The organism is Paractinoplanes globisporus DSM 43857 (assembly GCF_000379645.1).
Classification (GTDB): Bacteria; Actinomycetota; Actinomycetes; order Mycobacteriales; family Micromonosporaceae; genus Actinoplanes; species Actinoplanes globisporus.
In genome coordinates, this window is record NZ_KB903314.1 from 55,061 (window position 1) to 144,523 (window position 89,463).

At 72.1% G+C, this 89,463-nt stretch carries 77 protein-coding genes (1 of these 77 running past the window's edge); 44 read left to right on the forward strand and 33 right to left on the reverse strand.

What is annotated here, in order from left to right:
* The 7 genes in view from A3CQ_RS54350 to A3CQ_RS0128270 are tightly spaced (at most 16 nt apart) and all read right to left on the reverse strand, a layout consistent with a single transcriptional unit that may run on beyond the window.
* A protein-coding gene (locus A3CQ_RS54350; RefSeq protein WP_020514310.1) for an aldehyde dehydrogenase (NADP(+)) crosses the window boundary here: on the reverse strand, positions 1-517 show its beginning. The gene continues 932 nt to the left of window position 1, outside the view; the window shows 517 of its 1,449 coding nt (coding positions 1-517); the start codon lies at positions 515-517; its stop codon lies beyond the left edge, outside the window.
* A gap of 16 nt (positions 518-533) precedes the next feature.
* On the reverse strand, positions 534-1,535 hold the full coding sequence (locus A3CQ_RS0128245; protein ID WP_020514311.1) for a proline racemase family protein: 1,002 nt from the start codon (positions 1,533-1,535) through the stop codon (positions 534-536).
* Position 1,536: 1 nt separating this feature from the next.
* Positions 1,537-2,439, reverse strand: coding sequence for a dihydrodipicolinate synthase family protein (locus A3CQ_RS0128250; protein ID WP_020514312.1), 903 nt, complete (start codon positions 2,437-2,439; stop codon positions 1,537-1,539).
* On the reverse strand, positions 2,436-3,806 hold the full coding sequence (locus A3CQ_RS54355; RefSeq protein WP_020514313.1) for an NAD(P)/FAD-dependent oxidoreductase: 1,371 nt from the start codon (positions 3,804-3,806) through the stop codon (positions 2,436-2,438). Before A3CQ_RS54355 ends, A3CQ_RS0128250 begins: the two co-directional genes overlap by 4 nt.
* The gene (locus A3CQ_RS0128260) at positions 3,803-4,093 is read right to left on the reverse strand and encodes a (2Fe-2S)-binding protein (protein ID WP_020514314.1); all 291 of its coding nucleotides are present in this window, start codon (positions 4,091-4,093) and stop codon (positions 3,803-3,805) included. The genes A3CQ_RS54355 and A3CQ_RS0128260 overlap by 4 nt, the downstream gene beginning before the upstream one ends.
* A 12-nt stretch (positions 4,094-4,105) precedes the next feature.
* Entirely contained in the window at positions 4,106-5,251 is a 1,146-nt protein-coding gene (locus A3CQ_RS0128265) for an NAD(P)/FAD-dependent oxidoreductase (RefSeq protein WP_040433073.1), read from the reverse strand.
* Positions 5,248-5,907: a GntR family transcriptional regulator gene (locus A3CQ_RS0128270; protein WP_020514316.1), complete on the reverse strand. Its 660-nt coding sequence runs from the start codon at positions 5,905-5,907 to the stop codon at positions 5,248-5,250. Before A3CQ_RS0128270 ends, A3CQ_RS0128265 begins: the two co-directional genes overlap by 4 nt.
* Before the next feature lie 42 nt (positions 5,908-5,949).
* On the opposite strand from A3CQ_RS0128270, the gene A3CQ_RS0128275 reads away from it, so the two are divergent.
* Positions 5,950-6,846 carry an ornithine cyclodeaminase family protein gene (locus tag A3CQ_RS0128275; protein ID WP_020514317.1) on the forward strand — a complete coding sequence of 299 codons (897 nt, stop codon included), beginning with the start codon at positions 5,950-5,952 and terminating at the stop codon, positions 6,844-6,846.
* Positions 6,843-7,691, forward strand: coding sequence for an LLM class flavin-dependent oxidoreductase (locus A3CQ_RS0128280; protein WP_020514318.1), 849 nt, complete (start codon positions 6,843-6,845; stop codon positions 7,689-7,691). The genes A3CQ_RS0128275 and A3CQ_RS0128280 overlap by 4 nt, the downstream gene beginning before the upstream one ends.
* Here the strand turns inward: A3CQ_RS0128280 and A3CQ_RS0128285 are convergent.
* The 3 genes from A3CQ_RS0128285 to A3CQ_RS0128295 are packed head-to-tail and all read right to left on the reverse strand — an operon-like array spanning position 7,688 to position 12,596.
* Positions 7,688-8,878 (reverse strand): metal-dependent hydrolase family protein, encoded by a 1,191-nt coding sequence (locus A3CQ_RS0128285; RefSeq protein ID WP_020514319.1) that lies wholly within the window; start codon positions 8,876-8,878, stop codon positions 7,688-7,690. The two genes, A3CQ_RS0128280 and A3CQ_RS0128285, sit on opposite strands and share 4 nt — an antisense overlap.
* The gene (locus tag A3CQ_RS0128290) at positions 8,875-10,569 is read right to left on the reverse strand and encodes a hydantoinase B/oxoprolinase family protein (RefSeq protein WP_020514320.1); all 1,695 of its coding nucleotides are present in this window, start codon (positions 10,567-10,569) and stop codon (positions 8,875-8,877) included. The genes A3CQ_RS0128285 and A3CQ_RS0128290 overlap by 4 nt, the downstream gene beginning before the upstream one ends.
* Positions 10,566-12,596, reverse strand: a complete 2,031-nt coding sequence (locus A3CQ_RS0128295; protein WP_020514321.1) for a hydantoinase/oxoprolinase family protein — start codon at positions 12,594-12,596, stop codon at positions 10,566-10,568. Before A3CQ_RS0128295 ends, A3CQ_RS0128290 begins: the two co-directional genes overlap by 4 nt.
* Before the next feature lie 359 nt (positions 12,597-12,955).
* Between A3CQ_RS0128295 and A3CQ_RS57760 the strand changes: the two genes are divergently transcribed.
* Genes A3CQ_RS57760 through A3CQ_RS54365 form a run of 7 tightly spaced genes read left to right on the forward strand, consistent with a single transcriptional unit; the run spans position 12,956 to position 20,802 of the window.
* Complete coding sequence (locus A3CQ_RS57760; RefSeq protein WP_020514322.1) at positions 12,956-13,300, forward strand: antibiotic biosynthesis monooxygenase family protein; 345 nt, start codon at positions 12,956-12,958, stop codon at positions 13,298-13,300.
* A gap of 17 nt (positions 13,301-13,317) precedes the next feature.
* Positions 13,318-14,316: a sugar ABC transporter substrate-binding protein gene (locus tag A3CQ_RS0128305; RefSeq protein WP_020514323.1), complete on the forward strand. Its 999-nt coding sequence runs from the start codon at positions 13,318-13,320 to the stop codon at positions 14,314-14,316.
* 12 nt (positions 14,317-14,328) lie between these two features.
* The gene (locus tag A3CQ_RS0128310) at positions 14,329-15,849 is read left to right on the forward strand and encodes a sugar ABC transporter ATP-binding protein (RefSeq protein ID WP_020514324.1); all 1,521 of its coding nucleotides are present in this window, start codon (positions 14,329-14,331) and stop codon (positions 15,847-15,849) included.
* Positions 15,846-16,847: an ABC transporter permease gene (locus A3CQ_RS0128315; protein WP_020514325.1), complete on the forward strand. Its 1,002-nt coding sequence runs from the start codon at positions 15,846-15,848 to the stop codon at positions 16,845-16,847. The genes A3CQ_RS0128310 and A3CQ_RS0128315 overlap by 4 nt, the downstream gene beginning before the upstream one ends.
* 18 nt (positions 16,848-16,865) lie before the next feature.
* A complete protein-coding gene (locus A3CQ_RS0128320; RefSeq protein ID WP_020514326.1) occupies positions 16,866-18,161 on the forward strand; it encodes a hydantoinase/oxoprolinase N-terminal domain-containing protein in 1,296 nt (431 codons plus the stop codon).
* Positions 18,158-19,267 (forward strand): S-methyl thiohydantoin desulfurase family protein, encoded by a 1,110-nt coding sequence (locus A3CQ_RS0128325; RefSeq protein WP_020514327.1) that lies wholly within the window; start codon positions 18,158-18,160, stop codon positions 19,265-19,267. The genes A3CQ_RS0128320 and A3CQ_RS0128325 overlap by 4 nt, the downstream gene beginning before the upstream one ends.
* Positions 19,264-20,802: a PucR family transcriptional regulator gene (locus A3CQ_RS54365; RefSeq protein WP_020514328.1), complete on the forward strand. Its 1,539-nt coding sequence runs from the start codon at positions 19,264-19,266 to the stop codon at positions 20,800-20,802. The genes A3CQ_RS0128325 and A3CQ_RS54365 overlap by 4 nt, the downstream gene beginning before the upstream one ends.
* Here A3CQ_RS54365 and A3CQ_RS60230 read toward each other — a convergent pair.
* Both A3CQ_RS60230 and A3CQ_RS0128340 read right to left on the reverse strand, forming a co-directional pair.
* The gene (locus A3CQ_RS60230; protein ID WP_020514329.1) at positions 20,784-22,460 is read right to left on the reverse strand and encodes a hydantoinase B/oxoprolinase family protein; all 1,677 of its coding nucleotides are present in this window, start codon (positions 22,458-22,460) and stop codon (positions 20,784-20,786) included. The genes A3CQ_RS54365 and A3CQ_RS60230 overlap by 19 nt on opposite strands.
* Entirely contained in the window at positions 22,457-24,502 is a 2,046-nt protein-coding gene (locus A3CQ_RS0128340) for a hydantoinase/oxoprolinase family protein (RefSeq protein ID WP_026206291.1), read from the reverse strand. The genes A3CQ_RS60230 and A3CQ_RS0128340 overlap by 4 nt, the downstream gene beginning before the upstream one ends.
* 172 nt (positions 24,503-24,674) lie before the next feature.
* Here A3CQ_RS0128340 and A3CQ_RS54370 point away from each other — a divergent pair, with 172 nt between their 5' ends.
* The 3 genes from A3CQ_RS54370 to A3CQ_RS0128355 all read left to right on the forward strand — a co-directional run bounded on the left by A3CQ_RS54370 (position 24,675) and on the right by A3CQ_RS0128355 (position 28,156).
* Positions 24,675-26,078 carry a M17 family metallopeptidase gene (locus tag A3CQ_RS54370; protein ID WP_020514331.1) on the forward strand — a complete coding sequence of 468 codons (1,404 nt, stop codon included), beginning with the start codon at positions 24,675-24,677 and terminating at the stop codon, positions 26,076-26,078.
* A gap of 50 nt (positions 26,079-26,128) precedes the next feature.
* The gene (locus A3CQ_RS63075; RefSeq protein ID WP_245577354.1) at positions 26,129-26,950 is read left to right on the forward strand and encodes a hypothetical protein; all 822 of its coding nucleotides are present in this window, start codon (positions 26,129-26,131) and stop codon (positions 26,948-26,950) included.
* A 72-nt stretch (positions 26,951-27,022) separates the two neighbouring features.
* A complete protein-coding gene (locus A3CQ_RS0128355) occupies positions 27,023-28,156 on the forward strand; it encodes a glutamate--cysteine ligase (RefSeq protein ID WP_020514333.1) in 1,134 nt (377 codons plus the stop codon).
* Between the two features lie 9 nt (positions 28,157-28,165).
* Here the strand turns inward: A3CQ_RS0128355 and A3CQ_RS0128360 are convergent, their stop codons facing one another.
* Complete coding sequence (locus A3CQ_RS0128360) at positions 28,166-28,744, reverse strand: TetR/AcrR family transcriptional regulator (protein WP_026206292.1); 579 nt, start codon at positions 28,742-28,744, stop codon at positions 28,166-28,168.
* Positions 28,745-28,793: 49 nt separating this feature from the next.
* On the opposite strand from A3CQ_RS0128360, the gene A3CQ_RS0128365 reads away from it, so the two are divergent.
* On the forward strand, positions 28,794-29,750 hold the full coding sequence (locus tag A3CQ_RS0128365) for a zinc-binding dehydrogenase (protein ID WP_026206293.1): 957 nt from the start codon (positions 28,794-28,796) through the stop codon (positions 29,748-29,750).
* Between the two features lie 16 nt (positions 29,751-29,766).
* Here the strand turns inward: A3CQ_RS0128365 and A3CQ_RS0128370 are convergent, their stop codons facing one another.
* Complete coding sequence (locus A3CQ_RS0128370) at positions 29,767-30,534, reverse strand: SbtR family transcriptional regulator (RefSeq protein WP_020514336.1); 768 nt, start codon at positions 30,532-30,534, stop codon at positions 29,767-29,769.
* Positions 30,535-30,584: 50 nt separating this feature from the next.
* On the opposite strand from A3CQ_RS0128370, the gene A3CQ_RS0128375 reads away from it, so the two are divergent.
* Both A3CQ_RS0128375 and A3CQ_RS0128380 read left to right on the forward strand, forming a co-directional pair.
* On the forward strand, positions 30,585-31,499 hold the full coding sequence (locus A3CQ_RS0128375) for an NmrA family NAD(P)-binding protein (RefSeq protein ID WP_211216699.1): 915 nt from the start codon (positions 30,585-30,587) through the stop codon (positions 31,497-31,499).
* A 90-nt stretch (positions 31,500-31,589) separates the two neighbouring features.
* Positions 31,590-32,105, forward strand: coding sequence for a nitroreductase family protein (locus A3CQ_RS0128380; protein WP_020514338.1), 516 nt, complete (start codon positions 31,590-31,592; stop codon positions 32,103-32,105).
* A gap of 10 nt (positions 32,106-32,115) precedes the next feature.
* Here the strand turns inward: A3CQ_RS0128380 and A3CQ_RS0128385 are convergent, their stop codons facing one another.
* From A3CQ_RS0128385 to A3CQ_RS0128395, 3 genes are read right to left on the reverse strand one after another with little or no spacing between them, the layout of a single operon-like run.
* Complete coding sequence (locus A3CQ_RS0128385) at positions 32,116-32,919, reverse strand: DUF1684 domain-containing protein (RefSeq protein ID WP_020514339.1); 804 nt, start codon at positions 32,917-32,919, stop codon at positions 32,116-32,118.
* A gap of 47 nt (positions 32,920-32,966) precedes the next feature.
* Complete coding sequence (locus A3CQ_RS0128390; RefSeq protein WP_026206294.1) at positions 32,967-33,917, reverse strand: quinone oxidoreductase family protein; 951 nt, start codon at positions 33,915-33,917, stop codon at positions 32,967-32,969.
* A gap of 51 nt (positions 33,918-33,968) precedes the next feature.
* Positions 33,969-34,868, reverse strand: coding sequence for a LysR family transcriptional regulator (locus A3CQ_RS0128395; RefSeq protein ID WP_040433076.1), 900 nt, complete (start codon positions 34,866-34,868; stop codon positions 33,969-33,971).
* A 279-nt stretch (positions 34,869-35,147) separates the two neighbouring features.
* Between A3CQ_RS0128395 and A3CQ_RS0128400 the strand changes: the two genes are divergently transcribed.
* From A3CQ_RS0128400 to A3CQ_RS0128445, 10 genes are read left to right on the forward strand one after another with little or no spacing between them, the layout of a single operon-like run.
* Positions 35,148-36,518 carry an LLM class flavin-dependent oxidoreductase gene (locus tag A3CQ_RS0128400; RefSeq protein WP_026206295.1) on the forward strand — a complete coding sequence of 457 codons (1,371 nt, stop codon included), beginning with the start codon at positions 35,148-35,150 and terminating at the stop codon, positions 36,516-36,518.
* Positions 36,508-37,893, forward strand: a complete 1,386-nt coding sequence (locus tag A3CQ_RS0128405; RefSeq protein ID WP_020514343.1) for an NtaA/DmoA family FMN-dependent monooxygenase — start codon at positions 36,508-36,510, stop codon at positions 37,891-37,893. Before A3CQ_RS0128400 ends, A3CQ_RS0128405 begins: the two co-directional genes overlap by 11 nt.
* Positions 37,890-39,512 (forward strand): ABC transporter substrate-binding protein, encoded by a 1,623-nt coding sequence (locus A3CQ_RS0128410; protein WP_026206296.1) that lies wholly within the window; start codon positions 37,890-37,892, stop codon positions 39,510-39,512. Before A3CQ_RS0128405 ends, A3CQ_RS0128410 begins: the two co-directional genes overlap by 4 nt.
* 8 nt (positions 39,513-39,520) lie before the next feature.
* Complete coding sequence (locus tag A3CQ_RS0128415; protein ID WP_020514345.1) at positions 39,521-40,507, forward strand: ABC transporter permease; 987 nt, start codon at positions 39,521-39,523, stop codon at positions 40,505-40,507.
* Positions 40,504-41,343, forward strand: coding sequence for an ABC transporter permease (locus tag A3CQ_RS0128420; RefSeq protein ID WP_020514346.1), 840 nt, complete (start codon positions 40,504-40,506; stop codon positions 41,341-41,343). The genes A3CQ_RS0128415 and A3CQ_RS0128420 overlap by 4 nt, the downstream gene beginning before the upstream one ends.
* Positions 41,340-43,013, forward strand: a complete 1,674-nt coding sequence (locus tag A3CQ_RS0128425; RefSeq protein WP_020514347.1) for a dipeptide ABC transporter ATP-binding protein — start codon at positions 41,340-41,342, stop codon at positions 43,011-43,013. Before A3CQ_RS0128420 ends, A3CQ_RS0128425 begins: the two co-directional genes overlap by 4 nt.
* Positions 43,010-44,149 (forward strand): acyl-CoA dehydrogenase family protein, encoded by a 1,140-nt coding sequence (locus A3CQ_RS0128430; RefSeq protein WP_020514348.1) that lies wholly within the window; start codon positions 43,010-43,012, stop codon positions 44,147-44,149. The genes A3CQ_RS0128425 and A3CQ_RS0128430 overlap by 4 nt, the downstream gene beginning before the upstream one ends.
* Complete coding sequence (locus A3CQ_RS0128435) at positions 44,146-45,315, forward strand: SfnB family sulfur acquisition oxidoreductase (RefSeq protein WP_020514349.1); 1,170 nt, start codon at positions 44,146-44,148, stop codon at positions 45,313-45,315. Before A3CQ_RS0128430 ends, A3CQ_RS0128435 begins: the two co-directional genes overlap by 4 nt.
* Before the next feature lie 6 nt (positions 45,316-45,321).
* Entirely contained in the window at positions 45,322-46,491 is a 1,170-nt protein-coding gene (locus A3CQ_RS0128440; protein ID WP_020514350.1) for an LLM class flavin-dependent oxidoreductase, read from the forward strand.
* The gene (locus tag A3CQ_RS0128445) at positions 46,488-47,003 is read left to right on the forward strand and encodes a flavin reductase family protein (RefSeq protein WP_020514351.1); all 516 of its coding nucleotides are present in this window, start codon (positions 46,488-46,490) and stop codon (positions 47,001-47,003) included. The genes A3CQ_RS0128440 and A3CQ_RS0128445 overlap by 4 nt, the downstream gene beginning before the upstream one ends.
* A 41-nt stretch (positions 47,004-47,044) precedes the next feature.
* Here the strand turns inward: A3CQ_RS0128445 and A3CQ_RS0128450 are convergent, their stop codons facing one another.
* The 3 genes from A3CQ_RS0128450 to A3CQ_RS0128460 form a co-directional block, all read right to left on the reverse strand.
* Positions 47,045-47,776 (reverse strand): tetratricopeptide repeat protein, encoded by a 732-nt coding sequence (locus tag A3CQ_RS0128450; RefSeq protein WP_020514352.1) that lies wholly within the window; start codon positions 47,774-47,776, stop codon positions 47,045-47,047.
* Positions 47,777-47,901: 125 nt separating this feature from the next.
* Complete coding sequence (locus A3CQ_RS0128455) at positions 47,902-48,516, reverse strand: dihydrofolate reductase family protein (RefSeq protein WP_020514353.1); 615 nt, start codon at positions 48,514-48,516, stop codon at positions 47,902-47,904.
* A gap of 137 nt (positions 48,517-48,653) precedes the next feature.
* The gene (locus A3CQ_RS0128460) at positions 48,654-49,424 is read right to left on the reverse strand and encodes a phytanoyl-CoA dioxygenase family protein (RefSeq protein ID WP_026206299.1); all 771 of its coding nucleotides are present in this window, start codon (positions 49,422-49,424) and stop codon (positions 48,654-48,656) included.
* Positions 49,425-49,493: 69 nt separating this feature from the next.
* On the opposite strand from A3CQ_RS0128460, the gene A3CQ_RS0128465 reads away from it, so the two are divergent.
* The 3 genes from A3CQ_RS0128465 (at position 49,494) to A3CQ_RS0128475 (ending at position 51,820) form a co-directional block, all read left to right on the forward strand.
* The gene (locus A3CQ_RS0128465) at positions 49,494-50,360 is read left to right on the forward strand and encodes a helix-turn-helix domain-containing protein (protein WP_020514355.1); all 867 of its coding nucleotides are present in this window, start codon (positions 49,494-49,496) and stop codon (positions 50,358-50,360) included.
* Between the two features lie 144 nt (positions 50,361-50,504).
* On the forward strand, positions 50,505-50,942 hold the full coding sequence (locus tag A3CQ_RS54375) for a hypothetical protein (RefSeq protein ID WP_157296431.1): 438 nt from the start codon (positions 50,505-50,507) through the stop codon (positions 50,940-50,942).
* 20 nt (positions 50,943-50,962) lie between these two features.
* Positions 50,963-51,820 carry a DMT family protein gene (locus A3CQ_RS0128475; RefSeq protein ID WP_020514357.1) on the forward strand — a complete coding sequence of 286 codons (858 nt, stop codon included), beginning with the start codon at positions 50,963-50,965 and terminating at the stop codon, positions 51,818-51,820.
* A gap of 13 nt (positions 51,821-51,833) precedes the next feature.
* Here A3CQ_RS0128475 and A3CQ_RS0128480 read toward each other — a convergent pair whose 3' ends face one another.
* Together A3CQ_RS0128480 and lysX are read right to left on the reverse strand one after the other, a co-directional pair.
* Positions 51,834-52,601 carry a hypothetical protein gene (locus tag A3CQ_RS0128480; protein WP_020514358.1) on the reverse strand — a complete coding sequence of 256 codons (768 nt, stop codon included), beginning with the start codon at positions 52,599-52,601 and terminating at the stop codon, positions 51,834-51,836.
* Between the two features lie 2 nt (positions 52,602-52,603).
* Positions 52,604-55,954, reverse strand: a complete 3,351-nt coding sequence (gene lysX / locus A3CQ_RS0128485) for a bifunctional lysylphosphatidylglycerol synthetase/lysine--tRNA ligase LysX (protein WP_157296439.1) — start codon at positions 55,952-55,954, stop codon at positions 52,604-52,606.
* A gap of 174 nt (positions 55,955-56,128) precedes the next feature.
* Here lysX and A3CQ_RS54380 point away from each other — a divergent pair, with 174 nt between their 5' ends.
* From A3CQ_RS54380 to A3CQ_RS0128505, 4 genes are read left to right on the forward strand one after another with little or no spacing between them, the layout of a single operon-like run.
* The gene (locus tag A3CQ_RS54380) at positions 56,129-58,489 is read left to right on the forward strand and encodes an ATP-binding protein (protein ID WP_020514360.1); all 2,361 of its coding nucleotides are present in this window, start codon (positions 56,129-56,131) and stop codon (positions 58,487-58,489) included.
* A 40-nt stretch (positions 58,490-58,529) separates the two neighbouring features.
* Positions 58,530-59,837 carry an MFS transporter gene (locus A3CQ_RS54385; protein ID WP_084699263.1) on the forward strand — a complete coding sequence of 436 codons (1,308 nt, stop codon included), beginning with the start codon at positions 58,530-58,532 and terminating at the stop codon, positions 59,835-59,837.
* Positions 59,838-59,855: 18 nt separating this feature from the next.
* Entirely contained in the window at positions 59,856-60,110 is a 255-nt protein-coding gene (locus A3CQ_RS0128500) for a hypothetical protein (RefSeq protein ID WP_020514362.1), read from the forward strand.
* Complete coding sequence (locus A3CQ_RS0128505) at positions 60,107-60,346, forward strand: hypothetical protein (protein WP_020514363.1); 240 nt, start codon at positions 60,107-60,109, stop codon at positions 60,344-60,346. The genes A3CQ_RS0128500 and A3CQ_RS0128505 overlap by 4 nt, the downstream gene beginning before the upstream one ends.
* 66 nt (positions 60,347-60,412) lie before the next feature.
* Here the strand turns inward: A3CQ_RS0128505 and A3CQ_RS54390 are convergent, their stop codons facing one another.
* From A3CQ_RS54390 to A3CQ_RS0128530, 5 genes are all read right to left on the reverse strand, one after another.
* Positions 60,413-60,694, reverse strand: a complete 282-nt coding sequence (locus A3CQ_RS54390; protein WP_020514364.1) for a hypothetical protein — start codon at positions 60,692-60,694, stop codon at positions 60,413-60,415.
* Positions 60,695-60,733: 39 nt separating this feature from the next.
* The gene (locus A3CQ_RS0128515; protein ID WP_020514365.1) at positions 60,734-61,003 is read right to left on the reverse strand and encodes a DUF4235 domain-containing protein; all 270 of its coding nucleotides are present in this window, start codon (positions 61,001-61,003) and stop codon (positions 60,734-60,736) included.
* A complete protein-coding gene (locus A3CQ_RS0128520) occupies positions 61,000-61,359 on the reverse strand; it encodes a DUF3618 domain-containing protein (protein ID WP_020514366.1) in 360 nt (119 codons plus the stop codon). The genes A3CQ_RS0128515 and A3CQ_RS0128520 overlap by 4 nt, the downstream gene beginning before the upstream one ends.
* On the reverse strand, positions 61,356-61,781 hold the full coding sequence (locus A3CQ_RS54395; protein ID WP_020514367.1) for a phage holin family protein: 426 nt from the start codon (positions 61,779-61,781) through the stop codon (positions 61,356-61,358). Before A3CQ_RS54395 ends, A3CQ_RS0128520 begins: the two co-directional genes overlap by 4 nt.
* A 249-nt stretch (positions 61,782-62,030) precedes the next feature.
* Complete coding sequence (locus tag A3CQ_RS0128530) at positions 62,031-62,651, reverse strand: dihydrofolate reductase family protein (protein WP_020514368.1); 621 nt, start codon at positions 62,649-62,651, stop codon at positions 62,031-62,033.
* Positions 62,652-62,901: 250 nt separating this feature from the next.
* On the opposite strand from A3CQ_RS0128530, the gene A3CQ_RS0128535 reads away from it, so the two are divergent.
* Positions 62,902-63,492 (forward strand): GNAT family N-acetyltransferase, encoded by a 591-nt coding sequence (locus tag A3CQ_RS0128535; protein ID WP_020514369.1) that lies wholly within the window; start codon positions 62,902-62,904, stop codon positions 63,490-63,492.
* Here the strand turns inward: A3CQ_RS0128535 and A3CQ_RS0128540 are convergent.
* Complete coding sequence (locus A3CQ_RS0128540; RefSeq protein WP_020514370.1) at positions 63,426-64,493, reverse strand: ArsR/SmtB family transcription factor; 1,068 nt, start codon at positions 64,491-64,493, stop codon at positions 63,426-63,428. The two genes, A3CQ_RS0128535 and A3CQ_RS0128540, sit on opposite strands and share 67 nt — an antisense overlap.
* Positions 64,494-64,565: 72 nt before the next feature.
* Between A3CQ_RS0128540 and A3CQ_RS0128545 the strand changes: the two genes are divergently transcribed.
* The 3 genes from A3CQ_RS0128545 to A3CQ_RS54400 all read left to right on the forward strand — a co-directional run bounded on the left by A3CQ_RS0128545 (position 64,566) and on the right by A3CQ_RS54400 (position 67,170).
* Positions 64,566-65,969, forward strand: a complete 1,404-nt coding sequence (locus A3CQ_RS0128545; protein WP_084699264.1) for a DJ-1/PfpI family protein — start codon at positions 64,566-64,568, stop codon at positions 65,967-65,969.
* Between the two features lie 11 nt (positions 65,970-65,980).
* Positions 65,981-66,559 carry a dihydrofolate reductase family protein gene (locus A3CQ_RS0128550; protein WP_040433083.1) on the forward strand — a complete coding sequence of 193 codons (579 nt, stop codon included), beginning with the start codon at positions 65,981-65,983 and terminating at the stop codon, positions 66,557-66,559.
* A gap of 299 nt (positions 66,560-66,858) precedes the next feature.
* On the forward strand, positions 66,859-67,170 hold the full coding sequence (locus A3CQ_RS54400; RefSeq protein ID WP_020514373.1) for a hypothetical protein: 312 nt from the start codon (positions 66,859-66,861) through the stop codon (positions 67,168-67,170).
* 151 nt (positions 67,171-67,321) lie between these two features.
* Here the strand turns inward: A3CQ_RS54400 and A3CQ_RS0128560 are convergent, their stop codons facing one another.
* The gene (locus A3CQ_RS0128560) at positions 67,322-68,929 is read right to left on the reverse strand and encodes a glycoside hydrolase family 27 protein (RefSeq protein ID WP_020514374.1); all 1,608 of its coding nucleotides are present in this window, start codon (positions 68,927-68,929) and stop codon (positions 67,322-67,324) included.
* Between the two features lie 234 nt (positions 68,930-69,163).
* Here A3CQ_RS0128560 and A3CQ_RS0128565 point away from each other — a divergent pair, with 234 nt between their 5' ends.
* Genes A3CQ_RS0128565 through A3CQ_RS0128575 form a run of 3 tightly spaced genes read left to right on the forward strand, consistent with a single transcriptional unit; the run spans position 69,164 to position 76,413 of the window.
* Positions 69,164-72,178, forward strand: coding sequence for an FtsX-like permease family protein (locus A3CQ_RS0128565; RefSeq protein ID WP_020514375.1), 3,015 nt, complete (start codon positions 69,164-69,166; stop codon positions 72,176-72,178).
* Entirely contained in the window at positions 72,175-75,195 is a 3,021-nt protein-coding gene (locus tag A3CQ_RS0128570) for an FtsX-like permease family protein (protein ID WP_020514376.1), read from the forward strand. Before A3CQ_RS0128565 ends, A3CQ_RS0128570 begins: the two co-directional genes overlap by 4 nt.
* A gap of 36 nt (positions 75,196-75,231) precedes the next feature.
* Complete coding sequence (locus A3CQ_RS0128575; protein ID WP_020514377.1) at positions 75,232-76,413, forward strand: serine/threonine-protein kinase; 1,182 nt, start codon at positions 75,232-75,234, stop codon at positions 76,411-76,413.
* Positions 76,414-76,415: 2 nt separating this feature from the next.
* Here the strand turns inward: A3CQ_RS0128575 and A3CQ_RS0128580 are convergent, their stop codons facing one another.
* From A3CQ_RS0128580 to A3CQ_RS0128595, 4 genes are all read right to left on the reverse strand, one after another.
* Entirely contained in the window at positions 76,416-79,646 is a 3,231-nt protein-coding gene (locus tag A3CQ_RS0128580; protein ID WP_020514378.1) for an ATP-binding protein, read from the reverse strand.
* A 16-nt stretch (positions 79,647-79,662) separates the two neighbouring features.
* Positions 79,663-80,949 (reverse strand): SGNH/GDSL hydrolase family protein, encoded by a 1,287-nt coding sequence (locus tag A3CQ_RS0128585; protein WP_040433085.1) that lies wholly within the window; start codon positions 80,947-80,949, stop codon positions 79,663-79,665.
* Positions 80,950-80,974: 25 nt separating this feature from the next.
* A complete protein-coding gene (locus A3CQ_RS0128590) occupies positions 80,975-82,096 on the reverse strand; it encodes a serine hydrolase domain-containing protein (RefSeq protein WP_026206302.1) in 1,122 nt (373 codons plus the stop codon).
* Positions 82,097-82,159: 63 nt separating this feature from the next.
* Positions 82,160-82,753 (reverse strand): TetR/AcrR family transcriptional regulator, encoded by a 594-nt coding sequence (locus A3CQ_RS0128595; RefSeq protein WP_020514381.1) that lies wholly within the window; start codon positions 82,751-82,753, stop codon positions 82,160-82,162.
* Between the two features lie 91 nt (positions 82,754-82,844).
* Here A3CQ_RS0128595 and A3CQ_RS0128600 point away from each other — a divergent pair, with 91 nt between their 5' ends.
* From A3CQ_RS0128600 to A3CQ_RS0128620, 5 genes are all read left to right on the forward strand, one after another.
* Positions 82,845-83,780 carry a DMT family transporter gene (locus tag A3CQ_RS0128600; RefSeq protein WP_020514382.1) on the forward strand — a complete coding sequence of 312 codons (936 nt, stop codon included), beginning with the start codon at positions 82,845-82,847 and terminating at the stop codon, positions 83,778-83,780.
* A gap of 267 nt (positions 83,781-84,047) precedes the next feature.
* On the forward strand, positions 84,048-85,337 hold the full coding sequence (locus A3CQ_RS0128605; protein ID WP_026206303.1) for an ABC transporter substrate-binding protein: 1,290 nt from the start codon (positions 84,048-84,050) through the stop codon (positions 85,335-85,337).
* Between the two features lie 110 nt (positions 85,338-85,447).
* Positions 85,448-86,368, forward strand: coding sequence for a carbohydrate ABC transporter permease (locus A3CQ_RS0128610; protein WP_020514384.1), 921 nt, complete (start codon positions 85,448-85,450; stop codon positions 86,366-86,368).
* A gap of 3 nt (positions 86,369-86,371) precedes the next feature.
* Positions 86,372-87,229, forward strand: a complete 858-nt coding sequence (locus A3CQ_RS0128615) for a carbohydrate ABC transporter permease (protein ID WP_020514385.1) — start codon at positions 86,372-86,374, stop codon at positions 87,227-87,229.
* Between the two features lie 117 nt (positions 87,230-87,346).
* Positions 87,347-89,463: RICIN domain-containing protein (locus A3CQ_RS0128620; RefSeq protein ID WP_020514386.1), on the forward strand; the 2,117-nt coding region annotated here is incomplete at its 3' end.

Consider the following 89,463-nt stretch of genomic DNA (forward strand, 5'->3'; position numbering starts at 1 on the left):
TGAGGCCGAGCGCGTCCGCGGGCAGCCCGGTCGAGGCGATCGCCGCCCGCGCGACGGCGGCCGTGCGCTCGGACAGCCGGGGGTGGCCGGGATGGGCCTTGACCACCACCGGGCAACCGGCCGCCAGCGCGGACGCGGTGTCCCCGCCGGCCACCGAGAAGGCGAACGGGAAGTTGCTGGCCGCGAAGTTCAGCACCGGGCCGAGCGGCACCCGGTAGCGGCGCAGGTCGGGCCGCGGGCCGAGGACGAAGTCCGGGTCGGCGTCGTCGATGCGTACGTCCAGAAACTCGCCCGCGGCCGCGACGTCGGCGAAAAGCCGGAGTTGCACGGTGGTCCGCTTGATCTCGCCGCGCAGCCGCCCCTCGGCGAGGCCGGTCTCGGACTCGGCGAGCGGCACCAGCTCGTCAGCCGCGGCGGCGAGTGCGTCGGCCATGGCCACCAGGGCCCGAGCCCGGTCGCGCGGCGGCGCGGCGCCGAAGCCCGAGGAGGCCGCGGCGGCGAGAATTTTGTCGGTCATGAGCGAAACCTCGACATCAGAAGGCGAAACCGGTCGGGTACGGGTCGGACGGGTCGAGCAGGTACTGCCCGATGCCGGTGATCCAGGCGCGGCCGGTGATCGTGGGGACGACGGCGGGCGTGGCGCCGACGGCGGTCTCGCGGATCAGCCGCCCGGTGAACCGGCTGCCGATGAACGACTCGTTGACGAAGTCGTCGCCGAGCGCCAGCTCGCCGCGGGCCCACAGCTCGGCCATCCGGGCCGAGGTGCCGGTGCCGCACGGCGACCGGTCGAACCAGCCCGGATGAATCGCCATGGCGTGCCGGGAGTGCCGCGCGGTCGAGCCCGGCGCGATGAACTCGACGTGGTGACAGTGGTCGACGCCGTCGATCTCCGGATGCTTCGGCGGGTCCTGCTCGTTGATCGCCCGCATGATCGCGAGGCCGGCGTCCAGGATGTCGCGCTGGCGGGCCCGGTCGAACGGCAGCCCGACCGCGTCGAGGTCGACCATGGCGTAAAAATTACCCCCGAAGGCGAGGCTGTACGGGACGCTGCCGAGACCGGGCACGTCGAGCCGGGCGTCCAGCCGGTCGCAGTACGCCGGCACGTTCTCCAGCGTGACCGCGTCGGCGTGCCCGTCGCGCACCTCGACGGTCGCGATCACCAGGCCGGCCGGGGTGTCCAGGCGGATGGTGGTGACCGGCTCGGTGACCGTCACCATGCCGGTCTCGACCAGGACGGTCGCCACCCCGATCGTGCCGTGGCCGCACATCGGCAGGCAGCCCGACACCTCGATGTAGACCACGCCGAGGTCGGCGTCCGGGCGCGTCGGCGGCTGGAGGATCGCCCCGCTCATCGCCGAGTGCCCGCGCGGCTCGTTCATCAGCAACTCGCGGAGGCCGTCGAGGTGCTCGATGAAGTGCAGGCGCCGCTCGTTCATGGTGGCGCCGGGGATCGTGCCGACACCGCCGGTCACGACCCGGGTCGGCATGCCTTCGGTGTGCGAGTCGACCGCGGTGAACATCCGGGCGGCGCGCACGTCACGCCCCCAGACCAGCGATGGCCTGCTTGGTCTCGGCCTCGATCTGCGCTCGGTGCGAAGGGGTGAGGGGGCCGCGCGGCGGGCGGCAGGGACCGCCGTACCGGCCGGCCAGGTCCATGCTCAGCTTGATCGCCTGGACGAACTCGGTGCGCGAGTCCCAGCGGAACAGCGCGACGACTTTCTCATAGAGGGCCCGGGCCTCGGTGACCTGGCCGGCGAGCATGAGGTCGTAGATGCGCACCGACTCGGCCGGGAAGACGTTGGGGAAGCCGGCGAACCAGCCCACCGCGCCGTCAGCCATCAGCTCGAACAGCACGTCGTCGGCGCCGGCGATCACGTCGATGTCGCACTTCTCGCGGATCTCGAACAGCCGCCGTACGTCGCCGCTGAACTCCTTGACGGCGACGACCTGCGGAATCCGGGCGATCTCGGCGACCAGCGAGGGGACCAGGTCGACCTTCGTGTCGTACGGGTTGTTGTAGATCATCATGGGCAGGCCGGCCTCGGCGATCCGGGTGTAGTGCTCGACCACCTGGCTGTCGCTGGCCCGGTACATGGTCGGCGGCAGGGCGAGCACGCCGTTCGCACCGTCCTCGGCGGCCAGCTCGGCCCAGCGCCGGGCCTGATGCCAGCCGGGACCGTGCACCCCGGCCACGACCAGGCCGCGGCCGCCGACCGCCTCGACCGCCACCTGGACCACCCGGCGGCGCTCCTCGTCGGTCAGCGAGGAGTACTCGCCGAGCGAACCGTTCGGCCCGACCCCGTGGCAGCCGTTGCTGATCAGCCAGTCGCAGTGCTCGGCGTACCTGTCGTAGTCGACCGCGAGCCCGGCCGGCGCCGACGGGTCCTCGCGGTAGGGCAGGGCGGTGGCGACGATGACGCCGCGCAGGTCGGTGGTCACGCGTTCTCCTCGTGGTCCTCGTGGTGTGCGGCCAGCTCGCCGAGGCGCACGAGCGCCGCGACGGGGCGGTTCGCGGTACGGCCGGGGTCGAGCAGGCCACCGGTGTGGCGGTTCAGCAGTTCCTCGACGGTGCGGCCGCAGACGCGGCCCTGACAGGCGCCGAGCCCGGCGCGAGTGCTGAGCTTGAGCGAGCGCAGGCCGCGCGACCCGGTGGCCTCGGCGGCGGCGCGCAGGTCGCCGGCGGTCACGTCCTCGCAGCGGCAGACGAGGGTGTCGTCGGTGAGCCACCCGGTCCAGCCGGGGCGGATGCCGTGGGCCGCCTCGAGCCGGGCGGGAAAGCCGGTGAAGCCGCGGCGATCCGCCCCTCCGGCCGCCACCGTGCCGGCCACCGAACCCTCGGCGAGGGCCAGGTCGGCGCCGCCGATGCCGGTGATCTCGCCGGCCGCGAAGACGCCCGGCACGCTGGTGCGGCCCTCCGCGTCGGTGTGCACGCTGCCGTCCGGGTCGAGCCGACACCCGGCAGCGACGGCGAGCTCGGCGCGCGGGACGAAGCCGTGGCTGACGCAGACGGCGTCGGCCGCGATCCGCCGCTCGGTTCCGGGCGCCCAGTCGGGGCCGAGGCGGGCGACGGTCACCGCCTCGACCCGGCCGTCGCCGTGCGCGGCGACCACGCCGGTGGCAGCCCGGTAGGGGATGCGGTGGCGGATCAGGTCGCGGACGTACCCGGCGAGCTCGCCGGCCTTGCCCCGGCTGGCGAACAACTCGGCCGGGCGCGCCGTCCAGGCCCGGGCCAGCCGTGGCCACGGGTTGGCCTCCAGCACGCCGAGCACCCGGGCGCCGGTGCGGACCAGGCTCGCGGCGACCGGCAGCAGGAACGGGCCGGCGCCCGCCACGACGACCCGCCGGCCGACCGCGACGCGCTCGGCCTTCGCCAGCGCCTGGGCGGCCCCGGCGGTGAAGACCCCGGGGAGGTCCCAGCCGGGGAAGGGCAACGTTCTCTCGTACGCCCCGGTGGCGAGCACGAGCGCGCGCGGGGCGAACACCCGCTTCTCGCGCGCTGTCCCGTCGGCGGGGCCGACCAGGGCGTGGACGGTCGGCGGCCGGTCGTCGTGGCGCTCGACCAGCCAGACCTGGGCATCGGCGAGAAGCTCCTGGCCGCGAAGGCGAGCGAAGCGGTCCCAGCCGTGGTGCAGGATGCGCTCCCGGGCGGCGGGACGCTCGGCCGGGAGGTGCCGCCAGTACTGCCCGCCGGCGTCGGCGGCGGCGTCGAGCAGGACGACCTGTGCCCCGGCCCGGCGGGCGGCGGCCGCGGCGGCGAGCCCGGCCGGACCGGCGCCGACCACGAGCACGTCGGGGGTCTCGATCATCGTGGCTCGTCCGTCGTGGTGATCACGTCGCCGTCGGCGGCGCGCCGCTGGCAGGCCCGCACGTCGTCGACGCCGTTGACGGCGACCAGGCAGTCGTGGCAGACGCCGATGCCGCAGAAGACCCCGCGCGGCCGGCCGCTGCGGGAGGAGCGCCAGGTGCGGCGGCCGGCGCCGAGCAGCACACCGGCGACGGTCTGCCCGGCCAGACCGGGGACCGCCCGGCCGTCGACGACCAGCTCGATGGCGGTGGCCGGGCCGGGTCGCACCGGGTCGTCAGCGGGGTTCACATCAGTAGTATGTCACACACTACTGAAGCGATCTACGGCGAAAGGGCCGGCGGCCACCCTCGGCTCACGCCCGGTGAGCAGGTCGGCGACCAGCTCGCCGGTGGCGGTGGACAGCACGATGCCGGCGCCCTCGTGGCCGGTGGCGTGCCACAGGCCCGGCAGGCGGGGGTCGGGCCCGATGACCGGGAGGTGGTCCGGCACGAACGGGCGGAACCCGCCGTACGCCCGCATCACCGCGACGTCCGCGAGGAACGGGAACAGCACCAGAGCCTTGGCCGCGATCGCGGACAGCACCCGCGCCTCGATCCGCTCGTCGAAGCCGCGCCGCTCGCGCGACGATCCGATCAGTACGGTGCCCGCCGCGGTCGACTCCACCACGCTCGAGGTCTGCAGCGCGGCGTCGTCCGAGCCGACCGCGCCAACGTAGTCCGCGTCGTACACCTTGTGCCGGATCCGCTGCCGCATCCGGGTCGTGACCAGCAGCGTGCCGCGGCGCGGCCGCACCGGCAGCGCGACGCCGAGCCGCTCGGCGACCTGGGCCGACCACGGGCCGGCCGCCACGACGACGTGGTCGGCGCCGACGTCGCCGTCGCTGGTGCGGACCCCGGTCAGCCGGTCGCCGCGGCGCAGCGGACCGAGCACCTCGACACCCTGGCGCACCTGCGCGCCGGAGAGCCGGGCGGACGCCAGCAGGGCCTCGGTGGCGATCGCGGGCTGCACCTGGGCGTCCTGCGGATAGAACATGGCCGCGGTGTGGGCGGGGGTGAGATCGGGCTCCAGCTCCCGGCCGTCCACGGGGGTCGCCACCACTCCGGCTTCCCTCTGAACCGCGGCGAACTTGTGCAGGCCCGCGGCGCCGGACGAAGTGGTCGCCACGACCAGGCCGCCCTTCGGCTCGTACTCGATCGCGGGGAAGCCCGGCCCCAACTGCGCCGGAAGCGACTCGCGCAGCTCGGCCCAGAGGGTCAGGGAGCGCTGGGCGAGCTCCAGCTCGGGACCGGGGCCCTTGTCGGAGACCAGCAGGTTGCCCTCGCCCGAGGCTGACGTGCCGCCGGCCGATGCGGCCCGGTCGAGCACGGTCACCGACACGCCCGCCCGGGCCAGCTCGCGGGCGACGGCGGCGCCGATGACGCCGGCGCCGACCACCAGAACCTTCATCGCTCGGGCCGGCCGCTCCACCAGCCGGTGACGTGGCCGATGTGGCGGCGCATCAGCTCTTCCGCGGCGGCGCCGTCGCCGGCCGCGAGCAGGTCGAGCAGGGTGAGGTGCTCGGCCGAGGACGCGGCCAGCTCGGCGGTGCCGAGCATGCCCGCCAGGCCGACCAGGCGGGTCTGCTGGCGCAGGTCGCCCACCAGCGCGACCAGCCGGTCATTGCCGGTCAGGCTGAGCAGGTGCAGGTGGAAGCTGGTGTCGGCCGACAGGTACGTCCGCAGATCGGCGGCCGCGGCCCCGGACACGATCGCCTCGGCCTCGGTGCGCAGCTCGGCCAGCGTGGTCTCGCCGATCGCGCCGGCCAGCGTGCGCACGGCCGGCGCCTCGAGCCACTGGCGGATCTGGACGATCTCGGCGAGGTCCTGCTCGCCGACCTCGGTGACCCGGAAGCCCTTGTTACGGGCGATCTCGACGAGGCCGCGCTTCTCGAGGTTGAGCAGGGCCTCGCGCACCGGGGTGGGCGAGACGTCGAAGCGGACGGCCAGCGTGGGCGCCGTGAGCATGGTGCCCGGCGGGAACTCGCCGGAGACGATGGCGGACGACACCGCGTCCTCCACGATCTGGCGGAAACTGCCGGCGGCGCGCACGGGACCGATCGTCATTCCGGATTGCCTCCCCTAGTGGTATGTGACATGGTACTACCCGTGCTGGATGCGGAACAGGTGGCCTCGCTCGGCTTCCCGCAGGCGATCGCCGCGCTCCGCGCCGCCCTGGTCGCCGGCCTGGATCCCGAGACTGAGCCGGCCCGCGTGTCATTCCGGCTCGGCGGCGGCGAGATCCTCGTCATGCCCTCCGGCACCCGGGACCTCGCCGGGGTCAAGCTGGTCGGCGTCGCGCCCCGCAATCCGGCCCGCGGCCTGCCCCGCATCCACGGGATGTACGTGTTGTTCGACGCGCCGTCGCTGGTGCCCCGCGCGATCCTGGACGGCGCGGCGCTCACCGCCCTGCGGACGCCGGCGGTCTCGGCGCTCGGGGTCGACCTGGTCGCCCCGCCTGGCGCGAGCCGTCTGGTCGTCTTCGGCACGGGACCGCAGGCCCTCGGCCATGTCCGGGCGCTGTGCGCGGTCCGGCCGGTCGAGACCGTGCGGGTGGTCGGGCGCGACCCGGCTCGCACGGCGAACTTCGTGGACCGGCTCGGCCGCGACGGGCTGCGAGCGAGCGTGGCAGACGCCGGCGCGGTGGCCGAGGCCGATCTGGTGGCCTGTTGCACCACGGCCCGGGAGCCGCTGTTCCCCGGCCACCTGCTCGGTCCGGAAGCGGTGGTGGTCGCGGTCGGTTCGCACGAGCCGGACGCCCGCGAGGTGGACTTCGAGACCGTGCGCCGCTGCGGCACGCTGGTGGAGTCACGTGCGGTCGCCCTGCGCGAGGCGGGCGACATCGTGCAGGCCATCGCGGCCGACCCGTCGATCGCCGACCGCCTGACGACCTTCGCCGATCTGGTCCGGGATGCCGTCCCCGCCCGGCCACGGCTGATCAAAACCGTGGGGATGGGCTGGGAGGATCTCGTGGTTGCCGCCGCCGTCGTGGACGCCGTCGCATGAGGCTGTCCGTAATCGTCCTGCCCGACCGCCATCCCACCGGCACATTCCTGGCCGAGGTGGCCGAGGCCGAGCGGGCCGGGGTGCACACCGTCTGGACGTACGACCATCTCACCTGGCCGCTGCTGCACGATCAGCCCTGGTACGGCTGCGTGCCGCTGCTCGCCGCCGCCGCGGTGACCACCACGCGGGTCCGGCTCGGGGTGCAGGTCGCCACGCCGAACTACCGGCATCCGGTGCCGTTCGCCAAGGAGCTCATGACGCTCGACCAGCTCAGCGGCGGCCGGATCGAGGTGGGGCTGGGCGCGGGCACCGAGGGCCCGGACGCGGCCGTGCTCGGCGACCGGCCCCGCACGCCGCGGGAGCGGATGGACCGGTTCGCCGAGTGGCTCGGCCTGCTCGACACGCTCCTGCGCGAGCCGATCACCACCGTGCACGGCGAGCGGTACACCGCCGTCGACGCCCATCAGCTGCCCGGATGCGTGCAGACCCCGCGCGTGCCGTTCACGATCGCCGGCACGGGACCGCGCTCGCTGGGGCTCGCCGCCCTCTACGGCCAGGCCTGGGTCACGTACGGGCCGTACGGCCCGGAGGCCGGTCCGGACGAATGGTTCGCGGCGCTCGGGAAGCAGTCACGCCAACTGGGCGAGGCGGGCGCGCTGCGGCGGATCGCCCAGCTCGGGCTCGAGGCGGGGTGGCCGTTCGAGAGCGCGGACCGCTACGCCGACACCGTGGGGCGCCTCGGCGAACTGGGCTTCGACGAGGTGAGCGTGCACTGGCCCCGCCCGGACGGCCGTGGTGTGCCGCCCGGGGCCATGGGGTTCGTGCTGGCCGCGCACGGCCTCTAACCGACGACCTCGCCGGCCTGGATCACCGTGCGGTTGTGCGGGCCGGCCCACAGCACCGACGGATCGGCGAGCGGGTCGCCGTCGACGATGAGCAGGTCGGCGACGCAGCCCTCGGCGATCCGGCCGAGGTCGCCGCGGCCGATCAGGTCGGCGTTGACCGAGGTGGCCGACCGCAGCGCCGTCACCGGGCCGTCGACCTCGACCTGCAACCGCAGGCCCTGCAACTGCTCGTCCTCCAGCGCGCCCATCAGGTCGGTGCCGAAGCCGACGCGGACACCCGCGGACCGCGCGAGCTCGACCGCCGTGCGCCCGGCGTCGAGCACCTCGCGGTTCTTGCGTCGCGACACCTCCGGCATGCCGAGCTCGGCGCCGCGCCGTTCCATCGCGTCGTAGGCGGCCAGGGTGGGCACCAGGAACGCGCCGGCGGCGGCCATCGCCGCCGCGGTCGGGGCATCGAGCAGGTTGCCGTGCTCGACGGTGCGCACGCCGTTGTCGACCGCGTGCCGGATCGCCTCGGGGGAGTAGGCGTGCGCCGCGACGTAGCTGCCGCGCCGCGCCGCCTCCTCGGTGACCGCCCGGATCTCCTCGGCCGAGTACTGCGGGATGCGGATCGGGTCGGTCAGCGAGACCACCCCGCCGGACGCCATGATCTTGATGGCGTGGGCGCCCCGGCGGAGCCGGTCGCGGACCGCCACGCGCAGCGGGTCGACGCCGTCCACGATCTCGACGGTGTGCGCGCCGCAGCCGCAGACGTCGGAGTCGGCGGCCCGCACGTCGCCGTGGCCGCCGGTCTGGCTCAGCGCCGCCCCGGTCCACAGGTAGCGCGGCGCCGCGATCACCCGCTCGGCGATGGCCCGGGCGAGGCCGGCGTCGCCCCCGGCCGGGTCGCGCACCGTCGTGAAGCCGCGGGCCAGGGCCGCGGCCAGCCGTTTCGCGGCCATCAGCGCCACATAGCTGAGCGGGCGCGACTCCAGCGCGAGCATGTCCAGATCGATCCCGTACGCGTGGCAGTGCGCGTCGATCAGCCCGGGCAGCACGGTGCGGCCGCGCGCGTCGAGCACCCGGTCGGCCGGGCGGGCCGGGCCACCGACCGCCACGATCCGCCCGTCCTCGACGTGCACCGGCCCGTCGACCAGGCCGTCGGAGACCCCGTCGAAGACCGCGGCGTTGACGATCGAGAGGCTCACGACGACCGCCGCGCCGCGAACGTTCCGGGATCGACCACCACGCCGTAGTCGCGCAGCGCCGCCTCGACCGAGACGAAGCCGTTGCGCACGTCGGCCGCCACCCGGCCGGGGTCCCGTTCCCGCGGGTCGCCGTAGCCGCCTCCGCCGCCGGTGTTGTTCACCAGGACGTCCCCCGTCTCGAGCAGGTTGTAGCTGCCGCCGGTGACCGTCTCGCGGTCGGTGCCGGGGTTGAGCACGATGTGGTTGTTGTCGCCCTCGCGACCGCCCTTGATCGGCCACGGTTTCGTCTTCGTCTTGTAGACGATGCAGATGCCTGTGGACGGCGCGGTGAACCGGTACGAGCGGCCCACGCCCACACCGCCGCGGTGCTTGCCCGCGCCGCCGGTGTCCATGCGGTAACCGTACGACTCGATGAACATCGGCGACTTGGTCTCGAGCACCTCGACCGGGTTGTTGCGGCAGCCCGGCTCGGACAGGTGCATGATGCCGTCCGCGCCGTCGCCGCCCGCATGTCCGCCAAAGCCGACTGCCTCGTTGGTCGCCTCCAGCCACGCCTCGCCGTTGCGCGGGTTCACACCCAGACCCATCATCGAGCACACATCGCCGCCGGAGCAGGCCGGCACCAGCTCGGGCATGCCCTGGGCCAGGGCCTTGAGCACGACCTCACCGCCGAGCAGCCCGGTCCAGAGCGTGAAGGTGGGCATCGGCGGCACCGCGTGCATCACCGAACCGGGCTCGGTCACCACCCGCAACGGCCGGAAGTTGCCGGCCACCACCGGGGTGTCCGGCGTGGTGAGCGACTTGAAGATCAGGCTGCAGAACGCCTCCGTCTGGCCGACCGGCAGGTTGATCGGCCCGCGCACGTCCCGGTCGCTGCCGGTCCAGTCGATCACCATCTCGTCGTCGGTGACCGTGACCGTGACGTTCATCCTGATCATCCGGTCCAGGTCGACGCCGTCGGTGTCGACGAAGTCGTACGCGGTCCAGGTGCCCTTGGGCAGCTTGGCCAGCGCCAGGCGGGCCAGCCGCTCGCCGTGGTCGTTGATCGCCGCCATCGCCTCGGTGAGCGTGCCGGCGCCGTACTTCGCGGCGATCTCCTGGGTGCGCCGCACACCGGTGAAGCAGGCCGACACCTGTGCCTGCAGGTCGCCGATCGTGCGCTCGGGCATCCGGCTGTTGAACCGCACGACGTTGAACACGTCCTCGTTGACGACGCCCTCGCGGTACAGCTTGGCGGCCGCGAAGAAGATGCCCTCCTGGTACATGTCGGTGGAGTCGAGGACGTAGCCCGGATCCTTCTGCTTGAGGTCGAGCACGTGGATGCGGCAGGAGGCGAACCCGATCAGCTCGCCCTCGGCATGGATCGGGGCGAAGACCAGCGGGTCGAGTGTGTGCGCCGACGACCAGTACGGGTAGTTCAGCACGAACACGTCGCCGGGCAGCATCTTGCCGGCGCCGAGGAAGTCGACGGCCCGCTTGATGCCGTGGTCGTTGCCGCGGGTGAACACCGCGATGCCGGGCGCGTCGGCCACCACGTCGCCGTTCGCGTCGTGGATGCCGATGCCGTAGTCGTGGATCTCGTAGACCACCGTGTTGTAGGCGGTCCGGCACAGGTTGCGGGCCATCTCCTCGGCGCCGGCCAGCAGGCCGTGCCGGATGACCTCGGTGGTGATCGAGTCGATGGTGCTCATGAATCCGCCCTAACCGTGATGGTCATTTCGCCGTGCTCGCCCACGAGCAGCCGGTCGCCGGCGTGGATGACGGTGGTGGCCGTGTGCTCGTGGATGACCGCCGGCCCGGCGATCTCGTCGCCGGCCAGCAACGTCTCGCGGGTGTACAGGGCGTACGGCACGGCGGGTTGTTCCTCGGAGACATACACCTCGCGCGCGCCCTCGGATGCGAGCCCGCCCGATTCCCGGCGGGGCAGCGGCGGCAGCGCCGGTTTCTCGACCTGGCCGGTGGCCCGCAGCCGGAGCGTGGTGATCTCGATCGGGTCGTCCATGGTGTGGCCGTACTGCCGCTCGTGCAGCTCGGTGAACTCGCGTTCGACGCCGGCCGCGTCGTCCTGCAGCGGCACGGTGACGGTGTGCTCCTGTCCGGCGTAACGCACGTCCACGCTGCGGGTCAGCACCCGTTGCGAGACACCGAAGCCCTCCGCGCCCAGTGCCGTGGCGGCGTCGGCGGCCATCTCGGCGTAGCTCGCGGCGACCGCCGGCGAGTCCAGCTCGGCGAGCGGCATCACCGCCGTACGCGCGAAGTCGTGCTGCACGTCCGCGAAGAGCATGCCGAACGCGGAGAACGCGCCCTGGCCGGGCGGCACGATGACGGTCGGGATGTTGAGCTCGTGCGCGACGTCGACCGCGACGAGGCCGCCGCCACCGCCGAACGACAACAGCGCGAAGTCCTTCGGATCGCGGCCCACTTCGACCGTGATCGCCCGGACCGCTCCCATGATCTTGGTGGTGGAGATGCGGATGATGCCGCGGGCCAGCGCCAGCGGGGTCAGGCCGAGCTTGTCCGCGAGCGGTTCCAGCGCGCCGACGGCGAGCCGGTCGTCCAGCGTCAGCCGGCCGCCCAGGGCGGCGGTGGTGCCCATGTAGCCGACCGCGAGCGCCGCGTCGGTGAACGTCGGCTGGGTGCCGCCCTTGCCGTACGACGCCGGGCCCGGGTCGGCGCCCGCGCTCTGCGGTCCGACCTGCAGCGCGCCCGCGCCGTCCAGCCAGGCGATCGATCCGCCGCCCGCGCCGATGGTGTGGATGTAGAGCGACGGCGTGTTGATCGGCAGCTGCTCGAACTCGGCGCCCTGGTGCAGCACCGGCTCGCCGTCGATGACCAGCGACGCGTCCAGGCTGGTGCCGCCCATGTCGATGGTGATCAGGTTGGGCCGGTCGATCAGCGCGCCGAACGCGGTGGCGCCGATGACGCCACCGGCCGGGCCGGACAGGATCAGGCTGACCGGTTGTTCCCGGGCCGCGCTCGCGGTCATCGCGCCGCCGCCGGAGCGGGTCATCAGGAACCGGCCGGCGAAGCCACCGGCGGCCAGCTCACCCTCCAGCCGCTCGAGGTAGCGGCGCACGATCGGCTTGACGTACGCGTCGAGCACGGCCGTGCTGGTGCGTTCGTACTCGCGGTACTCCCGGGAGAGCTCGTGCGAGACGGTCACCGCCACCTCCGGCGCGACCTCGGCGAGGATCTCCCGCATGCGGAGTTCGTGCGCCGGATTGGCGTACGAGTGCAGGAAGGCCACCGCCACCGAGTCGTAACCGCGCTCGGCGATGGTCGCGGCCACCGCGCGGGCCGCCGCCTCGTCCAGCGGCCGGTGCACCGAGCCGTCGAACAGGCTGCGCTCGGGCACCTCGAACGTGTCGTACCGCTCGAGCAGGGCGGGCGGCGGACGGTAGGTGATGTCGTAGTTGGTGCGCCGGTCGGTGCGGCCGAGCAGGTAGACGTCGCGGAAACCGGCCGTGCCGACCACCGCGGTCCGGGCGCCCGTGCGGGTGAGCAGAGCGTTGAGCCCCAGCGTGGTGCCGTGGGTGAACATGTCCACCCGCGCCATCGGCGCCCGGGTAGTGCCGAAGGCGTCCAGGACACCCGCGGTCGGCTGGGCCGGGGTGGTCGGCACCTTGCCGAACCGGATCTCGCCGGTGGCCGGTGACAGCTCCACGACGTCGGTGAACGTGCCCCCGACGTCGATAGCCACGCGGCTGGTGCTGGTCATCGTCTTCGCCTTTCGCCGGGTACGCGCATGCGGCGGCGCGCGGCGCGAACGAAGGCGCCGGCGTGCGGCATGCGGATGCGTTGGCTGCCTGGGTCCCGGTGTCCGGCGGGCGCGGCGGGCGCCCGGCCCGGGGCAGGTCAGCCGGAGGATCGTCGCCGGTTGGCGCGGCGAGAAGGCGAACCTGTCACAGGCCGTTCGAAGGTGTCAATCGTTGCTCGCGCTGCAGGTGAGGCCGCCGGAACCGGCGGTAACGGGCATTGCACAGCGGCCGCACGCGCCGGTGTGCTGAGCGCACATCCGTAGCGCGGCGGTCGCCGTCAGCATTTGCCCACTCCTCCACCCGAGGCACGGGAGGTCCCATGTTCCGCAGCGTCCTCACCCTCCGGGCGGCAGCCGGCCGGGCCGCCGATCTGGAAGCGTTCTACGCGGACAACCGGGTTCTGGAGCGCGCTCGGCGGTTCCCCGGGTGCCGAGCCGCCGAACTGTTGCGATCCGTTGACGACAGCACCGCGACCCACCTGGTCACCGCCGACTGGGACACGGCCGCGGACTACCGCCGATGGGTCGACGACCCGTGGCGTGCCGCCTTGTCCGGGCGGCTCACCGCATTGCTGGACGTCCGGGGCGACGAGCCGCTCGTTGGCGGAGTCTACGAGCTCGTCAACCCTGAAACCCTTTATTTCGTACGCGAGGAGCACCAGTGAATAGAGTTGCTCGACTCATGGCGATCGGGGTGGCCGCCGCGGTCGCAGTCGCCGGCTGCAGCAAACCCGACAGCTCCGCGGCCGGTTCCGCGGCCAGCGCCGCGCCCGCCGACAAGAAGCTCAGCATCGGCTTCTTCGGTTTCGCGAAGGCGAACTCCTTCGCCCAGGCCACCTGGGCCGGCATCCAGGAGTACGCGAACGCGAACAACGCCGAGGCCACCTTCCTCGACTCGAACTTCGACGGCCCCACCCAGGTCAACCAGCTCCAGGACGCGGTGACCTCCAAGCGGTACGACGTGGTGATCGTGCAGGCGAACGACGGCACCGCGATGGTCAACCCGGTCAAGCAGGCGATCGCCGCCGGCATCACCGTGGTCGTCGAATTCACCCCGGTCGGCGGCAAGTACGACACCGCCGACCCGCAGGTCCCCGGCACCATCAACATCATCGACCCGCCGACGGTCAACGGCGACGGCCTGGCCAAACTCGGCATCGACGCCTGCAAGTCGGCCGGCGCGGCGACCGGCTGCAAGGTGGCGTACCTGCAGGGCTTCGCGAACTACCCGCTGGACACCGCCCGGACCAAGGCCGCGGCGGACGCGCTGAAGGCCGGCGGCGCCGCCGAGGTCATCTCGAACTTCGTCGGCGGCTACACCCCCGACACCGGCCGGGCGGCGATGCAGAACCTGCTGCAGGCTCACCCCGACGTCAACGTCGTGATCGGGTCGTCGCAGGCGCTGGAGGGCGCCACCCCGCTCGCGTCCGGCAAGAAGATCACCTTCGTCGGCAACGGCGGTTCCACCCAGGCGTACGGCTTCGTCAACGACGGCACCTGGTACGGCGTGTACTCGGTGCCGGAGAAGAAGTCGGGCGCCAAGGCCGCGGAGCTCGGCCTGGCCAAGGCGCGCGGGCAGAGCGTGCCGGAGTCGACCGTGGTGTGCACGACGCTGACCTCGTTCGACTGCCTGGGCACCAAGGCCTCCCTTCAGGGGCAGACCGCGGACTACTCGGACTGACGGAGCCTGCACATGACCACGCGGGTCAGCCGGGCGCCGGCCATCTCGGTGCGGGGCATCGGCAAGAGCTACAGCGGCGTACCCGTCCTGCGCGATGTCGATCTGGACATCGCGCCGGGCGAGGTGCACGGCCTGGTCGGGGAGAACGGCGCCGGCAAGAGCACCCTGCTGAAGATCGTCGGCGGCGCGATCCGGGCCGACCAGGGCACGATCAGCTTCGACGGCGAGCAGGTCAGCATCGGCCGGCCCCGCGATGCCATCGCGCACGGCGTCAGCCTGATCTCGCAGGAGGGCGCCCTCGTGCCGGCGCTCTCCGTGCTCGACAACGTCTTCCTGGCCCGCTGGTCGCACCGCGCCAGCCTGATCCGCGGCCGGGCCGACCGGCGGCGACTGGACGAGCTGAAGGAGCTGACCGGTTTCGCCGTCGACCCGGACGAGCGGGTCGACCGGCTCCCGATCGGGGCCCAGCAGCAGGTGGAGATCCTGCGCTCGCTGGCCCGCGGCGCCCGGGTGCTGGCCATGGATGAGCCGACCGCGGTGCTCAGCGAGCACGAGAAGGAGAACCTGCTCGGGCTCATCCGGCGGCTGGCCGCCGCCGGCACCACGGTCATCCTGGTCTCCCACTTCCTCGACGAGGTGCTCGCCGTGGCCGACCGGATCACGGTGTTGCGCGACGGCGCTCTGGTCCGTACCGGTCCGGCCGCCGAGACCTCGCCGCGCGAGCTGGTCGCCCACATGGTCGGCCGGGAGATCGACGTGCTCTATCCGGATCCGAGCCCGGTGCCCGCCGAGGCGCCGGTCGTGCTCCGCGCCCGCGGGCTGCGTCGCGGGCTGGTGCGCGGTGTCGATCTGGAGGTACGCGCCGGGGAGATCCTCGGCATCGCCGGTCTGGTGGGCAGCGGGCGCACCGAGACGCTGCGGCTGCTGTTCGGCGCGGACCGGGCCGCCGAGGGGGTGGTCGAGGTCGACGGTGTCACGCTGCACCGGCACACGCCGCGACAGGCCATGGCCGCCGGCATGGCGCTGGTGCCCGAGTCGCGTAAGGAGCAGGGCCTGGTGATGGTCCGCTCGGTCGCCGAGAACGTGGCGCTGTCGTCGCTGCCCGAACGGCGCGTCGGGCCGTTCGTGAACCGGCCGGGCGAGCGCGCCGCGGTCGGCGGGATCGCCACCTCGGTGGACATCCGGGCCGCGAACCCGGCCGCCGCCATCGAGACCCTCTCCGGCGGCAACCAGCAGAAGGCGCTGTTCGCCAAGTGGCTGCTGCGCTCGCCCCGGGTGCTGCTCGTCGACGAGCCCACCCGCGGCGTGGACGTGGCCGCCAAGACCCAGATCCATCACCTCATCACCGGCCTGGCCGCCGACGGCATGGCCGTGGTGTGCGTGTCCTCGGAGATCGAGGAGCTGCTCGCGCTCTCCCATCGGGTGCTCGTGCTGCGGCACGGCGAGCCGGTCGGCGAGTACCCGCGCGGCACCACCCCGGAGGTCGTGATCGCCGCCGCCTTCGGCGACGACGACGAAGGAGCAAGCAGTTGACTGTCGACGTAACACCGCAGGCGGCCGCGGCGTCCGCGCCGGCCTCGGCCAACGTGTCGCGCCTTGCCTTCCGGCTGCGCGACTACGGCATCCTGGCCGCGTTCGCGGTCATCGTCATCGCCCTGTCGGTCAGCACCGACACGTTCCTGACCAGAGGAAACCTGGTCAACCTGCTGGATCAGACGGCGGTGCTGGGCCTGCTCGCGGTCGGCGCCACGGTCTGCATCGTCAGCGGCGTCTTCGACCTGACCGCGAGCGCCACACTCGCCCTCTCGGCCATCATCGGCGTGAAGATCGTCCAGGTCACGAACGTGTACGTCGGCTTCGCGGGCGCCGTCGCGGCCGGCGCCGCCCTCGGCTTCGTCACCGGCATGGTGGTGACCCGCAGCGGCGTCAACTCGTTCGTCGGCACGCTCGCCACCAGCCTGGTCTACCGGGGCCTGGCGGTCATGGTGACCGGCGCGGCGATCATCTACCCGCCGGCCGGGCTGGCCGAGGACTTCGGCATGCTCACCTGGCCGTCGCTGTTCGGCCTGACCTCGGCCACCATCGTCTTCGTCGTGGTGGTGGCGGTCATCGGCGTCCTGGTGGCCCGCACGACGTTCGGCCGCCGGCTGTACGCGGTCGGCGGCAACGCCGAGGCAGCCCGGCTCTCCGGTATCCGGGTCGGCTCGATCCACGTCTCGGCGTTCGTCATCAGCGGCATCTGCTCGGCGCTGGCCGGCCTGATCCTGGCCTCCCGGGCCGGGTCGGCGCAGTCGACGATGGCGACCGGCATGGAGCTGACCGCGATCGCGGCGGCCGTCGTGGGCGGGACGAGCATCCTGGGCGGCGAGGGCGCGGTGTGGCGCGGGATCGTGGGCGCGCTGCTGCTGACCCTGATCGGCAACGGCTTCAACCTGCTCGGCTGGGACACGATCTATCAGCAGGTGCTGCAGGGCTGCCTCATCCTGTTCGCCGTCACCATGGACCGCTGGCTGCGACGCCGCTCCCGATGACGGAGCTAGGCTGATCAAATGCCTGCTCACGCCGAGGATGTCGCGCACATCGGGGTGACTCTGCGGCCGGGCCGGGCGTACGCGGCGGTGGTGCACGGCGACACCGTCGTCCCGGTCGAGCCGGTGGCGCCGGCCCGCGCCGACGCCGACGGCGTGATCGCGGCGGCCGTCGCCACGGCGACCCGGGTCGCCGGCGGTGCCGATGCCGTCACGGTGGACATCGCCCCGCTGCTGCTCGACACCCTGCTACGCCCGGACGGCGGCATCCCGCCGGTGGCTGTGGTGCGAATCGTGCCGCGCGCGGCCACCGACCCCGAACTGGCCCGGTCCCCGGCCGAGGCCGTGGAGCGCGCCATCGCCCGCCGCTTCACCGTCGCCGGCGGGCATGACCTGCTCGGCAACGAGCTGTGCCCGCTCGACCGGTCCGCGCTGGCGTCGCTCTGCGCCGAGCTGCCCGGCACCGGCATCCGGCACGTGGCCGTGGTGGCGGCCGGCTCGCAGGCCCGGCCCGCGCACGAGCGCGAGGTGGCCGACGCGATCCTCGCCGCGGTTCCGGGCGCGCGCGTCTCGGTGGCCAGCGACTACGGCGGCCAGGGCCTGGTCGCGCGGGAGGCGACGGTTGTGCTCGACTGCGCCCTGACCCCGCTGACCGAGCGGGTGCTGGACCGCTGCGAGCGCACGCTGGCCCGGCTGCCCGGGGACGTGGTGCTGCGGGTGGCCCGCGGCGACGGCGGCTACAGCACCCCGTCGCGGATCCGGGTCACCCCGGTCGTGGCGTTCGGCGCCACCGACGCGCTGGAGCTGTGCGGCGCCGCGCACCTGGCCGTGCTGGCGGACTGCCGGGTGCTGCTCCCGCGCGAGGGCCGGCGGCTGGCCGGCGAGGTGCGGCATCGCCTGGCGGTGGTGCGCCCGGCCGAACCCGTGGGCCTGGGCACCGAGCTGGTGGTGCCGACCGCCGTGCTCACCCCGGAGCCGGAGGAGCGCCCGGGCGGGCTGCCGCCGCGGGCCGCCGACGTGCCGGCGATCCGTCCCGATGCCGACCGGTACCTGCTCGCCTGTGTCGGCGCGGCAATCAGCCGGCCCGCCTCCTGGCTCGACGAGGTGGCGTTCATCGAGTCGGCGGCCGAGCTCGACCGGGTGCGCCGCGACGCCGAGGAACGGGCCACCGCGATGGTGATGGCCAACGGCGCGGCGCCGGGCACCACGCACATCGCCGAGATCTCCACGGTGGCGGTGCCGTACAGCCCGTCCGGCACGATCCGCGTACGGGTCCGGGTGGCCGGGGCGCCCGACGTCCGGCTGGCCGGGGGATGACCGCCCCGGCCGGCTACGTCGGCGCCACCGCCTCGATCACGGCCGACGACGTGCCCGCTCTCTACGAGGGCGCCAAGTTCTATTCGCCGGCGGTCGGCGACGCCGGCCGGTCGTCGGTGAGCGCATGGCTGGCCGGCCTGCTGGAGCGCAACGGCCCGGTGCCGTTGCTGCGGGTCGAGTCGGTCGCTCCGGACACGCCGTGCGTGTCGGTCTGCGTGCTGGGCTCCGGCTCGGCGATGGCCGACCTGCCGCCGGCCGGCGACGAGTTCGTCGCGGCGGTGCGGCAGATCGAGCGCCTCCAGCGGGTGCGGTTCGGCGCGATCTACCCGTTGGCCGCGGCGACGATCAGCGCGCTGGTCGCGGTGGTGACCGCCGCCCAGCTGCGCGTGCCGCTGCTGGACGCGGACGGCATGGGCCGCACGTTCGCCCTGATCCACCACACCGCGATGCACCTGGCCGGGGTGTCGCCGACGCCGCTGGTGGCGGTCGGGCCCACCGGCGAGAGCGTGCTGGTGGAGGTGCCGTCCGGGCCGCGTGCCGACCGGCTCCTGCGCGGCAACGTCGACACCGTGGGCGGGTGGGCGGCGCTCGCCGCGTACCCGACGGATGCCGGCACCCTGCGGCGCGCCGCCCTGCCCGGCACCGTCTCCCGGATTGCGAACGTCGGCCGGCTGCTGCTCGACCGGCCCGACCCGGACGTGCTCGTGACCCGGCTGGGCGCGATAACCGGATGCCGGCGGGTGGCCCGCGGGCGGATCACCGAGCTCGAGCACCTGAGCCGGCCGAGCGACGTCACCATCCCGGCCCACCCGTCCAGCCTCGTGGTCGAGGAGATCGACGGTCTCACCCGGCAGCTGCGCATCGAGCTGCGCAGCGAGATCGTCGCGGTCTTCGCCGACGGCGCGCTGATCGCCGGCGCGCCCGACCTGATGTGCCTGCTGGACGTGTCCCGCGGCGCGCTCGCCACCCTCGACAGCCTCGAGCCGGGCGATCTGGTCGACGTCCTGGTGACGCCGGCCGACGCGGTCTGGTACTCACCGGAGGGCATGGAGATGGTCGGGCTGGCCTCGCACGGCATCCCGCTCGCCCACCCGAGGCGCCGATGAGGGCCCGGTCCTCCACGCTGCCGATCACCCTCGGCGAGCTGGCCCGCATCGGCCCGCTGGCCGGCGCCGAACTGCACCTGGCCGATCCGGCCCGCGGCGTCCAGCAGGTCGTGCTGGCCGAGACCTTCGACCGGCTGCGGCACTGCACGCCGCACGTCCTGGTCGTGCTGCACGACGAGGCGGCCACCGGCGGCTGGTCGCTGGCCGCCGCCCTCCACCTGGCCTGGGAACGCAACGTCTCCGCCGTGGTGGTGTCCCGCGCCGTGGCCGACTCGTCCAGCGCGGCTCTCGCCCAGCGGCTCGCCATGTCGCTGATCGTCATCGACGACGACCCGATCGAGGTCGCTCTCCAGCTCGCCGGCCAGGTCAGCGCCCCGGCCGCGGCCCGGGCTCAGCGCCAGGCCCGGCTGGCCGAGCTGCTGGCCGAGCAGACCGGCATCCGCGGCGTGCTCGGCGTGCTCAACCGGGAGCTGCCGGGAGTGCCGGTGGCGCTGACCGTCGGCGACGTGGTGGTCGCCGGACAGACCGCCGCCCTGCAGGACCGGCCGCAGACCGAGCGGGTCGAGATCGACGTGCACACGGCCGCGGAACGGTCGGCCGGGCGGCTGGTCGCCGCGGTGCCGGTGCCCGGCCCGGCCGGGCTCGACCAGGTGAGCGCGGTGCTGCGGCTCGCCCGGCCGGCCCTGCAGGCGGCGTGGGCGCGTAGTCGGCTGGACGCGGCCGCCCGGGCCGCGCACGAGCAGGCCGCCTTCGGCCTGCTGCGGCGGCTGGCCGGCGAGCCGAGGGTGGCGGTGTCGTCCGACCCGGCCGCGCTCGAGGTGCCCAGCTGGACCGCCGAGCTGGGCTGGCAGGTGGGCCAGTTCAACCGCGCGGTCTGGCTGGCGCCGGTCCACCCGGCCGGCGAGCCGTCCGACGACGTCACCTATCTGATCCGGGCGTCCTGGCAGCGCGGGCACTCCGCCTGGCCGCTGGTCGCCGACGGCGACGGCTGGGTCTCCTGGCACAGCGGCGCCGACCCGGAGGACGCCGCGGCGCTGCGCCGGGCGCTGGCCGCCTTCCGCGACTCGGCCACCGCGCATCGGCTGGTGATCGGCGTCGGCCGGGCCCACCAGGGGGTGGCCGGGCTGATGCGGTCGGTGGCCGAGGCCCGGCTCGCCGCGCACGTGGCCCGGGAGACCGGGCCCGGGGTCGTGCAGTGGTTCGACCAGGTCGGCCCGGCCGCGGCCCTGGCCTGGCTGCCCACCGCGGAGATCGCCCAGGTCGCCGACCTGACGCTGACCGAGCTGATGGCGGCCAAGGACCGGGCCGTGCTGGTGCAGACCGTCCTCGCGGTTCTCGACGCGGGCGGGTCGCTCAGCCAGGCGTCGCGGCAGCTCGGCGTGCATCGCAACACGGTGCTGGCCCGGCTCGCGCGGGCCCGGCAGCTCGGCCTGACCTACGACGAACCGGGCCAGCGGCTGGCCCTGCACGTGCTCTGCTACGCGCTCACCGCGCTGTGGAACGACTCGGGAGCCGCTCAGTCGCCGATGCCGTAGCGCGCCCGCGCCGCCTGCGCGGTGATGTTGTGGTCGAGCACGTCGGCCCGGACGTCGTCGGCGGAACGCTCGGTCGGGTCCCCGTAACCACCGCCGCCGCCGGACGCGCAGCGCACGACATCCCCCTTGCGTACGGCCAATCCGTTGATCTTGAGAATGCGCCGCTCGTCCGGGCGGCCCGGGTTGATCACCACCTCGGGCCCGACCGCGTCCTCGCCGCCGAACAGACCCCAGGCCGGCTGCCGGGAGCGCTCGAACCACAGCGACACCGACATGTCGGTCTGCGCCTCGTACTCGCGGACGACGCCGTTCCCGCCGCGCCACCGGCCGGAGCCTCCGGAGTCGGGCCGGATCCGGTACTGCGTGATCCGCCACGGGTAGCGGGTCTCGTGCACCTCGATCGGGATGTCCTTGAGCGAGCCGTTCACGTTGTTGATCAGCGCGCTCTCGCCGTCCGAGCCGTTCCAGGCGCCCCAGCCGCCGACCGTGGCCTCCAGGCTGACGAAGTCCCGGCCGACCCGCGGGTCGGTGCCCGCGCTCAGAATGATCATGGAGTCGCCGTGGCTTGCGCCGGCGACCCGATCGGACAGCGCCGGGGCCAGCGCCCGCGCGACCATGTCGATCAGCAGGCCGAGGTGCGAGAAGTACCACTGGCAGGCGGCGGGGGAGCGGGCGCCGAGCACCGAGCCCTCGCGTACCTGTGTGGTCATCGACCGGAACGATCCACCGTTGCCCGGCAGATCCGGGCTCACCAGCAGCTTGTAGCCGACCCGCAGGGCGGAGACCGCCTGCGAGACGCCGCAGTTGACCGGGCCGACGGTCTGGTCGGCCGACTCGGTGACGTCGAAGTCGATGTGCTCGCCGGCCACCGTGATCCGCAGCCGGATCGGGATCGGGGTGTCCAGGTCGATGCCGTCGTTGTCGAGCACCCCCTCGGCGGAGTAGACCCCGTCCGGGATCTTCGCGATGACCGCCCGCTCCAGCAGTTCGGTCTGGCGGAAGATCTCGTCGCGGGCCAGTTCGAGCGTCTCGAGGCCGAACCGCCGGACGATCTCCTGCAACCGCCGCTCGCCCATCTGGATGCACGCCATCATCGCGTGCATGTCGCCGGTGGTCGGGTACGGGAAGCGGACGTTCGTGCCGATCGTGTCGATGACCGCGCGCTCCTCCACGCCTCCGGAGATCAGCTTCTGCGGTCCCAGGCGCAGGCCCTCCTGGAAGATCGAGATCGAGTCCATCGAGCCGCCGGGATCCTTGGAGCCGACGTCGATCCAATGCGCCCGGCTCGCGGTGAAGCCGACCAGGGTCTCGTCGACGAAGACCGGGCCGAAGATGGTGACGTCGTTGAGGTGCGTGCCGCCGAGGTAGCTGTCGTTGAGGATCCAGACGTCGCCCGGCCGCCACACCTCGCGGCCGAACCGCTGCTCGGTGGCGAGCGTGCAGGTCTCCAGGTTGCCCAGGAAGATCGGCAGGCCCGCGGACTGGCCGAGCACCTGGTGGTCGGCGTCGAGTAGGGCGACGACACAGTCTCCGCACTCGTAGATGATCGGGGTGTAGGCCGACCGGATGAGCGTGGCGTTCATGTCGTCGGCGGCCGAGTTCAGCGCGTTCCGGATGATCTCGACGGTCACCGGGTCGATGGCGGTGGAGGTGGTCACAGGCTGTCCTTCCGACGGATGACCAGGGAGCCGATGTCGTCGACGCTCACCGCGTAGTCCGGCGGGACCACGGTGGTGGCGGTGTCCTCGATCACCACGGCGGGCCCGTCGAACGTGTGCCCGACGAAGAGGTCGTCGCGGCGGGCGACGATCGTGTCCCGGCCGGTGCCGTCGAAGACCACAGTGCGGATCTCGTACGGGAAGTCGGCGCTCGTCGCGGCCGGCCACTTCTGCGGCTCGGGCCGGCCGAGGTCGCCGAAGGCCGCCGTGCGCAGCGTGACGAACTCGATCGGGGCGCCCAGGTTGGCGTGGCCGTACCGGTTCTTGTGCAGGTCGGCGAAGCGCTGGGCGACGCTGGGCAGGAAGTCCGGGTCGTTCGGCTCGTCGGCACCGGTCAACGGCACGGTGAGGGTGTACTCCTGCGCCGCGTACCGGATGTCGACGGCGTGGCTCGCGCTGCGCCGGTTGCCGGACACGCCCTCGTGCTCCAGCGCCGCCAGGCCGTCGCGCTCCATCCGGGCCAGCTGCGCGGCCATGTCGGCCACGTCGAGGTCCTGATCCAGGAAGAAGTACGGCTCGGTCCAGTCCTGCCGGATCTGGGTCTGCAACATGCCCCAGGCCGAGAACGCGCCGGGGAAGCGCGGCACGACCGTTTCGGCGATGCCCAGCTCGCGGGCCAGGAACACGGCGTGCATCGGGCCGGCCCCGCCGAACGCGACCAGCGCCGAGTCGCGCGGTTCGATGCCGCGGGACACCGTGATGGTGCGGATGGCCTGCGCCATCTTCGAGTTCGCCACGTCGCAGATGCCCTCGGCCATCGCTGTGGTCGTCATGCCGAACATCTCGGCCAGCCCGTCGACCGCGGTCGCGGCGAGCCCGGTGTCGAGCGTCATCTGCCCGCCCGCGAAGCCGTCCGGGTCGATCCGGCCGAGCACCAGGTTCGCGTCGGTGACTGTCGGCTCGGTGCCGCCGCGCCCGTAGCATGCCGGTCCCGGCCGTGCCCCGGCCGAGCGAGGACCCACCCGAAGGCCGCCGGCCTCCGCCCAGGCCACCGAGCCGCCGCCGGCGCCGACCGTGTGGATGTTGACCACGCTCATCAGCATCGGCAGGCCCTCGAGCTGAGCCTCGGCGGACACGTCCGGCTCGCCGTCGACGATCAGCGACACATCGAACGAGGTGCCGCCCATGTCGATACCGATGAGGTTCGGCCGGCCGGTCTGCCGGGACAGCTCGGCGCCCGCGATAGCGCCGCCGACCGGGCCGGACAGCAGCGTCTGCAGCGGACGGCGGCGCGCCGACTCGGCGGTCAGGATGCCACCGGAGGACTGCATGACGTGCAGCGGCACCCGCAGGCCCCGGCCGGCCAGCCGGTTCTCGAGGTCGAGCAGATAACGCCGCACGATCGGGCCGGTGTACGCCTCGACGACCGCGGAGGAGGTGCGCTCGTACTCCCGCCACTCCTTCGCCGCCTCGTGCGAGATCGAGACGGTGACGTCGTCGCCCAGCTCCTCGTGGAGGATCTCGCGGGCCCGCAGCTCGTGCGCGGGGTTCCGGTAGCTGAACAGGAACGCCACGGCGATCGCGCCATGGCCGTCCGCCCGTGCCCGGCGGGCCGCCTCGCGCACCGCGTCCTCGTCGAGCGGCGTCAGCTCGGTGCCGTCCGCGGCGATGCGCCCGCCGATGCCCAGCACGTCGCGTCGCGGCACCAGCGGCGTCGGCTTGCGGTAGTGCAGGTCGTAGAGCCGGGTTCGTGGTCCCCGGGCAATGTGGTACGTGTCCTCCACTCCGGCGGTGCCCAGCAGAAGCACCGGCACGCCACGCCGCTCCAGGAACGCGTTGAGGCCCTGCGTCGTCCCGTGCACCAGGAAATCGATGCCGGACGGTTCGTCCACCACGGCATCCAGGCCGGAGAGCACTCCCTCGCTCAGGTTTCCCGGCGTGGTCGACGCCTTGGTGGCGGCAAACGTCCCGCTTTGCTGGTCGTATGTCACGACGTCGGTGAAGGTGCCACCGATGTCCATCGCGACTCGATACCGCCCCATCTGATCTCCTCGCGGTCGGCCGTCTCGGTCCTCGCAAGCTAGGTGGGGGCATGCCGGCCGCACTGTGCGCCGGGCATAGCCGTGAGATCGCCGTGCGTGCCGCGCGCACGATCCGGCTGCCGGCCGCCGGTTGAGACTGCGTCTGTCCCCGGCCACAGACGAAGGAGAGACGATGCCTGTCGTACGGACACCGGCCCGGGACCGGGCCGCCGAGATCGACGCGGCCATCGACGCCGTGACAACCGGCGCCGGACCCGTCGTGCTCGCCGACGGCAGTGCTGCCCGGCGGATCCGCTTCGTCACTTCTGCTCTTTTTGTCACCGAGGCCTCGCCGGCCGGCGGCTGGCTGCCGTTCGGCGCGGCGGTGGGGGAGACCGCGGCGGACGGCGACACCCTGCTGGCCGGGCTCGGCGACGCCACGGTCGAGCACGCCCGGCGGGCCGGGCTGGCGGCGGGCGCACTGTTGCGGGGCGGCGACTACGCGGTGGAGGCGCCGGCCGACCTCCTTCCCGCGCTCGTCGATGGTCTGGTCAGCGGCTATTCCGGCGTGGAAGCGGTCACCTTGCGTCTGCCCGGGGAGCGTCTCGCCGATGCGGAGCAGGGGCGGCTCGCCGCCGACGTCGCCCGGCTGGCCCGCCGGCTGACCAGCGCGCCGGCCAACGTGGTCACCCCGCGGGCGGCGGCCCGATGGGCCGAGACGATCGCGGGACGGGCCGGTCTGACCTGCGCCGTGCTGGGACCGGACGAGGTCGCCGCCGAAGGCTTCGGAGCGCTCGCCGCGATCGGTGGCGGCTCGGCGAACGGGCCTTGTCTGGTGCGGCTCGACTACCTGCCGGACGCCGGAACCCCCGAGGTCGCCCTGGTCGGCAAGGGCGTCACGTTCGACAGCGGAGGACTGTCGCTCAAGTCGCCGGCCGCCATGCAGGCGATGCGCATGGATGTCGCCGGAGCCGCCACTGTCCTGGCGGTCATGGCCGGCTTGTCCCGCGGCGGTTGCCCCGTGCCGGTCCGGGCCGTGCTGCCGTTCGCCGAGAACCTGCCCGGCCCGGGCGCGACCCGGCCCGGCGACGTGGTCACCGCCTGGAACGGCACGGAGATTCAGATCATCGACACCGATTTCGAGGGCCGGGTGATGCTGGCCGATGCGCTGGCGCTGGCCGCCGCGTCCACGCCACGCCTGCTGGTCGATCTCGCCACGCTGACCTACCAGGCGGAGATCGCGCTGGGCCCGCAGATCGCCGCGGTCTTCGGCCGGGACGAGCCCGCCGCCACCGAGTTCCTGGCGGCTGCGGCCCGGGCCGGTGAACCGATGTGGCGGCTGCCGTACGACGAGCGCTATCTCGACCAGGTACGCACCGCCAGCGGTGTCCGCAACCACCCGCTGCACGACTCGGGCCGGGCGATCACGGCAGCGCTGTTCCTCGGCGAGTTCGTGCCACGAGGGGTGCCCTGGGTGCATTGCGACATGGCCGGCCCGGCTTGGGAAGGCGACGCCTCGGTCGACGGCGCCACCGGCTTCGGCGCGCGTACGTTGCTCGAGCTGCTCCTGCCGCGGAGGCCGACCCAGGACAGTTAGCCCGGGCCGTCGGATGGATCGTGGCGTGTGTTGAACTGGGTGGCGTGCAGATGCGTCCCGCAGAACTGGAGGCGATCCGGGCCGGCGACGTCGACGTGGCGTTCCGCCGGTGGGACCGGCCTCGGGTCAGAGTCGGTACCCGGATGCGTACCGCGGTCGGACTGGTCGAGATCACATCTGTCGACCGCGTGCCGGTGAGCTCGCTGACTGCCGCGGACGCCCGCCGGGCCGGCGCGGCGTCGCTGGCCGCGCTCCGCCAAGGGTTGGACCGCGTCCACCCCGAACGGCCGGTGTATCGGATCGGGCTACGGTACGCGGGCCCCGACCCGCGGCAGGCGCTGCGCGAGGCGGTACCCGACACCACGGAGATCGACGCGATCGTCGCCTGGCTCGACCGGCTCGACCGCGCCTCGCCGACCGGGCCGTGGACCCGGACCACGCTCCTGCTGATCGACGAACTGCCGGCCATCCGGGCACCCGACCTCGCACAACGGATGGGGCGAGACACCCCGTCGTTCAAGCAGAACGTGCGCAAGCTGAAGGAGCGGGGCCTGACCGAGTCGCTCGACATCGGGTACCGGCTCTCGGCCCGCGGCGCCGCCGTCCTGGACCACGAGGGTCATCCCCGGCCGGCCCCGAGCCGGTCGGCACCGGAGCCGGGCACCCCGCTGCCACACATCGGCGCCGCCGCGACACGCGCGCTCACCGCGCAGGGCGTGGTCCGGCTCGAACAGGTGGCCACACTCAGCGAGGGCGAGGTTCGGGCGCTGCACGGGGTCGGGCCGTACGCCCTTCGCCACCTGCGAACGGCGATGGACGCGGCCGGGCTCGCTTTCCGCGACGAGGCCGGCGCCAGGCCAGAGACGTCCTGACGTCCGGGGTTCCGATGGGATTCATCGGGATACGATGACCGTCAGTCGTCCCCCGATCTCGAAGAGCGACCCATGGACATCGGCTTCGCCGCATCGCAAAGATCGCGTCTCGGGATCGAGTGGGAGATCGCCTGCGTCGACCGGCGCAGCGGTGAATTGGCCCCGGCCGCGCCCGATCTGCTGGCCCGGCTCGGCGCCGCCGGCGACTTTCCGCACGTCACGTCGGAGCTGCTCACCAACACCGTCGAGGTGGTCAGCGCGCCGCACGATCGGGTGGCGGACGCGGTCGCGGATCTCACGTGCCTCGTCGAGCGGGTGGCCGCGCTGGCGGAGCCGATGGGCGTCGACCTCATCTCGGCCGGCACGCATCCGTTCAGTCAGTGGTTCCAGCAGCAGGTGACGCCGGGCAAGCCGCGTTACGACACGCTGATCGACCGGACCAGGTGGTGGGGCCGGCAGATGATGATCTGGGGCGTGCACGTGCATGTCGCCGTTGAGGATCGCCGCAAGGTGTTCCCGATCATCGACGGGCTGCTGACCTACCTGCCGCACTTCCAGGCGCTCAGCGCGTCGAGCCCGTTCTGGGCGGGGGAGAACACCGGCTATGCCTCCAACCGGGCCCTGATGTTCCAGCAGCTGCCGACCGCCGGTCTGCCGCCGCAGTTCACCGAGTGGGCGCAGTACGAGGCCATGGTGGCCGACCTGACCCACACCGGCGTCATCGAGCAGCTGAACGAGCTGCGCTGGGACATCCGCCCGTCACCACGGTGGGGCACGATCGAGGTGCGTACTTTCGACGGGATCCCCACGGCGCACGAGATCGGCGCGATCGCGGCGCTGACCCAATGCCTGGTCGAGTACTTCTCGCGGGAGCTCGACGCCGGCCGGGAGGTGCCGAGGCTGCAGCCCTGGTTCGTCCGGGAGAACAAGTGGCGGGCGGCCCGCTACGGCATGGACGCGATCATCATTCTGAACGCCGCCGGCGACGAACGGCTGGTCACCAAGGACCTCGACCAGCTGACCCCGGCCCTCGAGCCGATCGCCGACGCGCTCGGCTGCTCGGCGCAGCTGGCCGGCCTGCGCGACATCGCCGACCGCGGGGCCAGCTACCAGCGCCAGCTCCGGGTCGCCGCGGCCAACAGCGGCAGCCTCAAGGCGGTCGTCTCCTCGCTCGTGCGGGAGCTGCGCGACGGCCTGCCCGCCTGACCGGGCGGACTACGGGAGCCGGCGGCCGATCGCGTCGAGCGCCAGCGTCGAGAAACGCTGCGCGGCCGCGAGGCGTACCTCTGGTGGAGTGGCGGCGAGTGCGCGGCCGGCCAGGAACACGAGGATGACGTCGTCGAGGACGAAGTCGGCGCGTACGGTGCCGGCCTTCTTCGCGCGGCGGCACAGACCGGCGAGCAGTCGCAGCATGTCGGCGCGGTGGGCGGCGAAGTTGGTCGCGCCAGGATGCGACGACAGGAACGTGTCGACGAAGCCCTGATTCTGGGCGTTGAGCTCGGTGATGCCACGGATCACCGAGCTCAGCCCGCGCCACGGATCCGGGTCGGCGCATCCGTCCCGCACGATCGAACTGCACGCGCTCAGCTCCCGGTGGAACGCCTCGTCGACGAGCGCCTGTTTGGTCGGAAACCGCCGGTAGAGGGTCGCGGGGCCGACCCGCGCCCGCCGGGCGATCTCGCGCATCGGCACGTCCAGGCCGCGCTCGGCGAACAGTGCCCGCGCCGCTTCGAGCACGCGGTCGCGGTTGTCCCGGGCGTCCGCGCGTAGGAGGTGAGGCAATCGATCGGCCATGGAGTCTCACTTTAGCCAAGTGGACGGGGGCGTCCGTTACGGTCGCGGCATGAAGGTAGTGATCATTCGTGAGTTCGGGGCTCCGGACGGCCTGGCGGTGGCCGAGGCGCCGGCGCCCGAGCCGGCCGCCGGGCAGCTGCTCGTCCAGGTGGAGGCGATCGGAGTGGGCGGGGTCGACGCCGTCATCCGGCGTGGCACGCTGGGCGGCTATGGCTTCCGCGAGGGCATCGTCCCGGGCAGCGAGGTGGCCGGCACCGTGGTCGCCGTCGGGGAGGGGGTCGACGCTTCCTGGCGCGGGCGCGGCGTGTGGGCCTTCACCGGCGTCGGCGGCGCCTACGCCGAGCTCGCGGTCGCCCGGATCGAGGACGTGACGCCGCTGCCGGACGGTCTCTCGCCGGTCGACGCGGTGACGCTCGGCAGTGCTGGGCCGGTCGCGCACTTCGCCCTCGCCCACGCCCGGTTCGCCCCCGGTGAGTCGCTGCTGGTCCGCGGGGCGGGCGGCAGCATCGGCATCATGGCGGTCCAGCTGGCCGCACGGGACCGCGCCGGCGTGATCGCGGTGACCACCTCCTCGCCCGAGCGGGGCAAGCGGCTGGCGGAGCTCGGGGCCACGGTCGTGCTCGACCGCACCGGTGAGGGGGCGCCCGGCGCCGAGTTCGACGCCGTGCTCGACGTGATCGGCGGCCCGGCGTTGCCGTCCTTCCTGGATCGGCTGGCCGACAACGGCCGCCTGGTCGCGGTCGGTGTGGTCGGGGGACATCCGCCGGCCGACTTCGGCATGACGCTGATGCGATCGTTCCAGCGCTCCCGGTCGTTCGCGACGTTCAGCCTGAACACCGTGCCGGTCGGCGAGCGCAACCGGGTCCGGTCCGGCCAGTTCGCGGCCGCCGCCCGCGGCGAGCTGCGTCCCGTGGTTCACGACGTCCTTCGCCTCGACGACGCGGGCGAGGCACATCGCCGGATGGATGCCGGTGAGGTGTTCGGCCGCATCGTTCTGACCCCCTGAGAGAGCGGCCGCGGAGTCACCCGGCCGGCCGGCCGGCGGCGCGTCGGCGCCGGGCGCGTTGCCGGCAGGTGGGGCCGCAGTAGTGGGCCGGTCGGCCGGTGCCGCGCGGATGCAGGCGGGTGCCGCACTCGAGGCAGTGCCGCACGGTGTGCGCCGAGGTTTCGTGACGTCCCTCCGGCACCATGTCACGAAAGACCGCCGCTTCCGTGACCGGTCCGGGGCGCAGGCCGTCCAGCAGATCGACCAGGAGTTGTGCACCGCGGGCGCGGCTGGGGTGCGCCGACCGAAGCGTGGCGCCGGCGGCGATCAGAGCGGGCAGGTCGTCGCCGCGCACGTCGGCGCGGATCGCGCCGGCCTGTTTCGCGTTGCGCAGCAGGCGATCCAGCGCGGCGCCGAACTGCTGGGTGGCCGCGCGCAGGGTCGCGTGCGGCCAGCTGCGGTCGGCGGCGAGCGCGTCGCAGATGTGCTTGCCCCGGCCGGTCCTGTCGATGACTTCGAGCAGGAACCCGAACAACGCGTCCCCGGGCCGGGCACGGGCGGCCCACCGGTCGGCGATGGCTACGAAGCCCTCCACCTGTTCGGCCAGCACCGCCTCGAGGAGTATCTCCTTGCTCGGGAAATGGCGGTAGACCGTGCCGGCGCCCACCCCGGCGTGCCGCGCGATCCGGCCGAGCGAGACCTCCAGCCCATCCTCGGCGAACACCTCCGCCGCCGCGCGCAACACGATTTGCCGGTTGCGGCGTGCATCGGCGCGGACCGGCCCGGGCGTCGCGATCGCGGTCATGTCACGTAATCCTTGTCGGTCGCGCGGAAACGGGTGGAGCATTCCGTATCGTGACAGTATCCAGGATTTCCGGAACAGTGGGCTCACCGATCCTCGTCACCGGGGCCACCGGCAAGCAGGGCGGCGCCACCGCCCGGCTGCTGCTGGCCCGGCGATGGCCGGTACGAGCCCTGGTTCGCGACCCGGCCTCGGCCGCTGCCGGCGCGCTGGCCGCCGCTGGGGCCGTCCTCGTGCGCGGCGACTTCGACGACCCGGCGAGTCTGGCACCGGCGCTCGGCGGCGCCGCCGCCGTCTTCGCCGTGCCACCGGTGGCGTTCGGCCCGGCCGGGCCCGACCACGAGCTCGAGGCCGCCCGCGGCCGGGCGCTGATCGACGCGGCGGCCGCGGCGGGAATCGAGCAGGTGGTGTTCAGCACCGTCGCCTCGACGTCGGCCACCGCCGCGGGTTCGGCCGGGAAGGCGGAGATCGAGCGCTACCTGCACGAGCGCATCCCGCGGTCCACCGTGCTGCGTCCGGTGCGGTTCATGACCAACTACCTGGGCGGGGTCCTCGGCATCGACGGCATCGTGCACGGGGTCAACCGGCACCTCTTCCCGCCGTACGAGCCGATGCAGGTCATCGCGCTGGAGGACATCGCCGAATTCGCCGCCCTGGCCTTCACCGACGCGGCTCGGTTCGCCGGGCGGACGCTGGAGCTGGCCGGCGACCAGCCGACCCCGGTCGAGGCCGCCGCCGAGATCGCGCGAGCCACCGGCATTCCGGTCCGGTACGAGCAGCTCACCGCGGACGAGGCGGCCGCCCTCGGCCCGACCATCGCCGAATCCAGAAAACGCTGGCTCGCCGGTCATCGGTGGCACGCCGACATCGAGGCGCTGCGCGTCATCCACCCGGGCCTGCGCACCTTGACCCGGTGGCTGACGGAGTCGGGCGCCACCGCCATCCGGGCCCAGCTCTCCGCGACCTGATGTCCTCGATCGAGCCGGGCAGCACCTGGGGCCACGATGTCGAAGCCGTAGGATTCAGGACCGATCATCGACCGGCGGGCGGAGGAAACGATGGAGACCTGGGACGCGATCCGGGCCCGGCGCAACGTCCGTGGCTACACGTCGGAGGCCGTGCCCGCGGACCACCTGACCCGGATAGCGGAGGCGGGCTGGCGAGCCCCCTCGGCGTCGAACCGGCAGCACTGGGACTTCATCGTGGTCACGGACCGTTCGCGGCTGGCCGAGCTGTCGACGGTCTGGCGGGCGGCGGGGCACATCGCCGGCGCGGCGGCCGCGATCGCGCTGGTCCTGCCGTTGCCGCCGGACGAGCGCACCCGGGTGGTCGACCAGTACGACCTCGGCCAGGCCACGTACGCGATGATGCTCGCCGCGACCGACCTGGGCATCGGCACCGGCCATTCGTCGGTCGGCGACCAGGACAGGGCCCGCGCGATCCTCGGCGTGCCGGACACCCACGAGGTGGCCTATCTGCTCGGCATCGGTTACCCGGCCGACCGCCCGCTGCGCCCGATCGCCCGGCCGGACCGCCGTCCCTTCGACGAGGTCGTGCACCGCGAGCGGTGGTGACCGCCGAGTCTCATCGCCGGGTCGCGGCGGTCAGGCGCTCGTACGGAATCTTCTCGCCGGCCTCGACGGCGACCGGCAGGCGGTTTTCCGCCGGTGGAAGCGGGCAGGTGGCGAAGTCGGTGTAGGCGCACGGCAGGTTGGTGGCCCGGGTGAAGTCGAGAGTCACCGTGCCGTCCGCGGCGGGCGGGTCGATGGCCAGGCTGCGGTTGGCCGGGTAGGTGGTGACGCCCGAGGTCTCGTCGGTGAACAGAGCGAAGAACGATCCCGGCGTACGCCCGTTGAAGACGGTCAGGGCGAGCGGTGCGCCATTCACCTCGAACTCGACGCGCCCCGGCGACTCGTACACATGCTCAAGGCCCTCCACCGCCGCGCCCACGGTGACGTCGCGGGGTACGTCGAACGGCACGAACCGGCCGGTGAGCACCCAGTCCTGGTCGGGCTCGTAAGCCGGTACGCCCCGGAACGCCAGCCGCAACGGGTTGTCCGGGTGGCGGGGCCGGACGATGTCGAAGCCGCCGCGCCTGGCGACCTCGATCACGGCGTCGCCGGCCCGGGCGTTGACGCCGCTTCGCTCGCCGATCACGCCGAACGCGTGCCGCCCGGTCACGGCGGCACCATCGACGGTCAGCGCCTCGCCGTCGGCCAGGTCGACAACCACGCCCTCCGGCCCGGTCGACCATTCGCCGGGCGCGTCCGGAAAACGCCGCGGGTTGGTGGTGAGGAAGTTCAGGCTGGTGACGGCCAGGAACCCGTGCGGGTCGGCCAGGTGGCGCTCGTGCTCGGCGTGCCACTGCGCCCAGGACTGTACGGTCATGGGCCGAGCATATGCCTATCTCTCCTATAGGAATAGGGATGCGGTGCTCACGGCAGCAGCACGATCTTGCCAGTGGTCCGGCGGGCGAGAAGGTCCTCGAACGCCCGCCGTGTCTCGGAGAGGGGGTACGTCGCGCCCGTCACCGGGGTGAGCGTGCCGGCGGCGACCATGCCGAACATGGCTTCGAGCGGCTCGCGGTAGGCGCCGGGGACGGTGAGGGCCGGCCGTAGCCAGAAGCCGCAGACGGCGAGGTTGCGGTCGGTGAGGGTGGCGACGTCGACCGGCGGCCGTGGTTGGCGGGAGGCGTTGCCGAAGGTCACCAGGCGGCCGAAATTTCCCAGCGAACCCAGGGCCGCCTCGAACACCGCACCGCCGACGGCGTCCAGGACGACGTCCGCCGGCTGCCCGTCGTTCGCCTCGACGATCCGGGCGGCATAGCCGTCGGCCTCACCGGAGACCGCAGCGTCGGCCCCGAGGGAGAGCGCGATCTCGCGCTTGGCGGGCGTGGACGCGGTCGCGATGACGCGCCCCGCGCCGAATTGTCTCGCGAGTTGGATCAGCAGCGAACCCACGCCACCGGCGGCGGCGTTCACCACGACCGTCTCGCCCGGGCTCAACCGGGCGGAACCGCGCAGCAGATGCCACGCCGTCAAGCCCTGGACGAGCAGGGCCAGCGCGTCGGCGTCGCGGACGCCGGCGGGCACCTCCACGGCCGAAGCCTCATCCACCGCCGCGCGCTGGGCGAAGCCGCCGCCATCGAACAGCGTGGCCAGCACGCGACGCCGGTCCGCGGTGTGCCCGACCACCTCGGTGCCCGGGATGAACGGCACTCGCGGCGTGGGATGGTAGGTTCCGGCGATCCGGCTGGTGTCCGCGAAGTTCACCCCGGCGGCGGCCACCTCGACCAGCGTCTGCCCGGAAGCCGGGACGGGGTCGGGCACGTCGGCCAGGGCCAGGACCTCGGGGCCGCCGAATCGGCCACATCGCACGGCAAGCACGATGACGAACCCTACCCATTCGTGGTTCGAGCCTCGCCCTGGCGACATGTCTCAACAATGGAATTTCGCGCTGGTTCTCAGGTGGCGGATCATGTCGCGGATGACCGGCGGCGTGCGGTTGTGGCGGCGTCGTACGGCTGCCATCGTCACGGCCGTGCGGTCGTCGGCGATCGGGCGGCTGACGATGAGGTTGGCCCGCTCCAGCGGGTCGCCGTGCACGCTGTAGTCCGGCAGCAGCGTGATGCCGATGCCCTGGGCGACCATGATCTTTCCCATCTCGGCGCCGTCGGCCGAGTACCACTCGGCCGGCAGGTCGCGGCCGAAGAGCCGGTGCGCGAAGCGGTGCATGAGATAGCCGGAGCGCATCGCGACGAAGTGCGCGCCGCGCAGGTCGTCGGCGCTGAGCTCGGCGAGCGAGGCCAAGGGGTGCGAAGCGGGGATGACGGCCACCGGCCGGCCGGAGATCAGCGTCGTGTGTTCCAGCTCCGGCGGGACGTCGTCGCCCTCGAGCAGATTCACCAGGCCCACATCGAGCGTGCCCTCGGCCAGGCGCAGGTAGATCTCGTCCTGCTGCATGTTGCGCACCTCCACGGTGGAGCTGGGGTGTTCGGCCTGGAACGAGCGCAGCGCGGGCAGGAGCAGGGTGACCGTCCCCGCGTTGACCGTGCCGACGCGCACGAACCGCCGGGAGGCGAGTTGGTCGCCGGCGGCCGCGCGCAGCCGGGCCACCGAGTCCAGCACGTCGGTCATCGGCTGGAGAAGCTCGCGGCCGGCGAGGCTGAACGTCGCGCCGGAGCGGCGCCGGTCCAGCAGGGCCACGCCCAACTCGCGTTCCAGCTTGCTCACGGCCTCGCTCAGCGCGGGCTGTGATACGTGGAGCTGTTCGCTCGCGCGGCGCAGCGAGCCGTGCTTGCTCACCGCTACTAGGTACTCGAGCTGCTCTATTCGCATGACCGTCCTGAACGCGAGGGGCGATGGGGTGATCGGTCCTACCTGTCACCCGCGGTCTTGGCAGCATAAGCTACATCGCCTATCGTTCCTATAGGAATAAGGCCGGGCCGCGGAGACAGGCCCAGGCGGCGATGTCAGAGAGGGGAGGTAACCGTGGTGCAGCTGATCGTTCGGCGCCCGGTCGACCTCCGCCGGACCGCGAGCTCGCTCTGTCGGTGAGTCGACCGGGCCAGCGCGGGCCCCCGCTCACTCGCAAATCCCCCTTCTTGGAGTCGATCCATGCCAGCACGACCGCTGCATTTTGCGGCATTTGTCATGAACACCACCGGTCACATCATTCAAGGAACCTGGCGCCGCCCGACCGCGCGCCAAACCGACTTCAACAACCTCGACCACTGGGTCGACCTGGCCAGGACCCTCGAACGGGGCAAGTTCGACGCCATCTTCTTCGCCGACGTGGTGGGCCTGTACGCGCCCTACCGCGGCGACGAGCGCAAGTATTTCGAGTCCGGCCTCCAGGTACCCAGCAACGACCCGTCGGTGCTGGCCGCGGCGCTCGCGTACGCCACCGAGAACCTCGGGATCGCGTTCACCGCGTCGATCCTGCAGGAGCACCCGTTCAACTTCGCCCGGCGGATCTCCACTCTGGATCACGCCACCAAGGGCCGGATCGCGTGGAACATCGTCACGAACTACCTGCCGAACGCTTCGCGCAACTTTGGGCTGGACGGCCTGACCAAGCACGACGAGCGGTACGCCTGGGCGGACGAGTACGTCGATGTGACGTACAAGCTCTGGGAAGGATCCTGGGAGGAAGACGCCCTGATCCAGGACCGCGAGACCGGCATCCACGCCGATTACGACAAGGTCCACCGGATCAACCACGCGGGCCCGCGCTACACGGTCGAAGGTCCGCACCTGGTCAGCCCGTCGCCGCAGCGCACCCCGCTGCTTTTCCAGGCGGGCGCCTCCGAGGCCGGCCGCACTTTCGCCGCGAAGAACGCCGAGGCCGTCTTCATCCAGTCGCCGAACCTCGCCTCGGCCGGCCGCGACACCGCCGACATCCGGGATCGCGCCGAGCGGCACGGACGCCGTCGCGACGACATCAAATTCTTCCAGGGCCTGTACGTGGTGGTGGCGTCGACGGAAGCCGAGGCGCGTGCCAAGGCGGCCGAGCTCGACGAGTGGATCGACTACGACGGGCAGCTGTCGCACATGTCCGGCGCGGTCGGCATCGATTTCGGGCACGAGGATCTCGACACCCCGATCGGCGAGCTGCGCACCGAGGGCGTGCAGAGCATCGTCGGGTGGATCAAGGACCTGGTCCCGGACCGGCCGGCCACCCTGCGCGACGTCGCGCACTACACCGCCACGAACAGCCGCATCGTCGGCACGCCCGAGCAGATCGCGGACAAGCTCGCCGAGTGGCAGGCTGCCGGCGTCGACGGGATCAACCTGGTGAACGCCGAGATCCCCACCTCGTACGAGGAGTTCGTCGACCACGTCATCCCGGTGCTCCAGGAGCGCGGCCTGGCGCAGACCGAGTACGCCGGCGGGACGCTGCGCAACAAGCTGTTCGGCCGCGGCGACCGGCTGCCCGAGCGGCACCCCGCGGCCGGCCACCGGAAGAGCGTCGCGAATGTCCGATAAGAAGCGGCTGATCCTCAACCTGTTCGAGATGAACTGCGTCAGCCACATCACCCACGGGCTGTGGCGGCTCCCCGGCAACAACCGCGATCGCTTCAACGACATCGAGTACTGGATCCGGCTCGCCCGGCTGCTCGAGGACGGCGGCTTCGACGCGGTCTTCCTGGCCGACGTGATCGGCACCTACGACACGTTCCGCGGCTCGGCCGACACCTCGATCCGCGAGGGCCTGCAGATCCCGAACAACGACCCGGTGCTCGTGGTCCCGGCGATGGCCGCCGTCACCGAGCACCTCGGTTTCGGCATCACGTTCTCCACGACGTACGAGCCGCCGTTCGCCTGGGCCCGCCGCCTGAGCACCCTGGACCACCTCACCAAGGGCCGGGTCGGCTGGAACATCGTCACCTCGTACCTGCCGAACGCCGCCCGCAACTTCGGGCTGGACGGCGAGGTCGACCACGACACCCGCTTCGCGAAGGCCGACGAATACCTCGACGTCCTCTACAAGCTGTGGGAGGGCTCGTGGGACGAGGACGCGATCGTCGAGGACCGCGAGCGCAACGTCTTCGCCGACCCCGAGAAGATCCACCCGATCTTCCACGAGGGTGACTGGTTCAAGGTCGAGGGTCCGCACCTGACCTCGCCCAGCCGCCAGCGGACGCCGGTGCTGTTCACCGCCACCGCGTCGGCGGCCGGGACGACGTTCGCCGGCAAGCACGCCGAGGTGGTCTTCACCGGCGGACCGACCACCGAGTTCCTCCAGCGGACCATCGCCGGCATCCGGCAGGCGGCGGTCGACGCCGGCCGCCGCGCGGACGACGTCCGCTTCGTCACGACCGCCGGCGTCGTCGTCGGCCGCACCGAGGAGGAGGCGGCCGCGAAGGTCGCCGAGTTCCAGCGGCTCAGCAGCCCGGAGGGCTACCTCGCGCACGCCGGGCTCAACTGGGATCCGTACGCCTACCCGCCCGAGACCCTGCTCGGCGACGTTCCGGGCGACAAGGACAGCCGGTGGCGGGTGTCCGACCCGGACAAGACCGTCGGCGAGTTCCTGGCCGGGTTCGGCGACATCACCCGGCACCCGCTGTTCGTCTCGGGCACGCCCGAGCAGGTCGCCGACAGGATCGAGAGGTGGCTCGACGACGTCGGCATCGACGGCATCAACCTCCTTCAGTACCACTCGTACGCCACCGCCGAGGACTTCATCGAGCTGGTCGTGCCCGTCCTGCGTGCACGCGGCCGCCTGCGCACCTCGTACGACAAGGGCGAATCGCTGCGGCAGCGCATCTTCGGCGCCGGCGACCGCCTTCCGGACCGGCACTACGGCACCCGCTACCGAGGCGGCGCCAACCTTCCCGAACGAGGAAAAGGACTGGAATGAGAATCAGACATGTGGTGGCGGCCGCCTCCGGGGCGTTGCTGGTCGCGAGCCTGGCCGCCTGCGGCGGCGGCGCCGCGGCGAGCGGCGGCGGCGAGAAGGTCCAGGGCGGCACGATCGTCTACGGCCACGAGCAGGAGCCGCCCTGCATCTTCGGCGGCTGGGTCCAGCAGGCCTACATCTCCCGCAACATCCTCGACTCCGTCGTGACCATGGCCGACGACGGCTCCATCAAGCCGTGGCTCGCCACCGCATGGAAGATCTCCGACGACGGGCTGACGTACACCTTCACCCTCAAGCCGGGCGTGAAGTTCACGGACGGCACCGCGCTGGACGCGCAGGCCGTGGCCGACAATTTCGCGTACTGGGAGAAGGGCGGCAACAGCACCGCCAAGGTCTCCATCGATCCGTACTTCAAGGCCGCTCGGGCGATCGACGCCACCCACCTCGAGGTGACGCTGAACAAGCCGTACCTGCCGCTGCTGCAGATGATCTCGCAGGCGTACTTCGGCATCCAGTCGCCCACCGCGCTCAAGCGCAGCGACCAGCTGAACTGCGAGGACCCGATCGGATCGGGCGCCTTCAAGGTGCAGGAATGGAAGCACGGCCAGGAGGTCGTGCTCACCAAGAACCCGGACTACACGTCCTGGCCGGCCACCGCCAAGCACGAGGGCCCGGCAATCGTCGACACCGTGCGCTGGAAGTTCCTCAACGACGCGGTCAGCCGTTACTCGTCGCTCGCCACCGGCGAGACCAACGTCATCTACGACGTGCCGACGGTGAACTGGAAGGACGCGAAGACCAAGTACGACGTCCAGCAGTACATCACCCCCGGCAAGCCGGTCTCGATCTACCTGAACACGGTCAACGGCATCTTCACCGACAAGTCGGTGCGGCAGGCGTTCGCGTACGGCGCCGACCGCAAGGCCGCCGTCGAGGCCGCGTTCCACGGCGTCATCCCGTACGAGGGGAACCCATCGGTCAGCCAGTCGACACCCGGCTACAACGCCTCGGTCGCCGGCGCGTACGCCTTCGACCAGCCCAAGGCAAACGAGCTGCTCGACCAGGCCGGCTGGACGACGCGCGACGCGGCCGGGTATCGCACCAAGGACGGCAAGCAGCTCGCGGTCAAGTTCACCTACCCGGCCGGCTCGGTGTTCACCACCGAGGGCGCGACCGTGCTGCAGATCCTCCAGCAACAGTGGAAGCAGGTCGGCTTCAACGTCACGCTGATCCCCGAGACCCAGGCCGAGACGTTCGCCGGCAAGTACTCCGGGCCGAAGGCGTACGACGCGCAGCCGTGGTACTGGACCAGCCCGAGCTCGGCGATCCTCTGGATCGTCTGGCGCCCGGACACCAAGGAGTCGCCCAACGGCAGCAACTCCGCGTTCTACAACAACGACCAGCTCTCCACGGTGATCCAGGCCGGCAACAGCGCCGCCACCACCGAGGAGGCGAACGCGAAGTACGCGGAGGCGCAGCAGATCATCCAGGACAACGCGCCCGCCGTCGGCCTCTACACCCAGACGACCTCGATCGCCTCGGCCCGGAACCTGCACGACGTCTGGCTGGAGAAGAGCCAGGGCGAGCCCGTCTTCGCCGACGCGTACTTCACCAAGTGAGGTAACGAATGACGACCGCAGTGCTCCCGCGCGCGCTGTCCGTGCCCTCCTGGGTGCGGACGGCCCGCGGGGCCCTCCTCAAGATCGCCACGGCCGCTATCGTCCTGGTCGCCGCTGCCTCGATCACCTTCTTCGCCCAACTGCTGGTGCCGGGCGACCGCGCGACGGCGATCCTCAACCAGCAGACCGGCCGCGCCCAGCAGTACACGACCGCCGAGCTGGCGCCGGTCAACGCGCAGTTCGGCTTCGACCGCCCGCTGATCTCCCAGTACCTCGACTACGTGACCGGGCTGTTCCGAGGCGACCTCGGCACGTCGTACACCCAGCACCGGCCCGTCACCGAGATCATCGGGGACCAGATCGGACCGAGCCTGGTGCTCACCGCCGCGGCCCTGGTCACGGCGTGGGTGCTGGCGGTCGGGATCACCCTGCTGACCGTCAAGCGCCGGCGGGCGGTCTCCGCGCTCGGCTCCACCTGGGAAGCGCTCACCGCGAGTCTGCCACCGTACTGGATCGGGGTTGTGCTCCTGGTGGTCTTCGCGGTCCAGTTGCGGATCTTCCCGGTGATCGGGGAGACGAGCGCGCGGGGCACCGTGCTTCCGGTGCTGACCCTGGCGATACCGCTCGCCGGCTTCCTCGGCCAGGTCACCCGGGACGAGTTCGAGAAGGTGCTGGACCAGCCGTTCATCACCACCGCCCGGACCCGCGGGATGAGCGATACGGCCGTACGCCTGCGGCACGCGCTGCGGCACTCCGTGGTCCCGGCGATCACCCTCTCCGGCTGGGCGCTGGGCGCGCTGCTCTCCGGTGCCGTCATCGCCGAGAACGTCTTCGGCCGGCCGGGCATCGGACAGGTGCTGGTGACCGCCGTCAACACCCGGGACGTGCCCACCGTCTCCGGCATCGTGCTGGTCGTGGCGGGCGTGTACGTCATCGCCAACCTGGTCGTGGACCTCGCGTACACGGTCGTCGACCCGCGGCTGCGTGCGTCATGACGGCCATCGCCCTCCCGTACCGAGCGGCCCTGCGGCTTCGCCCGGCAACCGTCGTGTCGGTGCTGGTCGTCGCCGTGCTCGTGGTGGCGCTCATCGCGCCGGGTCTGCTCACCACCCGCGATCCGAACGCGATCGACCTCCAGAGCACCCTGCTGTCGCCGTCGTGGAGCCACTGGTTCGGCACCGACGACGCCGGCCGAGACCTGTACACCCGGGTCGTCTACGGCACCCGCGAGTCGTTCGGCATCGGCCTGGGCGCGACCGCGCTCGCCATGGTCATCGCGATCGTGCTCGGCTTCGTCGCCGGACTCGCCCGCGGCTTCGTCGACACCGTTCTGTCGCGGATCCTCGACGTGGCCTTCGCGTTCCCTGTTCTACTCCTGGCGCTGCTGCTCATCGCCATCCGCGGCCCGTCGCTGGGCACGGTGATCGTCGCGGTCGGCATCGGATCGGCGCCCGGATACGCCCGTATGGTCCGCGGCCAGGTGCTGCACGTGCGGCAGGCCGGATACATCCAGGCCTCGCACGCGCTCGGGCACACCCGGTGGGCCGTGATCCGGCAGCACCTGTTCCCGAACGCCATGCGCCCGCTGGTCGCGATGATGACGCTCGGTATCGGCCAGTCCATCGTCTGGGCGTCCGGACTGGCCTTCCTCGGCCTCGGTGTGGCACCGCCGAGCCCGGAATGGGGAGCGCTGCTCGACGCGGGCCGCGCCGCCATCACCACCTCGCCATGGCTGGAGATCCTGCCCGGTCTGGTGATCGTTGTGGCCACCCTGGCCCTGACCTCACTGGGACGCACGCTCCAGCACCGACTGGAAGGGGCAGCTCGATGACCGTTCCCACCGCCGCCGCCTCCGCCGCCGGGCGGGTGGCGACCGAACCACAGGCCGCGCTGCTCTCGGTCGGCAACCTGCGGGTCGCCTTCGGGGGCCGGGAGGTCGTCAAGGGCATCTCGTTCGACGCGTACCCCGGTCGCTGCCTCGCCATCGTCGGGGAGTCGGGCTCGGGCAAGAGCGTCACGGCCCGGACGCTGGTCGGCCTCACCGGCGCCGGCTCGCACGTCGCCGCGGACCGGATCGAGCTGGACGGCCTCGACCTGGCCACCCGCTCCGAGCGGTCCTGGCGAGCGATCCGCGGCCGTGACATCGGGTTCGTCCTGCAGGACGCGCTCGTGTCGCTGGACCAGCTACGCCGGGTCGGCGACGAGGTTGCCGAACCGCTGCGCGTCCACCACCGTGGCACCCGGGCATCCCGGCGAAGCAGGGCCATCGAGCTGCTCGAGGCGGTCGGCGTTCCGGAACCTTCGGTCAAGGCACGGCAGCGGCCGTACGAGCTCTCGGGTGGGCTTCGGCAGCGCGCGCTGATCGCCTCGGCCATCGCGCTCGACCCCCGGGTGCTCATCGCCGACGAGCCGACCACCGCCCTGGACGTCACGGTTCAGGCCCAGGTGCTCGACCTCCTGGCCGAGTCCAAGAGCCGCGGTACCGCGATCATCATGATCAGCCACGATCTGTCGGTCGTCGCCCGGCTCGCCGACGAGGTGGCGGTCATGCGCGAGGGCGAGATCGTCGAGCACGGACCGGTCGATGAGGTGCTGTACCGCCCGGTGCACGAATACACGAAGGCGCTTCTCGACGCGATCCCGTCCGAACACACGCGCGGCACCCGTCTGGTGCGCGGCACTTCCGCGCCGCGGCGGACGCGCCGGCCGATCGACGCCGACCGGCCATTGCTCTCGGCCCGGCACCTCAGCAAGGTCTACCGGGGGCCGGACCGGGTGGACCGTACGGTCGTCGACGACGTGTCGTTCGAGCTGTTCGCGGGGGAGACGCTCGGCATCGTCGGCGAATCCGGCTCCGGCAAGACCACCACGGCCGGCATCGCGCTGGCGCTCATCCCGCCCACCGCCGGCGAGGTGGACCTCGACGGATCCGCCTGGACGTCCTTGACGCCCGGCCGGCGGCGCCCGATCCGCAAACGTATCGGCGTGGTCTACCAAGACCCGCTGAGCTCCTTCGATCCACGCTGGACGGTCGGCCGGATACTCGTGGACGCGCTCGCCAAGGGCAAGCGCCCGCCGTCGTCCCGCGCCGAGGCCCGCGACCGCGTGGTCCGTCTTCTGGAGCAGGTGGGACTTACCGCCCAACACCTGGAGGACGCGCCTCTGCGGCTCTCCGGCGGGCAGCGGCAGCGAGTCGCCATCGCCCGGGCGCTCGCGCCCGAGCCCGAGGTCCTCGTCTGCGACGAGCCGGTCTCCGCCCTCGACGTATCGATTCAGGCCCAGGTGCTCGACCTGCTCACCGACCTGCAGGACGAGCTCGGCGTCAGCTATCTGTTCATCTCGCACGACCTGGGGGTCATCCACCACATGAGCGACCGCATCCTGGTCATGAAGGACGGCAGGGTCGTCGAGTCCGGCGACGCGGATGCCGTCTTCCGCAACCCTCAGCACCCCTACACCCAGCGGCTCCTCACCGCCCTGCCGCGGCTGGCACGGGCATGAGCAGGTACGACTTCACGCCCGTCCTCGACAAGATCGCCGAGGGGGCCGCGGCCCGGGAGGCCGGGCGCCTCCTGCCGTACGCCGAGGTGGAGCAGCTGCGGGAGGCGGGGTTCACGCGGCTGCGGATCCCGGTCGAGTACGGCGGTCTCGGCGCCACCCTGCCGGAGTTCTTCGAGCAGCTGATCGCGCTGGGCCGGGCCGACTCGAACCTGCCCCAGCTGCTGCGCGGTCACATCGGCTTCGTGGAGAGCCGTCTCGTCAACCGCGATGAGCGCTGGCTGCGCCGGGTCGCCGAGGGCGCCGTCTTCGGCAATGCACAGAGCGAACTGGGCAACCAGTCGTTCTTCCACGGCACGACGACCCTCGCCGGCGGGCGGCTGAACGGCACGAAGTTCTACTCGACCGGAAGCCTCTTCGCCGACTTCATCCACACCACCGCCGCGATCGACGACGACCGCAGCGCGGACGTGTTCGTGCCGACGGCCGCCGGCGGGGTGCGGCGGCTCGACGACTGGAACGGCTTCGGGCAGCGGCTCACCGGCAGCGGCACCACCATCTTCGAGGACGTGCGGATCTCCGCCGAGGACGTCGAGGTCTTCGAGAACAAGAGGCCGCCCCGGACGTACGTCGCAGCGGTCTTCCAGCTTGTTCACCTCGCGACACTCGCCGGGATCGGGCGGGCGGCGGTCGAGGAGGTGACCGCGTTCGTCAAGCAGCGGCCGCGGAACCTGCACAATCCGACGACCGCCCCCAAGGACGACCCGCTGGTGCAGGAGACGGTCGGCCGGGTGGCCGGGGCCGCGTTCGCCGCTGCCGCCACCACGCTGGCTGCAGCCTCGGCGGTCGAGAAGGTGGCGCGGCTCGGCGGCTCAGCCTCGCCGGCCGACTTCGACGCGGCCGACGCCGCCGTCTACTCCGCCCAGGGCCCGGTCATCAACCTGGTGCTCGGCCTGGTCACCGAGCTGTTCGAGGTGGGCGGGTCGTCGGCGGTGACGACCCGGTACGCGCTGGACCGGCACTGGCGCAACGCCCGGACCCTGGCCTCGCACAACCCGCTCATCTATCGATACCGGAGCGTCGGCGACCACGTCCTCAACGGCACGACGCTCGCCTACTTCGGCAAGGGGGAGGAATGATCGGCTCGGACAAGGCGCTGCGGCTGACCGCCGAGCTGGCCGCCGCCTTCGCGTCCACGGCAGCCCGGCGGGACGCCGAGCGCATCCTTCCCGCCGCGGAGCTCGACCGGCTCAGCGAGGCCGGGCTGCTGGCGATCACCGTGCCGGCCTCGCACGGCGGCCCCGATCTGTCGGCCTCGACGGTCGCCGAGGTCATCCGGCTGCTGGCGGCAGCCGACCCGAACATCGGCCAGATCCCGCAGAGCCACTTCGTCTACGTCCGTAACCTGCGCCGGCAAGGCACGCCGGCGTTGAAGGACCGCCTCTTCGCCGAGCTGCTCGCCGGCAAGCGGTTCGGCAACGCGCAGTCCGAGGCCGGTACCAAGCACGTCCGCGACATTCGCACCACGCTGCGTCCACACGGTTCCGGCTGGACGCTGACCGGGCGCAAGTTCTACGCCACCGGGGCGCTGCTCGCGGACTGGATCCCGGTGCTCGCTCATCTCGACGTGGACGGGCCGCTGCACGTCGCCTGGGTCGAGCGGACCGCGGCCGGCGTCGAGGTGATCGACGACTGGAACGGGTTCGGCCAGCGCACCACGGCCAGCGGCAGCGTCGTGCTGAACGAGGTGGCTGTCCCGGCGGAGTTCGTCACCCCGTACCAGGTCATCTTCGACGGCCCGCAGACGTACGGCTCGTTCGCGCAGCTCCTGCACGCGGCGATCGATGCCGGCATCGCCCGCGGCGCGGTGACCGAGGCCGCCACGTTCGTACGGGAGAAGAGCCGTCCCTACCCCGATGCCGGGGTGGACCGCGCGGCCGACGACCCCCTGGTCGTGCACGCCTTCGGCGAGGTGGAGCTCGCGGTCCGAGCCGCCGAAGCCCTGCTGCGGGAAGCCGCCGCGGCGGTCGACCGCGCCGACGCCGCACTGACCGCGCGGTCGGCGGGCGAGGCCAGCCTTGCGGTCGCCGCTGCCCGCGCGGCGACGACGAACGCCGCCCTGACCGCCGCCGGCCGGCTCTTCGAGGTCGCCGGCACCCGCTCGGCCGCCGCCAACCTGGGCCTCGACCGGCACTGGCGCAACGCCCGCACGCACACGCTGCACGACCCCGCCGCCTGGAAGGTCCAGCGCCTCGGCCAGTGGGCCGTCGACGGCGTCTATCCCCCCAACCACGGACAGCTGTGAGACGCCATGACTGAACTGAAGTTCCACTGGTTCCTGCCCACCAACGGCGGCGACGGCCCGCAGGTCGTCGGTGGCGGCCACGGCGTGGGGGCCGAGGCCGCCAGCCGGCCCGCCACGGTTCCCTACCTGGGCCAGATCGCGCGCAGCGCCGAGCAGCTCGGCTTCGAGGCCGCACTCACCCCCACCGGCGCGTGGTGCGAGGACGCCTGGGTCACCACCGCGATGATCAGCAGCCTCTCCGAGCGGCTGAAGTTCCTGGTCGCGTTCCGGCCCGGCGTCATCTCGCCCTTCCTGGCCGCGCAGATGGCCGGATCGTTCCAGAACCTCTCCGGCGGGCGCCTGCTGCTCAATGTGGTGACCGGCGGGGAGAGCCACGAGCAGCGGATGTACGGCGACCATCTCGACAAGGCCGCCCGGTACCGCCGATGTGGCGAGTTCCTGGAGATCGTTCGCGGCCTGTGGAGTGGTGACCGCGTCGACTTCGATGGCGCGCACTACCGGATCGACGCGGCCGCCCTCGCGCAGATCCCCGAGCCGCGGCCGGAGATCTACTTCGGCGGATCCTCACCGGAGGCGCTCGACGTCGCGGCCAAGCACGTCGACGTCTACCTCACCTGGGGTGAGCCGCCGACCGCCGTCGCCGAGAAGATCGAGCGGCTGCGCCTGCTCGCCGACAAGGAGGGCCGCGAGCTCCGGTACGGCATCCGTCTGCACACCATCGCCCGGGACACGGCCGACGAGGCCTGGCACTACGCGAACCGCCTCCTGGAGGGCATCTCGGAGGAGCAGATCCGCCGGGTCCAGGACGGGTTGCGGCGCAGCGAGTCCGAGGGACAGAAGCGGATGCTCGCCCTCAACGGCGGCACCAAGGACGGGCTGGAGATCTACCCGAACCTCTGGGCCGGCGTCGGCCTGGTCCGCGGGGGTGCGGGCACCGCCCTGGTCGGCTCGCACCAGCAGATCGCCGACCTGATCGAGGAGTACGCGTCGGTCGGCATCTCCGAGTTCGTCCTCTCCGGATATCCGCACCTGGAGGAGGCCTACCGCTTCGGCGAGGGCGTCCTGCCCGAGCTGACCCGACGCGGCCGGTGGCACCACCCGGCGCCGCCCCGCCGCACATCGGCCGCCGTCCCGTTCGGCGGCACCGTCAGTCCCACCTCTGGGAGGCAGCCATGACCGCCGCGCCCGTGTTCCCCACCAACCAGGATCTCGACCCGGCCGGCCTGCGCAAGGCGTTCGGCATCTTCCCGACCGGTGTCGTGGCCGTCGCCGCCGAGGTCGACGGCGAGCTGACCGGCCTGGCCGCGAGCTCGTTCACCTCGGTCAGCCTGGACCCGCCGCTGGTCTCCTTCTCCATCGCCAACACCTCGAAGACGTGGCCACTGCTGCGCCGGGCCCAGCACGTCGGCGTGACGATCCTCGCCGACCACCACGGCCCGGTGGCCCGCCGCCTGGCCGGCCCGGTCGAGAGCCGCTTCGACGGCCTTTCCCTGACCCGCACCGAGCTGGGCGCGGTGACGATCGTGGACGGGCTGGCCCAGTTCGACACGAGCATCTACCGCGAGGTGGAGGCCGGCGACCACACCATCGTGCTGTTGCGCTTGCACACGGTCGAGCACATCGACACGTCCTCCCCGCTCGTCTTCCACCGCAGCTCATTCCGCAGCCTGCGACACCCACCGGCGTGACCGCCTGAGCGCTGCGACGTCTGCCGACTGCTGTTGCGGTATCAGGCGCTGACCTTGCCGCGTAGTTCGGCGGCCTGATCGGTGTGCCCGAGGCCGTCGAGGATGTCGGCGAGGGTCCGGTAGGCCCGGAACAAGGGTTCGGTGAACAGGTCCGGTGTCCGCTCGGCGAGCCCGGTGAGGATGGAGATCGCCTCGTTGACCGACTGCAGCGCGCCCGGCAGGTTCGCCCGCAGGGTCACGCACACCCACGCATATGCCCACAGTGACGTCGCGACGCCGGGCAGGTACGTCTCGGGGTCGATCTCGGCCAGTCCGCGGTAGATGCCGATCGCTTCCTTTGACGCGGCCAGGGCTTCTTTGCGGCGCCCTTGGCGGGCGAGGGCGCTGCCGAGGTTGTTCAGCGTCAGTGCGAGGTCGCGCAGGTGGGCGTCCGGTTGATCCGCGGCCAGCCGTCGTAGGAGTTCCACCGCTTCCCCGGCGGCCGACACGGCCGGCTCGTGGTGGTCCAGCCGGGTCTGCAGGGCGCCCAGGTTGTTGAGCGACGTCGCGAGCCCGGGCAGATGTGCGTCCGGTTCGGCGCCGGCCAGCGTCCGATGGATCGTGATGGCCTCCTCGGCTGCCGCCAAGGCGTGCTCGGGATGACCGGCCTCCGTGCGCATGTCAGCCAGGTTGTCCAGGGCGGCCGCGAGTTCCGGCTGGCGGGTTGCGTCGATCTCAGCCAGCTTCCGGAGGGTCGCGACAGCTTCCTCGGCCGGGTCGGGCGCATTGCTCATGTCCATCAACGTAGCCTCGCTGGTGTTACAGCGCGAGGTCGTGACGTTCCGGCCGCGGGGGACCTTGTGGCCCGCGTTGGGGAGGCTGTCGATCGAGTTTTGTTCCAACGGCCGCGGCCCGGGGGCTAGTTTCCCTCGGGGACCTTGCCTTTTACCTCGTCGTAGCTGACCTTGGCGGGCGTCTCGGCCGGGGCGTAGATCACGCGGATCACGCCGGTGGGGAAGACCTCGGTCGCGGTCACGGTCAGGTGGTACGGGGCGTCGCCGTCGTCGAAGAGCCGGCGGCCCTTCCTTGCCGCTACCGGATGCACCAGCAGCCGCAGCTCGTCGATCAGGCCGGCGGCCAGCAGTTGCTGGACCACGGAGATCGAGCCGGGAATGAGGATCCCGTTGATGCCGGGGTCGGCCTTCAGCGCGGCGACCGTCGGCGCTAGCTCGCCATCGAGCAGTTCCGAGTTGCGCCAAGTGAACTCCAGGGGCTGACGCGAAACAACAATTTTCCGTACGTCGCCCAGCTGTTTTGCGAAAGCGGCGTCGTCGCCGCCGGCGGCCTCTCGGCCCGGCCACGCGCCCGCGAAGCTGTCGTAGGTTTCGCGGCCGATGAGCAGCACGTCGGAGGTGTCGTAGTCCTCTCCTACCGCGCGGCCCATGTTGTCGTCGAAGTAGGGGAAGTGCCAGTCGAGGTCGATCTCGGCGACCCCGTCGGCCGAGATGAACAGGGTAGAGATGATCTTGGCCATGATGAGGCTCCGCTCAACGTCGGGTCGTTCCGGTGGGGTAGACCGGCGCCGCGCCCGAGACTCATCGGTCCGGGCGGGGCGGCGGCCAGTTTCGGCAAACGCTACGTGCCCGCCGCGACGAAGCCGAGGACCCGGACTTAAGCCCAGGTGCGTGGGAAGGTATCGCCGTCGAGCCGGTCACCGGCTCTCAGGCCGAGCGGGTCGGTGACGACGTGCGCGGCGCCGTTGTACGTGGTGGCCTCGTCGATGTAGATGACGACGTGAGCAAGCCGGGCCAGGTCGGTGCGGTTGGGCAGGGCCATGTGGCCGGTATAGCCGCTGTGGAAGGTGCAGTCCCCGGCCCGCAGCGGCACGGTGACGCGCGGGACCCAGCGCAGCGACGGGTCCATCTCGAAGAGGTCCTCCTCGTGATGAAGGTCCTGGGGTTGCAGGCCGGTGCGGTCCTGGGTGCCGGGCAGGAACGTCATACAACCCCGCTCGGGCGGCACGTCGACCAGCGCGATCCAGGCCGACAAGGGGAGCCGGTCGCCGGCGTGCGGCCAATACGGACGGTCCTGGTGGAACTCGGTGGCGACGTTGTTGTGCGGCTCCTTGACCAGCATCTGATCGTGCCAGAGCCGCAGCGGGAAGCCGGCTAGCTGCTCGGCGATCCGGCCGAGCCCGGCGTCCAGGGTGAGCGCGCGAAGGTCGTCGTCGCGCTGCCAGACGTTGACCAGCTGGCTGAACGCGCCCTGCTTCTCCAGGCTGTCCTCGCGGTGGGCGGTCAGGAACGCGTCGGCGCTCTTGCGGAAGCGCTCGACCCGGTCCGGACCGAGCACTCCTCGAACTCGGACGAAACCGTTCTCGCGATAGGCGGCAACCAGCTCTTCCGGTATCCGGCCCTGGGGGTTGACATCACTCTTTGTCATGTCCTCAGTCTCGTCACGATGGCTGTGCATCGCTAGGAAGATCCAGGCGAGCACTCGTACGATCACGACATGCTCTCGACCCTGCACGAGCACGCGCTGTTCGCGGCCGGCCCGATCTGGGGCGGCGTCCACCGGCTGAGCGCCGACGTCGAATCGCACGCGCACGACTTCCTCGAGATCGCGGTGATCGGCCCCGGCCGCGGCCGGCACGTGACCAGCCAGGGTTCGCGCGAGGCGCGGGCCGGCGAGGTCTTCGTGCTGCGCCCGGGCGCCTGGCACGGCTTCGAGGCCTGCGCCGGCCTGACCGTCGGCAACTGCTGCCTGTCGGCCCAGGCGCTCCGGGCCGAGCTGGCCGCCCTGTACGACCTCCCGATGCTGCGCCGCATGCTGTGGACGGATCCGTCGGCGCCGGCCACGCGCGGCGTTGCGGTCACGACGGTCGATCCGGCGGCCGCCACCGAGGCCATCGCCGAGATCGGCGGGCTCGAACGAGACCTGGCCGGCCCGCGACCCCGGCCCGGTCGCCTGCTGGGCCGGCTGGTCACGCTGCTGGGCGTGCTCGCCGACGGCCGCGAACCCACCGCCGTCGAGCCCACCGCCGTCGAGCCCCCGATCCACCCCGCGGTCGCCGCGACCGTCGCCCGGCTCGAAGCCGAACCGGCCACCCAGTGGCGGCTGGACGACCTGGCTCGGGCCGTCAGCCTGGACCCCGCTTACCTGGGCCGCCTGTTCCTCCAGCACACCGGCCTCACCCCGATGAACTACCTGGCCCGGGTACGCGCCGAACGGGCCGCCACGCTGCTGGCCCACTCACCGAGGTCGGCCGCCCAGATCGGCGCCGCCGTCGGCTGGGGCGACCCGACGTATTTCGCCCGCCGCTTCCGCGCGCTGGTCGGCCTGACCCCCACGGAATACCGCCGACGCAGCCGCATCTGAAGCGCTGACCGGGTCTCGGATCGGCCGGTGGCATGCTGGTCGTATGGGCGTACCGGGCAAGGTGGGACGCGCTGACCGCCGGTTGCGTCCCGTGCCGCGGTGGGTGGCGCCGGTGTTTGCCGTGCTCGGTGCGGCCACGGTGCCGTGGACCGCCTACTGGCGATGTCGCTTCCGGCGCAGGAGAGTGCCCAGCACTACCGGGTCGCCTGGGTGGGCTTCGACCTGATGCTCGTTGTCGTCCTGCTGCTCACCGCGCATCTGGCCTGGCGTGGGTCACGGCACGTCGGGCTGCTCGCCGCGGCCGCCGCGACCATGCTGGTCGTGGACGCCTGGTTCGACGTCACCACCTCGCAGCCGGCCGACGTGCCTACCGCCGTCCTGTCGGCCGTGTTCCTCGAGTTGCCCCTCGCCGTCGTCTGCGGCTGGATCGCCCTGCACGTCGATCAGGTCGTCGAGCGCCGCCGGCGTCACCATGCGCGGCGTGCCGCCGCCGCTGATCGGGATCGGGAACGGGATCCGGACCGTACGGCGAGTGGTCCGCCCGTCGAGCGCGCCGTCGCGGAGGCCGAGGATCGGCAGTAGGCGCCGGTAGGGTCCGGCCCATGGCGCTCGGTGTTCTCGCGGCGGTGCTGTCGGCGATCTGCTACGGCGTCGCCTCGGTGCTGCAGTCGAAGGCCGCGCGGGTCGACCCGGGCCAGTCGGGGGAACTGCCCCTGTACCGGTTGGTGGTCCGGGGCTGGTTCGTCGTCGGCGTGCTGCTCGACGTGGCCGGGTTCGCCGCGCAGTTCGTGGCGCTGCGGGTCGCGCCGGTCTTCCTCGTCCAGGCGGCGCTGGCCGGCAGTCTCGCCGTCACCGCCGCGGTGGCCGGCGTCGTTCTGAAGATCCGGCTGGGACGCTCGGACTGGATCGCGGTCGGCCTGGTCTGTGCCGGGCTGGCGGCGCTGGGATTCTCGGCCGGCGCCGAAGGAGCCACCAGGACCGGAGTGGTGTTCCGCGGCGCGCTGCTCCTCGCGGTCCTGCTGCTCGCCGCCGCCGGCTGGGCCGCCGCCCGGCTGCGTGAACCGGCCGGGTCGGCGGTGATCGGCCTGGTCGCCGGCCTGGGGTTCGGCGTGGTGGCGCTGGCCGCCCGGGCGCTGCCGAGCCTGACGCCGGCGGGACTGGTGTCCGACCCGGCGACCTACGCCCTTGCCATCGGCGGCGCCGTCGCCTTCCTGTACTACGCGCGCGCTCTGCAGCGGGGCGTCGTCACCGCGGTCACCGCGGCGGTCGTCGTGGGGGAGACCCTGCTGCCGGCGATCGCCGGGATTCTCGTCTTCGGTGACCACACCCGGCCCGGAGCCATACCGATCGCGGTCGCCGGTTTCGCCGCCACGCTGACGGGAGCGGCCCGGCTGGCCCGCTTCGGCGAGATTCGAGAGCCGGACGACCGGCCGCCCGCCGACGAGGTCACGGCCGGCTGACTCCGGCGCCCGGTCATCCCGGCCCCCGGCGGTCTGTGGGCCCGGCGAGGTGTGGCTTCCCGGCCACCCCGTCCGCGATCCGGCGGCGGACCCGGGTGAACCGGCCGTGCCAGCGCCGTTCGCGGCGGATCGCCCGGCGCAGCTTGCGAGACTCGGGCCGGTAGAAGCGCCGCGCCCACGGCGAGGACGGCCGGGCCAGCCGCAGGGCACCGACGAACGCCAGCCCCGGCGCGAGGACGCCGATCAGGCCCGTCCAGACCTTTCCCTTGGCCAGCGTGATGATCACCAGCAGCGCGTTGAGCAGCACGGTCAGGGTGATGTCCCAACGGCCCACCCGTTCGCCGGAGGCGGCGGTGTCGTCGAAGCCCAGGGGCGCGGCTCCCAGCACGAGCATGCCCATCAGCGCGACGCCGAGGAACACCGCGTCCACCGAGCGGCGACCCTCCTCGGTCCAGTAGACGTCCTTCAGGTGCAGGATCAGCGCGAACTCGTCGAGCACGAGCGCAGTACCGACGCCGAACCCGGCGGCGACGACGCTGCGCCAGGCCAGCGACGACGAGAACGGCGCGAACGACGCCACGCCGCACACGGTCATCAGACCGATCCCGAAGACGACATGGTGGATGTGCAGCCCGCCGCGGTTGATGTTCCCGGGCCACCAGGACACGCCGGCCCGGATCATCCGCACGCTCAGCCGGATGCTCAGGAACGCCACGATGAACCCGACGAACAGCAGCAGGAGCGGCTGCTTCCCGGGCGCGAGAATGTAGTCGCGGTACACGGCTAGCCCGGACGGACCATCGGGAAGAGCACGGTCTCCCGGATGTTCTTCCCGGTGATCATCATGATCAGCCGGTCGACGCCCATGCCCAGTCCGCCGGAGGGCGGCATCGCGTACTCCAGGGCGCGCAGGAACTCCTCGTCGAGCTCCATCGCCTCGGGGTCGCCCCCGGCGGCGAGGATGGACTGCTCGGTGAGGCGCCGGCGCTGTTCGACCGGATCCACCAGCTCGGAGTACGCCGTGCCGATCTCGGCGCCGAAGCACACCAGGTCCCACCGCTCGGCCAGTCGCGGGTCGTCGCGGTGCGCCCGGGTCAGCGGTGAGACGTCGATCGGGAAGTCCCGGTAGAACGTGGGCTCGACGGTACGGCCCTCGACCAGCTCCTCGTACAGCTGAAGGAGCAGCCGGCCGGCGCCCCAGCCCGGCGCGTACGCGACGGCCGCCCGATCGCAGTGCTTGCGTAGCCGCTCGGCGCCCGTGCCGGCATTGACCTCCTCCCCGAGCGCGGCCGAGACCGCCTCGCCGACGGTGACGCTGCGCCAGGTGCCACCCAGGTCGTACGCGGTGCCGTCGCGCACGACGGTGGTGCCGCCGGAGACCGACCGCAGCACCCGCTGGATCATCTCCTGCGCGAGCACCTGCATCCGGTCGTAGTCCCAGTACGCCGCGTACGCCTCGAGCATGGTGAATTCGGGATTGTGGGTGGCGTCGGCCCCCTCGTTGCGGAAGTTGCGGTTCAGCTCGAACACCCGCTCGGAGCCGCCCACCATCAGTCGCTTGAGGTAGAGCTCCGGGGCGATGCGCAGGTAGAGGCCCATGTCGTAGGCGTTGATGTGGGTGCGGAACGGCCGCGCGTTGGCCCCGCCGTGGACGCTCTGCAGGATCGGTGTCTCGACCTCGAGGAACCCGTGCTCGTGCAGGTGGTCCCGGACCGCGCGGACGGCGGCGGGGCGCAGGTGCAGCATCCGCCGGGAGTCCTCGTTGGTGATCAGGTCGAGGTAGCGCTGCCGCACCCGCGCCTCGGGATCGGTGAACCCCCGGTGCTTGTCGGGCAGCGGCCGCAGGCATTTGGCGGTGATCGCCCACCGGTCGGCGAGCACGGAGAGCTCACCGCGGCGCGAGGTGATGACCTCGCCCTCCACGCCCACGTGGTCACCCAGGTCGACGTCGCGGCGCCAGGACCGCAGCGCCTCCTCGCCGACCCCGTCGAGCGCGATCATCACCTGCAGGGCGCCGGTGCTGTCCTTGACGGTGGCGAAGCACAGCTTGCCGGAACTCCGGGAGAGCGCCACCCGGCCGGCGATGCCGACGCGGTGCCCGGTCCGAGTGTCCGGCGCGAGGCCGCCGAACCGTTCGCGGATCTCGTGCATCGTCGCGGTACGCGGGAAGCCGACCGGATACAGGTCGACGCCGCGGGCGCGCAGCCGGTCGTACTTGTCCCGGCGGACCCGCACCTGCTCCGGCAGGCCGGCGAGCTGACGGGCCAGTTCCGCCGCCACCGGGTCCTGGTCGCTGTCCTGATCGGCGGCCTCGGCCGCGGCCACCAGCGCCGCGACCTCGGCGCCACCCTCGGTCGCCGAGATCAGCGGACTCACGTCCGGTTTGGTCGGGCGGCGGATCCGCAGCCGCATCGGTGACACGAAGCCCTCCGCGACCGCGGACGAGACGCCGATGCGCAGCAGGTCCCGCCGGTCGGCGTAGCACAGGTACCGCGGGTACCAGGCCGGCTGATACTTGGCGTTCGCGCGATACAGCGACTCCAGTTGCCACCAGCGTGAGCCGATCAGCAGGAAGCCGCGCCACAGTCGCAGCACCGGCCCGGCGCCGATGCGCTCGCCCTGCTCGAACGCGGCCCGGAACATCGCGAAGTTCAGCGAGATCCGGTCGACACCCAGCAGGCGTCCCTGGTGGATGAGCGACGTGACCATGAATTCGTTGACGCCGTTCTCGGCGGTCCGGTCGCGTCGCATCAGGTCCAGCGACAGGCCGCGATCGCCCCACGGGGCCAGCGACAGCAGCGCCCGGCGTACGCCGCCGGAGTCCAGGCACTCGATCAGGACGCAGCGTCCGTCGGCCGGATCGCCGAGCCGGGACAGCGCCATCGAGAAGCCGCGCTCGGTCTCGGTGTCCCGCCATCGGTCGGCGTCGGCCACGACGGCGGCCATGTCCGCGCCGTCGATGTCGGCGTGGCGCCGGATCCGCACGGTGTAACCGGCGCGGTCGACCCGCTGGACGGCCTGGCGCACCACCCGCATGGAACGTCCGTCGAGATCGAAGTCCCGGACGTCGATGACCGCCTCGTCGCCCAGTTCCAGGGCGCCCATGCCGGCCGCGATGTACGCCCGCGCGCCGGCCTCACCGGCGCCCATGACCGCCGGCGCCCATCCGAAGTATCGGGCCTCGGCCAGCCAGGCGTCGATCGCGCCGGCCCAGCCCTCGGGGGCGCCGATCGGGTCGCCGGCGGCCAGGCTCGCCCCGCTCACCACCTGGTAGGCGACGGCCGCCCGGTGTCCCGGCGACCAGATCACCGTCTTGTCGCGGCGGGTGGCGAAGTAGCCGAGGGAGTCGTTCTGCCCGAATTTCGCCAGCCGCTCCCGGACCCGGGCCTCGTCGTGCGGGTCGAGTGAGCGGTGAGCCTGCCGCGGACGCAGCAGAACCACGACCGCGGTCAGGAAGGCCAGCCCGCCCAGCAGTCCGCAGATGAAGGTGACCCAGGGCGGCCCGCGCCCGACGATTCCGGTGTCGTCGGCGTCGCCCAGACCGCCGAAGACGTGGTCGACCGCGTAGGCCGCGCGGTCGTCCTCCGTCGGCAGCGTCCCCGGCGCCATCCGCAGCAGCAGCCAGCCGAGCACGGACCCGATCGCGAGCAGCCCGACCAGCACCCCGAACGCCTTCCAGCCGTTTCCCCGCCGGATGCGGGCGGTGAACTGGTTCCGGGCCGCCACCAGGAACCCCACCGCGGTGCCGGTGATGAGCACGGCGGGCAGATAGGCGAGATCACCGCTGACGGTCTGCCCCAGGCGGCTCAGCACGGTGGGAACGGCCAGCAGGACCATCACCAGCCACCACGCGGCCCGCAGACGCCGGCGACAGGCGGCGGCCAGCAGGGAGAGCACGATGGCGTACGCCAGATTGGGCGTCACCGGGATCGAGACGTACTCGACCGCGACCCGCGGCCAGTGCAGCGCCGGGCGGAGGGCCGGGATCAGTGCCAGAAGGGCCGAGAAGCCGGCGACGAAGGCGAGGACGGACGCCAGCAGATCGGGGACACGCTCCAGCCGGCGACGGCGGTGTTCCAGACGCGGTCTTGTTGTCGCCGGGGCGCTGGGCGCCGGTGCCATGGACGCATCCATCCGCGCCTCCTCGGCTCAACGCGCCGAGCGGCTGTGCCGGCGTCGCGGCTCTCGCCGAGAAATATTCACCGTCGTCACGGCGATGGGAATCGGCCGGGCGGGGAAACTTGGCGGGTCGAGGCCACACCGACGGGGGATGGGCGTGCGGCCCGGGGCCGACCAGACTGCTTTCCTGTGGTCAGACGCGGCTCTACCCCGGCGCGTGGCAACCTTCCGGCCGAGCTGAACAGCTTCGTCGGGCGTCGGCGGGAACTGGCCGAGGTCAAGCGGCTGACGTCCGAGTTCCGGCTGGTCACGCTGTGCGGCATCGGCGGTGTGGGCAAGACCCGGCTGGCCCGGCGGGTGGCGGCCGAGGTGGGCCGCGCGTTCCCGGACGGCGTGTGGTTCGTCGACCTGGCCGAGGTGGGCCGGCGGGAGCAGACGGCGGCGCCCGAGACGTCGAACCGCGAGGTCCTGGCCCACGTGGTGGCGGCCGCGCTCGGCCTGCGCGAGCTCTCCGCCCGCGCGCCGGCGGAGGCCCTCCGCGATCACCTCGCGTCGCGCTCGCTGCTGGTGGTGCTGGACAACTGCGAGCACGTGCTGCCGGCCTGCGCGACGCTGGCCCACACGCTGCTCAGCGCCTGTCCCGGCCTGCGGATCATCGCGACCAGCCGGGAGCTCTTCGGGCTCATCGGCGAGGCGGCGTTCAGCGTGCCGCCGCTGCCGGTCCCCGATCCGGCCGAGCGGCCGGCGCTGGCCGACGCGATCGGGTCCGACTCGGTGGCGCTGTTCACCGCTCGCGCCGAGGCCCTGCTGCCCAGCTTCCGGCTCACCGTGGAGAACTATCGGGCGGTGGTCGAGGTCTGCCATCGCCTGGACGGCGTGCCGCTGGCCATCGAGCTTGCCGCCGCCCGCCTGCGGGTGCTCACTCCCGAGCAGATCGCGGCCCGGCTGACGAGCCGTTTCGCCCTGCTCAACCGCGGCAACCGTGAGGCCCCCGAGCGGCAGCAGACACTGTGGGGCTGCATCGACTGGAGCTACGAGCTGTGCGAGAAGCCGGAGCAGCGCCTCTGGGCCCGGCTGTCGATCTTCGCGGGCACCTTCGAGATGGACGCGATCGAGGGAATCTGCGCCGGCGACGACCTGGCCGACGCCGACCTGCTGGATCTGACCGCGGCCCTCATCGACAAGTCGATCCTCAGCCGCGACGACCGCGGCGCCGTCGTGCGCTACCGGCTGCTCGAGAGTCTCCGGGCGTACGGGCGGGAAAAGCTCGACGAGCACGGCGAGGAACTCGCCCTCGCCGGCCGGCACCGCGACTGGTACGAGGATCTGGTCGTGCGGGCCGGCCGGGAATGGATCGGCGAACGGCAGGCGTACTGGCTGCGCCGGCTCCACCAGGAGCGCGGGAACCTGCGCGCCGCGCTCGACTTCTGCCTGCGCGAGGCCGGCGAGCCGGAACGAGCCCTGCACATCCTGACCTGCCTGCCCGCGCTGTACTGGTGGGGCCGGGGCATGTTCAACGAGGGCCGCGGCTGGCTCGAACGGGCCCTCGACCGGACCGCCGCGCCGACCCCGTACCGCGCCCGGGCCCTGCTGCTGGCGGCCCGGATGGCGTTCGCGCAGGGCAACCTCGACGGCTGGCAGCGGCTGATGAACGATGGCGAGGACCTGGGACGGCGACTGGGCGATGCGTCGGCGCTGTCCTACGCGACGTTCATCCGGGGCACGGTCGCCCTGTTCGACGATGACCTCGCCACCGCCGTACGGCTGCTGGAAAAGGCCCTGACCACCCTGGACGGTGCCGGGACCGCCGTGCGCGACCAGCGGCTGCACTTGCTCTTCACGCTCGTTGCGGCTGTCGGGCTGCACGGCGACCAGGAGCGCGCGGCCGCCCTCTACCGGCAGGTGCTGGCCGACACCGAGGCCTGCGGGGAGGGCTTCCATCGATCCAACGCGATGTGGGCGTTCGGGCTGGCGGCGTGGCGGCAGGGCGACCTGCGCACGGCGACCGAGAATCAGCAGGCCAGCCTGCGGCTGAAACGGACGAGCGGCCTCGACGACCCGCTCGGCACCGCGCTCTGCCTGGAGGTGCTCGCCTGGATCGAGACCGGGCGCGAACCGGGGCGCGCGGCCGTCCTGCTCGGTGCCGTCGACGCCCAATGGTCCCGGCACGGCTCGTCGATCAACTCGTATCCGCATCTGGTGGGGCACCGGAAGGCCTGCGAGCGGCACACCCGGCACGCCCTCGAGGAGCCGGCGTTCGAGGACGCCTACCGTCGCGGGCGAAGCCTCTCGTACGAGGAATCGCTCGCGTACGCGCTGGGGGAGCGACGGCCCGCGGCCGGGCCGGAGCCGGTCGGCCGGATCCGGCTCACCTCCCGCGAGCACCAGGTCGCCGTGCTGGTCGCGGGCGGACTGGGCAACGCCGACATCGCCCGGCGCCTCGTGATCTCGCAGCGCACCGCGGAGAGCCATGTCGCGAACATCCTGACAAAGCGCGGTTTCACGTCCCGTTCGCAGATAGCCGCGTGGATCGGTCACCCGGTCGAGTGACGTCCTTCCCCCGTACGGATGGCGCAACGAAGCTGGACTGATGGCAGCTCCGACGTCCCGCCGGGCGGTGGTCACCGGCGGCATCGGCACTTTCATCGAGGGCTATGACATTCTCCTGTACGGCTACCTGGCCGGCGTTCTGGCCCAGCAGTTCTTCCCAGCCGGCGACCCCACGGCGGCCCTGCTCAACACGTTCGCGATCTTCGCGGTCGGCTTCCTGGTGCGCCCGATCGGCGGCCTGCTCTTCGGGCACATCGGCGACCATTTCGGACGGCGTACGGCGTTGGTGTCGTCGATCCTGCTGATCGCGGGCGCGACGGTGGCGATCGGGCTGCTCCCGACGTACGACGAGATCGGGCGGGCGGCCCCGGCGCTGCTGCTGGCCTGCCGCCTGCTGCAGGGGCTCTCGATCGGCGGCGAGTACGTGGGCGCCAACATCCTGATGCTCGAGCACGCCGGTCCGGGCCGCTACGGCCGCGCGGTGTCGGCCAACCAGGTCGCCAGCTACCTGGGCGCGGCCGGCGCGGCGGCGACCGGCCTGCTCCTGACCGCCGCGCTCACCCCCGAGCAGATGACGACCTGGGGGTGGCGGCTGCCGTTCCTGGCCGCCGTGCCGCTCGGCGTGGTCGTGCTCTACCTGCGCCTTCGCATGCCGGAGAGCCCGGCGGTCGACCGGCAGGGGTCGCCGGCTCTGCCGCTGGCCGTCGCGGCCCGGACCGCCAAGCGCGGCATGCTGGTGTTCGCGGGCTGGCTCACCATGGTCACGCTCGGCGGGTTTCTCCTGTTCGGCTACATGCCCACGTACCTCAACCGGGTCGTCGGCGTCGGTCCGGCCGCGGCGTTCGGCGTCACCCTCGGCGGGCTCGCCGCGCTGGCGGCCGGGGCGATCGCCGGCGGCTACCTGGTCGACCGGTACCCGCCGCGCACCGTCGCGATCGCGTCCGCCTTCGGCGTGGCCGTCACCATCGGGCCCAGCTTCCTCATCATGCAGCACGGTACGGTTGGCGCCGCCCTGGCCGGGCAGGTGGTCTGGGCGTGGTGCGTCGGCGTGGGGGCGACCGTGAGCGCGCTGCTGAGCGTGACCGAGTTCCCGGCCCCGATCCGGTACACCGCCACCGCGCTGGCGTACAACGTGACCGTGGTGGTGCTGGGCGGCACCGCGCCGTACGTGTCTACCTGGCTCGTCGCGCGCACGGGGACGCCGCTCGCGCCGGCCGGGTACCTCGCCGTCATGGCGCTGGTCGCCCTGGGCACGGCCATCGTGGGGCTACGGCCCCGTCTCCGTACGCATCTCCGTAGTTTCACGGTGGTCTACCCAGCGTCCCCCGGCGAGAGTGGGTGGCAGTGAGATGGGAGGTGACCCGCCATGTTCATCGAGACCGGCGGAATGTCGGACCGAGCCCGGGGCACCGAACTGGCCAACGCGGCCGAGGCATTGCTGGCCGAGGCCACGGTGGACACCATCGACGCGGCGCACGCCGTACGGCTGGCAGAGGTCAGCGCCGTCCTCGCCCTGTACTGGGAGCTGCGGCACCAGGGCAGTTCCGACCTCCCGGCGGACCCGGTGGACCTGTCCCGGTTTGTCCGCCCGGCCGTGCCGGCCAACGAGCCGGGCGCGTGACCATGTCCGAACCGGTCACCCCCGCACGACTGCTCGGCCAGGAGCTCGCCGAGGCCGCCGAAAAACTCCTGATCGAGGTACGCCGGGAGCGGCCGGACCCGGCCGACGCGGTGCGGCTCGCCACTGTGCAGGCCCTGCTCGCGCTCTACTGGGAGGTGCGGCACCAGAGCGCCGGCGACGCCGCCCCCGGCCTCGAGCGGATCTCCGCCCTGCTGAGCGGTCCGCCCGCCTCGTAGGCCGCGTCCCGTTGCACCTCGCCCACGTCGACGCGCTCGTCCGCGAATCCCTCGAACATGACGTGGCTACGCCGGTGGTTCGACGATCGTGGGCGCGCTCTGGGGCCGGCGCTGCGATGGAACAGGAGTCGGGGCGCCGGAGACGACGGCGGGCTGGATCTCGGCCGTCACCGGTTCGCTGCTCGGGGTGGGCGCGCCGAGCCGCGCCCTCACGGTCTGCCGCGCCTGTGTCACCGCGGGATGGGCTTGGACTTTGCGGGCCGTGGCGGCGATCTGCTCGTACTTGTCGCGGCCGGCACGACTGCCGAGCACATATCCGATGGCCAGTCCTGCGGTCAGTTTGAACATTTTCACAATGTTTCCTCTTATCCCTGGTCTGTTTGTTGTTCAGTCCGGCCATTGGCCGGTGGCCTTGCGCACGCCGGTCGCCCCGGCCCGGTCGACAGCGGCCTTGACGACCGCGAAGATGGCGCCCTGGATGGCGGCGGCGATCAGGATCTCGGTCCAGCCGCGGTCCTCGTCGGTCGCGTTCGGTGCGTCGTCGTCGTGGCCGGCGACCTTCCACACCTGCTTGAAGATCAGGCTCGAGACAAGGCCGGCGCCCGCCCCGAGCAGTAGGCCGACGGGCTTGTAGGCGATCTTCACCGCGGTGCTCACGAGCGGATCCTGCGTGTGACGACGACGACCACCACGATCACTGCGGCCGCCGCCGCCGCGAACGCGGCCAGCGGCAACCGGCGGCGTACCGGGGCGGGCAGGTCGGCCTCGGACAGCTGCTGCTTGGCCGTCGATGCCTTCTCCGCCACCACGCCGGCCGCCTGCGCCGCCTGATCCTTCACGTCGGTCAGCGTCTGCCGGGCTCGCCCACCGGCGTCTCCGAGGGCCTGTTTGGTGCGGGCTTTCACATCGGTCTTGGCGGCTAGCTGTTCTACTGTTTCGCCCAGCTCCGCGCGGGTCTGCTCGATCTCTTCGCGTAGCCGCTGCGGGTCGGCGGGGATCTCCGGCTTGGTCATGACGAGCGTCCTTCCCGTACGGCGTTCTTGACGGTCTGCAGATCGGCCTGTGCGCCCGCCACGGCGTCGCGGGGCACCGGCGGGAAGGCGGCCTGAATTTTCTTCCTACCGGCCAGGGCGGCGACGCCGGCGGCGGCGAAGACGACGACCATCACGGCCAGGACCGCCAGCCACAACGGCCAGGCCAGGTCCAGCAAGACCACTGCCAGGGTGAGCAACAGCCCTACCCCGTACAGACCGAGCACCGCGGCACCGCCGAACAGGCCACCGCCCAGCCCGGCACGCTTGCCCTTTTCCGTCAGCTCCAGCTTCGCCAACGCCAACTCGTCGCGTACCAGCGTCGAGATCTGCGCTGTGGCCTGGTTCACCAGGTCCGACGTGGAGGCCCCGGGGGGCGACTCCCGGAACGAGGCTTCCGACATGTTCCACTCCTTACCGTCACGACCGGGATCGCCCCCGCCGGCCGGTCAGCCTGTGGTCTCGTCCGCGACGGCGGCCGAGCCTGCGTGCGATGGTGAGGTCGTCCTCGCTGAGTCGGGATACGCCCCTGAAGTCCCCCGCCGAGCGATTTTCTAACCTCTCCAGCGTTTTGCACTCGCCCGGCGAGAGGGCGGGGCATGGGCTGCGGTCAATGCGTGCGGGTGCCGGATCGGCCGGCGCGGTCGCGACGGTCAGGGGCGAACCCGGTAGGTGACGTGGAGAACCGTGCTCGCGGCGCGCGCCCACACCTGCTCGAGGTGGAGCGGCGGGACGCCGTCGAAGAGGCGGGCGCCGGCGCCGAAGGTGATCGGCACGATGTGCAGCCGCAGCTCGTCGACGACGCCGGCGGCCAGGTACTGGTTGATCGTGTCGGCGCCGCCGTGGATCGAGACGTCCCCGGCACCGGCGGCGGCGCGGGCCTGCGCGAGCGCGGACTCGATGCCGTCGGTGACGAAGTGGTACGTGGTGCCGCCCTCCATCGGCTGCGGGTCGCGCGCGTGGTGGGTGAGCACGAAGACCGGGGCGTGGAACGGCGGGTTGTCGCCCCACCAGCCGTTCCATGGCCGGTCCCAGGCGCCCCGGACCGGGCCGAACATGTTGCGGCCCATGATGACGGCGGAGGCGGCGCCGATCTGCTCGACCTCGGCCCGGTTCTCCTCCCCGGCCTCGAACATCCAGGCATGCAGGGTGTTTCCCCAGCCGTCGCCGCCGTCCTCACCGAACGGGCGTTCCTCCGACTGATTGAGCCCGGCCGCGTACCCGTCGGCGGTGATGGTCTGATTGACGATCACCTTGCCCCGAGGTGTGGTCATGGTGTTTCCCTTCCTGTGTGCGGGTGGGTGTACTCACCGCGGCGCGCCGCCATGACGGCGATCATGAATCATGCTCGCAGACATCTCCACGACGGGCCGGGCCCGGTGACCGCGATATCGCATCCACGCCGACCCCACTCGTTCCCTCGACACATTCGAACCCGATCGAATCCACGCCGTTCCGGGGTGGGTTATTCGACGTGGTTCGAACTTGTTTCGCAGCACCGTTCGCCCGGCCCATTCTGGCGACATGAATCCCCTCCCGGAATCCGTCGAAGTCCGCCGCGGCACTCCGCGGGACGCCGCGACGCTGCTGGCCTTGCAGCACCGGCTCGACGCGCAGAGCCGGTTCATGCTGCTCGAGCCGGGGGAACGCGCCGACGATCCGGCGGCGGTGGCCCGTCGGCTCGGCGACCAGCTCGGCTTCGACATCCTGGCGTTCCACCACGACATCGCCGTGGGCTGGGCCCAGGTCGAGGTCCAGCCGTGGGCCCGAGTGCGTCACATCGGGTACGTGGTGCTGGGCGTCGACCGGGAGCATCACGCCCGCGGTGTCGGGACGCGGCTGATGAAGGCCGCGGTGCACGAAGCCGGCGTCGCCGGACTGACTCGTCTCGAGCTCACCGTGATGACCGACAACGCCCCGGCGATCCGCCTGTACCTGCGCCACGGCTTCGTCGTCGAGGGCGTACGCCGCCGAGCGATCATGCGCGGATCCGGCCAGTACGTCGACGAGCTCTCCATGGGCCTGCTGCTGCCCGGACCGACGAGCCGTCAGTCGCCGGTCGGGGCCGGCAGGGCGCCACGCAGGAGCGCGTCTCCCAGCGCGGTGCGCCGGTAGACGACGCCGCGGCCGCTGCGGCGGCCGGTGACCAGGCCACTGCGGCTCAAGAGATGCAGATGGTACGAGACGGTGGGCGCCTGGTGCCCGTCCAGCAGGCTGAGGTCCTGGGTGGTGCGCGGGTCGTCGAGCAGCCGCAGCAGGCTCAGCCGCGTGGACCCGATCAGCTCGCCCAGCCCGGCGGTGTGATCGACTTGCTGCGGCTCCGACCACAGAATCCCGGTTCCCCGCGCGGCGTAGGTCAGGGCCGGGGTCCGGGGCCGTTCGGCGGCGTACAGGATCGGCCCGGAATGCGCCGTGCACGGGATGAACAGCACCCCGTCGTCGGCCCAGTCGACCACGGCGTCGAACGGGCGCGGCAGGCTCAAGGTGCGACCGTCCCAGGCGAGAGCCTCGTCGAGGGTGGCGAGCATGGCGGCGATGCCGTGCGTCGACATGGTCTCCGCGCGGAAGGCCACGTCGGCGTCGAGGACGGCGCCCACCTGCGCCCACTGGTCGGCGATCGCGGCATCGAAGAACCGGCCCATCGCCGCGGCCGCCTCCTCGAGGAGCGTGGCCTCGCCGGCGTCGAAGAGCTCCTGCAGCAGCGGCGCCGGGCGGCGGCGCCACCTGCGATAGGCGCGCTCGTTGGCGAACCCGTCGGCGAACTCGGGACGTACCGGCCGCCCGTCGAAGGCGAAGTCCAGTTGGGACGCGACCTCCTCGCGCGGGTTCGACGCGATCGCCTCGACCATGCCGTCGCGGGTCTCCCGGGAGCGCTGCGGATGCGGGGTGAGGAAGTCCGGGACGTACCGGTGCTCCATGGGGGTGGGGACCAGGGCGTGCAGCAGGTCCAGCGTCCAGGTGTCCAGCCGGGCCAGGGCCTGGGCGTACCAGCGCCGCACATGGGCCTGGGCCGGGCCGCGGCGTGCCTGGAGCGTCGAGATGATCTCGACCGCGGGCGAGGTCGCGAAGCGGGACCGGGACAAGGTCCGCGCATCGGTCTCTATCCGGATCGCCATGATCGACCTCCCGCCAATTCGAGCCTCATCGAATGTATCGTCTCGGAGTAAGGGCGGGCCGAGTCTGACGGCATGACAACTACGCTCGTATCCACCCCCACTCGCCCGGCCGCGGGAAATCGACGTCGACACTGGCGGCGGTTCGGCTGGGTGCTCCTGCCGGCCCTGACGCCCATCCTGGTCACCGCGGCGTTCGCCGCACTGACGCTGCCCGTCGCGGCCGGTCAGGTCTATGAGGCGCCGGCCCCCGCGACCGACGCCAGGTCGGCCGTGACCGTCGACCCGGCCAAGCCGACGGCGGTGATCGTGCTCGGCCCGCAGGGCACCAACGTCGCCGACTCCCTTCCGCCCTTCGAGGTGCTGGCGGCCACCGGCCGGTTCAATGTGCTGCTCGCCGCCACCACGCCCGGCCCGTCGCCACTCGCCGGCGGCGTCGACGTCGTTCCCCACACCACGTTCGAGCAACTGGCCACCCTGGTCCCGGGCGGACCCGACGTGGTGATCGTCCCGCAGCTCAAGGGCGACCCGGCGAGGATGAAGCCCGTACTGGACTGGCTCCGCCAGGTGCACGCCGGCCCGCGGCCACCGCTGATGGTGTCGGTCTGCGTCGGCGCCCGGCAGCTCGCCGAGGCCGGCATCCTCGACCGGCGACCGGCCACGTCGCACTGGCTCGGCATGATCGGCCTGCGCCGCGACTTCGCCGGCGTGCGGTGGCGTGACGACGTCACCTACGTCGACGACGGCGACGTCATCACCTCGGCCGGCGTGCTCTTCGGGATCGACGCCACGCTACGGGTGGTCGAACGCCTCACCGACCAGCAGACCGCCGCGGCCGCCGCCGACGCGATCCACTGGGACCACTACAGTCCCGGCCGGCCCGCCCGCATCGACCCACCCCACCTCCGCCCGGCCGACGCGCCCGCGTTCCTGTCCGCGGCCTACCGCTGGGACCGCCCGTCCACCGGGGTCCTGCTCACCGAGGGCATCGGCGAGACCGAGGTCGCCGCGGCCCTGCGCCCGTACACCGAACTCTCCTACCTGGACCACAGCACCACCGTCACCATGGACGGGCGCCCGGTCCGGACCGCGCACGGCCTGGCCCTCGTCCCGCACGGCAGCGTCACCGCCCCCGAGCGGCATGTGGACCGGCTGCTGGTCCCGGGTCACACCGCCGAGCAGGTGGACGCGATGCCGCTGCCGGACGGGCTGGACGCCACCGTTCTGCAGCCCGACCGGGAAGCTTTCGCCTTCGACGGCTCCCTGCAGGACATCGCCCGCACCACCGACGTCGCCACCGCCCGATGGGTGGCCAAGTCGATGCAGTACCCCACCGCCGGCCTGACCCTCGACGGTCACGCCTGGCCGTGGGGACTGACCGCCCGGGCCGTGGTCATCGCCCTCGCGCCCCTCCTCATCCTCATCGCTGGCCGACGCTTGTGGCTGCGCCGCCGCACACTGCAACAACGCATTCAATAGAAGGAGTACGCATGTCCAGCTCCATTTCTGTCCTGTACATGTCGGTTTCCCTCGACGGTTACATCTCCACCCCCGACGACTACCTGGGCGGCGAGGACGGTGAACGACTGCACAAGTGGTTCGACCGGACCGACGACGCCGGAGAGCAGACCGCGGCGGTCAAGGCCCTGGTCGCCGAGCTGGGCGCCACCGGCGCGGTGGTGACCGGACGGCGGACGGCCGAGCTGATGGACCACTGGGGCGGCGACCTGCACGGCGCCCCGATCTTCGTGCCCAGCCACCGCCCACCCGGCCCCGCGGCCCGCTACTCGTACCCCAAGGTGACCTACGTGACCGAGGGCATCGAGGCCGCCATGGCCCAGGCGAAAGCGGCGGCCGGCGACAAGAACGTCTATGTCCAGGGCGGGTACACCGGGCAGCAGGCGCTGGCGGCCGGTGTCCTCGACCAGATCCAGGTGCACCTCGTCCCGGTGCTGCTCGGGGGCGGTCACCGGCTGTTCGACCTGCTGCCTAAGGAGGTCGAGCTCGAGGTGGTCCGCGTCATCGACACCCCCGACGCCACCCACATCCGCTACCAGGTCACCCGGTAACCGCCCGTGCCGTGCCCGACGGGCTCGTTGCAGGCCGCAAACGTAGGTTTTGTCAGGACTTTCCGATCTCTCGTGTAGGGACGCGTTTGTATTGCTTGCCTAAGGGCAAGCAACACGACGTTGGCTACGGAGGTGAACACAGTGACGGCGGAGACATCCCCGAGCCCAGGCACCGGGTATCCGGCATCCACGTCTGACCTGGTCGGTCAGGCGGCCGCGCAAATCTCGACATTGGTGCGCGACGAGCTGGCGCCTGAGCCGCCCTGTCCTGCCAATGTCGAAACACGAGGAGGCACCACGTGAAGATCGTCAAACTCGCCGCCGGATTCGCCGTCGGCTACGTGCTCGGGAGCCGCGCCGGTCGCGACGCGTACGAGAAAATCGCTGCCAACGCCCGGCAGTTGCGCGAGCATCCGACCGTGCGTCAAGCGCAGGAAAAGGCCACCGTCGCGCTGTCCAGCGGCACCGACGCCGTGACGGCGAAGCTGCACCAGGCCGCCGTCGACACCACGCCCGGGCCGAGTACGTCGGCTACCGGCAAGGCGCGGCCCGCGCCGAAGAAGACGGCCGTGATCACGCCCGTGGAATCCGCGGGACAGCCGCTGATCTGACGAGCGAACCGGCGTGGGCCGATGGCACCTGCCGCGGCCCGCGCTTTTCGCTCCGCTGTCGACGAACTCAGCGCGGCGTCCTAACCGCATTGGTGAGCGGCCGGCCGACCCACGTACGCGGCCGGCCGGTCGCCCAAGAGGTCACCGAACTTCAGCTCAGGGTCCATTTCTGGTTGGCGCCGCCGTTGCAGGTCCACAATTCGACCGGCGAATTGTTGGCGGTCGCGGCCCCGGTGACGTCCAGGCACAGGCCCGACTGCACACCGGTGATCGTGCCGTTGGCGTTGACGGTCCATTGCTGGTTGGTCTGGCCGTTGCAATCCCAGATCTCGACCTTCGTACCGGGTGAGGTCTGGTTGTTGTACGCGTCCAGGCATTTGCCGAGCACCTGCAGCTGGCTGCCGCTGCGCGTCCAGCGCTGATTGGTGCCGCCGTTGCAGTCCCAGATCACCTGCTGGGTCCCGTTCGTCGTCGTGCCGTTCGGATCGTCCAGGCATCGGTTCGATCCGGTTCCGCGAATCGCCACCGTGGTATCGGTGCCGCCGCCGGTGGTGCCACCCGACACCCGGTACATGACCACGCCGTGTCCCGGCACGCTCGCGCTGATCGTCCCGGTGGTGCTGCTGGTCGTGCCGGCCCAGAGATCGTTGAGCCCGTAGCTGGACGCGCCGGATTTCCCGATCGCGGAAACGGTCGTGCTGATCGTCGACGTCGAGGCGTTCTCGTTGAACAGCACCACCGACACATCGCCGTTGGCCAGCGGCTTGGCCAGCACGTCGAGCCCTCCGGACGAGCTGACCAGCCGGCCCTGCTTACCGGCCGAGTCCTGATCCACGGCGATCACCGCCCGGTTGCCCAGAATCGACAGGGTGGTCGAACTGGCATTGACCAGGTTGTTGCCGGCCAGCAGCGGCGCGGCCATCTGGGCCCAGAGGCTGAAATGCGCCCGGTCCTCGGTGGCCGACATGCCGTTACCGACCTCGAGCATGTCCGGGTCGTTCCATTGACCGGGGCCGGCGTAGGACGCCAGGCCGACATTCTGGTGGAAGATCGACAACATGCTGTTGTAGTTGGCCTGGATATCGCCGGTCGTGCGCCACAAATTGCCGACCGGGGCCGCCCACGTCCACGGCGCGTTCACGCCCCACTCGCAGATGCTGTAGACGATCGGCCGTCCGGTGGCCGCCAGCGCGTCCCGCATCGCCGAGTACCGCGCGATGTACTGCTCGGTCGTGCTGGAGCCGTTGTTGTTGCAGTTGTCGTACTTCAGATAATCGACACCCCAGGCGGCGAACGTCCGGGCGTCCTGCGCCTCGTGCCCCAGGCTGCCGGGGTAACCGGCGCAGGTCGCGGTGCCCGCATCCTCGTAGATTCCCAGCTTCAGGCCCTTGGAATGGACGTACGCCGCGGTGCCGGAGATGCCGTCGGGAAACTTGCCGAAATCGGGCTGCAGATTGCCCGCCGAGTCGCGGCTGTGCTGCATCCAGCAATCGTCGATATTCACGTACTGGTAGCCGGCCGCGGCCAGGCCCGACGAGACGATCTTGTCGGCGGTCTGCTTCACCAGCGTCTCCGAGACATTGCACCCGTACGCGTTCCAGTCGTTCCAGCCCATCGGCGGAGTCAGCGCGAGATTGTTGGCCAGAGCCTGCGCGGCGGGCGCGGTCCGCACGCCGACGCCCCAGGTGATGCCGGCCGCCAGCAGAAGCACCGCGGACCGGACCAGCCAGCGCCGCGCGATCGTGCGTGTCGCAAACATCCGTGCACCAGCTCTCTGGTTGTCAGCTACGGGGGCTCGCCGGCGAGTTGAGAACGTTAACAAGCCATATCGCGAGATTGCCAGAATGTTGCAAGACATTCAAGAGTGAGAATCTCCGGGGATGGCGCCGATGACGCGACTCTCGAGGCGGGTGCCGATAACAGCTTTTCAGTTCTCCGATTCTCGTTGTCAATTAATCGCCGGAGCCTCGACGATGGCGTAGCCTGCCGGGTGATGTTGACGATCATCATCGGGGCCGTGCGAGCCCGTACCGCGCAGGTTCTGACGGTCCTCGTCCTCACCGCTCTGGCCGCCACGTTCGCCGCGGCCGGACCCTGGTTCGGGTTCGCGAGCATGAGCTCGGCCGCCGCGGCCGACGTCGCCGCGGCCCCCGCCGAGCAACGGACGGTGTCGGTCCGTCAGACGACCGCCATCGACGGGGATCCCCGGAACGCCGTCGACCAGTTCGTCGCGCGGGTGCACGACCTGGTCGCGCTCCCGTCGGCCGACCCGGTCAACGGACTGGTGCTGGCGATGAACCTGAACCGTGGCTCGCAGACCGACACCATGCCGGTGGCCTACCGGGACCAGTTCTGCACCCACGTCCAGTTGCAAGGACCGTGCCCCGCCGCGCCGCTCGAGGTGTCGATCAGCGCACCGGCCGCCGAGCGACTCGGGCTGCGGCCCGGTGACCGGGTGACCGAGCAGGTCGCGCTGGGCATCCCGCCGGTCACCTTCCGGATCGTGTCGATCTACACTCCGGCCGAGCCGGAGGGGCCCTACTGGAGCAACCACCTGTTCCGCGCCCTGACCGGCCTCGACCCGGTGTTCACCCCGATCGACACGTTCGGGATCGACCAGCTCTCCAAGCCGACCGTCACCTACGACGTCCAGGTGCCGGAGGCGCTGCTGCGCGGGGACGGCGGCTACGACCTGGCCGCCACTTTGGACACCGCCGGCATCCGGCTCGGCCGCGAGCAGCTGAGCCTGGCCAACTCCAGCGGTCCGTTGCTCACCGCGGTGGCGCGCGACCGGTCGGCCGTGCGGACGGCGGTCACCGTCGCGCTGGTGCAGGTGCTGATCCTGGCCTGGTTCGCGATCGGCCTGGCCGGCCGTTACACCGGACGCGACCGGCGCGAGGACGCGGCTCTGCTGAAGCTGCGCGGCGCGACCCCGGCCGGCATGCTCCGGCTGGCCTGGGGCCAGCATCTGCTCCCGCTGACGGTCGGAGCGATCGCCGGGATCCCCCTCGGCTTTCTGCTGGCCCGGCTGCTGGCGGGCCCGGTCGGCAACGCGTCCGACCGGCGGTCGGCGCTGCTGTTGTCGATCGCCGCGGCGGGCGCGGTCCTCGTCGGGGGCCTGCTGGTGCTGGCCCTGCTGGAAGCGCTGGCCCAGCGACGGCCGGTCGCCGAGTTGCTGCGCCAGGTCGGGTCGGGCCGCGGCGACTGGAAGTCCGGACTGATCGACGTACTGCTGCTCGCGGTCGCGGTGGTGGCGGTCTATCAGGCCCGGGTCGGCAACGCCGGGAGCGGGCTGGCGCTCGCCGCCCCGGCTCTGGTCGCCCTGGCGGTGGCGTTGCTGTCGGCCCGCGTGCTGGCCCGGGCCGCCGACCGCGGCGGGGGAGCGGCGGTGCGGTCCGGCCGGTTGCGGCTCGGGCTGACGGCGGTGCAGGTGTCCCGGCGTCCCGGCGTCGAGCGGGTGTTCGCGCTGGTGGTCGTGACGGTCGCGATGTTCACGACCGCGCTCGGCGGATGGCTGGCCGACGGTGAGTACCGGGCCGCGCGGAGCGCCGCCGAACTGGGCGCCCCACGGGTGCTGACCGTTGAGGCCGCCAACCGCACCGTCCTGGAACAGGCCGTCCGCCGGGCCGATCCCGGGGGGCGGAAGGCGATGGCCGCGGTCCTCGACACCGCACACCTGCCGCCCGTCCTCGCCGTCGACAGCTCCCGGCTGGCGGCGGTCGCCCGCTGGCGCCCCGACTTCGGATCCGTTTCCGCCCTCTCGGCGGCGATGGCCGACGATCCGGGTCCCGCGCCGCTGCCGGCGGTCACCGGCGACCGGCTGACCGTACGCGTCGAGCACGACGGCGACTCGGCGGCCGCCCTCGGGCTCGTGTTGCAGCACGAGGGCACGGGCGCCGCGGTCCGGGTCTCCTTCGGTGTGCTCGGACCGGGGAAACAGACCTTGACCGGCCGGGTGACCGGCTGCTCGGCCGCGCCCGGCTGCCGCATCGTGCGCTGGGAGGTGACCACCCCGCCGAACCCGCAGGGGCGGGTCGCGCCGGCCGCCTTCCCGACCGCGGTCACCGTGAGCGGCCTGACCCAGCAGGGTCCGCCGGCCACCATTCTGGACGGCTCGACCCTGGCCGACATCAACCGGTGGCGCGGCGGCACGTCCGTCGCCGCGATGGACATCGACGCGTCCCGGGGCGCCCTGCGAATGGAGATCGACGAGAACCTGACCGGTCCCCCCGAGCCCGACGACCAGGTCTGGGCCGTCGACGACGGACTGCCGCTTCCGATCGTGCTGGGCGGGACACCCCCGGACGACTGGCGGTTCGCCGAGCCGGGCCTGCAGTCGCTCGGCGCCGCGACCATTCCGGTACGGGTGGCCGCCACCGCCCGGGCGCTGCCGGTGCTCGGCACCGACGGTGTGCTGATCGACCTGGACGCGTCCCGCCGGGCCATCGGCGACTCCGCCGTGGCGGGGACCTTCCAGGTTTGGCTGTCCCCCGACGCCGGGCCGGACGTGATCGGCGCGCTGGAAGGCAACGGACTGTCCATCCTGGACGACGAGTCGGTCGCGGCCCGGCAGGACCGGCTGGGCCGGCACGGACCGTCGGCCGGCGCTCGATTCGCCCTGTTGTCCGGGACCGTCGGGGTGCTGCTCGCGGCGGCGACGATCGCGATCGTCGGGGCCGTCGACCGGCGCACGCGACTGAACGAGATGGCCGCGCTGCGGGTCCAGGGTCTGCCGCAGCCGGTCGGGGTGGTCGCGAGCTGGGCCGGCACCGCCGGGCTCATCCTGGCCGGACTCGCCGGCGGCCTGACCGCGGCCACGCTGGCCCATCCGCTCGCCCGGACGGTCGTGCCCGGCTTCACCGACGACTGGGCCGTGCTCGCCCCACCCGCCCCGCTGAGCACGGTCGCCGTGGCACTGGCCGGTCTGATCGCCCTGACCCTGCTGGGACTGGCCGGCTGGTTGTCGGTGCGGACCCTGCTGCGGCGACTCCGGGAGGGCGCCCGATGATCTCGCTCGTCCTGGCCATGATCTGGTCGCGTCGCGGCCAGGCGGTCACGCTCGCGCTGCTCGCTTCGTTCGCGGTCGCGGCCGCCGTCGCCTCGCCGGCCTACCTGCTCGCGGTCGACCGGGCGATCGCCGTCGGGCAGATCGGCACCGCCGACGCGGCCGAGCGCGGCCTCGTCGTCGCCGGGGTGCAGAACGACCGGGACTCCGACAGTAGTCAGATCGACTTCAAGGACTTCGGCGCGAGCCTGGTCAAGCTGCCCGGCTTCACGTACATCTATGCGGCCGAGTTCCCGGTGATCGGCATCGAGCCCGGCCCGCAGTACGCCGACCGTTTCGTGTTCCGCCAGGACGTCTGCTCGCATGTCCGGATGATCAGCGGCCGCTGCCCGGCGGCCGAGGGCGAAGTGATCATCGGCGTGGCCACCGCCAAGCGTCTCCGTCTGGTGGCCGGGCAGTCGATCACCATGCGGGCGGCCAAGTACAGCGACGATCCGAAGGATCCCGGCTACATCGCGGACGGCCGGGCAAAGAAGCTGGTGATCGCCGGCACCTACCGGGCGAACGCGCCCGAGGCGCCGTACTGGGGGACCCACGGATACTTCACCGGTGTGCCCGGGCTCGGGCCGGGTGAGCCGATCTTCACGAACCCGGGCACGCTCGACGCGATGGATCACGGCGATACCGCCAAGGCCATCGACGGCTCGGCCGGGCCGCGGGCTCTCGACCCCGACCACCTCGACGAGTTGCGAGCCGGCCTGGCCGCGCTGAACTCGGACCCGTCCGAGCTGGGCGCGGCGATCCAGATCAGCACCGGCATTCCGGCTCTGCTCGACCGGATCGACGCCGGCCGGTCGGCCGCCCACCTGCTCGTGCCGGTTCTCGCCGTGCCGCTGGTGCTGCTCGCCTGCTTCAGCATCTTCCTGGCCGTCGGCTACGGCACCGAGGGCCGGCAGCCGGAGCTCGCCGTGGTCGCCCTGCGCGGCTCGCGGTGGTGGACGCGCTGGTGGCTCGCGATCGGCGAGAACATCGCCGCGGTGGCGGTCGGCGCGGTCGCCGGATGCGTGGCCGGTCAGCTGCTGGTCAACGCGGTCGCGAGCGCCCGCTTTCCGGGCGTCGGCGTCGACCAGGGCCTGGACTCCCTGCGGTACGCGCCGTACGCCGCCCTCGCCGCGCTGGTCGCGGCCGTCCTCGCCCAGCGCCGGCAGCTACTCAGCCCGGTCGCCAGTCTGTTGCGCCGCAACGCCGTGCCCGCCGACGGCCGGCGCGCGGTGGCCACCGAGGCGGTGATCGTGCTGCTCGCGGTCGTGACCACGGCGCAGCTGGTGATCTCCGACGGTGCCCTGACCGGCGTCGGCCTGATGGCGCCCGCGTTCCTGATGCTGGCCGTCGCGGTGCTCGGGGCTCGCCTGCTGCTGCCGGCCGTCACCCGGTACGCCGGCCGGGCTCTCGATCGCGGCCACCTGGGCGTGGCCCTCGCCGCCTTCCAGCTCTCCCGCCGTCCGGGCGCCCAGCGGCTGTTCGCCCTGCTGGTGGCCACGGTCGCGGTGGCCGGTTACGCCGCCTGCACGGTCGACGTGGCCGACGGTGGCCGGCGTGTGCAGTCCCGTCTCGGCATCGGCGCCGACCGGGTGCTCAAGGTCGACGGCTCGGTGTTCCGCAGCCAGCTGCTGACCGCGGTCCGCAACGTCGACCCCGACGGCCGGTACGCCATGGCCGTCGTGCGTATGCCCAACATCGGCCACAGCGAGCCGCCCGGCCTGGCGGTCGACTCGACCCGTCTGGCCGCGGTGGCCAACTGGCCGTCCGGCGGGCCGTCGGCGGCCGAGCTGGCGAGCCGGCTGCGCCCGGAAGCCCCGGCGCCGCTGGTCCTCACCGGCCCGCAGCTCGCCATCGAGGCCACCGGCTCCGGCTTCGACCCGGAGAAGGAGCTCCGGCTCGCGGTCGCGGTCTCGTCGACCACCGGCGCCGGCGACGCCCTCGTCCAGCTCGGCAAGATTCACAACGGACGGTTCCGCTATCAGCAGCGGGTCAGCGTGTGCGAGAAGGGTTGCCGGCTGAACGGCGTCGAGATCGTGCAGGCCACCGCGGTCAGCAGCGTCACCGGCCAGTTCGTGGTCAACTCGCTCGGCGCGGCCGATCCGACCGGTCCGCTCGCGGATCCGGCCCACTGGCGCATGACCCGGTACGGGACCGTCACCGCCGACCCGGCCGGCCTGCGCATCACGCTGAACGCGCCGACCGGCCTGATCGGCGGTGTCTGGATCAACCCGGTCGACGCGCCGTACCCGCTCCCGGCCGCCTACGCCGGCGCCGCCCCGATCGCCGATTCGATCACCGGAGCGGGCGGCGGCCCGCTGCCGATCAAGCCGGTCGGCCGCCTCTCGGCGGTGCCCCGGCTCGGCCGTCACGCCACCCTGGTCGACCTGGAGTGGGCCGACCGGCTGGCCACCGACGCCGGCCAGTCCCTGGAGCCCCAGGTGTGGCTGGGCCCCGCCGCACCGGCCGACGTCGTCGGCCGGCTCTCCGCGCAGGGCCTGTCGATCGTCGCCGACACCCGCGCCGACCAGATCGAGCGCCAGCTCGACCGCCAGGGGCCGGCGCTGTCGCTCTGGTTCTACGTCCTGGCCGGCGCGCTGTCGGTTCTGCTCGGAGCGGGCGCGCTGGTGCTGGCGGCGGCGGTCGACCGGGCGCGGCGGGTCGAGGACCTGTCGGCGCTGCGCGGCCAGGGTCTGAGCCGGGGCCGGCTGGCCTGGGCCACGAGCTGGACGTACCCGATCCTGGTCGCGACAGCCGCCGTGGTCGGACTGGTCACCGCCCTGGCGGCCTGGCTGGCGACCGGCTGGGCGCTGCCGCTGGCCGGTCTCGACCCACCCGACCTGCCCGTGCCGACGTGGCCCCGGGTGCTCGTGGTGATCGGCACGACCGTGGCCGTCTTCCTGGTCCTCGTCCTGGTCGCCACGGCCACCGGGCAGGACCTGCGCCGCCGAGTCACCAAGCAGGAGCGGGCCCGTCGATAGGTTTCGCCCCCGTGCGCGAGGGAACGAAACCTCTCCGTGGAGTGCGGACAACTGATCGCCGGGCGCTACCGGCTCCGGGAGCGGCTGGGTCAGGGCGGGATGTCGGTCGTCTGGCGGGCCGACGACGACGTGCTGGGCCGCGAGGTCGCGGTGAAGGTGCTGTCCGCCGTCCTGGCCGGCGACCCGCGTCAGCGGCGCCTGATCCGCGACGAGGCGCGGTCCGCGGCGCGGCTGCGGCACGCGAACGTCGTCGCCGTCTACGACTACGGCGAGTTCACCGACGCCGGCGGCATGCTGTCGTTCGTCGTGATGGAGCTGGCCGACGGCCGGACGCTGGCCGACATGCTGACCGGCGGCCGGCTCCCGTGGAAGGTGGCGACGCTGGTCGGCGCCCAGGTCGCGGCGGCCCTCGCGGCGGCCCATGCCGACGGCATCGTGCACCGCGATGTCAAACCCGCGAACGTCATGGTGACCAGCGCCGGTGTGAAGCTGCTCGACTTCGGCATCTCGGCCGCGGTCGGCGCGCTCGACGGCGCCGACGGTCAACTGCTGGGCACACCCGCCTATCTCGCGCCGGAGCGCATCGAGGGCGCCCCGGTCCGGCCGGCAACCGACGTGTACGCCCTCGGCCTGCTGATGTATCTCGCGCTGGCCGGGCAGATGCCGTGGCACGCGTCGACCGCTACCCAGATGGTCAAGGCACACGTGTACGCGAAGCCCGCGCCGTTGCCGGCGATTCCCGGCCTCCCGCCCACGGTCGCCCGGCTCGTGTCGCGCTGCCTGGCGAAACGACCGGCCGACCGGCCCAGCGCGATCGAGGTCTCGGAGGTGCTCGGGGAGGTCGCCGGCCTGCCGCCCGCCGCCCTGCTGCGGAACGCGGCCGCCCCCACGATGACCCTGCCCGCGGTGAGGACCCGCCCTCGCGGTCGAACGATGCTGATCGCCGCCGGCGTGGCGGCCGGGATGCTGGTCGCGGGCGGCGCCTGGTGGGCCGATGCCGGGCCGGCCAAGCCGGCCCAGGCCGAGACGGTGACGACCCCCTCCGCCCCGGCGCCGAGCGCGTCCTCATCCGCTCCCGAGCGGACCGTGCGGCCGGTCTCCGTGACGCGAAACCGGACCGGCGCGGCGACCGGGAAGCCGGCGAAGGCAAAGCCGGCCCCGGCCGGCCCGGGAAAGGCGGCCAAGCCCCCGAAGCCCAAGAAGCCGAAGAAGAAGTAACCCTAGCCACCGGAAAGCCGGACCAGCCGGGCGGCGGCCGCCGGTTCCAGGCCACGCCCTCGGGCCAGGGCGGCGTCGAAAGTGTCACCGAGCGCCGCACGCGCGACGGCCGCCGTACGATCGAGATCCGCCTGATCGGCCGCGTCCGGAGTGCTCCCGGTCGACGCCCGGCCGGCCTCGGCCGCGCCCAGCAGGACCGCCGACGCCGAGTGCTGCCCGGCGGTGGCCGCCACGCCGGCGAGCGCGCCCAGCGCCAGGGCGATGTCCCGCTCGGCGCCGACCTCCCGGGCGATCCTCAGCGCCTCCCGATGGTGGCCGGCGGCGGCGGTCAGGTCGCCACGCTCCCGGGCGAGATGCCCCAGCTCGACCAGCACACTCGGCACGTAGAGGGGGCGCCCGGTCCGGCCGTGCTGGGCGGCCGCCTCGCTGAGCAGGGTCCGCAGGTGCCGCAGCGCGGTGTCGTGGTCGCCCGACCGGCGTGCCGCCCAGGCCAGACCCATCCGGGCGAACGTCGCGGTGAGCGGGGCGTTCTGCGCTAGGGCCAGGGCGAGGGCCTGCGTGCTGTACCGGGTGGCGGCCGCCTGGTCGCCGCCTTCCATGGCGAGCCACCCCAGCCAGCCCAGCCGCCCGGCGACGTCGGCCCACAGGCCCAGCTCCCGGGCCAGGCGCAGACCCTCCTGGTGCAGCCGCGTGGCCAGCACCCGGTCGCCGGTCAGGCCGGCGTGCGCGCCCAGCCACTCGGTCGCCTGCAGGAGTCCCCAGTGGTCTCCCAGCCGCCGGAACAGAGCCGCGGACCGGTCGCCGTCCCGGACCAGCCGATCGGCGTCACCGCGGATGTACGCGAGCTTGGCGGTGAGCGTCAACGTGGCCGCCGTGCCCCACAGGTCGCCGCTTTCCTCGAAGGCGGTGAGCAACTCGGCCACGAATGTCTCGGTGGCGGCCACATCCCCAAGATCGATTTCCGCGTACGCCAGAAACCACGCGGCCCGCGCACGTCCAGGGTCGGCGGTCAGGTCGCCCAGCGCCGCCCGCACGGCTCGGTGCCGGGCGGTCCATTCGGCGACGTCGCCGAGCAGAAACGCGAACCCGGCCTCCGCGGCCGCCACCCGGGCGCGCTCGGCCTCGGACGGACTGCCGGCGGAGACACTCAGCGCGGCGTGCAACCGGCGGCGCGCCTCGCCGAACCGGCCCCGCAGGAACCAGTACCAGCACAGCGCGTCGGCCAGCCGGAGAGCGCTGGAACCGTCGCCGTCAGCCACCGCCTGGTCGATGGTGGCGCCCAGGTTCGCGGCCTCGCCGTCGAGCAGAGCCAGCCGGCGGGCCTGCCGCGAGCCGCGCAGCTCGGCCTCGGCCGAGGTCACGAAGGCCAGATAGTGGCGCAGCCGGCGGGCCCGGGTGGCGGCCAGGTCGTCGGCCTCGTCGAGCCGATCGAGGCAGAAGGCGGAGATGGATTCGAACAACCGATAGCGGGCCGGATCACCGTCGCGCTCCACCCGGACGACCAGGGACCGGTCCACCAGCCGGGCCACGACATCCGGTACGTCGTCGGCCGGCACATCGGTCGCGGCGCAGACAGCACACGCCGTCTCCAGGGTGCTCCCGCCGGGATTGACGGCCAGCCGCCGCAGCACGATCCGTTCGGGGGCGGTCAGCAGCCGCCAGCTCCAGTCGATGGTGGCGCTCAGCGTCTGCTGGCGGGCCGGCGCCGCCCGGTTCCCGGTGGCCAGCAGGCGGAAACGGTCGTCGAGCCCGGCCACCAGCCGGTCCAGGGCGAGGCCGCGCAGCCGGGTCGCCGCCAGCTCCAGCGCGAGCGGTATCCCGTCCAGCCGCCGGCACAGATCGGTCACCAGGGCGGCGTCGCCGGGCCGCAGCGCGAAACCGCGGTGCGCGGCGGCGGCGCGAGCCAGGAACAGCTGGACCGCCCCGGCCGCGGCCGGGTCCTCGCCCTCCGCCGGCACGTCCAGGGGCGGGACGGGCCAGACCACCTCGGCCGGGATGCCCAGCGGCTCCCGGCTGGTGGCGACGATCCGCAGCCCGGGCGCCGCCCCGAGGAGACGGCCGGCCAGCGCGGCGGCCGCATCGACGACGTGCTCGCAGTTGTCCAGCACCAGCAGCAGGTCGCGAGACCGCAGCGCGGCGGCGAGCCGGTCGGTGGCCGTCACCTCGCCTCCGGCGGCGCCCCGGACGTCCAGGGCACTCGCGACGGCCTCGGCGACCAGTTCCATCCGCCCGGCGGTGACGGGCGGCCCGTCGACCGTGGCCAGTTCGACCAGCCAGACGCCGTCGCGGAAGCCGCCCTGCGCCCGGCGGGCGGCCTCGATGGCGAGCCGCGTCTTGCCGACGCCGCCGACGCCGGTGAGGGAGACCAGCCGGTGTTCGCGGGCCAGCGTGGCGAGCTCCGCCAGCGCCCGGTCGCGGCCGAACATCTCGCCGAGCGGGGCCGGGAGGTTGGTGACCGGTCTGAGCGACCGTGCCGCCGGCCGGGGCGGGTCGAGCGCGGGGTCCTGCGCCAGGATCGCCTGGTGCAGGCGGGTCACCTCGGGCCCGGGGTCGATTCCCAGCTCGTCGACCAGGTGGGCCCGCAGCTCCGCGTACGCGTCGAGGGCCTCGGCCTGCCGGCCGGAGCGGTAGAGCGCCAGCATCCGCAGGGAGCGCACCCGCTCGCGGAGCGGATGGTGACTCACCACGTCGGCCAGGGTGTCCGCGACCGCGGCGGCCTGGCCGAGCTCGAGCCGGGCCTCGGCCAGGTCCTCCACCGCGGTCAGTCGCTGCTCCTCGAGGCGGGCGACCACGGGCTCGGCGTACGGCTGATCCCGGTACTCGGTGTAGGCGGGACCACGCCACAGACCCAACGCCTCGCCCAGCATCGCCGTACGCGCCGGCGGCGATGGCTCGGCGGCGGCCCGGGCGACCAGAGCGCCGAACTCCGTGGCGTCGACCGATGCCGTGCGCAGAGCGAACCCGGCCGGACCGGACTCGACGAGCGCGCGGCCGCCGGGCTCGGCGTCCTCCAGCGCCCGGCGCAGCTGCGAGACCTTGACCGCCAGCGCGGCCTGCGGGTTGCCCGGCGCCGGGCCGGTCCACAGCTCGTCGACGAGGCGGTCGGCGGACACCGGGCGGCCGTCGCGCGCGAGCAGGGCGGCGAGCAACCCACGCACCTTGGCGCCGGGGATCGGCACCGTCCGGCCGCCGCGGTCCCACACCGCCAGCGGTCCGAGCACCCCGAAGCGCACGCCAACGATCCTAGGGTCAGGCAGCCCGGGCCAGCACCCGGAACACGGCCGCGGCGATGGCGTCGGCGCCCGCGTCGTTGAGGTGCAGGCCGTCACCGAAGTCGAACTCCGCGCGGAGCGCGTCGGGATCGTGCGGGTCGGCCAGGAGCCGGTCCAGATCGACCACGGCGTCGTATTCGCCGCCGGTGCGGATCCACCGGTTCAACTCGTCCCGTACGCGTTCCTTGTCGGGGTCGTAGTAGCCGGTGAAGTTCTTCATCGGCGTGACGGTCGCGCCGATGATGCGGATCCCGCGCTGGTGGGCGGCCCGGATCAGCGTGCGGTGAGCGCGCACCAGGTCCGCCGTCCGGGCCGTCGGTGACGCGCCGCAGCCGAAGTCGGGATAGCCGCCGGCGCCGATGTCGTTCACCCCTTCGAGCACGACGACCGCGCCCACGCCGGGCTGGTCGAGCGCGTCGCGGCCGAACCGTGCGGTCGCACGGTCGCCGTAGCACGGGGAGTCGGCCAGCAGCTTGTTCCCGCCGATACCCGCGTTGACCACCGCCACCGGTCGCTTCCCGGTGGCGGACCGCTCCGCGAGCTGATCCGGATAGCGGTTGTCGGCATCGGCCCGGGTGCCGTGCCCGTCGGTGATCGAGTCGCCGAAGGCGACCACCACGCCCCGCGCGCCCGGCTCACCGGCGACGTCCACACCGGTGAGGAAATAGCGCGACCGGCTGGTCTCGCCGGCGAACGCCGCCGCTCCGGCATCGTCGCGATGGTCGCCGGCCGCCCGGTAGGTCGTGGTCAGCCCGTCCTGGTGGAATGTCGCCGGCCCGGTGAACTCCGCGAAGTAGAGCGTGACCGTGAGCGACTCGAGCGGAGACACCCGCAGGTCCACCGGGTCGGAGGCCAGGGAACCGCCGGCCGGGACCGTGGCCTCGGTGTCCCGCCCGAACCGGACGGTCCGCGCCGTGCCCGGCCGCACGGAGGCTCCCGGCCCACTTCGGGCGATCGACGCACCCGCCAGCCGCACGGGCCTGACGCCGTACGCGTTCGACAGCCGGATGCGTACCTGCGAGCCTCCGGCGCTGGACCGGACCACTTGCCGGATCGTCGTGTCGGTGAAGCCCGGGACCGACCAGTTCGGACCATCGAAGTCGTTGCCGGGAACCGGCGCGTGCGGTGCCGCGGCCCAAGTGGCGGTCCACGCGGGCGGCCGGGCCGGGCCGTGGCCGGCGGCGATCACCGGAGTGGCGGTCGCGGCGACCAGGCAGATCGGCAGGATCGCGAGCAGCGCCGGCCGCAAGGATGAAGTGCGCATGGGTCTTCCTCTCATCGCCAGGCCCTCACAAGCTCTTCGCGACGGCCGAGCTGATCGCGGTGAACGCCGTGTAGTCGCCCGCCGTGACCCGGTTCTTCGCGACCGCGATCGCGACACCGGTCTCCGGGTCGGCATAGGCCGCGGTCCCGCCGCTGCCCGCCATTCCGAACAACGTGGGGCTGTCCAGCGGACCCGCGAACCCGATGTCGAAGCCGAGCCCGCGCTTGGCCGGGAACCCGAGGACCGCGTCCGGCCCGCTGACGACGACCGAGGCGACCTCCCGCAGCCGGGCGCCGGACAGCAGGCGGACGCCGTTCACCGGGCCGAGCAGGGCGGCGTACATCGTGGCGATGCCTCGTGCCGACACCACCCCGCCGGCCGGGATCTCCGAGGTGAGCACGTCGACCCGGTTGCAGAAGTCGGCGTCGGGCAGCGCGCCGAGCGGGGCCGCGGTCCAGCCGTCGAGGACGCGGAAGAACGGCACCGTCTCGGCCATCTGGGTGGCCATCTCGAGGGTCAGGTGCATGCCGTCCGGCTGGGTGTGGTGCGCGACGCGACCCAGCTCCCTCCGCGGGACCGCGAAGAACAGCTCGGCCTCGACACCGAGCGGCTCGGCCACCCGCCGGCGGGTCTCCTCCGAGATGGTGTTTCCGGTCGCCCGCCGCACGATCTCGCCGATCAGAAATCCGTACGTCTGCGGGTGGTATCCGGTCCGGCTGCCCGGCTCCCACCACGGGGTCGCGCCGGCGACCAGACCGCACATCTTGTCCCAGTCGCAGAGGTCGTCGGTGGTGGTGCCGACGGGCACGGCCGGTACGCCGGCGGAATGGGTGAGCACGTCGCGGACGGTCGTCCGGTCCTTGCCGTTGACCCCGTACTCCGGCCACAGCTCGACCACCGGTGTGTCGTACCCGAGCAGCCCGTCCGCCACCAGCGTGTGCAGCACCGTCGAGGCCACGCCCTTGGCCGTCGAGGTCACGTGGAACAACGTGTCGGAGGTGACCGGCCGGTCGCCGGTCGCCATGCCGCCGACCGCGTCCACGATCAGTTCCCCGTGCCGATGGACGGCGACCTGGAGTCCCCGTTCGGCCCCGCTGTCGATCAGCTGGTCGATCGTCTGCTGGACGGTGTGCTGAATGTCGTTCATCGTCGCCCTCCGGATGCGATCGGGCGCCGATCGCCCGTTCACCACCGAGGGTCCGGAGAACACTTACGCTTTCTTTACCGCCTCCGGCGCCCGGGCGAAAACGCCCTCCGCGACGAGCTCGAGAGCCGCGACGATCCGGGCCCGGGAGATGCCGAGGACGCGACGCTGGTACTGGTAGACCTCGGGCGCCAGCGGCGCCAGCAACGTGTCGACCAGGGCGCCGCGTTGCCGCCGCAGTCCGGCGTCGTCCAGCAGGGCGCCGACGTGGGCGCGCCAGAAGCCGTACGCGCCGGTGGTGAATCGTTTGGCGCCGGTCTCGGCGGCCAGCGCAAGGTGGCCGTGCTGGTCGAGCAGATCGGCCATGGCGGCGTAGAAGGCCCGCATGCGAGCCGCCGGCGGCGCTCCCGGGCCCAGCGGCGGCCGGCCCGTCAGCAGCCTCTCCTGGAGCCGGCGCTCGTGCTCGTCGAGGAGCGCGACCGCGACGGCGTCCCGGTTGGGGTAGCGCCGGTACAGCGTGCCCTTGCCCACGCCGGCCGCCCGGGCGATGTCCTCCATCGTGACCGAGGCCGGATCGACCCTGGCGAACAGTTCCTCGGCGGCCTCCAGCACGCGCGTCCGGTTGCGCGCCGCGTCCGCCCGTTCCTCCCTCACGACCATCCCAGGAGCGTACATCCGCGCCCGGAATAAGCGGACGCGAAGTCCGCTTGCTGTGAAGGTAAGCGGACCCAGCGTCCAGATAGGGGCGGACATGGAAGCCATCTTTCTCCTGACGGCCGTCGCGGTGGGCGGGCTCCTCGCCGCCCAGGCGTCGGTCAACCTTCAACTGACCAGGGCGGTCGGTACGCCGTACGGCGCGTCGACGCTCCAGCTCGGGTTCGCGGCCGTGCTGCTGCTGGCCGTGGCCGCGGTCGCCGGCCGGCTCGGCGGTCTGAGCGACCTGTCCGGCGTCGCCCCGTGGAAGCTCCTCGGCGGCATCGCCAGTCCGGTCTACATCACCAGCGCCATCCTGTTGTTCCCGGGGCTGGGCGCGCTCGCGTCGGTCGGCCTGTTCGTCACCGGTCAGGTCCTCGCCTCGCTCGCGCTCGACTTCGGCGGCCTGCTGGGTGTGCCCCGCGAGCCGGTCAGCGCCGGCGTGGTGGCCGGCGCGGCCGCGGTGCTGGTGGGGATCACCGCTGTCATTCGAGGGCAACGCAACGCGGCGGGCCCGGCCGGGGCGGCGGGCTCGGCCGTCCGGGGGCCGTGGATCGCGCTGGGCCTGGTCGCCGGGGCGGTGCTGCCGGTACAGGGCGCCATCAACGCCGCCCTCCGCCGGGAGGTGGGGGAGCCGCTCGCGGTCGCGCTGGTCAGCTTCACCGTCGCGACCCTGACGATTGCCGTCGTGCTGTCGGGGCTGCTGGCTCTCGAACGGACGCCGCGGCCGCAATTGCGCCCGCTGCGGGACATGCCGTGGTGGGGCTGGCTGGGTGGCGCCGCCGCGGCCACGTACGTGACGGCGACGTTCCTGCTGATCCCGGTCATCGGCGCCGCCACCACGGTCGCGCTGACGGTGACCGGCCAGCAGCTCGCCTCGGCCGCCATCGACCAGTACGGCCTCTTCCGGATGCCGAGCCGCCGGTTGACCCCGGCTCGGCTCGGTGGCCTGGCGATCCTGGTCGGCGGCTCGATATTGGTGCAGCTGAGCTGACGGAGCAAGGCCGAAACTTTCGGAACAATCGTCGAGAAGTTCCGAGGCAACCGCTTGCCTGCAACTTCCGGAGGGTTTTGGCAGTTCCGGGCGGACGTGTAACGCTCCGACCAGATTGACGACGTTGCAGATAACCCTCGGTGCGTAATTGTTACACGAAGAGTCGGAGATGCCCCGGTGTGCATCTTGACATGCACATGCATCTGTTTCTAGCTTAGGCGTCACATTCCGGAAACACTCCGAAACTTTCGGTCTGAGGTGAGCTTTATGGCTTCTAACAAGACCCTTGCGATGGCAGCCGTGGTGGCGTTGAGCGTCCTGGGCGTGGGCGCGTGCAGCGGCGGCGACGACGGCAAATCCGACTCGGGCGGCAACGTCACGATGCAGCTGTGGGAGAACGCGACGACCGGTCCCGGCAAGGCGTTCTGGGAGAAGGCGGCCGCCGACTACCACGCCGCCCACCCGAACGTCACCATCAAGATCCAGACGGTGCAGAACGAAGATCTGGACGGCAAGCTCCAGACGGCGCTGAACTCCGGTTCGGCGCCCGACATCTTCCTCCAGCGGGGCGGCGGCAAGATGGCCGCGATGGTCGAGGCGGGCCAGCTCAAGGACCTCACCAGCCTCGTCACTCCGGAGACCAAGGCGGCGATCGGCGACGCCGCCCTGGGCACCGGGTCTCTCGACGGCAAGGTGTACGCGATTCCCCAGTCGGTCCTGCCCGGCGGTCTCTGGTACAGCAAGGACCTGTTCAAAGCGGCCGGGGTGGACACGCCGCCGACCACTCTGGACGAGCTCAACGCGGCGGTGACCAAGCTGAAGGCCAAGGGCACGCCGATCGCCCTCGGCGGCAAGGACGCCTGGCCGGCCGCTCACTGGTACTACTGGTTCGCGCTGCGCGCCTGCAGCAAGGCCACGCTCGACGCCGCGGCCAAGAGCAAGACCTTCGACGACCCGTGCTGGACGAAGGCCGGTAACGACCTGAAGGCGTTCGCCGGCACGCAGCCGTTCAACAACGGGTTCCTGACCACCTCGGCGCAGCAGGGCGCGGGCAGCTCGGCCGGCCTGATCGCCAACCACAAGGCGAGCATGGAGCTCATGGGTTCCTGGGACCCGGGCGTCATCGCGGGCCTGACCAAGGACCAGAAGCCGCTGCCCGACCTCGACTTCTTCCCGTTCCCGGCGGTGCCCGGCGGCCAGGGCGACCCGGCCGCGATCATGGGTGGCGCCGACGGCCTCTCCTGCTCCGTCAAGGCGCCGGACGAGTGTGCCGACTTCCTCAACTACCTCGACACCAAGGACGTCCAGGTCGCCTACTACAAGGCGTTCAACTCGCTGCCGATCAGCAAGGACGCCCAGGCCGCGGTCACCGAGCCGTACCTGAAGGCGGTTCTCGACGCCTACAACAAGGCGCCGTACGTCTCGCAGTGGCTCGACACGGTTTACGGCCAGAACGTCGGCAACGCGCTCAACGTCGCCGTCGTCAACATGCTCGCCGGCAAGGGTGACGTCGACGGAATCATCAAGGCCGTGAACGACGCAGCCAAGAAGGGCTGAGAGGTAGCCGAGCGATGAGCAGCAACTTCGGTGGCGCACGAGTATCGGTCACTGAGGCTGCGCCAGGCACCACGGAAGGCATCGGAGGCGGCGTGCAGGCGCCGCCTCCGGTGCGTCCCCGCCGGCGCGGAATCGGTTGGGCCCAACGGGCCGAGATCGCGGTGCTGTCCGGTCCCGCGGTCCTGACGTTCCTGACCTTCGTGATCTTCCCGGTCGTGCTGGCCGGCTACTACGGCTTCTACAAGTGGAAGGGTTACGGGGTTCCGACCAACTTCGTCGGCCTCCAGAACTACAAGACCATCCTCCAGGACAGCTCGTTCCACGACGCGCTGCTGCACAACGGCATGATCGTCGTGCTGTCGCTGCTCATCCAGGGCCCGATCGCGCTCGGGTTCGCGCTCATGCTCAACCAGAAGATCCGCGGACGGTCCCTCATCCGGTTGCTCATCTTCGTCCCGTTCGTGATCTCGGAGGTCATCGTCGGCACCGGCTGGAGCCTGCTGTTGCAGGTCAGCGGGGCGGTGAACGGCATCCTCGACGCGATCGGGCTGGGCTCGTGGAAACAGGACTGGCTGGCGAACCCGAAACTCGCCATCTGGACCTTGATGGTCATCCTGACCTGGAAGTACATCGGCTTCGCGGTGATCCTGTTCATGGCCGGCATGCAGAACATCCCGGAGGAGCTGGCCGAGGCGGCCGCGGTCGACGGCGCGTCGTACTGGCAGATCCAGCGGCGGATCACCGTGCCCCTGCTGGCCCCGACCATCCGGATCTGGGGCTTCCTCTCCATCATCGGCGCGCTGCAGCTGTTCGACCTCGTCTACATCATCTGGGGTCAGTACGTCGCGTCGACCGCCGGGACCTCGACCATGGTCACCTACATGGTTGTCGAGGGACGCAACGCGGCGAACTACGGGTACGGCAACGCGGTCGCGGTCGTGCTCTTCGTCATCTCCATGATCATCGCTCTGGTGTACCAGCGCTTCGTACTGCGCCGGGACACCGAGGGCGCGCTCACCGACGGACGGTAGGACATGGCCACGATCACTCAGTCCCGGTTCACCCCGAAGAAGGGTCTTCCCTGGGGTAACCCGATCGTCTACCTCATCGCGCTGGTGCTGATCGGTCTCATGCTCGGGCCCGTCATCTACCTCATCCTCGGCGGCTTCCGGGACAACTCGCAGATCACGGTCAGCCCGGCGGGTCTCCCGCATCCGTGGCGGCTGGGCAACTACACCGGCATCCTGCAAAGCGGCGTCTTCTGGCGGCAGGTCGGCAACTCGACCATGGTGGCTCTCGGCACCACCGTCGGCGTGGTGGTGATCGGCGTCATGGCGAGTTACGTCCTCGCCCGTTACCGCTTCCGCGGTCGCGGTGCGATGTACGCGCTGTTCGCCGCCGGCCTGATGTTCCCGGCCACGGTCGCGATCACGCCGCTGTACATCCTGGTCAAGAACCTTGGCCTGGTGGACACGCTGCCGGGCGTCATCCTGCCGCAGATCGGCTTCGGCCTGCCCACGACGATCATCATCCTGGTGCCCTTCCTGCGGGCGATCCCCCGGGAGATCGAGGAGGCGGCCGCGATCGACGGCTGCAGCCGGCTCGGCTTCTTCTGGCGGATGGTTCTCCGCCTGTCGGTGCCGGGCCTGATCACCGTCGGGATCCTGGCCTTCCTCGCCAGCTGGAACAGTTACCTGCTGCCGCTGTTCCTCCTGAACAACCAGGACACCTTCACGCTGCCGCTGGGTGTGCAGGCGTTCTCGTCGCAGTACTCGACCGACACCGCCAAGGTGCTCGCGTTCACGTCGTTGTCGATGCTTCCCGCGCTGCTGTTCTTCAGCGTGTTCGAGCGGCGCATCGTCGGCGGACTGACCGGGGCGGTGAAGGGCTGAGTCGCGGTCGCGGCGGATCGATGACCGTCACTTGACGTACATAATACGTACGACCTATGTTGCAGGCATTCCGTCCGGGCTCCCCACCGACGACTCCACCGCTTCCGAGGAGTCCCGATGCCCCAGCTCCCGCGTGTCCTGCAACGACCGCTGATCGCCGGTCTCGGCCTGTCGGCCACGGCGGCGGCCGCTGTCCTGGTCGCCGCGTCGCCCGCGGCCGCCGCCACCACGACGCTCTACGTATCCCCGTCCGGCAGCGGCACCGCCTGTTCGAGCGGCCAGCCCTGCTCCCTGTCCGGGGCGCAGGCGGCGGTGCGGTCGGCGGTCGGCGGCATGACCGGTGACCTCGTCGTCCAACTCGCCGACGGGGTGTACCGGTTGTCCGCGCCGCTGCGGTTCACCGCGGCCGACTCGGGCGCCAACGGCCACACCGTCGTCTGGCAGGCGGCGCCGTCCGCCCACCCGGTCATCACCGGCGCGCGACAGGTCACCGGTTGGCGGCAGGCCGACGCCGGGCGCAACATCTGGCAGGCGAGCGTCGGCGCCGGACTCGACACCCGGCAGCTCTACGTCAACGGCAGCCCGGCGATCCGGGCCCGTACCCAGGTGAACCGGTCCGACTTCACCGCGAACGGCACCGGGCTGCGGTTCACCAGCTCGGCGCTGGGCTACCTCAACTCGATCGCGAACCAGAGCCGGGTCGAGGTGGAGGCGATCAACTCGTTCACCGACCGTTACTCGCCGGTCCAGGGCATCGGCAACAACCTGCTGACCATGCAGCAGCCGGCGTGGAACAACAACGCCATCGGGTACGACACGCTCACCAGCCCGTTCCGGGCCGGCCCGATGTACCTGGAGAACGCGTACGAGTTCCTCGACACGCCGGGGGAGTGGTACCTCGACCCGGGCACCGGCACCCTGTCCTACATTCCCCGCTCCGGGGAATCGATGAGCAGCGCCGACGTGGAACTCCCGGCCCTCGGCTCCCTGATGGACGTGGGCGGCACGTACGACTCGCCGGCCCACGACCTCACGTTCTCCGGCATCGAGTTCACCGGCACCAGCTGGCTCGGCCCCAGCGGCAACCAGGGCTACGCCGACCAGCAGACCGGCGCCTACCTCGCCGGAAACTGGTCCTGGCCCGGCTTCGGCTCCTGCGCGTCCGGCTGCACCCAGTTCGAGGCGACCCGGCCGCGGTGGAGTCAGATGCCCGCCGCGGTGCAGGTGTCCGCGGCCGGCACGATCACCTTCACCGGCGACCGGTTCGTCAACCTCGGGCAGACGGCGATCGGCATCGGCAACGACGCCAACGCCCACGCGAGCGGCGTCGGCCTGGGGACGAGCTCGGTCACCGTCACCGGATCCGTGTTCACCGGCGTCGCGGCGGGCGGGATCGTCGCCGGCGGAGTGCAGGCCGACGCGCACCATCCCAGCGACAGCCGCATGATCAACCGGAACCTCACGATCAGCAACAACCTCGTGCACGACATCGGCGTGGATTACCGCGGCATCGTCTCGTTCCTCACCACGTACGTCACGAACGCGGTCATCACCCACAACGAGGTCTACAACATGCCGTACTCCGGGATCGCGGCCGGCTACGGATGGGGCGCGAACGACGCCGGCGGCAGCAACGACTACGCCAACCGCGGGCTGTACAACTATCAGCCCCGGTACTCCACCGCGACGACCGCGTCCGGCAACCAGATCACCGGCAACTACGTTCACGACGTCATGCAGCAGATGAACGACGGCGGCTGCGTCTACACGCTCTCGGCGAATCCGAACGGGACCGTGAGCGGCAACTATTGCCTGCACACGCACGGGTACTTCGGCCTGTACTTCGACGAGGGCTCCCGGTACTGGAGCGCCACCGGCAACGTGTTCTCCGACGTCGGGGTCTGGTCGACCGCCAACGCGAACGGCAACAACAACACCGGCAACCTCACCGTGACCGGCAACTGGACGACCAACGGCACCACGTACAACGGGAACGGCGACCGGGGCAACAACGTGTCCGGCAACACGACGGTCACCGGGGGCAACTGGCCGGCCGGCGCCCAGGCGGTGATGTCCTCGGCCGGCATCGCCTCGGGGAACCCGCCGGCCCAGCAGAACGTGCAGATCGTCGGCGTTCAGTCCGGGCGGTGTCTCGATGTCACGGGTCAGAGCACGGCGAACGGTGCGCTGGCGCAGTTGTGGGATTGCTCGGGTGGTGCGAATCAGCGGTGGAC

Bases quoted from the DNA above. Each gene is read 5' to 3' on its own strand.
- A3CQ_RS54355 (WP_020514313.1), bottom strand. From the start codon at position 3,806: ATGATCGAGACCCCCGACGTGCTCGTGGTCGGCGCCGGTCCGGCCGGG.
- A3CQ_RS0128265 (WP_040433073.1), bottom strand. From the start codon at position 5,251: ATGAAGGTTCTGGTGGTCGGCGCCGGCGTCATCGGCGCCGCCGTCGCC.
- A3CQ_RS0128270 (WP_020514316.1), bottom strand. From the start codon at position 5,907: ATGACGATCGGTCCCGTGCGCGCCGCCGGCAGTTTCCGCCAGATCGTG.
- A3CQ_RS0128280 (WP_020514318.1), top strand. From the start codon at position 6,843: ATGAGGCTGTCCGTAATCGTCCTGCCCGACCGCCATCCCACCGGCACA.
- A3CQ_RS0128290 (WP_020514320.1), bottom strand. From the start codon at position 10,569: ATGAGCACCATCGACTCGATCACCACCGAGGTCATCCGGCACGGCCTG.
- A3CQ_RS0128295 (WP_020514321.1), bottom strand. From the start codon at position 12,596: ATGACCAGCACCAGCCGCGTGGCTATCGACGTCGGGGGCACGTTCACC.
- A3CQ_RS57760 (WP_020514322.1), top strand. From the start codon at position 12,956: ATGTTCCGCAGCGTCCTCACCCTCCGGGCGGCAGCCGGCCGGGCCGCC.
- A3CQ_RS0128305 (WP_020514323.1), top strand. From the start codon at position 13,318: ATGGCGATCGGGGTGGCCGCCGCGGTCGCAGTCGCCGGCTGCAGCAAA.
- A3CQ_RS0128310 (WP_020514324.1), top strand. From the start codon at position 14,329: ATGACCACGCGGGTCAGCCGGGCGCCGGCCATCTCGGTGCGGGGCATC.
- A3CQ_RS0128320 (WP_020514326.1), top strand. From the start codon at position 16,866: ATGCCTGCTCACGCCGAGGATGTCGCGCACATCGGGGTGACTCTGCGG.
- A3CQ_RS0128325 (WP_020514327.1), top strand. From the start codon at position 18,158: ATGACCGCCCCGGCCGGCTACGTCGGCGCCACCGCCTCGATCACGGCC.
- A3CQ_RS54365 (WP_020514328.1), top strand. From the start codon at position 19,264: ATGAGGGCCCGGTCCTCCACGCTGCCGATCACCCTCGGCGAGCTGGCC.
- A3CQ_RS0128340 (WP_026206291.1), bottom strand. From the start codon at position 24,502: ATGGGGCGGTATCGAGTCGCGATGGACATCGGTGGCACCTTCACCGAC.
- A3CQ_RS54370 (WP_020514331.1), top strand. From the start codon at position 24,675: ATGCCTGTCGTACGGACACCGGCCCGGGACCGGGCCGCCGAGATCGAC.
- A3CQ_RS63075 (WP_245577354.1), top strand. From the start codon at position 26,129: ATGCGTCCCGCAGAACTGGAGGCGATCCGGGCCGGCGACGTCGACGTG.
- A3CQ_RS0128355 (WP_020514333.1), top strand. From the start codon at position 27,023: ATGGACATCGGCTTCGCCGCATCGCAAAGATCGCGTCTCGGGATCGAG.
- A3CQ_RS0128360 (WP_026206292.1), bottom strand. From the start codon at position 28,744: ATGGCCGATCGATTGCCTCACCTCCTACGCGCGGACGCCCGGGACAAC.
- A3CQ_RS0128365 (WP_026206293.1), top strand. From the start codon at position 28,794: ATGAAGGTAGTGATCATTCGTGAGTTCGGGGCTCCGGACGGCCTGGCG.
- A3CQ_RS0128370 (WP_020514336.1), bottom strand. From the start codon at position 30,534: ATGACCGCGATCGCGACGCCCGGGCCGGTCCGCGCCGATGCACGCCGC.
- A3CQ_RS0128380 (WP_020514338.1), top strand. From the start codon at position 31,590: ATGGAGACCTGGGACGCGATCCGGGCCCGGCGCAACGTCCGTGGCTAC.
- A3CQ_RS0128385 (WP_020514339.1), bottom strand. From the start codon at position 32,919: ATGACCGTACAGTCCTGGGCGCAGTGGCACGCCGAGCACGAGCGCCAC.
- A3CQ_RS0128395 (WP_040433076.1), bottom strand. From the start codon at position 34,868: ATGCGAATAGAGCAGCTCGAGTACCTAGTAGCGGTGAGCAAGCACGGC.
- A3CQ_RS0128400 (WP_026206295.1), top strand. From the start codon at position 35,148: ATGCCAGCACGACCGCTGCATTTTGCGGCATTTGTCATGAACACCACC.
- A3CQ_RS0128405 (WP_020514343.1), top strand. From the start codon at position 36,508: ATGTCCGATAAGAAGCGGCTGATCCTCAACCTGTTCGAGATGAACTGC.
- A3CQ_RS0128410 (WP_026206296.1), top strand. From the start codon at position 37,890: ATGAGAATCAGACATGTGGTGGCGGCCGCCTCCGGGGCGTTGCTGGTC.
- A3CQ_RS0128415 (WP_020514345.1), top strand. From the start codon at position 39,521: ATGACGACCGCAGTGCTCCCGCGCGCGCTGTCCGTGCCCTCCTGGGTG.
- A3CQ_RS0128420 (WP_020514346.1), top strand. From the start codon at position 40,504: ATGACGGCCATCGCCCTCCCGTACCGAGCGGCCCTGCGGCTTCGCCCG.
- A3CQ_RS0128425 (WP_020514347.1), top strand. From the start codon at position 41,340: ATGACCGTTCCCACCGCCGCCGCCTCCGCCGCCGGGCGGGTGGCGACC.
- A3CQ_RS0128430 (WP_020514348.1), top strand. From the start codon at position 43,010: ATGAGCAGGTACGACTTCACGCCCGTCCTCGACAAGATCGCCGAGGGG.
- A3CQ_RS0128435 (WP_020514349.1), top strand. From the start codon at position 44,146: ATGATCGGCTCGGACAAGGCGCTGCGGCTGACCGCCGAGCTGGCCGCC.
- A3CQ_RS0128440 (WP_020514350.1), top strand. From the start codon at position 45,322: ATGACTGAACTGAAGTTCCACTGGTTCCTGCCCACCAACGGCGGCGAC.
- A3CQ_RS0128445 (WP_020514351.1), top strand. From the start codon at position 46,488: ATGACCGCCGCGCCCGTGTTCCCCACCAACCAGGATCTCGACCCGGCC.
- A3CQ_RS0128450 (WP_020514352.1), bottom strand. From the start codon at position 47,776: ATGAGCAATGCGCCCGACCCGGCCGAGGAAGCTGTCGCGACCCTCCGG.
- A3CQ_RS0128455 (WP_020514353.1), bottom strand. From the start codon at position 48,516: ATGGCCAAGATCATCTCTACCCTGTTCATCTCGGCCGACGGGGTCGCC.
- A3CQ_RS0128460 (WP_026206299.1), bottom strand. From the start codon at position 49,424: ATGACAAAGAGTGATGTCAACCCCCAGGGCCGGATACCGGAAGAGCTG.
- A3CQ_RS0128465 (WP_020514355.1), top strand. From the start codon at position 49,494: ATGCTCTCGACCCTGCACGAGCACGCGCTGTTCGCGGCCGGCCCGATC.
- A3CQ_RS0128475 (WP_020514357.1), top strand. From the start codon at position 50,963: ATGGCGCTCGGTGTTCTCGCGGCGGTGCTGTCGGCGATCTGCTACGGC.
- lysX (WP_157296439.1), bottom strand. From the start codon at position 55,954: ATGGATGCGTCCATGGCACCGGCGCCCAGCGCCCCGGCGACAACAAGA.
- A3CQ_RS54385 (WP_084699263.1), top strand. From the start codon at position 58,530: ATGGCAGCTCCGACGTCCCGCCGGGCGGTGGTCACCGGCGGCATCGGC.
- A3CQ_RS0128500 (WP_020514362.1), top strand. From the start codon at position 59,856: ATGTTCATCGAGACCGGCGGAATGTCGGACCGAGCCCGGGGCACCGAA.
- A3CQ_RS54390 (WP_020514364.1), bottom strand. From the start codon at position 60,694: ATGTTCAAACTGACCGCAGGACTGGCCATCGGATATGTGCTCGGCAGT.
- A3CQ_RS0128520 (WP_020514366.1), bottom strand. From the start codon at position 61,359: ATGACCAAGCCGGAGATCCCCGCCGACCCGCAGCGGCTACGCGAAGAG.
- A3CQ_RS54395 (WP_020514367.1), bottom strand. From the start codon at position 61,781: ATGTCGGAAGCCTCGTTCCGGGAGTCGCCCCCCGGGGCCTCCACGTCG.
- A3CQ_RS0128530 (WP_020514368.1), bottom strand. From the start codon at position 62,651: ATGACCACACCTCGGGGCAAGGTGATCGTCAATCAGACCATCACCGCC.
- A3CQ_RS0128535 (WP_020514369.1), top strand. From the start codon at position 62,902: ATGAATCCCCTCCCGGAATCCGTCGAAGTCCGCCGCGGCACTCCGCGG.
- A3CQ_RS0128540 (WP_020514370.1), bottom strand. From the start codon at position 64,493: ATGGCGATCCGGATAGAGACCGATGCGCGGACCTTGTCCCGGTCCCGC.
- A3CQ_RS0128545 (WP_084699264.1), top strand. From the start codon at position 64,566: ATGACAACTACGCTCGTATCCACCCCCACTCGCCCGGCCGCGGGAAAT.
- A3CQ_RS0128550 (WP_040433083.1), top strand. From the start codon at position 65,981: ATGTCCAGCTCCATTTCTGTCCTGTACATGTCGGTTTCCCTCGACGGT.
- A3CQ_RS0128560 (WP_020514374.1), bottom strand. From the start codon at position 68,929: ATGTTTGCGACACGCACGATCGCGCGGCGCTGGCTGGTCCGGTCCGCG.
- A3CQ_RS0128565 (WP_020514375.1), top strand. From the start codon at position 69,164: ATGTTGACGATCATCATCGGGGCCGTGCGAGCCCGTACCGCGCAGGTT.
- A3CQ_RS0128570 (WP_020514376.1), top strand. From the start codon at position 72,175: ATGATCTCGCTCGTCCTGGCCATGATCTGGTCGCGTCGCGGCCAGGCG.
- A3CQ_RS0128585 (WP_040433085.1), bottom strand. From the start codon at position 80,949: ATGCGCACTTCATCCTTGCGGCCGGCGCTGCTCGCGATCCTGCCGATC.
- A3CQ_RS0128590 (WP_026206302.1), bottom strand. From the start codon at position 82,096: ATGAACGACATTCAGCACACCGTCCAGCAGACGATCGACCAGCTGATC.
- A3CQ_RS0128595 (WP_020514381.1), bottom strand. From the start codon at position 82,753: ATGGTCGTGAGGGAGGAACGGGCGGACGCGGCGCGCAACCGGACGCGC.
- A3CQ_RS0128600 (WP_020514382.1), top strand. From the start codon at position 82,845: ATGGAAGCCATCTTTCTCCTGACGGCCGTCGCGGTGGGCGGGCTCCTC.
- A3CQ_RS0128605 (WP_026206303.1), top strand. From the start codon at position 84,048: ATGGCTTCTAACAAGACCCTTGCGATGGCAGCCGTGGTGGCGTTGAGC.
- A3CQ_RS0128615 (WP_020514385.1), top strand. From the start codon at position 86,372: ATGGCCACGATCACTCAGTCCCGGTTCACCCCGAAGAAGGGTCTTCCC.